Below are 114,963 nucleotides of genomic sequence, written 5' to 3'. Positions count from 1 at the left end.
CGGTGACGGCGAGGATGGAGGTGACCCCCAAAAGGCTCGCCCCCATCAGGTCGGACTGCATCCCGATCAGGTTACGGTCGCGGCAGGTGACGTGGGCGATCACCTCGATGCCGACCTCGCGGCGGATAGTCGCGGCGAGGGCTAGGTTCCCCATGCGCACGCGCGCGAGCGGGTTCTCGGCGAGGTTTATGGCGTGCGCCCCAGCCGCCTTGAGTGCCCGGCTCCCGGCCAGCACCCTCTCGCAGTCGAGCCCCTTCGGAGGGTCGAGTTCAACGGTGATCACTGGCTCCACGCCCCAGGCGTCGAGGAAACGGCCTGAGAGCTCCCCTCGCCCTTCGGGCCGGCGCCCACCGAAGGGCTCTGGTCCGCAGGCGGGAGAGGGGCCGGGGGTGAGGGCCTCGCTCCGGGCAACTTCTTCACTGCGTGTTACCACACTCACCAGCCCAGCGGGCACCCTCTCCCTGGGGGATAGGGTAGAACCCTGCAGCCGCTCCGCCATCACCCTGATGTGTTCCGGCGTGGTACCGCAGCACCCACCCACCAGGGAGGCACCGGCTTCGACCAGTTCCTCGGCGCGGTCGGCGAAGTACTCGGGCGTGGTGCGGTAGATGTAGCGCCCTTCCAGGTATTCGGGGAAACCGCTGTTGGGATAGGCGGCGATCGGGAGGGAGCAGGCGGCCGCAATCCGCTTCACCGTGGCGAGGAGCTCGAGCGGTCCGGCGCCGCAGTTGGCACCGACTAGGTCAGCCCCGGCTGCGGCAAGGCGCTGCGCGGCGTCCTCGGCGCGGGTCCCGCCGGGGAGACGCCCCCCTTCACCGAAGGCTAGGTTGGCGACCACCGGGAGCCCGGTCTCTTTTGCGGCGGCAAGCGCTGTGAGGAGCTCGTCGAGCTCAGAGAAGGTCTCAAGGATCAGCAGATCCACGCCACCGTCGGCGAGGGCCGACGACTGGACCCGGAAGTACTCCGCGATCTGCTCGGCGGAGAGTTCCGCCTTGCCGCGCCCGAGCGGACCGATGGAGCCGGCCACGAAGACGTCACGACCAGACGCGGCGCTTTTCGCGAGCTGCGCCCCCTTGCGGTTGACCTCGGCCACCTTGGCGCCCAGACCGATGGCGGAGAGCTTGGCGCAGTTGGCGCCGAAGGTGTTGGTCTCGATGACCTGGGCTCCGGCGTCGAGGTACTCGCGGTGCAGCTCCAGCACGAGCTCCGGACGCACCAGGTTCAGGTGCTCGAAGTTTGCCTCCGGCGCCACCCCCTTGGCGTAGAGCATGGTGCCGATGGCGCCGTCGCCGACAAGGACACCCGCCGCGATGCGCTCCAGGAAGCCTTCCCTCATCGGGCGCCCCCGAGCACCTTCATCAGGTGCGGAACCAGCTGTTTCTTACGCGACATGACACCCTTCATCTCGAAGACGTGCGGCTCGGGCTGCGGGTACCCCATGAAGCGGACGAAGGCCTGTCCCCCTTCCATGACGAACATGGTGCTTTCGCTCGAGATGTCGGTGACCATGAGGCCGGCAAGCTCCAGCCCCTCCTTTTCACGCCGTGCCGCGAGCGCCTTGCGCAATTCCACCTTCATCTCGTAGAACTCGTCGAAGCCGAACACCTCGACCTGCCCGACGCCGAAGGTCACCTCGCCCTGGCTGAAGAGCTTGAAGTCGGAGCCGACCACGCGCTCGGGGCTTCCGTAACCGGAAAGGGCCCCCGAGGCTGCGAAGATCTCGGCGCCGAAGGACTCCCAGTCGAGCCCGGCAATTCCCGCAAGCCGCTCCACGGCGTCACGGTCGCGCTGCGTCGTGGTCGGCGACTTGAGGATCACCGTGTCCGAGAGGATCCCGGCGAGTAGGAGTGCAGCGATCTCGGCGGGGGGGAGCATGCGGTGCTCGTCGTAGAGCGACGCGACGATGGTGCAGGTGCTCCCGACCGGCGCGGTGATGAAGGGGATCGGGTGGCTCGTCGGGGCGTTCCCAAGCTTGTGATGGTCCACCACTTCGAGGATCTCCACGTCCTCTGCGCCCGGTACCGCCTGGCCGAGTTCGTTGTGGTCCACGAGGATCAGGGCGTAGGGGAGCGGCGCGAAGAGCGAAGACTTGGTGGCGACGCCGGCGAGGGTCCCGTCCTCCTCGAGGGCTAAGACCGCGGTCTCGCCGGAATGCAGGAGCTTGTCGCGCAGGCGCCCAAGCGGCTCATCCACGGAGACGCTCTCGAAACTCGGAACGGCAAGCTCGAGAACCGGAGTCGCGAGCCTGGCGCGGGAGACGGTCGCCGCGGTGTCGAGCGGCGTCGTCAAGAGGGCAACGCCGCGGGAGGCAGCGGCACGCACGGTCTCATCGGAGACGGCAAGGCCGCCGGTCACGATGAGCAGGCGCACGCCGCGCTCGATCGAGGCGAGTTGGATGGAAGCCCGGTCGCCGGTAACCACGATAAGGGTGGCGGGGTCGCAGGCGGCGATCCTGTCGAGGAAGGATTCCTCCCCCATCGCGCCGACGAAGAGATGCAGGTGTTCCACTGCCGTGTCCGGAGCGCCGGCGAGGAAGCTACCCACGAGGCAGTCGGCAAGCGAGGCGAGCGAGGCGGAAACCAGGCGCAGGGAGTCCGGCCCGGTGACAAGGAAGCGCTCGGCGATCTTTCGGAGCGGGATCACCCCCTTCGGGACGCCGGCGTCGTCGACCACCGGAAGGATCCTGATGGAGTTGTGGTGGAATTCTTCCAGCGCGTTCAACAGCGGCGCCCCGGCCGGCACGGTGACCGGCGAGCGTTGGATCACGTCGCGCACCTTCGGGTGTACGTCGGCCAGGTAGAGCGGCGCTTCGATCCCCAGACGGGGGAGGAGCCAGGTGGTCTGCGGGTTCAGGCTGCCCGCCATCGCCGCGGTGACGCGCTCGTTGCCGAGCTCGCGTTTCAAATGGGCGTAGGCGATGGCCGAGGCGACCGAGTCGGTGTCCGGGTTCCTGTGGCCGATTACGAAGATCTGTTTGTCCATGTTTCCCTTCAACCGCCCGCCGCAGTTCCGGCAGGCGGAGTTAAATATTAAATTGGTCGTTTTTTTGCGGAGACCCGTATAGAATGACCGCCGCACAAAAAGTCAAAAGGAGAGTCAGGCATGCACGCAGCGGTACAGTGGCTGGTAGAAACGATAGGCGCGATGGGATACCCGGGGATCTTCCTCCTGATGGCGATGGAAAGCTCCGTCTTCCCGATCCCCAGCGAGCTCGTGATGCCGCCCGCCGGCTACCTGGCGCAGCAGGGGCAGATGAACATGTTCGCGGCCATCGCCTGCGGCACCGTGGGGAGCCTTATCGGCGCCTACGCCAACTACTACGCGGCCCACTACCTCGGCCGTCCTCTGGTTCTCAAGTACGGCAAGTACGTCTTCATCACCGAGGAGAAGTTCGCCAAGGTGGAGCGCTTCTTCAAGGATCACGGCGAAATCTCCACCTTCATCGGGAGGCTTCTGCCGGTGGTCAGGCACCTGATCTCGCTTCCCGCCGGACTTGCCGGGATGAACCACGTGAAGTTCTCGCTCTACACGCTTTTGGGCGCCGGGATCTGGGTCACCGTGCTCACCTTCATCGGCTACTTCATCGGGAGCAACCAGGAACTGATCATGAAGTACTCGCACCAGGCGCTCATCGGCGTCATCATCGTGAGTGCAGTGATCATCACCATCTACGTGAAGCTGCAGCGCAGAAACGGCGCCAGCTCGCCGGAATAACCCACATAAATGAAGGGCGGGTCCAAGACCCGCCCTCAGATAACGCCTTTGTTACCCGTCGCGGGGGGGAGCCCCCGCGTCACCCTTCGAAACTCCCGCCTTACTTGGGAACCTTCTCCCAGTCTTCCAGAAACTTCTTGATCCCCGCGTCAGTGAGCGGGTGCTTGGCAAGCTGCAGCATGACCGAGTACGGGATGGTGCAGACGTCGGCGCCGATCAGTGCGGAGTTCAGCACGTGCACCGGGTTCCTGATGCTCGCCACGATGATCTGGGCGTCCATGCCGTAGTTGTCGAATATGGTCCTGATCTCTTCGATGATCCCCATGCCGTCCTGGGAGATGTCGTCCAGGCGGCCGACGAACGGGGAGACGTAGGTGGCGCCCGCCTTGGCGGCGAGGAGAGCCTGCATCGGGGAGAAGATCAGCGTGACGTTGGTCTTGATCCCCTGCTTGTGCAGGGTCTTGGTCGCCTTGAGCCCTTCCGGGGTCATCGGGAGCTTGATGACGATGTTCGGGTGGATCTTAGCGAGCTCGGTCGCCTCGGCGATCATGCCGTCGTGTTCAAGGGAAATGACCTCGGCGGAGATCGGGCCGTCCACGATCTCAGTGATCTCCTTGATCACTTCCTCAAAACGCCGGCCACTCTTGGCGATCAGGGAGGGGTTGGTGGTGACGCCGTCCACCAGGCCCAGTTCGTTGGCCTCCCGAATTTCCTTAACATCCGCTGTGTCGATAAAAAACTTCATCTTTCCTCCGGTTGGTTGTTTATTGCCGCTGTTGCATCGCTTCGAATTTCCTCAGGCACTCCATGGAGCAGAAGTGATATCGCTTCCCCTCCAGCCTGCCGACCACCGCGTCGGCCTCGGCTATGTACACGCCGCAGACCGGATCCTGAAAGGTCTCGGCGGCGCTTTTTTCCTGCTTCTCTATCTTTTGGGGCGCTTTCCCCACGAACATGCGGTACACGAGGTACCCTAAAAGCGCCCAGATCAAAAATTTCACGTTTCCCCCTAGATCCTGACCACCTTCTCGGGAGAGGTCAGTTCCGTCAACAGTTCGATGATTCGCTTGCCCAGGGTCGGGTGTACCAGGTCGGGGGCGAGGTCGGCCAGCGGCTGGAGGGCGAAACGACGCTCGGCAAGGCGCGGATGCGGGATGGTGAGTTCGTCGCCGGTCATGACCAGCTCGCCGTAGAGGAGGATGTCGAGGTCCATGCTGCGTGCGCCCCAGCGCTGCGAAGGCGCCCGGTGAAAGACCTCCTTTTCCAGCCGCTTCAGCCGTGCCAGGAGGTCGAGCGGCGCAAGCTCCGTGTTGAGGCGCACCACGGCGTTGTAGAAGTTATCCTGGGGCACCCCTCCGACCGGTTCGGTCTCGTAGAAGGGGGACACCGCGGTGACACGCGTTTGCGGCAGCTTCCCGAGCTCGGCAATCGCCATCAGAAGCTTCAACTCGCGGTCGCCGATGTTGCTCCCCAGTCCTATGTACGCGCATTGTTCCACAGCGGCAGATTAGAACATAAATCCCTTTTTTTTTCAACCCTGCCCGAGGAACTCCGGCTTGCGAGGTAAATTAGATGCTATAGTGTAGAATCTTAATTTGCCGTCACCATGGCCACTCCTCATGGGCGGCCACGGACCAACAACAGGAGAATGCGTGAACGCTGCAGAGATTGCCGAAATGGAAACCGGCGAACTGGTGCACCTCGGGAAGGAGGCGCTGGAAACGCGCCGTTTCACGGTGGCACAACGCTACCTGCATGCCGCCCTGGAAAAGGAGCGCACGCCTGAGCACCTCTCCCTGTACGCCCTGGCTCTGGCCCAGGCGACAGGAAACGTGCAGACGGCAGTGGCCCTGTGCCAGGAGGCGGTCAAGAGGGAGCCCAAAAACTCGAATCATTTCCTGCGCCTTGGCACCGTGTACCTCGCCGCCGGAAGGAAGAAAGAGGCAATCAGGGCGCTGCACCTGGGGCTCAGGGTGGGGAAAAACCCGGCGATCACGAAACTTCTACAGACACTTGGGCAGCGGGAACGGCCGGTGCTCCCGTTCCTTTCCAGGGGGAATCCGGTCAACAAGTATCTTGGCAAGATAAGGAGCAGCCTCTTCAAAAAGTAAAAGGCTCATCCGGGAATGCCGTGGCGGGTGCCACGAAGCGCCGCAGGGTGGGGAACTCTCTCCGGGGGAGGAGAGATCCATCTATAAATAACGGACGGAGGGACGGATGATCCAATACATTACGCTGAAAAGCAGGGAGAGGACGGAGTTGATCGACATCACCGCGCGGGTGGAGGATCTGGTCGCGGCGGCAATGGTGGGAAGCGGCACCTGTGACGTCTTCGTGCTGCACACGACGGCCGGGGTCACCGTGAACGAAGGGGCTGACCCGGCGGTGAAGCGGGACATCGCGAACTGCCTCGACCAGCTGGTGCCGGACGCGCACTACTTCACCCACGCGGAAGGAAACTCCGCGGCGCACGTGAAATCGACCCTGGTGGGGACCTGCCAGAGGCTCTTGATCGATAGGGGCAAGCTTTTGCTGGGGACCTGGCAGGCGCTCTACTTCTGCGAGTTCGACGGGCCGCGGGAGCGGCGCGTGGCGGTGAGGATCAGCGGGGATTAGGCGAAATGGTCGAAGCCGCGCCTCGGCGCGCGATAGGACGTCCCGTCGGGAGCGGTGAGTTCGATTCCTGAGCCGGCGGTGACCGTCCCAATCACGGAAACCGGGACTCCGGCGCGGGCACAGACCTCCAAGGCTTCAGCATCCCTACCTTCAGGAATACAAAACAGCAACTCATAGTCCTCCCCACCCGAGAGCGCCAGGGCGAACGGGTCTTCGGCGCACTCGGAGCGGTACTCGTCGGACAGCGGCAGCTTTGCAAGCTCCAGACAGGCACCTACACCGGACATCTCGCAGATGTGCCCCAAATCCTGCAGCACCCCGTCGCTTACATCGATCATGGCGGTGACGCACCCCGCCTCGGCAAGAGCAATCCCCGCCTCCACCCTCGGGGTCGGGTCGAGCTGCCGCGAGACCAGGAATCCCTCCCGCTCCCCGCGCATGAGCAGGTTCAGCCCTGCCGCCGCGTCCCCGACCGTTCCGGTCACGCAGACCAGGTCCCCCGGCCGTGCGCCGCTTCGCTTCAAGACCAGCTCGGGACGCTGCTCGCCGAGGGCGGTGACCGAGATGGCAAGCCCCCCCTTAGAAGCGCAGGTGTCCCCGCCGACCAGGGTCGCGCTAAAGCGCTCCGCCTGCTCCAGCATGCCGGCCATGAAGCCGTCCATGAATTCCAGAGGTACGTCCTTCGGGAGGGCGACGCCGAGCAGGAAGTGGCGCGGGCGCGCCCCCATGGCTGCGACATCGGATAGGTTGACGGAAAGCGATTTTCTGCCGAGGGTGCGCGGATCGCAGAAGGAGAGGTCGAAGTGGACCCCTTCAAGGAGCATGTCGGAGGTGATGAGGGTAACGAAGCCTTGGGTGGGAACGAGCGCCGCCGCGTCGTCCCCGATGCCCAGAAGCACCGAGGGTGACGCGGCGACGTGTGCCTTTATCCTGTCGATGAGGCCGAATTCCCCGAGTTCAGCAAGTTTCAAGCCTTGCCCCTCACCGTGGAGGATACCGGGACCCGGGTCCTCACCTTGGTCTTCGGAGGTTCAGCCTTTTCCGGCTTGGGCGCCGGGGGGGGATACTTCTCGAGTGCGACGGCCAGGACATCGTCGATGGTTGAGGCGGTGACGATCTTAAGCTTCTTGAGGATGGTCTTCGGAACGTCCTCGAGGTCCTTCTTGTTCTGCACCGGGATGATCACCGTGGTGACGCCGAGGCGCGCCGCGGCGAGGATCTTCTCCTTCAGACCGCCGATCGGGAGCACCTTGCCGCGCAGGGTGATTTCGCCGGTCATGGCAACCTCTTTTCTGACCGGGATCTTGGTGAGAGCCGATACCAGGGCGGTCGCCATGGTGACACCAGCCGAAGGGCCGTCCTTTGGAATGGCGCCGGCCGGGACGTGCACGTGGATGTCGATCGAGGAATTGAAGTCCTCGTGGATGTTAAGCTCTCCGGTCCGGGAGCGGATGTAGGAGAGCGCGGCCTGGACCGATTCCTTCATCACATCGCCCAACTGGCCGGTGAGCGTCAGCGCCCCCTTCCCCTTCATCACGGTCGCCTCGACGAAGAGCACCTCGCCGCCGACCGGGGTCCAGGCAAGGCCGGTGACCACGCCGACCTCGTTCTTATCCATCTCCTCCTCGCGCAGAAACTTCGGAGGACCGAGGTACTTGGCGACGGTGCCCGCAGTGATGACGAACTTCTCACCCCTCCCTTCGGCGTACTTCCGCGCCACCTTGCGGCAGACGCTGCCGATCTCGCGCTCAAGGTTCCGAAGCCCCGCCTCGCGGGTGTACTTGGCGATGATCGCCCGGAGGGCCTCCTCGGAGAAGACGACGATCTCCTCGGTGATGCCGTTTTCCTTCACCTGGCGCGGCACGAGGTAGCGCTTGGCGATGCCGAGTTTTTCCTCCTCTGTGTAGCCCGCGAGGTTGATAACCTCCATCCTGTCCCGCAAGGGACCGGGGATGGTGTCCATCTGGTTCGCCGTCGCGATGAACATCACGTTGGAGAGGTTGAAGGGGAGGTTAATGTAGTGATCCGAGAAGCTGTTGTTCTGCTCCGGATCGAGCACCTCTAAAAGCGCTGAGGAGGGATCCCCCCTGAAGTCGCTCCCGAGCTTGTCGAGTTCGTCGAGCATGAAGACCGGGTTGTTCGAGCCGGCCTGCTTGAGCCCCTGGATAATACGGCCGGGAAGCGCGCCGACGTAGGTGCGCCGATGCCCGCGGATCTCGGCCTCGTCGCGCACGCCCCCCAGAGAGATGCGTACGAACTTTCTCCCCATGGCGCGGGCGATGGACTTGCCGAGGCTCGTCTTGCCGACACCCGGGGGGCCGACGAAGCAGAGGATCGGGCCCTTCATCTTCTTCTTCAGCTTTCGCACCGCCAGGAACTCGAGGATGCGCTCCTTCACCTTCTCAAGGAAGTAGTGGTCCTCGTTGAGGATCTCGGAGGCGCGGTTGATCTCGAGGGAGTCCTTGGTCGCCTTCCCCCACGGGATGTCCACCATCCAGTCGAGGAAGGTCCTCAGCATACCCGCTTCAGCGGCGTCCGGATGCATCTGCTCCAGGCGCCCCAGTTGCTTCAGGGCCTCCTTCTCGACGTTTTGAGGCATCTTGGCGCTCTCGATGGACTTTCTTAGCTCCGCCATCTCCTCGCTGCGCGCGTCGCTCTCGCCTAGCTCCTGCTGGATGGCGCGCAGCTGCTCGCGCAGGTAGTACTCGCGCTGGCTCTTGCCCATCTCCTCCTTGGCGGCGGACTGGATGCGCGCCTGCATGTTGAGAAGCTCGCTCTCCTTATTCAGGAGGTCGTTCACGCGCTTTAATCGCTCCAGCGGATCGACCACCTCTAAAAGCCCCTGCGCCTCCTCGACCTTGAGCCCTATGTTGCTGGCGACCAGATCGGCCAAGGCACCCGGCTCCTGCATGTTCTCAACGATGACCATGACCTCGGGGGAAACGGCCTTGCCGAGCGCCACGATCTTCGCGAGTTCCTCTTTGACGGTACGGATGAGCGCCTCGGCCTCGAGGGTGTTCTCCGGGGCGGCGGGCTCCAGGATGCGGTCGATGCGCACCGAATAGAAGGGCTTGTCGGCCAGATATTCGGTGATGCGCGCCTTGGTGAGCCCCTGCACCAGGATCTTCACCCTGCCGTCGGGGAGCTTCAGCATGCGCATGATCATGGCGACCGTGCCGACCTCGTAGATCGCCTCGGGTGCCGGATCCTCGTCACCCACGTCCCGCTGCGTCGCAAGGAAGATCATGCGGTCCTTGGAAAGTGCGTGATCGACGGCGGCGATCGATATCTCCCGCCCCACGAAAAGCGGCAGAATCATGTAGGGATAGACAACCACGTCCCGAACCGGGAGCAGCGGCAGAACATCCGGTATGTTCAGTTCTTCGGTCTCCTGCCTGTTTTCCATGTACTTCTCCTTACTCTATCGGGATCTCCCGGATGTGCGGTTTGTCGTTCTTGCGCCAGGGGAACGCCACGGTAAGTAGGCCGTTGCGGCAGCCGGCTTTCACCCCGTCCAGGTCGGCGCCTGGGGGAACTTCGACGGCCCGGCAGAAGCGCCCGGCGGGGCGCTCGAGGCAGATATAGGTGGCGCCGGGGTCGGTCTCCTCTCGGATGTTCCCCTCGATCACCAGGGTCGAGCAGCAAAGGCTCAGGGTGATGTCTTCGCGGTTGCAACCGGGCAGCTCGGCTTCGACGACAAACGAGTTGCCGGTCTCGTAGATGTCCAACAGCGGGGCATGCTCCTTTTCGGCGACTCCCTCCCGCCCCTCCAGCGTGGTGAGATAACGGAAGATCTCGTCCATCTGCTGGCGAAACAGGTTCAACCACTCCAACGGTTCCTTCGGAATCACCGCCATTTCGCCCCTCTCGCCCGACGCCCTCTTCCCGGCCGCCGGGGCCGTGACCGCTAAAGAAAAACCGGCCCCGTGGTGCCCACCCGGACCGGTGCAGATGATTTAACCATCTTTATCATGAAAGTCAAGGTAATCCGCCCTAACCTTGGAGCCCCCGCGCCAGGCAAGGCTTCCGGGGCGCAAAGGATCGGTATCGTTAATGATTGGCGTTTTGGAATTGAATTTAGCACCCCCGATGTGTATAATCCGCCATCCTCGCACGGTCCCCAAGACCGAGCCGCCGGCGCCACGGCGCCTTCCATATCCTCATTACAATTTCAAAAGGGCCTTACATGAAACGATACGTAGCACTCTCATCGCTTTTTGCGGTGACCCTGTTCGGCACCGGCTTCAGCTGGCCTTTCCCGGCGACGAACAGCTGCCTGCAGGCGAAGAAGATCATCATGGAGCTCCCGCCGCAGGCGAGCGAGCAGAAACGAAACGACGCCGAGAAGCGCGTGGCCGAGCTCTGCCCCACCGGCGCTCCGGGGCGCTACCTGAAGGCGCTTGCCTTCGAGCGCAGCGGCAACATCGATGCGGCCATCCAGGAGTACCGCGAGACACTCGCCCTCGACCCTGAGTTCTACCCGGCGAGCGGAAACCTTGGCCTTTTGCACCAGCAGAAAGGGGCAAGCGAAGAGGCCGCGGTCGAGCTCTCCCAGGGACTAAAGGCCGGCGACCCGCGCTACCACGGCGGCCTCGCCCGTATCCTCGCCCAAAAAGACCTGCACCAACTCGCCGTCTTCCACTACACCGAGGCGCTCGCCGCCTTCCCGGAAGACGCCTCCCTGCACGGGGACCTCGCCGTCTCCTACCAGGCCCTCGGACAGCAGCAAAAAGCAGAGGACGAGTACCGCAAGGCGCTCGCCATCCAGCCCGGCAACGCACGGGCACGCCTGGGCCTTGGTGCGCTCCTGCTCACCCGCGGCGAGACCGACAAGGGTGTCAACGAGCTGAAACAGGCGGCCATCGCCGACCCGAAGAACAAGGAGGTGCACCGCCTCCTCTCCGAGGGGTACGCGAAGAAGGGGGACCAGAAGAGCGCCGACTACGAGCGCATGCTCGCCGGAATAACCATGACCGAGAAGGACGCCCCCAAGGTCGACCACATGGCGCTTGCCGAGCAACACCGGACCGCCAAGGACCTCGACATGGCGATCAGCGAGTACCGCCTGAGGCTTGCCGAGGAGCCCACCGACGCGGTAGCGCAGCAGCGTCTTGGGGATGCCCTGGTCGCAGTGGGTCGCGAAGACGAGGCGATGAACTACTACCGCGACGCGATCAGGAACAAGGCGGAAAACCCGCAGTTGCACCTGAACCTCGCCGGGATCTACGAGAGAAAGGCGCTCCTCGACGAGGCGGTGGTCGAGTACCGCCAGGTGCTCGCGAGCACGCCGGACAACGTCCAGGCCAGGCAGCGCCTCGCCGACATCTACACCCTGAGGGGGAGCTTCCCGCAGGCGCTCGAGCAGTACCAGGAGCTTGTCAAGCTGACACCTACCGACGCGGTGGCCCAGCTGAAGCTCGCACGCGCCTACGTGAACGCGAAGAACCTCGACTCTGCGATCACCGCGTACCAGACCGCGATCAAGCTCGACAGCGAGTCGCTGGATGCCCACCGCGAACTCGCCGGGCTCCTGCGCAAACGTAACGAGATGGACCAGGCCGCCGGCGAGTACCAGGAGGTGCTGCGCCTGAAAAAGGACGACCAGGACGCCCGCACCGCGCTCACCGCAATCTACGTAAAGAACAAGAATTACGACGCGCTCGCGAAGCTCCTGAAGGAAGGGGTCGAGCTTGCTCCCACCGACGCCAACGCCCATTACAAGCTAGGCCTCGTCTACGAATTCCAGAAGAACTACACCGCCGCGACCGACGAGTACAAGGAAGCGGTGAAGCTCAAGGCAGACCACGCGAAGGCGCTGAACGCGATGGGAAGGGTCCAGATGAAGGACGGCCACATCGCCGAGGCGAAGGAGTCGCTGGAGGCGGCCCGCAAGGCCGACCCGGAACTCGAGGAGGCCCAGGTCCTTTTGAGCAACATCAAGGACGAGTTCAACCCGGAACCGAGAAGCTACCGCAAGCACAAGTCCTCGAAGTCTTCCAAGGCGACGAAGGGGGGCAAGGGAAAGAAAGGGAAGAAGGGGAAGAAATCCAAGGACAGCGACGACAAGCCGTCTAAGAAGTCCTCGAAAGGGAAAAAGAGCTCCAAGAAGAAGCACAAGGAAAATTAGAGCCGCAGCCGCGGTATTGATCTACGCGAAAAAGGCAGCCGGCAACGGCTGCCTTTTTCGTTTCCCGCACTTACGCCCCCTTGCGCGCAGCCTCCCTTACATTACTATTAGCGACAGGTGATGATCCTCTTAATCTTCCACGGTCCGGAATGATGCCTCGTTGAGGCGCCCGGCGAGGAGGCCACATGAAGCCCGGTCTGTTGCGGGTGACGCTTTCTGGCGCATGCATCGCGGTGGCGCTCGCCTTACTGCCAGCAGTAGCCCAGGAGACGCCCGCCCCCCTGGAACCCGCTCTCGCTGCCGCGGTAGTCTCTCCACCTCCCCCCAGCGGGGTAAGCTCAGCCCTGAGCGCCCCCGACACCATGGTGATCAGTTGGACTCCCGCCACCTCGCTCGGAATCAGCGCCTACCGCGTCTACTATGGCAACGCCGCTGGAACGTACAACGGCGCCGAGGCCCGCGAAGGGGCTTCACCCGTCCAAATCCCCCTAACCAGCAACAGCGCCAGCCTGAGTGGGCTTTCGACCATACCGCCTGCTGCGCCGGCCGCCCCAGGGCTCGTCTCCCTCGCCCCGGCCGCAGGCGCCTTCCAGGTGACCTGGAACACGGTACCTGGCGCGACCGGTTACCGCATCTACTACAGCAAAACTAACTTCGACGACAACACACGCCCCGACACCTTCATCGATGTAGGGGAATGGGGCACCCCTCCGACGGCGCTCATGACCACCCTGCCCGGCCTCGAGGAAAACGTTTTTTACTTCGTGGCGGTTTCAGCACTGGCACAGCGCACCGTCTACGCCGCGGTCACCGCGGTGGTGAACCAGGCGCTCGCACCGGCCCCAGGAAGCGGCAACGAAAGCGTCTATTCAGAGGAAACAAGCCAGGGCGTCGGAACACTCCAGTTGAGCCCGCTCTCCAACCGCCTGAGCGCAACAACCACCTCGGCCGCCCCAGTCATCGTTCTTAAGGAGGGATGCTTCATCGCCACCGCCGCCTACGGCACTCCGCTCGCCTCCGAGGTACAACTGCTGCGCAGCTTCAGGGACCGCTACCTCGTAACTAACGCTCCCGGCCACGCCTTCGTAGCCTGGTATTACCGCCATGGTCCCGCCTGGGCGCACGCTATCGAGAAACACCCCTGGCTCAAGGCTTCGGTGCGCGCAGCACTACTCCCGGCCATCCTCTTCGCCTGGCTCATGCTTCACCCGCCGGTCGCCGCGGCACTGATCCTCGCCAGTGCTGTGCTGCTCCCCCTTAAGCGGCGCCGCTCCTCGCGCGCCTGACTGCGCACCAAAGAAAAAAGGCCGGGGTTGCCCCCGGCCTTTTCCTCTGTTCGCCCAGATTGTATTTTGATGTTTCTAGGATTCACCTTCGGTGAGCGGGATGATGGCCACCTTGGCCTTCCCTTCTCCGAAGAAACCCAGCTTCCTTGCCGCAGCCCGTGAAAGATCGATGAACGGGAAACTCTTCTTGCGGCAACGGTCGTTGATAACAACCGTAACTTCCTTGTCGTTGGCGAGGTTCCTGACGAGAACCTTGGTCCCCAACGGCAGGCTCTGGTGGGCGGCGGTCAACTTCTCCGGATGGTAACGCTCTCCGGAGGTGGTTGCCCTGCCATGGAACTTCCTGGCATAGTAAGTCGCTATGCCGATCAGCTTTTTCACCACCGATTTTTGCTGCGGTTCTACTTTTTCAACAGAGGATTCTGCTACCGGTTTTACTACTTGTTCTGAAGCCAGCAGGGGAAGCGTGTGGATCGGGAGGAGCATCAGGGCCAGGGCGACTATGCGCACCAGCCTGAGACTCCGCTCGGGTGATGCCATGCGCACCTCCTTTGTTGGGCGAGGCATTCGTATAACATACCCCCGCGGCGAAGTCAAGTTCCAATGAGCCCGAAGGCGGCCAACCCTTTAATCCTGCGCAGGTTTGTCTATCTGACTGCGGACACCTGTACCGGTGCAGCTTCGTGCATCCCAACCTCCTCAGGACGCCGTCCGATGTTGGTCGTGTCGTTAATGATGACCACCTCGCGCGTGGTGCCGTCCACCTCGGCAGTCGGGAACGCGTGCCTTTTGAGGACGAACCACTTCCCAGTTTCCTTGTGCAAAAGCTCGATCCCCGGAGCGGCCAGATGCCCCTTGAGCCCGTGCTCCTCGAGGAAGGAGAGGCAGTCACGCCCGACGATGTCCCGGTGCGCCTTGCCGGTGAAGGTCTCGACAGCACGGTTGAAGCGGCGGATCTTGCCGTACTGGTCGGAGAGGATGAACATGTCGGAGATGCAGTCCATGATCTCCTCCCACTCGCGCCGGATCCCCTCCATCTGGTGGAAGACGTTCTTCAGCTCTTCGTGCTTCATGTAAAGGCGTGCGTCGCTCTCGAGCAGCTCGCGCTCCATCTGGCGCTGGTCGGTGACGTCGCGCGAGATGGCGATCAGGCAGGCCTCCCCCTGGTACTCGATCACGTCCGCGGACCATAAAAGCTCCCGGATCTCGCCGGACTTCACCCGGAAGCGGACGTCCAGGTTGCGCACATGGCCGTGCTCGTTCAGAAGCTTCAGCATCACCATCCTGGCGTCGTGATCCGCCCAGAGCTGCAGGTCGGTCGAGGTCCTGCCGATGACCTCCTCCCTGCGGTAGCCGGTGATCTCCTGGAACGCCTCGTTGACGTCGATGTAGGTGCCGTCCTCGGCGCGTGTGATGACGATGGAGTCGGGGCTTGCATGGAAGGCCTTGGAGAACTTCTCTTCGGAGTTTCTGAGCGCCTGCTCCGCCTCGATGCGCCAGGTGATGTCCTGGGCGGTGCCGAGCATGTGCAGCGGTTTCCCCTGCGCGTCGTAGGTCACCTCACCCCGCGCAGACAGGGTGCGGACCGCCCCGCTTGCCAGCATGACGCGGTAGTCCATCTGGTAACTCTTGCGGTTGTAGATGGCGTCGTTCACGGAGCGGATCACCATCTCCCGGTCATCCGGGTGGACCGCCAGCAGGACGAGTTCGTGGGAAGGGGTGAAGTTGGCGGGGTCCACGTCGTGGATGCGGAACATCTCGTCGGACCAGATGAGCGTGTCGGTGGTGAGATCCCAGTCCCAGTTGCCGAGACGTGCGATGCGCTGCGCGACGGCGAGGGTGGCGCGGCTTTCCCTGAGCGCCTCCTCGACTTCCTTGTGGGCACTGATGTCGACCAGGGAGAGCACCGCCTGTTCGGTCCCTTCGATGGGGGCCCAGTTGCCGACCATGGTGCGTACCGCGCCGTTTCTGTCCACAAGCTGTACTTCGAAGCTGCGCCTTGGGGTGGCCGGCTCATCGACGAGCGGTGCGTCCGCGATCCCGTCGGAATCGCAGCTGCCGAGGAACTCGGTCCAAAGCTTCTTCCCTTCGAGCTCCTCACGCGAAAGCCCGGTGGCGTCCTCGAAGCCGCGGTTCACCGTCTGGAGCGTGCCGTCCGGGAGCACGATGGCCATGGCGGTCCCGGTGTTCTCGAATATGGCGCGATAGCGGGCCTCGGACTCCTCCAGCTGTTCCTGGGAACTGCGGCGCGAGGTGATGTCGCGCGCCGCGTAAAGGACGGTCTGGATGCCTTGTTGCAAGTCACCGATGGGATGGATGGAAATCTCTTCGTAGTGGCTGCCGCCATCCTCGGTGTGGTAGCTTACCTCGCTGCTTACCGCAGTGGCGGTGCAGACGCACTGGGAGAGCTGGCTCATGACCTGCTCGGAGAGCCCGTAGCGGGTGATCAGCTCGGGAAAGCTTCGCCCGACGGCCTCTGCTTCAGCCAGAGCGTATTTGGCCAGGAAGACGCCGTTGCAGTTGGCAATGGTGTAGTCGTCGGTCCGCACCACGCAGATCGCGTCGCGGGAGGAGGCAAGGAACATGCTGGAGAGGTCGTCGGAATGACGCAGCGCCGTCTCAACCCTGCGGCTACGCTCGCAAAGCACCGAGAGGGAGGCGAAGAACACGCCGAGCAGGCTCGCGTAGAAGGTGCGCATCCCGAGCTCGTACGCGTTCGGCGCGGTGAGCTGGTCCAGAAACGGCGCTCTCCGCAGGATCACGGCGTCGATGAGGGCGTCCCCCACCCAGAAGAGCAGGATGAAGCAGAAAGCCACCGCTATGTGCCGCTTCCAGTTGAAGGGCTTGGTCATGCGCATTCCTCCACGATGCTACGTACGGCTCATCCCCGTTTCGGCAGCAAGGCAGATAACTTGAGAGGTATCCCGGTCAAGGGATCAGTAGCGGCTCCTGCCAGCGGGGTATGATCCCCGCTTCGGCCGCCCGGTTTAGTAAAAGTCGCACGGCATCCTCCCCCTCGGGGCCGAGCCCGCGGGAGAAGTCGTTCACATAAAGGGAGATGTGGGCATCGCACACCTCGTCGCTCATCTCCTGCGAGTGGGCGCGTATGTAGGGACGCGCCACACCGGGGTGGGCAAAGGCGTACTCCACGCTAAGCGCAAGCCCACGCTCCAGGGATAAAAGCGCCTCCCGCCCGAGCGAGCGTTTCGCCGCGATGCCGCCAAGCGGTATGGGGTGCCCCGTCTCCTGCTCCCACCACTCACCCAGGTCGAGCACCTTCTTCAGGCCATACCCCTGATAGGTGAAGCGTGACTCGTGGATGATCACCCCAGCCGCGACCGAACCGTCGGCTACCGCACCCATGATCTCGTGGAACGGGAGGTAGACGAAGTCGGCAAGCGACGGGTTGAAAAGCCTCAAAAGAAGCGCCGCGGTGGTGTACTGCCCGGGGAGGGCGATCCTCTTGCCGGCGAGCTTGCCCGGGTCGATACCGTCGCGCGCGACGACCAGCGGACCGCAGCCGCGCCCGAGCGCCCCCCCGCTTCTGAGCAGGAGGTAGTCCTTCAGGATGTGCCCTAAGAGGTGGTAGGAAACCTTCGAGACGTCCAGCGTCGCGGAAAGCGCCATCCGGTTCAGGGTCTCCACGTCCTCGAGCCGCTCGCGAAAGGAAAAACCGCAGTCGACCCGCCCGTGGATCAAGGCGTCGAAGATGAAGGTGTCGTTGGGACAGGGAGAAAAGCCCAGTGTGAGCGTCGGGCGCTGCCCGTTTTCTGACATTACGCAATCCATGCCTTGTACAAGCTCCGATAAATCAGTCAAAGAGGCTCGGTTCTCTCTCAGATCCGCCCCTTGCAAAGTTTTTAAGACTCACCAATATACTACTTGAGGGAAGGTTGTGCAAGAAAAGCTTAACGAGCGCGCGATATATATAAGAGCAGCGCTGCAAACGGAAGGAAGCATACGAAGGAAAAACGGTGCAGATCAGCTCCCAAAGAGTTCATCGGGGCACTTAAGAAGGCTGAAGAGGAAGCGCTGCACCTCGCTTACGGCACGCTTTAAGTCCCAGCGCGACATGTCCCGGTCCTCCACCATGTTGCTGATGCCGCGCACCTCGAGACAGGCAACGCCGTAGATGAGCGCGACGTGGGCGAGTGCCGCCCCTTCCATGTTCTCGCAGATGCCTGGGAAGCGGCGCAGCATCTCCTCCCCGCGGCGGGAGGTCCCGGAGCAGGTGGAAACGGTGAGAAAGGGTCCGAGGGCGGCGGCAAAGCCTTCGGCAGCAGCATGCGCGAGCGCGCGTCGGGCCGGCTCAAGCGGCAGCGGGACGCGGTTGAAGACGCGCTCTCCCCTCCCCTCGTAGAGCGGGATGCCGATGAGGTCGAGCCCGCGCCACCCGTCAGGGGTCAGCACCCCCTCGTCCGCGAAACACTCGGCGTCGGCCACCGCTATATCCCCGACGCCGACCCCGCAGCCGGGAAAGGCGCCGCCGCAGCCGGTATTGACGAGAAGATCAGGCGTCAGGCGCTCGCAAAGAAGGGTCGCCGCGCAGGCGGCGTTCGCCTTGCCCATGCCGGTCTGGGCGATGAAGAGTTCCTGCCCCGCGAGCTCGGAGCGCCAAAGGGGGAGGTGCCCCACGCCGGAGAAGGGGAGTGCCGAAGCGGCCGGTATCAGCTCCGAGAGTTCCATCCTGGTTGATGCGGTGATGACGACTCGTCTCATGTGCGGCTCCAAGGTGCGTGGTTGCGCGAGTCTAGCACAGCAGTCGGCGGCAGTTCAACAGCGCTGTCAAAAAGCCGTCGAAAGTCAAAAAGCCGCTCGTCTTCCTTGGGCATCCTTGGCACCGGTTGGCCGGGACGCACGACGAGCCCAATGGTCTTCATTGGAAAAAGTGTGGCAATGCGGGAAGGTTTTGTTACAATGAGGCCTGCGACTTCGCTCCAGAAGCGGCGGCACAGGTTTTGCTGTTACTGTGGCGTTTGGTTAAGGCACGGGCAGCGCAAGCTCTCATTATCCTTCTCCCCCACGAGCTGAAGCTGCAGCGGTCCGGCGCCGAAAACGCAAAGGCGAATCGACTACGATGCGGGGGGGGAAGAACGAGCGTGCCGGAGGGCCTCCGGAGGAGCACTCGTACCCCCTTTTTTGTTGCATAACTCAAGGCCATCTAATATATTCGCACCGTTTCGACTACTCGCAGAGAAGGGTATTTCATGCCGCGCTGGATTCTCCCCCTGAACATAACCCTGGGCATCGCCATCATCGCGGTGGCAGCGCTCATCGCAGCGGACCTGCTGAGCTTCAAGATCTCCGGACTTTACCCACGTAACGCGCAGAAACCAGCCTCGCAGAGCGCGACCGCACCTGCGGCGAGCCAGGATCTCCTCACCTTCGGCCCCATTCTCGAGCGCGGCCTGTTCGGCAAGGCGACCCAGGGGAGACTGACCGCGATCGTGCAGACCGCTTCGGCCGCCGGAGGGCAGGCGGCGGCGCCTCCCCCCCCTGCCGTGAACGACCTGATCCTTTTGGGGACCGCAGTCGGCTCGTTCCGCGAAACCTTCGCGCTGGTGCTGAAGAGCTCGACCCACGAGGAGCGGGTCTTCCGCCTAGGCGACACGGTGTTCTCGGCGGGGCCGCTCGTTTCCGTCAAGAAGGACGTGGCCGAGATCCTGGTTGGAGGGAAAAGGGTGAAGATCCTCACCCCGACCGCAGCAGCGGAAGCTGCGGCGACTGCAGCGGCGGCCCCTGCGGCACCCGCGTCGGGCGGTGGTCTCGCCGCCTCCGCCGGTGCCGGAAACTACATCGTGGACCAGCGCGCCTTGAACGCTGCCCTTGACAACATCGGGCAGGCCATGACCGACGCGCGCCTCCTGCCGAGCATGAAGGACGGCAAGGTGGAGGGGTTCCGGGCCACCGAGGTGAAGCCCCAGGGGATCTTCGGCACCGTCGGCATCAGAAACGGCGACGTCCTCTTAAGGATGAACGATTTCCCGATCGACTCCCCGGAGAAGGCGATCCAGTCCTTCGCCTCGCTCAAGGGGCAGAGCCGGATCAAGCTCGACCTGATCCGGGACGGCCAGCCCACCACATTCACTTACGACATACGGTAAAGAAGGTTGCACAGAGACCCAAAGATCATCTGTCACTAAAAGCCTATAAGCTGTCACCAGCCGGTTTGAGGATCGTCTCAACCTCGACCCGGTTTTAGGGGGGTGCATTGAAAAGTAGAGTTACCCGCATAGCCGCCATGCTCATGTTCCTGATCGCCGCACCGAACCTCGTTTTCGCGAAGGGGGTGGTGCTGAACTTCACCGACGTGGACATCGCCACCATGGTGAAATTCATCAGTGACCTCACCGGCAAGAACTTCGTCATGGACGACCGGGTCAAAGGAAAGATCTCCGTCTTCTCCCCGGCCAAGCTCTCCAACGAGGAGGCGTACAACGTCTTCACCTCGGTGCTCGAGCTGAAGGGCTTCACCGTGGTGCCGGCGGGCAAGGTGATGAAGGTGGTGCCGACCGCCGCGGCCAAACAGGCCGGGGTGAAGGTGCTTTACGACGGCGAGAAGGGGGCGGTGAACGACAGCTACCAGGCACGCGTGATCCAGTTGGAGCACGTAGCACCGCAGGACGCGGTGACCTTCCTGCAGCCCCTGGTCTCCAAGGACGGCCAGATCTCCGCCTTCGGCGCCGCAAACCTCATCCTCGTCATCGACTCCGCATACAACATCCAGAAGATCCTCGGGATCCTAAAACACATCGATACGGACCAGGTGCGCGAGGGGGCCGAACTGGTCTTCCTCAAAAACGCCGCCGCTGACAGCGTCGCCACCATGGTGAAGGACTGGCTCTCCGGCAAGCAAAGCGCGAAGCCGGGAGCACCTACCGCCGCTACCGGCGCGGCTCCCGTCGTCGCCGACACCAGGCTGAACGCCCTCATCATCTTCGGCTCGGACAAGGACAAGGCCGACGTGAAGAAGCTGATCGAACTGGTTGACGTGGTGCCGCCGACCACGAGCAGCAAGGTGAACGTCTACTACCTGGAAAACGCCGAAGCGACCGAGGTCGCCAAGGTGCTGGACGGCCTCGTGAAGGGAACTTCCACCACACCTGCCGCCACAACACCGGGGAGCACCGCGGCCGCACCGCAGCAGGCCGTCTTCGAGGGTGGAAAGATCACCATCACCCCGGACAAGGCCACCAACTCGCTGGTCGTCATGGCCTCCCCGACCGACTACCAGAACCTCCTGCAGGTGATCCAGAAGCTAGATAGAAGAAGCCGCCAGGTCTTCGTACAGGCGATGATCGCCGAGGTGTCGGTGAACAAGGCCAAGGACCTCGGAGTACAGGTCGGGGCGATCAGCGCCGCGTCCAACGGCACCGCCATCTCGGTCGGCACCTTCGATCCGTTCGGCACCGTCACCAGCCTCACCACAACCTTCGCCGCCATGAAGGCCGCCGGCATCGACACCTCGGGCCTCTCCGGGAAGGTCGCCTTTCCGGTGGTGCTGCAGGCGCTCCAGACCAACGGCGCGCTGAACGTACTTTCCACCCCGAACATCATGACCAGCGACAACAAGGAGGCGGAGATCTTCGTCGGCGAGAACGTCCCCTTCCTCTCCGGCACGAACCTCACCTCGACCGGCCTCTCGCAGCAGTCCATCGAGAGGAAGGACACCGGTATCATCCTGAAGATCAAGCCGCAGATCAGCGAGGGTGAGTACGTAAAGCTCGACATCTACCAGGAGATCTCCGCGGTGAAGGACTTCGGCACCGCGACCAGCCCGAACCTGGGGAGCACCAAGCGCTCCGCCAAGACCTCGGTCGTTGTGAAGAATACGGACACCGTGCTGATCGGCGGCCTGATCCAGGACACCGACCAGGTGGTCGAGAGCAAGGTCCCCCTCTTGGGCGACATCCCGGGGCTGGGCTGGCTCTTCAAGACGAGGACCACGAAGCGGGACAAGACGAACCTCCTCATCATGCTCACCCCGCGCATCATCAAGGACGCGCGCGACCTGGCCGAGGTTTCGACGACCCAGCGGAACAACTTCTCCGATGCGGTGAAGAACAACGCCCCCTTCAACCTGGAGCGTGCCCTGGAGGAAAAGCCGAAGTCGGTGACCGCGGACAAGCCCGAAATTCGCAACCAGTAACGGCGGACAGACTCCCATGGCAGAAACGCTCGATATAGAACGCATAGCGGAACGCCTCGGCCTTCCCTTCCAGGCCGAGATCGACGACACGAAGGTGGACGGCGCCCTGGTGAACCGGGTGCCCCTGAACTTCGCCAGGAACAACCTCCTGTTGCCGCTGCGCGAGGAGGAGGGCGCGGTGGTGGCGGCGAGTGCCGACCCGGCGAACCTCCTGGCTCTCGACGAAATGGCGGGGCTCTTCCAGCTCCCGGTGCGTACCGTCGTGGTCCCGCAGCCGGTCCTCATCGACGCGGTGAACCGGCTCTACTCGCGCCTCTCCGGCTCCGCCCAGGAGGTGGTCGAGGAGCTCGAGGGAGAGGAACTTTCCACCCTCGCCACCTCGTTCAACGAGCCGCGCGACCTGATGGAGCTGACCGACGAGGCGCCGGTGATCCGGCTTTTGAACTCGATCCTCTTCCAAGCGGTGAAGGAGCGCGCAAGCGACATCCACATCGAGCCGTTCGAGCGGGAGCTCGAGGTCCGCTTCCGGATCGACGGCCTCCTCTACAAGATGCTCTCCCCCCCGAAGGTGATTCAGGAGGCGCTCACCTCCCGCGTGAAGATCATGTCGGGGCTGAACATCGCGGAGAAGAGGCTGCCGCAGGACGGCCGCATCCGGGTGAAGGTCGCCGGGCGCGACGTCGACATCCGCGTCTCGCTCATCCCGACCTTCTTCGGCGAACGCGTGGTCTTGAGGCTTCTGGACAAGCAGCGCGGCGTGCTCTCCCTCAAAGAGATCGGCCTCTCGGACAAGAACGACCTCCTCATGGAGCGGCTTTTGTCCCGCACGAGCGGCATCATCCTGGTCACCGGCCCGACCGGCAGCGGCAAGACCACGACGCTCTACGCGGCGCTCTCCCAGATCAACTCGCCGGAAAAGAACATCATCACGGTCGAGGACCCGATCGAGTACCAGTTGAAGGGTGTGGGGCAGATCCAGGTAAACCCGAAGATCGACCTCACCTTCGCGAACGGTCTGCGCTCCATCCTAAGGCAGGACCCGGACATCGTCATGATCGGCGAGATCCGTGACGCCGAGACCGCCGAGATCGCCATGCAGGCCTCACTCACCGGCCACCTGGTCCTCTCCACCCTGCACACCAACGACGCAGCAACGGCGGTAACGCGCCTCATCGACATGGGGATCGAGCCCTTCATGGTCGCCTCGTCCCTCTCCGCGGTGCTCGCCCAGCGTCTCGTGCGCGTGATCTGCCCGCACTGCAAGGAGTCCTACGTCCCGGACCGCAGCTACCCGGGCGTCGAGCTCCCGCCGCTTCTGTACCGCGGCCGCGGCTGCGAGAAGTGCTTCAACCTGGGCACCATCGGCCGTGTCGGCATCTACGAGCTCCTCCCCATCGACGCGGAGCTCTGCTCGATGATCATCCGGCAGGCCTCCTCCGGCGCCATCAAGGAGTACGCCGTCTCGAAGGGGATGCGCACCCTGCGCGAGGACGGCCTTTTGAAGGCGGCCCAGGGGATCACCACCATCGAGGAGGTCCTGAGGGTGACCCAGGACGACTATGCCGACCTTTCGCTATAGCGCATTCAACCAGAAGGGGGCCGAGGTCACCGGCACCATGGACGCGGCGAGTGAAGCCGAGGCGCGTCTGCAGTTGAAGGGCAAAGGTCTCTTCGCCAAGGAGATCGCCCCGGCGACCGAGGCGGGCTCGCGCTGGTCGATCAGTTCCGGCGTCAGCGTCCCCGATCTCTCCCTCGCCACGAGGCGCCTTGCTACCCTGCTCGGCAGCGCCGTCCCCGTTTACGAGGCGGTCGCGACGCTCTGGGAACAGGAGGCGCCCGGCGAGCTAAAACGCGTGCTCGGTCGGGTGCGGGACCGGCTCGCCGAGGGTCAGGGGCTTGCCCAGGCGCTTGCCGCCGAGCCGCAGGTCTTCTCCGAGAGCTATATCGGCATGGTTTCCGCCGGCGAGGCGAGCGGCGCGCTCGACGTGGTGCTGGAGCGCCTGGCCGAGTTCCAGGAGGACCAGGCCGAGGTGAGAAGCCGCGTCATCACCGCCCTCATCTACCCCGCCATCATGGTGGTGGTCGGAGTCGGCGTCATGATGGTGCTTTTGGGCTTCGTCGTCCCGAAGATCTCGGCGGTCTTCGAGAGCAACAAGGCGACCCTGCCGCTCGTCACCGTGCTTCTCATCAAGGCGAGCACCCTTGTCAGGAAGGGGTGGTGGGCCATGGGCGTACTCGCCATTCTGGCGGTCGCCGCTTGGAAACGGGTGAAGGCGAACGAGGAGCTTCTCATCAGGCGCGACCGCTTCATCCTACGCCTTCCGATTGCCGGGCAGCTCTGGCGCCGCCTGGTGCTGTCTCGTTTCGCCAAGGTGCTGGGCCTTCTGCTGCAAAGCGGTGTCCCCATCATCAAGGCGATGGAGATCACCGGCGAGGCCGTGGTGAACCGGGAGTACAAGAGCTTTCTCGCCCAGGCGCGGGAGACCCTGATCCAGGGGGGGAGCCTCTCCGGGGCCCTGAAGACGAGCCCGCTCTTCCCGCCGCTACTGACCCACATGACCGCAGTAGGCGAAAAGAGCGGCGAGCTCGACACCATGCTCATCAAGGCGGGCGACGCCTTCCAGAAGGAGTTCAATGCCCAGGTGACCCGTTCCATGGCGCTTCTGGAGCCTATGCTGATCCTCGGCATGGGGCTTAGCATAGGCTTCATGGTCATCGCCGTGCTGCTCCCCATCATGCAACTGAACCAGCTGGTCAAATAGTCCGACTGACTCCATAAAAAACTTTGCGAGGTCTACCCATGCCGAAACAACTTAAAGACAGCCGCGGCTTCACCCTGATCGAACTGATGGTGGTCATCGTCATCCTGAGCCTTCTGGCCGTCCTGGTCGGGCCGAAGATCATCGGCCGCAGCGACGACGCGAAGGTCGCCGACGCCAAGGTGCAGATCCGCAACATCGAGACCGCACTGAAGCTCTACAAGCTCGACAGCGGCGTTTTCCCGACCACCGAGCAGGGGCTGCAGGCCCTGGTGACCAAGCCGACCACCGGCAAGGTTCCCAACAACTACCGGGCCGAAGGTTACCTGGAGAACAAGAACATCCCGAAGGACCCCTGGGGCAACGACTACGTCTACCTCTCCCCCGGCGAGCACGGCGACTACGACCTCTCCTCCTACGGCGCAGACGGCGCCCGCGGCGGCGAAGGGAAAAACGCCGACATCGAAAGCTGGAGCATGAAATAACGAGCGGGGCCGCAACCACCAGTCAGACCAGTCAGACCAGTCAGACAGGGATGGCCGGCATGGCCATCGAATAAGGCCGGAGAAACAACCCTTTGACCGCAAAAGCCTTTGGCAAAACGGTGAGCCGCCGCGAGGCGGGCTTCACCCTCCTGGAGCTCATGGTGGTGGTCTTCATCATCGCCCTTGCTGCGGGAATAGTACTCCCGCGCCTGCCGGATACGGAGGGGACCCGGCTGAAGAACTCGGCACGCAACCTTGCGAGCGGCATCAGGTTTCTGAACGACCAGGCCATCATCACCAAGAAGGTTTACCGCCTGCACCTTGAGCTCGGCGAGAACACCACTCGCATCACCGAACTCTCCCCCACCGGCGAAGAAATGCAGCCGCAGGACCAGTTCATGGGACGGCGCCTCGTCGAAGAGGGTATCGACATCGAGGACGCGAGCGTGGGAAGCAAGGGTGTCGTCAACGAGGGAGAGATGATCATCCCGTTCGGGCCGGGCGGGCTGGGAGACGGCGTCACCATCCACCTGAAGGCTGGAAAGGCTCAGTACACCGTGATCGCATACCCCTCCGGCGGAAAGGTGACGGTTCAGGAAGGATACCAGGAGGTTACTTCGTGAGAGGCTTCACCCTGCTCGAGGTGATGATCGCCCTCGCCATCACCGCCGGCGTCCTTTTGACCGTTATCTCATCGGTCAACTACCACCTCTCAAGGATCGCCGAGGACACGGAGGAGACCACCGCGGTCCTGCTGGGACGCGCGAAGCTCGAGGACCCGGAGTTCGCCAAGAAGACCGACACCAAGGGGACCTTCGCCCCCGATCATCCCGATCACAAATGGGAGCGCGAGATCTCGAAGACCGACATCCCGGGCCTCAACATGATCCGCTTCACCGTGATCTGGGGCAACAACAGCAAAAGGCTCTCCCTTGTGCAATACGTGCCGCAAAATGCCCAATAACGAATTGCTTAGTCCTTCCTCCCCCTCCCTTGACGGGAGGGGGCCGGGGGGGTGGGTGAAGCTGCGGGGACACGTAGATATGGCGACTTCCCCCACCCCCTATCCCCCTCCCGCGAGGGGAGGGGGGACGTGTTGTGGCGACAGCAGAGGGTTTACCCTGATCGAAGTCCTGATTGCACTGGCTCTTCTGGTCATCCTCGCCGGCGCACTGTACGGCACCTACTTTTCCGTGGTCGGGGCGCGCGAAAAGGGAGGCGTCCGGATGGAGGAGCGCCGCGAGCTCTCCACGACGCTCGGGAGACTGCACGACGAGCTGTCTTCGGCATTTTTCAAGGCAGCCACATCAAACGCAGGCGCAACAACAACGACAACGACGCAGCGATACCACTTCGTGGTGGAGGACCGGGACAGCTTCGGCAAACCCGCGTCGCTTTTGCAGTTCACCGCGGTCACCCCGCCCCGCATCGACCCCTCACCCGCGTCCGACGTCATGGTGGTGCGCTATTCGGTGCAGGAAAAGGAGGAAGACCAGGCCCTCACCCTGGTGCGCGAGGCGCGTGACCTCTACCTCGACACCAGCGTCACCTCGGTCCCCTACCCGGTCATGGACCGGCTGGAGGGGTTCCTGGTCGAGTGCTGGGACGGAGCCAAGTGGGTGAAGACCTGGGATACCGCACTCAACAACCAAATGCCGCAGAAGGTCAGGATCACCATCACCGTGAAGGGGGGAGAGACCTTCAGCACCGTCGCCACGCCGAGGAAAGGTATATGAGGGGGGAGAAGGGTTTCGCCCTCGTCATAGCGCTCATCGTGACCACGCTCCTCGTTGCGCTTCTGGCCGAATTCGTCAACGAGGTCTACGTCGACGCCTCGCACAGCCGCAACTTCGTGGCGTCGCAGCAGGCAGGGATGCTCGCGGAGTCGGGGGTTGCGGGGGGGATCAAGCTACTGCAGGTCTCCAACTCGCTCAGGCTTGGTGAGCAGTACAGCTCCCTTCTAGAGCCGTGGGCGCAACCCCAGTCACTCGATGCGGACAACGGCACTGTGACCGTCACCATCGAGGAGGAGAGCGGCAAGATCGACCTGAACTCGGCGACCTCACAGACCGGGACGCCTGACGACTTTTACAAGAACGCCCTGTTGAGGCTTTTCGACAACCTGAAGCTGTCGCGTGATCTGTACGACCCTCTGGCTGACTGGGTGGACACCGACGACACACCACGCCCGAGCGGCGCCGAGAAGAACTACTACGGAACCCTTAAGCCGCCGCTGCAGGTGCACAACGACAAGCTGGAGACGATTGAGGAGCTCGGCCTCGTCAAGGGTTACCCCCCCGAGGTGCTGGCCAAGCTGCGCGGCATGGTCACGGTGTACGGGATGGCAAACGGCATCGCCGCGGCGAAGATCAACATCAACACCGCCCCCAAGGAGGTCCTCATGTCGCTGGACGACAGCCTCATGACCGGGGACCAGGTGGCCCAGATCCTCGAGTACCGCAAGACCAAGGTGATCAAGACGCTCGCAGATGTGTTTGGCAGTTCGCCGCTCACCAACACCCTGTCCCTAAAGGTGGGATGCAAGGGGTTCATTTACCGCATCCGTTCCGAGGGGAAGGTGGGAGAAAGCGTCAGCGTCGCCGAGGCCGTGGTGACCAACGTTGAGAGCACATCGCCTACGATCCTTTACTGGAGAGAATATTGATGGACATGCTGATCGTACAACTGAAAAGGTCCGAGCTGGTGCTCGCCTCCTTCAAGGCGAAGAAGGGGGGTGCCACCTTCCTCTCCGCAGAGCGGCACCCGCTCATGGGCGAAGAGGGGGAACTCTCCCGCATCATCGCGGGAAGCTCCATCGCCGCCGGTGAGCACCGCGTGGTCCTAGCCCTCCCGCCGTCCTCGCTGTTCATGAGGGAGCTGGAACTCCCCATCACCGACCGGGCCAAGGTACGCGAACTCCTCCCGCTCGAACTGAAGGGGGAGACCGCGCTCGACACCGACCAGCTCGCTTTCGACGCCCTGCCGCTTGCAGGCGGCAAGGTGCTCGCGGTCTGGGGCAAGGTTCAGGACCTTTCCGAAAAGATAGCGCTCCTAAAGGAAGCGGGGCTCGAACCGGAAGTGGTCACCGCATCCCTGTTCCACTGGGAAAAGCTCGCCCCCACCACCGGGACCGTGGCGGTGAGCGACGGCGAGGCGCTGGCGGCGTACCGCGACGGGGCACCCATCTACTTCCGTGCCCTCCCCCCTGGCGCCACCGAGGCCGAGCTCACGCGCACCATCGCCGCGCTGGAACTCTCCCGCGAGTTGCGCGTGGATCGGATCGTCTCGCACGCCCCCGGGAAGGTGGAAGGCGACGCGGAGTCGCCATCGGGCAAGGATCTATTCGAAGCCTTCGGCGATGACCCGCGCGCCTCGCACGATCTCGCCGGCGCCTATGCGTTAGCTGCCGCAGTAGCAGACGGCTCCGCTGTCAACCTGCGCCGCGGTCCTCTCGCCTACACCGCCGCCACCGAAAAACTCTACCAGCGTCTCAAGGTGAGCCTCATACTCGCCGCGGCCCTCGTCCTTCTCATCTTCGCCGAGAGCGGCGTGCGCTACTACCTCGTGAAACGCGACCTCACCTCGCTCGACCGCACCATCACCGGCATCTACAAGGAGGTCTTCCCGACCCGCAAGAAGGCGGTGGACGAGGTGGCGGAACTGCGCTCCGAGATCAAGCGCCTGGAAGGGGCCAAGACCTCCAGCAACGTGCTCAAGTTCCTGAAGGACCTCTCCGAGGTGAAGGGGGAGGATGTGGGTGGGATCTACGAGACCGAGGTGACCGGCAACGACGTGCGCTTAAAGGGTGACGCGAAGAGCATCCAGGCCGCGAGCGATTTCAAAGGGCGCGCCGCCGCCCTCCTCGAGGGGGCCGAGGTGAGCGAGACGAAGTCCCGCGCCGACGGCAGCATCACCTTCACGCTTAGCGGAAAGATCAAGGGGGTGAGCCAATGAGCCGCCAGGAGATGATCAGCATGCTGCAGGGACTGGACAGCACGATCCGCCAGCGCATCGGCGTAGCACTCGCCGTCCTCCTCGCCATCGTGGTCGCGCTCTCGGCGATCAACAGCCGCATCACCGCGCTCGAGCACAAGCGCGCCGCGCGCGAGGCGGACATCGGCGAGATGATGCGCCTGAAGCTGCGCTACCAGGAGGCGAACGCCGGTGCCCAGCGCATGGCGAACCGGCTTATGGCCACTCGACCGGACGACTCGCCGGCCAAGATCATCGAGGAGACCGGCATCAAGGGGCGCGGCAGCCAGATCAAACCGGTCAAGGGTGACGACATCCCAGGCTACGTCGAGGACGCCGCCGAGGTGAGGATGGAGGGGCTTTCCGCCAACGAGGCGGTGAACCTCATCTACCGCCTTGAGAAAGGGACGCGCCCGGTGACGGTGAAGAAGGCCCTTATCAAGCAGAGATTCGACGATCCCTCGAAGCTCGACGTAGCACTCACCATCGCGCTGATCAAGCCTGCACCGGCGGGGAAATAGATGAACAGACGTGCCCTATACCTCGCCCTGGGCATCCCCTCGGCGATCCTGCTGTTTTTGCTGCTTACGCTTTTGTTCACCCCGAACTACGCCATAAAGGGTGTGCTGGTGCGGGCTGCGGAAAATGCCGGTTATACGCTTGAGTGCGCGGGCCTCGGTAAGGGGTTCCCGCTTGCGTTGCACGCCGACAAGGTGGAGCTGGGCACGGCCAAAGGGACCGTTTTGAAGCTCTCCGACGTGAAGGTGCGCCTCGAGATGCTCCCCCTTCTCACCGGCAAGGCCCGCCTCGCCTACCGCTGCGCCATCGGTACCGGCGAGGCGAATGGGGAGTTGGAGCTTGGCAAGGGCAAGGGTTGGAGCCTGCAGTGCCGCGGCGTTCGCCTGGAAGACATCCCCTTCTTCAGTACCGTCGCCGAGGCCAAGGTGAGGGGGGAGTTGAGGATGAACGGTAAAATGGAGGGGGGCAAGGGTGGCGACGTGGGCGACCTGCAGCTGGAGGTCCGCTCCGCCGAGGTTGCCGGTGTCAAGATCGGCGCCATGCCGCTTCCCGATGCCGCTTACCGGGAAATACGCGGCGTGCTGAAGGTCCAAAAAGGGCGCGCCGTTTTAAAAAGTTTCACCCTGAACGGCGACGGCGTCTACGTTCGCCTTTCCGGGGACACCGTCCTCGGTACTCCGCTCGGCGCATCCCCGCTCAACCTGACCATGGAGATGATGCCCAAGCCCTCCTTCCTCGAGCGGCAGAAGTTCGTGTTTTTACTGCTCTCCAAGTACCAGAGCTCCCCCGGGGCCTTCAGCGTGCCGATCCGCGGCACTCTCGCCCATCCAACCATGTAGCCGCAAACAAAACACAGTTTCAGATTTTGGGTTGCATTTACCTCCTCTCTTACTTAACATTACTGTAATGAGCGAGGTGCAGCGCTCGTCTTAACGAGAGGCCCTACCCATGATCGAATTCCGCGGCGTCCACAAGTGGTTCAAGAAGCTCCATGTGCTGAACGACATCAACCTGCACGTGAAGCCGGGCGAGGTTGTCGTCGTCTGCGGTCCCTCGGGCAGCGGCAAGTCGACTCTGATCAGGACGGTGAACCAGTTGGAGCCGATCGACCAGGGGACCCTGATCGTCGACGGCAAGGACTTGAGCGAGAAAAAGCTCGACATCAACGCCCTTCGCGCCGAGGTCGGTTTCGTCTTCCAGCAGTTCAACCTGTACCCCCACCTCTCCGTGCTCTCGAACATCACCCTCGCCCCGATAAAGATCAGAAAGACCCCGAAGGCGGAAGCGCAAGAGCAGGCCATGGCGCTTCTCGAGCGGGTGGGCCTTGCCGAGAAGCGCGATGCCTACCCAGCGCAGCTCTCCGGCGGACAGCAGCAGCGCGTCGCCATCGCCCGCGCGCTCGCCATGAAGCCGCGCATCATGCTCTTTGACGAACCCACCTCCGCGCTCGACCCGGAGATGATCGGCGAGGTGCTCGACGTCATGCAGAAGCTCGCGCTAAGCGGCATGACCATGGTGGTGGTCACCCACGAGATGGGGTTCGCCCGCGAGGTGTCAAAGAGCGTGGTATTCATGGACCAGGGAACCATACTGGAGCAGGCCGCCCCGGAAGAGTTCTTCATAAATCCTCAGCACGACAGGGCGAAACAGTTCCTGAAACAGCTGCTGTCACCAATGCATTGAACCGAACGGCCGGTCTACGTTCTATGTTCTACGTTCTAAGTTGACGGCAAAACCCGTATAAGACCCGCAGACGCAGGTGCACTCTTATAACACCTCCACTCAGACAGAATGGGAAGCAGGCACGTAAAGTTTTTTGGTGTGAAGAGATGCGGGTGGAAATCACTCTGGTATAATCCCGTACGCTTTGTGTCGTTTAAACGTAGAACAGAGAACATAGAACGTAGAACGATTGTTATCCCACAGTAGAACGATTCTTATCCCAAGGAGGAATGTTGATGAAGAAACTGATGACGCTTTTTGCTGCAATGGTCCTGACGGTACTCACGGCGCAGGTAGCTCTCGCGGCGGACACCCTGGCGGAAGTGAAGAAAAAGGGCGTGCTCGTGGCGGGGGTCAAGGACTCGCTCCCCCCCTTCGGCTACATCGATGAGAAGAGCCGCGAGATCGTGGGCTACGACATCGACTTCGTCAAGTACATTGCCAAGAAACTTGGCGTGAAGGTCGAACTGAAACCGGTTACCTCGGCGTCCCGCATGCCGCAGCTCATGGAGGGGAACATCGACATCATCGCCGCCACCATGACTAAAAACCCGGAGCGCGCGAAACAGATCGACTTCAGCTACACCTACTTCCTCACCGGCCAGAAGTTCATCACCAAGAAGGGACAGGTGAAGACCCTCAAGGACCTGCAGGGCAAGAAGATCGGCACCGCCAAGGGGTCGACGTCCGAGCAGAACGTCTCCAAGGCGATCCCTACTGCCACCGTCCTCTCCTTCGACGACTACCCGCAGGCGTTCCTCGCACTGCAGCAGGGCAAGGTTGCCGCCGTCACCACCGACGAGTCGATCCTCGCCGGCATCCTCGGCAAGGCGCCCAACCGCAGCAAGTTCGAGATCCCGAACCTGCAGATCTCCGAAGAGCCGTACGGCCTCGGCATGCGCAAGGACGACAAGAACTTCGTCGCCTTCGTGAACAAGACCCTGCTCGAGATGGAGAAAAACGGCGAAGCGAAGAAGATCTTCGAGAAGTGGTTCGGCCCGAAAACAGCTACCCCGCTCAAGCGCACCTTCAAGATCAACGCCGACAAATAACAGCTCTTGCCAACTCTCCCCCTCCCTTGACGGGAGGGGGATTTTTTTCACTACCGCCACATCCTGATCGGGAAAACTTCTGCCCCGATGCACCATTTCTCCGGCTGAATTCCCTTTTCCCCTCCCCTTCTTCTTGGTCATCTCTGCCTCAGACAGATCGTTTCCTGCTCAGCACAGGAGTAAGTTCAGCTTTCATCGCTTGAATGCTGGATCAGAGCCTCCCTTTTAGTGCCTAAACCCTTGACAATTCACCTCAAGACGTTATATAAATCCATGCTTAAAATTAACTCTGTTTTAATACCAAGGAGGGGGCAATGAGAGTAGCAAAGTTTTTCAACCTTGTAGCGGCCCTTGCGCTGTTCGCTTTTGTGGGAACCGCAACCGCTGCCGATCCCGCACAACCTGCGGCAGTACTGAGCAATACGGACTGTGTGAAGTGCCATGAGCAGCCGCCCAAGGATATCGCCGCTGCAGGTGGCAAGCACAAGACCGAGGTGACCTGCCAGGACTGTCACGTCGGCCACCCGCCCAAGGTTAAGAAACCGATCCCGCAGTGCAGCCAGTGCCACGACGGCAAGCCGCACTACAAGCTCCAGGGCTGCCTGGGCTGCCACTCCAACCCCCATACTCCGAAGAACATAAAGTTCGGCAACAACGTAACCGATCCGTGCCTCACCTGCCACAGCGGCCAGATCGAGCAGCTGCGCACGTTCAAGAGCAAGCACACCGCCCTCAACTGCTCGTTCTGCCACAACGTCCACGGCCGGATTCCGGAGTGCACCCAGTGCCACAAAGCGCACTCCAACGACATGACTGCCAAAGACTGCAAGGTCTGCCACCAGGCCCACAAGCCGGCTGACGTGACCTACAAGTCCGACACCCAGTCCAAGATGTGCGCGGCCTGCCACGGCAAGGCGTTCAGCCTGCTCACCGCAAGCACCGCGAAGCACAGCAAGCTCGCCTGCGTTTACTGCCACCAGAACAAGCACAAGATGGTCCCGCAGTGCACCCAGTGCCACGTGAAGCCGCACCCGGCCGCCATCATGGCGAAGTTCCCGAAATGCGGCGAGTGCCACAGCATCGCCCACGACCTGAACCGTTGGGGTGACGCGGCGGCCCCGGCCTCGGCTCCGGCCAAGCCTGCTGCCAAGCCGGCTGCCAAGTCGGCCAAACCGGCCAAGAAGTAACGACTCCTGCAGTACATCGGGGAGGCCACGCGGCCTCCCCGACCTTTTTACCCCTCCCACGTAATCCAAGCCTTTTAAAATTCAGTTCCCGTAACACCAGGAGGATCGCATGCTCTTTCTACAGATAACCTCGGCAGTGACGGCGGTAACACTCGTGATCCTGGCAATGTGCATGATACCGGTTCTCGTGGAACTAAAGAAGGCGGCTGTCTCAATGCAGAGTGCCGCCGACCTTTTGCAGAAGGAAATCACCCCGCTCGTGAAGGAGTTGCGCGACACGGTCTCCGACGTACAGACAGTGACGAGCGCCGCTGCTGCCAACGCCGATGGAGTGAACATGCTTTTGTGCGAGCTCGGCCACGCCGGACACAACATACGCATGATCAACAAGGTGCTGGGGATCGCCTCAGACATCGTGACGAACTCTTCGGTCTATGCGACCGGCCTCAAGGTTGCGGCAAGATATATTGTTGATAGAATAGTGAAATCCAAAATTAGGGGGTAACACCATGTCAAAAGATAAAGATATCGGGACCGGAACCATGCTGCTTTCCTTCCTTGCCGGAGCCGCGGTAGGCATCGGCGCCGCACTTTTGTTCGCGCCTAAGACCGGCGAGGAACTGCGCGGCAGGATCAAGGACATGGCCGACGACGCGGTGGACAAGATCAAGGAATACGCGAGCGAAGCACAGGAAAAGATCAGGACCAGCTACGAAGACGGCAAGGATCTGGTGCTGGAAAAGAAGAACATCATCGCCTCCGCTATCGAGGCGGGTAAAGAGGCGATGGACCGGGAAAAAGAAAAGCAGAAGTCCCAAGAGGTATAAGGGGAGTTCCCCCGCCGAAAAAGCCCACCCCGGTGGGCTTTTTTTCGTTCAAGCAGACGCCCTTGGGGCAGCAGGTGGTGCATCCAGTATGAATGACAACAACAAGAACAATCTCCCCGGTATGATCTGGCGCCACGATCCGGCACAGGTCGGCGGCTTTAAGGGGAAGGGGCTCAGGCTCTTGCAGTTTCTGGACTTCGTCTTCGCCAACTTCATGGCCAACAACGCGCTCTTGCGCGCGACGGCCCTCTCTTTCACCTCGCTCCTTTCGCTGGTCCCCCTTCTGGCCCTTGCCTTCTCGGTGCTGAAAGGGCTCGGTGCCCAGAACCGCCTGGTGCCGCTCATCCTGAAACAGGTGACGGCCGGCAACGAGGAGGTGGTGGACCGGGTCGTCTCCTACATAGGCAACACCAACATGGGTTCGGTGGGGGCCATAGGCCTTGCCGCCCTCCTCTTCACCGCGATCAGCATGCTCGGGAGCATCGAGGAGGCCTTCAACGCCATCTGGGGCGTTCCGGAGACCCGCTCCTTTTACCGCAAGTTCAGCGACTACTTGAGCGTCCTCATAAGCGCACCGCTTCTGCTGCTCGCCGCGACCAGTATCACCACAACGCTGCAGAGCAAGTGGCTCACCAGCTGGATCATCGAGAAAACCTACCTCGGGGACCTGTTCCTGTTCACCCTGGGGCTCACCCCCTACCTCGTGGTCTGGACCGCCATCTTCCTCTTGTACGTCTTCATCCCCAACACCCGGGTACGCTTCGACTCGGCCGCCGTCGGCGCTGTGCTCGCCGGGACGCTCTGGCAGTTCGCCCAGTGGGCCTACATCCACTTCCAGGTGGGCGCCGGCAACTACAACGCCATCTACGGCACCCTGGCCGCCCTCCCGATCCTCATGGTATGGCTCTACGTCAGCTGGATCATCGTCCTCTTCGGGATGGAGGTCGTCGCGGCGCACCAGAACAGGAGCACCTTCCGGCGCGACATCCGCGGGCGCGATATCAGCCACGCCCTGCAGGAGCTGGTCGCGCTGTCAGCGCTTCGGCATATCGCCGATTCCTTCTACCGCGGCGAGCCCGCCTGGGGCGAGCACCACCTTGCCGTCAAACTCGGCATCCCGCTGCGCATCGTGCGCGACACCCTGGAGCATCTGCGCGAACAGGGGTTCATCGTGCAGGCGGGCGAGGGACGCGGCAGTTTCTATCCCGCCCGCGATTTAGATCAGGTCTCCATCGCAGACGTGCTCCTCTCCCTCAGGCGGCGCGGCGCCTCCGCGAGCATCGCCGGCGAGGAGCAGGCGGAGGCAATTGTGGCAAGCTCCGAACGCGCCCTTCGCGCCGCACTGGAGGGGCTTTCACTAAAGGATCTCGCGCTGCCGGAAAAGCGCCCTGACGGCGTTGACAAAGGGGGAGCAGTTGACATATAGTGGCCCGATTAAACTGACGGCCAGAAGCGGGACATGCAAGATTTCAAAGATATAGACAAAGAGAAAAGCAAAAGAAGATTCCTCAGGGCGAAGGAACAGGACGGGCGCAACACCTTCAGGCAGATCAAGGAGACCAAGCCGCAGAAGAAACGGCTCAAGTACCTCCTCCCTGCCATCGCTCTCCTGCTTGCCGGCTACCCCATCATCTCCCTCTTCGGTTCCCCGCGCGCGAAGAGCGCGCCGACCGCTGCGAAGCCCGCCGCGGTATCCCTCTCCAAACTGGATCAGGGAAGTGCCTTCAAGCTTGCCGCCGGGGCCTATTCCAGTGCCCGCGTGCAAAATGGCAAGCTGTCGGCGCCCCTACCGCAGGGTGGAGAGGTGATCTACAGCATCGACGCCGAGGTGCAGCAAAAGGTCGCGAAGCTCTTCGCAGACTACAAGGTCCCCTACGGGCTCTTCGTCGCCATGGATCCGAAGACCGGACGCATCCTCGCCGCCGTATCCCACTCCGCCTCCCGCCCCGGCTGGGAGAAGGACGCCAACTACCACCTCTACCCGATGGCCTCTCTCTTCAAGATCGTGACCGCGACGGCCGCCCTCGAAGAGAAGAAAGTCGGGCCCCAGACCCCCTTTGCGTTCAACGGCAAGCTCACCTCTGAAAGCCCGAAGTACTGGAGGGTGAAACCGGGGCGTGGCAACCAGACCATGCCGCTCTCCCTCGCCATGGGAAAATCGGTGAATCCGGTGTACGGCCGTTTGGCCGGCGAGGTGGTGGGACGCGACCCGCTGCTTTTGTACGCGGGGAGGTACGGCTTCAACCAGCCCATGTTCTCCAACAGCCCGATAGCGGCCAGCACGGCCCCGGCGCCGGGCACCATCGACGAGCTGATGAGGATGGGGGCTGGGCTCAACCGCGAGGTGAAGATCTCTCCGTTCCACGCCGCAGCCATCATGGCATCGGTGGCCAACGGCGGCGTGATGATGGCCCCTTCGCTTGCCAGCGAGATCCGCGACGCGAAAGGGAGCGTCGTCTTCACCCAAAAACCACAGCCGCTGCGCACCGTGATGACCCCTCAGACGGCGAACTCGCTCGCGCAGATGCTCGCCACCACGGTGGAGAGCGGCACCTCGCGCCGCGCCTTCCACGACCGCAGGGGAAGAAGGATGCTCGCCTCGGTGAAGATCGCCGCCAAGACAGGCTCCATCGACGGCACTGATCCCGCGGGACACTACAGCTGGTTCGCCGCCTATGCTCCGATGGAAGATCCCCAGATCGCGCTCGCCGCGCTGGTGATCAACGAGAACAAGTGGCGCATCAAAGCGACCACGGTGGGCGAACAGGCACTCGAGGCGTTTTTCCGGTAGGGGTGATGATGGAATGTACGGGATGCGGGACCTGCTGTGTCGCTCCTGACATCAGCGCCCTGGGGAAGAAGGTCGGCGAGCGGTGCCTGCACCTGGCAGAGGGGGAGCGTTGCGGCATCTACGCCGAGCGCCCCGCGGTATGCCGCGGCTATCGCCCCGACGATATCTGCCAAAGCGTGGCGGCGCCGACCCTGGAGGAGCGGGTGGCGCGTTACCTCGAGCTTTTCGGCCTGGAGCGTTCCTAGCGGAAGCGCTCCAGCGTAACGTTGCCGTCCAGGAGCTGCGCGTACGAGTAATGGGTGATCCAGTCCCCGAGCGCCACGAACCGGCGCCCACCCTCGTCTTTGACCATGGGAAGGTGGAAATGCCCGGTGATGACGACGTCGCACCCGGCGGCGAAACGCCCGCGGGCGAAGTTTTCCAGGATGGCGCGGTAATCCCAGCGTACCTTGCGTGCGGCGTGCCTGCCACTGGAACGGCGCGACAGGGTTGCTGCGGTCCGGTCGGCGAGGCGGCGCGAGAACACGGGGACGAGGGCCCGAACCAAGGGGCTGTGCAGCACGAACCGGAAGAGACGGTAACGGTAGTCGGCGCGGTTGATCTCATCGCCGTGACACAGGCAGACCCTGAGTCCGTCGATCATGAGTTCGGCACTACCTGCATGCACCTCCGCCTGCAGCTGCTCTGAGAAAAAGTCTCCCAGATGGAAATCGTGGTTCCCTTCGAAGTAGACGATGCGCACGCCGCGCGCCCTCACCCTCTTCAGGCAGTCGATGATGTCCCGGTAATGGCCGTAGACCGGCTGCGGGTTCCCGATCCAGAACTCGAAGATGTCCCCCAGCAGGTAGAGGGCGTCCGTGTCGGCGGGGAGCGTGTCCAGGAAGCGGAGCATGGTCCGGTAGTTTTCGTCTTCCGGGGCTCTCAGGTGGGCGTCGGCGATGAAGATCTTGCGCATTGGCGCAATATATACAAAAATAGCGAGTTGGTAAAGGGAACAGGTTCTTAGGGGTATGTCCGCGACCCGGACCGTGACCTAAAAGCCGTCAAGAGGTATCGATGCACGCACTGCGCAACCTGGAGATCGTCTGGGAGGACCTGATGGAGGCCTTCGAGAACGTGGACTCCGACATGATATATTTCCTGGACCGCGAGACCGGCGAGGTCTTCTCGGTCCCCACCGAATATGACGACGAGGCGTTCTGGCTGGAGGTGGACACCCAGCAGGAGCGCTTCCTGGAAATCCCGCCGTTCGACTACGGCCAGGAACGCCAGCTGGTGCACGCCTTCATCCAGGGGATCGAAAACGAGGGGCTTAAGGGGATGCTGGTGCGCGCCTTCACCGGGAAGCAGTCGCACGGCAGGCTTAACGAAATCCTCTCCTTCTACCCGGAGGAGCAGGAGCGCTTCCATGCCATCAGGGAAAGCTTTCTGACGGACCGGGCGGCGAACTGGCTCGAAGAGCACGACATCTACCCGCCGGAGCGACTGTAAGCGTTACCGTTGACCAATACCCCTCTTTTGCGTAACATCTCTCAGGTACTCAACGCCCCACGGATGCAATAGGCCATGATGAGAATGCGCTCGATCCATCCCCTATCAGAAATCGCCCTCGTGGTTTTGCTCGCCGCCCTCATCGGCGTTGCCTGGAACAAAACCCTGCTCACCGATGCCTGGCGCGGCGAGACACGCCACGCCGCCGTCGTCGCACCACAGCCGGCCCAGGCCGCCGAGGCCGTCCCCATGCCGGTTGGGCTTGCCCAGGCAAAGGATCTGCACGACTCCGGGCAGGCCGTGCTCGTCGACGCGCGCAACGCCGACAGTTTCGTCAAGGAACACATCAGCGGGGCCCTCTCCCTTCCCCTTGCCGTCGCCGACAGGAAAAAGCCTCCCCTGCCGAAGAACGTCACCCCCGACACGATCATCATCGCCTACTGCAACGGTTTTTCCTGCCACGACAGCATGGAGCTCGGGAAAATCCTGATCAAGGCCGGCTACCGCCAGGTCTTCGTCTTCGAGGGGGGGCTTCCCGAGTGGCGCGATGCCGGCTACCCGACCGCGGGAGGGGCATCATGAAACGCATCGACTTCGTGATGGTGCTCCGCATCGCCCTGGGCGGCGTCTTCATCTACGCAGCAGTCCCGAAGATCGTCGATCCGGTCGCCTTCGCCGGGAGCGTGGCGGCCTACCGCATCCTCCCCTATTTCTGGAATTACGTGGCCGCGGCGGTGCTCCCCTTCCTCGAACTGATCTGCGGAGTGCTCCTGGTGCTGGGCATCCGGGTCAGGACCGGCGCCCTGATCATCGGCGCGCTGAACCTCGTCTTCATGGTCGCCCTCGCCTCCGCCATCGTGCGTGGCCTTGACATCGACTGCGGCTGTTTCCGCCAGGGAGGCGAAAAGACCACGCCATGGCTTGCCCTCGCCCGGGACGCCGTCTTCCTCGCCATGACCGCCGCTGTGCTGCGCTACGAGCGGCTCCGCGCCGGATAGTTTTTCTTTCCCAGCGCGAAAGCTCTTCCCCCGCCGCTTGCAGTTTTCCCTGAAATCCTGTAGGATGCCGCGTTGTTTCATTAAGCTTCAGGAGAACGTTTTGAACGAGATAATGCTCCTCATCGGCGCGTACCTGCTCGGATCGGTACCGACCGGTCTGCTCCTGGCCCGGAGCATGGGCATCAACATAAGAGAATGCGGCAGCGGCAACATCGGGGCAACCAACGTCTACCGCACCGCAGGCAAGAAACTCGGCATCATGACCCTCCTCGGCGACTGCCTGAAGGGGCTCATCCCGGTATTGGCCGCCAAGGCGCTCGGGCTTCCCCCCGTCTGGATCGCCGGCATTGGCCTCGCCGCCTTTCTCGGCCACGTCTACACCGTCTTTCTCGGCTTCAAGGGTGGCAAAGGCGTGGCGACGGCACTCGGCGTCCTGCTCGGCACCGCCCCTCTCGCCGTCCTCTTCGGCATCCTCGTTTTCGCCGCAGTCCTTTACAAGTGGCGCTACGTGTCGCTTGCCTCCATCAGCGCCGCGGCGGTCATCCCCGTCCTCGCCTGGGCGACCTGCACGCCCCGGGAAGTGATCGGCATGGCGTTCGTCATCGCGGTCATCGTGATCCTCAAGCACCACGAGAACATCGCAAGGCTGCGTGCCGGCACCGAGAACAAGTTCAAGGCCTGACCTTCCGTTCTCCCTGCGCATTCCCGCACTCTTCGCGGGAAAACCCACCGACCACATTGCACACCAAATGGGTCATTTCGCCTAAAAAGCGTCTTTCGCCGCACCGGCGCACACCTCCCCTGCAGCTGCACCGCGCTAACCTGCGGTAATCACGCCTACTTCTAACACACCACCGCCCACGGTACGCGTCTTGCTCTCCACGACAGGTCAAGAAAGATCTGCGTGGAGGAGTGATGTTTTTCAGCAACAGGACGATGCGCGCCGCGATCATCGCGTCCTTTTTTTCGCTCGCCCTTACCGCGTGCGACGTCTCCCGCGAAGAGCACGGAGAGGCGGCCTCGCTGCTTGCGCCTGAAGGTGCGCCGAACGAGCCGGTTCAGAAGGTGAACGGTTCGGTGATCACCCGGGGCTCGGTGCAGCGCCGCCTGCAGTTGCTCCTGGAACGAAGGGGTCCCGTGCAGCCGACCGGCCCCGAAGAGATTCGCCTGTTAAGACGCGAGGCGCTGGAGCAACTGATAGCGGCGGAACTCCTCTACCAGGAGGCCAGGAAGAGCCCGGCGAAAAACCTGGACGAGCTCGTGGCGCAGCGCATAGAGCAGTACCGTAACAGGCTCCCGAGCGACGACGCCTTTGCCAGAAGCCTCGACGAGGCAGGGCTTAGCCTCCCGCTCTTGCAGCAGGAGGTAAGAAAAGAGCTGGTGGTGAGCGATTTCGTGGACACGAGGTTCGGACAGAAAGTCAGCGTAAGCGAGGACGAGGCCCTGAGTTTCTACGAGGAAAACAGGGAGAAGTTCAAGACGGGAAGCTCAGTCAGGGCGAGCCAGATCCTCGTTGCGGTGAAGGAGCCGTGCGGCGAGCGCGACAAAAAAGAGGCCATGGAGAAGGCGGAACAACTGCTGCAGCGGGTGCGCCAAGGTGAAAATTTCGGGATCATCGCACAGCTGCAGTCCGACTGCGCCAGTAAGGTTAGAGGTGGGGATCTAGGTTTTTTCAGCCGGGGCGACACAAACCCGCGCATCGAGCAGGTGGCCTTCACCCTGAAACCCGGGGAGGTCAGCAACATCGTCCAGACGCCATACGGCTACCACATACTGAAGCTGACCGAAAAACGTCCACCAAGGCTCGAGACCTACGACGAGGCGCGGGGAGAGATCTTCCAGCTGTTGAAACGGGAGAAGACCATGAAACTGGCGGCGGAGCACGTTGCGCAGCTGCGCGCCAGGGCGAGAGTGGAGCGGGTGACCCGGCAATAAAAAAGGCGTCCCGGAAGGGACGCCTTTCGACGAAACGGCATGTGAAGCGGCTCAGGCCGCCTGCGCTTCCACGACCAGCGGGGTCAGGAAACGCTTCATCTTCTTGAGCGCACCCTCCTCGATCTGGCGCACGCGCTCCCTGGAGATGGAGAAGTGGTCCGCGATCTCCTGGAGGGTCAGCGGGTTCTCAGCGGCGACCCGCTGCTCAATCACGAAACGCTCCTTCTCGTTCAGGTGCTCGAGGGCGCTTGCCACCGTCTGCTCGAGCATGGTGGCCTCCTGCCGCTCGGCCAGCATCTCCTCCTGGTTCTGGCGCTGGTCCGGCAGGCTTTCCAGGAAAGTACCCCCCTCCCCTTCGAACATCTCGACGTCGAGCGAGAGCTCGCCTCTCAGACGCTGCTCCATCTCCTGAGCCTCGGAATCCTTCACGTCGAGAGACAGGGCGGCCGCGTGCAGGTCACCTTCGCCGGTCATCTGGGCGATCGCCTGCTTGGCCTGGTTCAGCTTGAAAAAGAGCTTTCTCTGCGCCTGGGTGGTCCCGATCTTCAACAGGCTCCAGGCGGAAATGATGTGGTTCTGGATATAGGCCCTGATCCACCAGACGGCGTAGGAGATGAGGCGAACCCCCTTGGATGGATCGAACTTACGCACGGCCATCATGAGGCCGATGTTCCCTTCCTGGATCAGGTCCAGCATCTTCATCCCGTAGGAGCGGTACTCCCCGGCTATCTTCACGACGAAGCGCAGGTTGGCGGTGATCAGCCTGTGGGCCGCCTCCAGATCGCCTTCGTTGCGGAACCGGCAGGCCAGATCCATCTCCTCGTCCGCCGACAGAAGCGGGAATCGGTTGATCTCCGAGAGGTACAGGGTAAGGCTGTCTACAGGTACCGGCATGGTGTGTGTCATGGTTCATCTCTCCCTTGTGAGCTGCTTTTTTCGTGCGTCGTGTTAGCACTCTCCACTCGTGAGCGCTAACAATATAACAAGGGGCAGGTAAAAAATCAAGGGGATGCCCGGCGATTTGCGGGGGTTAAATTGCTTGCGTGGTCCGCCGCTAATGTGGTAAACGAAAAGATCGAATAAGCGACGCCTGGCGCCGAAAAACCGGAGGTTTTGCCACATGGAGATCAGGATAGTACCGATTAGCGAGGGGGAGAAGAAGGCCAAGTATACCGACGAGTCGCAGCTCGGCTTCGGCAGGATCTTTACCGATTACATGCTGCTGGTCGAGTGGAAAGCGGGTCAGGGATGGGTCGACGCGCGCATCAAGAAGTACGAGCCGTTCCAGATTGACCCGGCTGCGCTCGTTTTACACTACGCGCAGGAGATCTTCGAGGGGCTCAAGGCCTACAAGTGGGAAGACGGCACCATCGCCCTGTTCCGCCCGGAGATGAACGCCCGCCGCTTCAACCACTCCGCCGAAAGGCTCTGCATGCCTGAGATCCCGGAAGAACTCTTCGTGAAAGGGATCGAGCAGTTGGTAGCCCTCGAGAGCGCCTGGGTTCCCGGCTCGGAAGGTACCTCGCTCTACATCCGTCCCGCCATGATCGCCGTCGAGCCTCACGTCGGCATCAAGCCCTCGGACCACTACTACTTCTACGTCATCCTATCCCCGGTGGGCGCCTACTACGCAGCCGGCTTCAACCCGGTCAAGATCATGGTCGAGGACAAATACGTCCGCGCGGCCCCCGGTGGCACCGGCGAGGCGAAGACCGGCGGCAACTACGCGAGTTCGCTCAAGGCGGGCCTCGAGGCGAAGAAAAAGGGGTACGACCAGGTGCTCTGGCTGGACGGCGTACATAAGCGCTACATCGAAGAAGTAGGCTCGATGAACATGTTCTTCGCCTACGGCGACACCATCGTCACCGCGCCGCTCGAAGGGAGCATCCTGCGCGGCATCACCCGCGACTCCGTGATCACCATCGCAAAATCCCTCGGACTCAAGGTCGAGGAGCGCAAGATCGACGTGAACGAACTCATGCAGGACCTGAAGAGCGGCAAGGTCACCGAGGCCTTCGGCAGCGGCACCGCCGCCGTGGTCACCCCGGTAGGGACGCTGTGCTACGCAGACGAGACGGTTCAGGTCGGCAACGGCGGCGTCGGCAAGCACACCCAGAAGCTGTACGACACCTTGACCGGCATCCAGACCGGCAAGATAGAAGACAAGTTCGGCTGGATCACCAAGGTCAAATAGAGCCGAGCTCAAACAGACAAAAAGGGGACAGGCACCTTTACGGAGCCTGTCCCCTTTTTTAATTTAGTCCTCGTCCCCTCTCCCGCCTCGTCACCTGCTCCGCATCAAAAGAGGTCCATCTGCCCGTGCAGCAGCTCGCCGGGAGGCGGCGCAGTTTTGCCGGCGCCCTCGAGCCCCTTCCATGACTGGCCGGTCCGGATCATCTCCTGGAGCCATTTTTTCGGAACGGAACGGTAACGGCACCGCTTGAGCGAGTCGACGGTTATGGTGGCGGAAACCACGCCACGACGAAGACGCGGCACGATCTCCTTTATTCTGGCGATGAAGAGGAAGCAGCGCGTCGCGTCTTTATGCTCCAGGAGCACCTCGTCACCGATTACCGCGAGACAAAGGCCGTGGTGACGCTTGTTGTCCGCGAAGAAGCTGACCGCGCATCCGGGAGTGGCTACGACCGGTTTGGCTAATTCTTCCGCGTCCCACACCAACTCCTCGGCGTCGTCCGGTTCCTCGTCGAAAGATGCGTTGGGATCCTCGCCGTAGAAAAGATTTTCATCGGCAGCCCAGTCCAGGTCGTCATCCAGATCGTCCTCGGCGTGTGCATGCAACTCCGCCTCGGTCTCCGGATCGCCCTCGACCTCCCTGCCCGTATTTTTGCCCGTGAACTTTGCCAACGTTTCTCCCCAGCAGGCACCACAGCGTCATTAGCCGTGCAAACCATTGCGCGCCAGCGGTGCGCCGCTGAAAGCTGCCACCGCCCGCCGGATAATGCCATATCTTGTCGCGCACTACAAGCCTTGCCACGGGCAGAGCCACATCGCTCGCCCGCCGCGACGACACTTAAAAGCTGCGCCCTGCCTTGACACACAACACTCCCCTCCCTATCTTCTTCTAAGACTTAGGAGGCAACCCCATGATTAGACCCGAGAAAATGACCGTAAAGACCCAGGAAGCGATCGCGACTGCGCACGAAAACGCCCTCGCCATGTCGGCTCCCGGGATAGAAGCCGAACACCTTCTGCTGGCCCTGATCGACCAGGAAGGGGGCTTCGTCCCCGATCTCATCAAGAAGATCGGCGCTCCTCTACCGCGCCTGCGTGAAAGCGTGGACGAAGTGCTCAAGCGTCTACCCAAGGTGACCGGCGGCGCTCAGGTCGGGCTCTCGGCCGCTTTGAACCGCGTCCTCGATCAGGCCCAGAAGGAAGCGGACGGGATGCACGACGCCTTCGTCTCGACCGAACACCTTTTGCTGGCGCTGGTCGCGTCCAAGGACACCCCAAGCGGAAGGCTCTTAAGCCAGAACGGGGTGACCCGCGACGGCATACTCGCCGCGCTCAAGGAACTGCGCGGCGGCGAGGCGGTCAACGAGCAGGACCCGGAGCAGAAATACCAGGCACTCGCAAAATACTGCCGCGACCTCACCGACCTGGCCCGCCAGGGGAAGCTCGACCCGGTGATCGGCCGCGATGACGAAATCCGCCGTGTGCTCCAGGTGCTGTCGCGCCGGACCAAGAACAACCCGGTACTGATCGGCGAGCCTGGCGTCGGCAAGACCGCCATCGCCGAGGGGCTCGCCCAGCGCATCGTCTCCGGCGACGTCCCGGAGACGCTGAAGGACAAGGTCATCATGGCGCTCGACATGGGGGCTCTCATCGCGGGCGCCAAGTACCGCGGCGAGTTCGAGGAGCGGCTGAAGGCGGTCATCAAGGAGGTGGCGCGCTCCGAGGGGAGGATCATCCTCTTCATAGACGAGATGCATACCCTGGTCGGTGCTGGAGCAGCCGAAGGCGCCCTGGACGCCTCCAACATGCTGAAGCCCGCCCTTGCCCGCGGCGAGCTGCACTGCATCGGCGCCACGACGCTGAACGAGTACCGGAAACACATCGAAAAGGACGCGGCACTCGAGCGCCGCTTCCAGCAGGTGTTCGCCGGGGAGCCGAGCGTCGAGGAGACCATCTCCATCCTGCGCGGCCTCAAGGAGAAATACGAGAACTACCACAAGATCCGCATCAAGGACTCGGCGCTCATCGCAGCGGCGACCCTCTCGGACCGCTACATCACTGACCGCTTCCTCCCGGACAAGGCGATCGACCTCATCGACGAGGCCGCGTCCCGGCTCAGGATCGAGATCGACTCCAAACCGACCGAAATCGACGAGATCGACCGCCGCGTCATCCAGTTGGAGATCGAGCGCCAGGCCATGCTCCGCGAGAAGGACGCGAAGGCGCTGGACCGCCTGAAAAAACTGGAAGAGGAGCTCAGTACCCTCAAAGAGCAGTCCGCCGAACTGCATGACCACTGGCAGCGGGAAACCAGCATCCTGAAGGAGCTGGGCAACCTCAAGGAGCGCAGGGAGGAGAAGGTCGAGGAGGCGAAACGTGCCGAACGCGACGGGCTTCTCGCGCGCACCGCGGAGATCCGCTACGGCGAGATCCCGGCTATCGAGAAGGAGATGGAGGACAAGCGGCTCACCCTCGAGGCGATCCAGAAGGAAGGGAAGATGCTCCCCGAGGAGGTCGACGCCGAGATGGTGGCCGAGGTGGTCGCAAAGTGGACCGGCATCCCGGTGAACCGCATGCTAGAAACCGAAAGCGAGAAGCTCGTACGCATGGAAGAACGCCTGAAAAGCAGGGTCGTCGGGCAGGACGAGGCGCTCACCCTCGTGGCAAACGCGGTGCGCCGAGCGAGAAGCGGCCTCTCCGACCCGAACCGCCCCATCGGATCCTTCATCTTCCTGGGACCAACCGGCGTCGGCAAGACCGAGACGGCACGTGCGCTCGCATCGTTTCTCTTCGACGACGACCAGGCCATCGTGCGCATCGACATGAGCGAATACCAGGAGAAGCACACCGTTGCCCGTCTCATTGGCGCTCCGCCGGGATACGTGGGCTATGAGGAGGGGGGACAGCTGACCGAGGCGGTACGGCGCCGCCCCTATTGCATAGTGCTCTTCGATGAGATCGAGAAGGCCCATCCGGAGGTGTTCAACGTCTTCCTGCAGATCCTCGACGACGGACGGCTTACCGACGGGCAGGGAAGGACGGTCGATTTCAAGAACTCGGTGATCATCATGACCAGCAACTTGGGCTCGCAGTGGATCCAGCAGTACGGCGCCACCGACTACGCGAGGATGCAAAGCGAGGTGATGGAGACGCTCAGGGAGGCCTTCAAGCCGGAATTCCTGAACCGGGTGGACGAGATCGTCATCTACCACGCCCTGCCACTCGAACGGATCAAGGAAATCGTCTCGATCCAGTTGAACGCCCTCGTCCGGCGACTCGAGGAGCGCAGCATTGGTCTCGAGGTCACCGACCAGGCCAAAGAGTTCCTGGCGCGCGAAGGGTACGATCCTGCCTACGGCGCCCGCCCGCTGAAGCGTGCCCTGCAGCGTAAGATCCAGGACCCGCTGGCCCTCATGCTGCTCGAAGGGAAATTCGGTCCTGGCGACGTGGTTCGGGTCGATCTGGCGCCTGATGGCGACAGTCTAACCATCACCAGAGAGCGGTGAATACATTAAGCAAAAACTAACAAATTGCTATTTTGCGGTGAAGCTGCTATGGTACGCGGCGCAAAGCTGCAGTTTTGCGCCGCTTGCGCGGCATCTCGATCGGGGAGTCTTTCAATGAAGCGTTATTCAACTATTATGTCGGTCCTCGTAACCCTGGCACTGCCCGTCGCTGGAACCTGTGCTGACGCACCCAAAGCGCCTGAAAAGGCGGATACCAAAGTAGAAGCAGCCACCGCCCCCGCCGCGGCTGATGCAATGGCGAAGAAAGCCGAGGCTATCAGCAAGTCCATGCAGAAGAGCGGGCACAGCATGATGATGGCGGGAACCCCTGCTCCGGGCACCCCGGAAGCAAACCCCAACACTGCCGGCAAGGTCGTCGAAACCATGAACGCCGGGGGGTATACCTACGCCAACCTCGAGTCCAACGGCACCAAGACCTGGGTTGCCTATCCGGTCCTCGAGACCCGCGTGGGCGAGAACCTCTCCTTCCACAACTGCATGCCGATGACCAACTTCCAGAGCAAGACGCTGAACCGCAAGTTCGACACCATCCTGTTCTGCAACGCACCGGATGTTACCGCCACCGCCGCGGCCAAGCCTGCCCAGAAGGAGGCGAAGAAGGCGGCCCCTGGCGACAAGATCAAAGTTGAAAAGGCAAACGGCGCCAACGCCTACACCGTCGAGGAGATCTTCTCCAAGCGTGCCGCCCTGGACGGCAAGCAGGTGGTGGTCCGCGGCCAGGTCGTCAAGGTCGCAGCTTCCATCATGAACAGGAACTGGGTGCACCTGCAGGACGGCACCGGCAGTGACAACAAAAAAACCAACGATCTCGTGGTGACCACCAACGACAACGCCGAAGAAGGGGATATCATCACCGTTACCGGCACCCTCGCCAAGGACAAGGACTTTGGCGGCGGCTACAAGTACACCGCGATCATCGAGAAGGGTATCGTGATGAAGTGACGCCGCGCGCTACACGCACCGGCAAAGGCCCTCCGTTTCGCGGAGGGCCTTTTTTGATCGTGGACAAAAATCTTTCCGGGACTCGGGACAGGGATACAGACCAATGTCGACCACCTCGCTATTGATAGCACTCTACTTCTGTCGTTTCGCCGCGGTATGCCTGCTGCGCTTTATGAACCTGGGCCACCTGAAGCGTTACGGCACCACGGTCCCGGAGGGGTTCGAGGACGCGATCGACGCGGACGCCCTGGCAAAATCGTCTAGCTACACCTTCGCGCAGAGCAGGCTCGCGCTCATCGAATCCATCTTCGACAGCGCTTTTTTGCTGCTCTTCATGTTCACCCCGCTACTGCCGCTTTACGACGCCTGGATCGGGTCGTTGACCGGCTCCTTCTTTTTGCGTGGGGTTCTCTTCATGCTGGTGCTCACCATCGTGCAGGAGTTCCTCGAGATCCCCTTCTCGCTTTACCGCACCTTCCAGTTGGAGAGAAGCTTCGGTTTCAACACCACCACCGCTGGCATCTGGCTCTCCGACTTCTTCAAATCCACCCTTATCTCTGCGGTCATTACCAGTATCGTCATCTCGGCGGCCCTTCTGCTCGTCGAACACTCCCCCGATATGTGGTGGCTTTGGGTCTGGGCCTTCTTCGCTCTCTTTTCCATCACGATGATCTACATCTCGCCGTACCTCATCGAGCCGCTCTTCTCAAAGTTTGAGCCGCTCAAGGACGAGGAGCTTGCCGAGGAGATCAGGCGGATGCTCGAAAGAACCGGCCTGCGCGTGAAGGACGTCCAGCAGATGGACGCCTCGCGCCGCAGCCTTCACTCCAACGCCTACTTCACCGGCATCGGCAGGGTGAAAAGGATCGTGCTGTACGACACGCTCCTCAAGCAGATGGACCGCCCCGAGGTGCTCGCTATCCTTGCGCACGAGGCCGGACACTGGAAAAAGGGGCACATCTGGAAGCGCCTGGTGCTCATGGAGGCAGGGGCGCTTGCACTATTTTTCCTGGTGCACCAGATGCTCGGCTGGGGTGGTCTTCCCGCGCTCTTTAGGCTTAACGAGGCATCCTTCATGGCGCAGATCCTCATGGTGAGTTTCCTGTTCTCGCTCGTCTCTTTCCCGCTCACTCCGTTCGGAGCATGGCTTTCGCGCCGCAACGAGTGGGAGGCGGATCGTTTCGCCACCGCACTTTCCGGCACTCCAGGTGCGCTCGCCTCAGCCCTTGTCAAACTCTCCAAGGAAAACCTCTCCAACCTGCATCCGCATCCGTTCTACGCGTGGTTCTACTACAGCCACCCGCCGGCGGCGGCGCGGGTGGCAGCACTGCGCGCGGCGGAACGGGAAACGGCGTCGGAATAATTAACACAACTTCATTGCACCCTACACCCCGTTCTGGTATTTTTGGAAGGCTTGTGCCGTCAAGATACCTGCAACAGGAGCCGATTACATGCGCCTGAACATCCTGATCACCGCATCCGAAGCCGTACCCTTTGCAAAAGAAGGGGGCCTTGCCGACGTGGTCGGCGCCCTACCCCGTTACCTGGCCGCGCGCGGACACGACGTGCGCGTGGTCATGCCACGCTACTACAAGGTGGACCGGGAGCGTTACGGGCTTCGCCTGCTTCCGGGGACCCTCACGGTCCCCATGGGGATCATCGGCAACATGTACTGCGGCGTGTACGAGGGGAGGATGCCCGGGTCCGACGTGCCCATCTACTTCCTGGAGCACGAAAGCTTCTACGGGCGCGATGCGCTGTACGAAACGGACAACCAGGGGTACCTGGACAACGACAACCGCTTCATCTTCCTCTCCAAGGCGGGGCTTGAGATCTGCAAGATGATCCAGTTCACCCCGGACCTCGTGCACGCCCATGACTGGCACACCGCAGCCGTCCCGGTGCTCATGAACACCTGGTACCGCCACGACCATCACCTGGGCCAGGCGGCGTCCCTTCTCACCATCCACAACATGCAGCACCAGGGGAGCTTCTACGAGGGGGCCATGGACGTCCTCGGCATAGGCTGGGAGCACTTCAACTTCCTCGAACTGGAGAAGGAAAACCAGGTGAACCTCCTCAAGGGAGGGATTTACCACGCGACGCTCCTTAACACGGTGAGCGAAGGATACGCCAGGGAGATCCAGACCGAGGCGTACGGCTGGGGGCTGGAGGAAGTGGTGCGTGAGCGTTCCAACGTGCTCTCCGGCATCCTGAACGGTGTCGATTACGGCGAGTGGAACCCGGAAGCCGACCGACTGCTTCCGGCCAACTACAGCGCCTCGGATATGAGCGGCAAAAAGGTGTGCAAGCGGGAGCTGCAGCGCTCACTAGGGCTTCCGGAGCGCGAAGACGTCCCGCTCATCGGCATGGTATCGCGCCTGGTGAAGCAGAAGGGGATCGATGTTCTGGCCGAGGCCTTGCCGCGCTTTCTTGACCTCGACATCCAGCTGGTTCTTTTAGGCGCCGGGGAGCCGTGGGCGCACTTTTATTTCGGCGAAATGGCGGCAAAACGTGCCGATCGCTTCGCCTGTCGCATCGGCTACGACAACGCTCTTGCCCACAGGATCGAGGCGGGGTGCGACTTCTTCCTGATGCCCTCGGCGTTCGAGCCGTGCGGGCTGAACCAGATGTACAGCATGCGCTACGGCACCCTTCCCATCGTGCGCGCGACTGGCGGCTTGGATGACTCGGTCGACAACTTCGACGCCGCCCAGCGTACCGGCGACGGCTTCAAGTTCTGGAACCTTGACGCGGGAGCGCTGTTCGACACGGTCGGCTGGGCAGTGCACACCTGGTACCACGACCCGGAGGGGATCAGGGCGTTGCGGCAAAACGCGATTGCGAAGCGGTTCACCTGGGAGGAGGCAGCGCAGAAATACGAGCACTTGTACCTGGAAGGGATGCAGAGAAAGCTTGGCGAGGAAGGCTTCCAGCAGGTGTTGCAGGATCGGAGTCGTCAGAAGAGGAGAGTCCCAGAGGAGAGTACGGAACGGTTCCAGCCGCAGGCGTGACACCCCAGCAGAACACGTAGCCGTTACAGCGCGGCTACATGCCCACCCAACATGTCCCTCCCGCAAAATATCTCACATGCAAAGGCGGACAACGCTATTCCGGATGAAATAGCACTATTTTGCGGGAAATAAGCTTATTTATTGGAAAATAGCACTATTCCCTGCGAAACAAGCTTATTCCTGGAGAAATAAGACTATTTTCTAGAAAACAAGCTTATTCCCGGGAGAATAGCACTATTTTGCATGAAACAAGCTTATTTCACCAGAAATAGCGCTATTTCTCTCCAAACAACACTATTTCGCCGTAAATAGCGCTGTTCCAACGAAAATAGTGTTATTTCGGCAAAAACAACACTACTCACCACACACGACGCAGCCAACCAGGCGTTTCCCCTCCCACGCCGCTGCGGCGAGGGAAAATCGCGGCACAATGAAAAAAAGGCGCCCCGGAAATCCGGGACGCCTTTTTCACTTCAGCAAAAGCCGGTGCTACATCTTGTTCAGAAGCGGAACGATGAGCAGCGAGACGATGTTGATGATCTTGATCATCGGGTTGACCGCCGGGCCAGCGGTGTCCTTGTACGGGTCGCCGACGGTATCGCCGGTAACAGCAGCCTTGTGGGCTTCGCTACCCTTGCCACCGTGGTAGCCGTCCTCGATGTACTTCTTCGCGTTGTCCCATGCGCCGCCGCCGGTGGTCATGGAGATAGCCACGAAGATACCGGTGACGATGGAACCGACGATCACGCCGCCCAGAGCCTTGGGACCAAGGGTGAAGCCGACGACGATCGGGGCGAGGATCGGGATGAGGCCCGGGATGACCATCTCTTTGAGAGCGGTCTTGGTCACGATGTCTACGCAGGCAGCGTAGTCCGGCTTGCCGGTGCCTTCCATGATCCCCTTGATGGTGCGGAACTGGCGACGGACTTCGTCGACGACCGCGCCGCCCGCCTTACCGACCGCTTCCATGCACATAGCGGCGAAGTAGTACGGGAGCATGCCGCCGATGAAGAGACCGACGATGATCTTCGGATCGGAGAGGGAGAAGCTCTTGTCCGCGATGGTCAGCTCCTGAACGTAGGAGGTGAACAGGATGATCGCAGCCAGACCTGCGGAGCCGATGGCATAGCCCTTGGTGACCGCTTTGGTGGTGTTGCCGACCGCGTCGAGCGGGTCGGTGACGGCGCGGACGGAGTCGTCCAGTTCAGCCATCTCGGCGATGCCGCCTGCGTTGTCGGTGATCGGGCCGTAAGCGTCCATGGCGACGACGATGCCGGTAAGGGAGAGCATAGAAACCGCTGCGATGGCGATGCCGTACACGCCCGCGCAGTTGGCCGCGACGATGATGCCCGCGGAGATGACGATGACCGGCAGTGCGGTCGCCTTCATGGAGATGCCGAGACCGGCGATGATGTTGGTGGCGTGGCCGGTCTTGGAGGCCTCGGCGATGTGCTTGACCGGGGCGTACTCGGTCGAGGTGTAGTACTCGGTGATCCAGAAGATGGCACCGGTGACGACCAGACCGACGATTGCGGAGATGAAGATGTTGGTTGCGGAGATGACCGTACCGTTTGCCTCGGCGAGACCCTGCGGGAACATCTGCACGGTGACGAAGTAGAAGGCGATGCAGGCGATCACGCCGGAAGCGATGAGCCCCTTGTAGAGAGCGCCCATGATCTTGCCGGAAGCGCCGAGCTTCACGAAGTAGGTGCCGATGATGGAGGCGATGATGGAGATGCCGCCCAGGATCAGCGGGTAGCTTACCGCGCCGGGGTTGGCGAAGGTGATGGCGCCAAGGAGCATGGCGGCGATCAGGGTGACGGCGTAGGTCTCGAAGAGGTCTGCGGCCATGCCGGCGCAGTCGCCGACGTTGTCGCCCACGTTGTCCGCGATGACGGCCGGGTTGCGGGGGTCGTCCTCGGGGATGCCGGCTTCGACCTTGCCCACGAGGTCGGCGCCGACGTCAGCGCCTTTGGTGAAGATACCGCCGCCCAGACGGGCGAAGATGGAGATCAGCGAGCCGCCGAAGCCGAGGCCGACCAGTTGGCTGACGACGTCCTTGACCGGTGCGCCCGGCATAACCTGCTGAAGGAACATGTAGTAGCCGGCAACGCCCAGAAGGCCCAGACCAACAACGAGCATGCCGGTGATGGCGCCGCCTTTGAAGGCAACGTTGAGAGCCTTGTGGATGCCGGACTTGGCAGCCTCGGTGGTCCTAACGTTGGCGCGCACCGAGACGAACATCCCGATGAAGCCGGTGAGGCCGGAAAACACTGCGCCGACCAGGAAGCCGACTGCGGTCATCCAGCCGAGGGAGGCGAAGAGAGCCACGAACATGGCGACGCCCACCACCGCGATGATGGTGTACTGACGTTTCATGTAGGCGCCGGCGCCTTCCTGGATCGCGGAAGCGATCTGCTTCATCCGCTCGTTGCCCTGGGGAAGCCCCAGGATCCACTGGGCCGAGATCAGGCCGTAGGCGACTGCCGCCGCGGCACAGACCAGGGCGAAGACTACTGCATACTGTTCCATTGAAAAAATTCCTCCTATTTAGATATGCCTCAAGAAAAGGCGTGCCTTCTAAATACGGTGACAAAAACGGGTGATTGTTATCGAAAATGCACTATTTTGTCAATCTAATTCATACCGCCGCTGGCGATTTCTTGGAATATACTCATCTTCATGACGTATACTTTGTGTCTGCCGCACCGCAGCTCGCTCCGGCTGAACCTCTAATCGATACAAGGCTGGCGTCGTCACTCAAGTGGCAAGAGGTCATTCACACACACCCCTCTCCTTGCCGACAGACAAAAGGTATCTGCCACACACGAGCTTGATAGCATGTTGGTACTGTCGGGGCGACGATCATGCTCCCCCCCTCTACCAGCCGACCGGCATGACGGCATCTATGCCAGTCACTTCAATTTCTTATCCAAGAATCGGATCCCGTAAACAGTTGCTTAACGGAGGTTGAATATGTATCATAACCCGATGCTTGATCTTAAATGCGGCGATCACAGCTATCCTTTGCATCTTGCGCCGGAACACGTCCTTTCCGTGCTGCGCCCCCGCCCCTGCACCCCAGAGGGAACGCCGGCCGAACTGGTCGAGCGCGCGCTTGACGGCTGCGCCGGGATCCTGGCGGACTTCGCCCCCGGCGAGCGAGTGGTGATCGTCACCTCAGACGTCACACGCCCCACCGGAAGCGATATCTACCTCCCCTTGCTTGTCTCCAGACTGAACGCCGCCGGAATCAGGGACCGCGACATCGAGATCGTCGTCGCACTCGGGATTCACCGCAAGCAGACCGCGGCGGAACACAGGAGGATCGTCGGCGAACTCTACGGCCGGATCCAGGTCACCGACCACGATTGCGACGACCCCGGCGAGATCGTGTACCTGGGCGACACCTCGCGCGGCGTTCCCGTCGAGATCAACCGGCGCGTCGCCGAAGCGGACCGGCTGATCCTGACCGGCGCCGTTACTTTTCACTACTTCGCCGGGTTTGGCGGCGGCCGCAAGAGCATGCTTCCCGGCGTATCCAGCCGTAAAAGCTGCATGGCGAGCCACTTCTCGGTCCTGAACCCGGAAGAGGGAAGCGGCCGGCATCCCAAAGCCGTGACCGGAAACCTGGAGGGGAATCCGGTGCACGAGGCGATGCTCGAGGCTTGCGCGATGCGGCCTCCGAGCTTCATCCTCAACACCGTGCTGGGAGGCGACAAGGAGATCATCGCCGCCTTCGCCGGAGACTGGCGCGAGGCCCATGGCGCCGGATGCCGTTTCTACGCCGAGACCTTCTCGGCCCCCATCGCTCAACAAGCGGACCTCGTGGTGGTTTCCTGCGGCGGCTTTCCCAAGGACATCAACCTGATCCAGGCCCACAAGTCGATGGCATACGCAAGCCGAGCGCTGAAGCCCGGTGGGGTCATGATCCTTTTGGCCGAATGCCGCGACGGTTACGGCAACGCCACTTTTTTCAATTGGTTCGGCTACGAAACTTGCACCGAACTGGAGTCCACCCTCAGGAAGCGCTACGAGATCAACGGACAGACGGCCTGGTCGGTGAAGGAGAAGGCGGAACGCTTCCGCATCGTGCTTGTCTCCGTTTTGCCCGATGAAGAGGTGCGCACCATGGGGATGGTCCCGGCGGCGACGCTGGATGCGGCGCTGGACGTCGCACGCCCCCTGCTCCCGGAACAATTCAAAGCGTACGTGATCCCGGCAGGGGGAACGGTACTGCCGGTGATGAACATTTAGAATACGAAATCCCCCTCTCGGCTTCCACGCTACAGCGGGGAGGAGCTATGAACGAAAGGAAATCTTGAATGCTAGACGCAAGCGTATTGAAGCAATTGACCGATATCGTCGGTGCAGAGAACATCGCCACCGGAACCCAGGACCTCATCTGCTACGGCTACGATGCGACCCAGATGGAATTTCTTCCCGACGCCGTGGTGCACCCGGACAGCGCCGAGCAGGTATCCAGGGTCCTTAAGCTCGCCAACGAGGTGAAGCTCCCGGTCTTCCCGCGCGGCGCCGGCAGCGGCTTCACCGGCGGCGCCCTCCCCAAGGGAGGCGGGATCGTCCTCGTCACGACGAGGATGAACCGTATCCTCAGGATCGACACCGACAACCTGGTGGCCGAGGTGGAGCCTGGTGTCGTCACCGAGACATTCCAGATGGCGGTCGAGAAGCTAGGTCTTTTCTACCCACCCGATCCCGCATCGCTCAAGTTCTCCACCCTCGGCGGAAACGTCGCAGAGTGCGCCGGCGGCCCGCGTGCGGTCAAGTACGGCGTCACCAAGGATTTCGTGATGGGCCTCGAGGTGGTACTCCCGACCGGCGCGATCATCCGGACCGGGGGCGAGACGGTGAAGGGTGTCGTCGGTTACGACCTGACCAAGCTTCTGTGCGGCTCAGAGGGGACACTCGGGGTGATCACCAAGATCATCTTCAAGCTCCTCCCCTACCCCGACGCCAAGAAGACCATGCTCACCGTTTTCGACTCCATCGACGGTGCGGCGCGCGCCGTTTCAACGATCATCAAGAACAAGATCATCCCGACCACGCTTGAATTCATGGACCACCCGACACTCACCTGTGTCGAGCGCCGTTTCAACCTCGGCATGCCCGACAGCGCACGTGCCGTACTCCTGATCGAAGTGGACGGTGACCGCGACCTGATCGAAAAGCAGGCCGGAGAGATCCACAAGCTGATCGAGCCCCTGGGGCTCGTGCAGTTCAGGGTGGCGAAGGATGCCGCCGAGAGCGAGGAGCTTTGGAAGGTGCGCCGCCTGGTCTCCCCGTCGCTGCGCGACGTGAACCCGGACAAGTTCAACGAGGACATCGTGGTGCCGAGGAGCAAGGTGCCCGACGTGATCCGGCGCATCGAGGTGATCCAAAAGCGCTACGACATCCCCATCGTCAACTTCGGGCACGCCGGCGACGGCAACATACATGTGAACATCATGATCGACAAGAGCGTGCCGGGTCAGCTTGAGAAGGCGCACGAGGCGATCAAGGAAGTGTTCCAGGCGGCGCTCGATTTGGGCGGCACCATGTCCGGCGAGCACGGCGTAGGGCTCGCGAAGCAGCCCTACATACCGATGGAATTGAACGCCGAGCAGATAACGGCGATGAAGGCGATAAAGAGCGCCCTGGACCCGAACAACATCCTGAACCCGGGCAAGATGCTGCCGTAAGGCGACAGACGAATTAACAATTGAGAATGGACAATTGACGATGGGGAGCCCCCATAATTCCCAGGCCTCCCATAAGTCACATAGTTCACATTGACTACTACAAGCGAGACCCCAGCATGACCAAGAAGCAAACCGACCCGCTCGAGCGGGTAGCTCAAGACATGAAGAAATGCGTGAAGTGTGGCGCCTGCCGCGCCAACTGCCCCGCCTTCAGCACCTTCCAGCGCGAACCTGCAACGGCGCGCGGCAAGGTGGCGCTAGCACAGCACCTGGCGAAGGGCGACATCACGCTCGACGACGGCACCTACGCGGCCATGTCCAAATGCCTTCTGTGCGGCAGTTGCGTCGACAAGTGCCCGAACCAGGTTCCGACCGACGAGATCGTCATCGCAGCAAGAGAGGCGCTCGCGCAACGCCGTGGCCTCACCACCTTCCATAAGGCGGTGGGACAGGTGATCAGAAACCGCAAGCTGATGAACTTTGGCGCGCTCGCCGCCGCGGTGCTTGGCCCGGTCTTCTTCAGGAAGGTCCCCTCTACCTCGGGCCTCAGGCTCCGCTTCCCGATGCCGTTTCTCGGCGGCAGCCGCCACGTCCCGCAGATCGCCAAAAAGCCGTTTATGAAACGCCACCCTGAGGTGATCAAGGGGGAGCCGGGTAAACCGACTATCGTCTTCTTCGTAGGGTGCATGACCAACTTCGTCTACACCGAGATCGGTGAGGCGACCCTCGCCCTGTTCCGGCATCTGGGGTGCACGGTCATCATCCCGCAGGGACAGCAGTGCTGCGGCCTCCCCGGCATGTCCGGCGGCGACCTCAACACGGTGCGCGAACTGGCCGAACAAAACCTGGCGGCGCTGGAGAAGTACCCGGCGGATTACGTGATGACCGCCTGCGCCACCTGCGGCGGGGCGCTGCACAAGCTCTATCCGCTGGTGATCGGTAAGAGAAACCCGGAACTGAAGGAACGCCTGCAGGCACTCGCGGACCGTACCGTCGACGCCGCCGTCTTGCTGCAGAAACTCGGGTTGCACCCCGAGGAGACCGGCGCCGCGGAGGGGATGCGCATCACCTATCATGATCCCTGCCATCACAGGACCGCAGGGATCGCCAAACAGCCGCGCACCCTTTTGAAAGAAACACCGGGACTGGAACTGGTCGAGATGGAGGGTGCGGACCGCTGCTGCGGCCTGGGCGGGACCTTCAACGTCTACCACTACGAGAGCTCGCTCGACATAAACGCCGGCAAGAGTGCGGCCATCATCGATACCGGCGCCGACGCCGTGGTAACCGGCTGCCCCGGATGCATCATGCAACTCTCCGACGGCCTGAAACAGGCCGGAGATAAAACGAGGGTATTACATACCGTCGAGCTTTTAGCGCGCAAAATCAGGAGCTGACAGGCACCCCCTGTCAGCTTTTCCTCCCCTCCTCACCCTCCTATTTTTTACTCTCCCTATAACCACCGTATTTCCAGCACTTTGGCCGTATACACGCTTTTTCTTATTGACTTTTTTACAGCAAAACCTTATGAAGGGTACGCGCCTAAAAGTAAAACAATAGTTCGTTTTACTACGCATCATTAGCTGTTCCGGCGCACCCAGGCCAGGTTCCATCAGCCCGAATGCTCTTTTAGTTAAAATGAAATTTCGAATGCTGCATGATACGTGAAAAGGACGTTACACCGGCCCGACCGACAGTACCTTTCTCCGCCGCACCACCCCTTCCGATTCACCAAAAGCCACTAATAACGCAGCATTAGCCTCCGGATCGTGCCCCAGGCCCCGCCCCCGCACGAAGGACGGCGACCGCCGGATTCCAGCCGGCGGTTTCAGGCAGCCTAAAACGGGCGGCCACGATAAGAGCCTCCCTTACCGCCCGGAGGTTGACGTTTTCGATAACTGACGAACCAAAGTGCAACACTTTTTTAATATCAAACCAGGAGGAAGTAGATGAGCTGCGCTGCACCCCCGAAACAGATGCAAAATCACAACGCCAGGAAGGATGCCACCAATGTCGAATAAAATAACCAAGCCCTCACTGAAAAACCCGTTTGACGTAGCGGAGAAGGTTGAATTCAATATCCCTGGCGAGATTTCCCGTGCCACGGGCGGCTATGAGGAGGCGATGCAGGCAGGTTACGACCTGATCCAGCGCCCCATCAAGTCGGTGAGCATCGACCAGATCGAGAAACAGCACTTTAAAAAACGTATGACGGTTTGGGAGAGGATCCGCGTCCTCACCGAGGAGGAGCCGAACATCCTGTTCCAGAACTGGGGCAAGAACTTGGACGGCGCTTCCCTCGTGACCGGCATCCTCAACATCCACGGCCGCGACGTCGCCGTGTACGGCCACGACTTCACGGTCCGCGCAGGCTCCATGGACGCGACCAACGGCAACAAGCTGGCCCGTCTTTTCTACATGGCAGGCGAGAAGGGTATCCCGGTCATCGGCATGAACGACTCCGCGGGCGCCTTCGTTCCCGCCGGCGTCGGCGGCCTCGACGGCTACGCCGAGGCCTTCACCGCGCTCAGGAAGATCTCCGGCGTGGTCCCCTCCATCATGTGCATGTTCGGCTTCAACGCCGGCGGCGGCTCCTACCTGCCGCGCCAGGGTAGCTTCGTGATCCAGCCGAAGGACACCTTCTTCGGCCTCACCGGCCCGGGCGTCGTCAAGAGCGTCCTCGGCGAGGACGTAACGCCGGAGGACCTCGGCGGACCCAAGGTGCACGGCCAGTCCGGCGTCGCCGACTTGACCGTTGAGGACGAGGTGGGAGCGCTCAGGACCGCGATCATGCTCCTTAACTACCTCCCGGACAACAACTCGGTGATGGCCCCCTACCAGGAGACCAGCGATCCGCTGGACAGAAAAACCTGGGAGATCAACACCCTGCTGAAGAAGGCCTTCAACTCCCCGACCGGCTTCAACACGCCGTTCGACGTCTCCATCATCATCCAGCAGATCTGCGACCACGGCGACTACTTCGAGATGCAGCGCGACCGCGCGCGAAACGTCGTCACCGCCTTCGGCCGCCTGGGCGGCAACGTGGTTGGCTTCGTCGCCAACAACTCGGCCGTCGACTCCGGCCAGATCGACTGCGACGCGGCCTACAAGATCGCCCGCTTTAACCGCTTCTGCAACATCTACAACATCCCGATGATCTTCATGGAGGACACCACCGGCTTCCTCCCCGGCCGCGAGCAGGAAGCGCGCGGCATCGTGCAGGCCGGGCGCGCCATGCTCGACTCCATCGTCGACATCCGCACCCCGCGCATCCTCTTGATCCTCAGAAACGCCTACGGCGGCGCCTACGCCTCCTACAACAACTACCCGACCGGCGCCGACCTGGTCCTCGCCCTCCCCACCACCCGCCTCGCCGTCATGGGCCCGGCCGGCAAGGAGTTCGTCTACAAGGACGAGCTGAGGAAGGTCAGAAACGCCGTGATCGAGCGCGTCAAGCGCGGCACCCAGGAGAGGATCGACGCTGGTGTCAAACCGGAAGCCGCCAAGGCGGACGCCGAGAAGGAAGCCGCTGAATGGCTGAAGACCGAGGAGGCCCTTCTCAACTCCCGTTACGAGAAGGAACTGATGAACCCGAAAGAGGCCCTTTCCCTGGGCTCCATCTCCTCGCTGGTCATGCCGACCGACCTGAGGAAGGTGCTCGGTGAGAACATCAACTTCTTCTTGCGTCACTACAAAGCCGGCCCGATGCAGGGCGTACAGAGGGAGTTCCACTAATGGCCACTACTGACTTGGGAATTGGAATTGCTCAGGGTGGGAGCACGGCTCCCGGTATGCCCGCAGGTTTCGCCGCTCAGGGAACGGCCGCCATGCAGGGAGTGCGCCCCTCGACGGCGACATATAACGTAACGGAGATGAAATCGATGGCACACACGTCCGAAAAATACACCACGAACCCGATGATCCACCGGGACCGCCGACTCGGCCTCTCGCAGTCCGCGTGGGTCCGCTCCTTCTCCTGTGAGGACCTAAAGCCGCTCATCGTCTGCCGCGGACCGATCCGGAAAGAGGCGATGGACGTTTACCAGGAGATGGGCATCACCCACTACGGCATCCTCCTCTCCGAGAAGGACTCGATCGTCTACCCGAACGCCCTGGCCCCCGAGCTGCGTACCCTGACCGACTCCAAGCGCGTACACCGCGTGCCCGACTACACCGGCGCCAGCAAGGAGGAGCGCGTCGAGCGTATCCACCAGATCATCAACATCGCCATCGACAACGGCTATGACTCCATCTTCGCAGGCTACGGCTTCATGGCCGAGGACGACGAGTTCGTCGGCGCCATCGAGAAGGCAGGTCTCAACTTCATCGGCCCCTGCGCCGCCACCCAGACCGGCGCCGGCAAGAAGGACGAGGCGAAAAGGACCGCGCTCTCGGTCAACGTCTCGGTCACCCCGGGTATCGACAACGTCACCGCCCGTACCCTCGTGAAGAAGCACGGCACCCGCGAAAAACTCCTCGCGCTCGCGAACTCCGACGGGCTCCAGTGCGACCAGAAGGTCCTCGCCGACGAGAAGCTCTCCCTGGAGGACCTGGCGGACCACATCCTGTACGCCTCCTACGCCAGGGGCGTCGACCTCTTCTCCATCGAGGAGCTCTGCGCACAGGTCGAGGCGGAATGCGCCGCGATGCTGAAGAAGCACCCGCAGTCCCGCGTCCGTCTGAAGGCGATCGGCGGCGGCGGTGGTAAAGGGCAACGCCTCCTCGGCGCGGCGCTCCTCACCAAGAAAAACGCCTCCGACGCGGACATCGCCAAGGCGGCAGCCGACGCCCCGGGTCTCGTGCGCGAGATCCTGAACGAGGTCAAGGCCAACGGCATAGGCGACAACAAGAACGTCCTCGTCGAGCTCAACATCGAGCAGACGAGGCACAACGAGATCCAGCTGCTGGGCAACGGCGACTGGTGCATCGCCCTTGGCGGCCGCGACTGCTCCCTGCAGATGCACGAGCAGAAACTCCTCGAGGTTTCGGTGACCCAGGAAGGGCTCATGGCCGCCATCGAAGAAGCGAAGGCCGCAGGCCGCAAGGCAGAGGTGAAGGCGCTCGAAAGCGACCTCAAGGTCCTGAAGCGGATGGAAGAGGAATCCGAGCGCTTCGGTAAGGCGGTAGGGCTTGACTCCGCCTCCACCTTCGAGTGCATCGTCGACCGCGACCGCCATTACTTCATGGAGGTCAACACGAGGATCCAGGTGGAGCACCGCGTTACCGAACTCTGCTACGCGCTCAAGTTCGTGAACCCGGACGATGCCAACGACTTCTTCGTGGTCGAAAGCCTCGTCGAGGCGATGGCGCTCCTCGCACGCCACAAGAAGCGGGTGCCTAAACCGCAGCGTTTCGTCCGCATGAACGCCGCCGTCGAGGCACGCCTTAACGCCACCGACGCCTCCCTCTCCCCGCACGCAGGGGGGATGATCCGTTACTGGTCTAAGCCGATCGAGGGTGAGATCCGCGACGACCAGGGTATCAGCATGCTGAACCCGGATACCGGCATCTTCATGAAGTACAAGGTAGCCGGCGCCTACGACTCCAACATCGCCCTCTTGCTCACCACCGGCGATGACAGGAAGGCAAGCTACGACAAGATGTCCGAGGTGCTGCGCGCCACCACGCTGCGCGGCTCCGACCTCGCAACGAACCTCGAGTTCCACTACGGCCTGGTGAACTGGTTCCTCGGTAGGAACGTGATGGCGAAGCCGACCACCCGCTTCGTGGTCCCGTACCTCACCCTGGTCGGCACCCTGAAGGAGGAGGCGAACAAGCTCGATCCGGTCTACGCCTTCCTGCAGATGAAGAAGCACTACGCGAAGATGGTGGCCGACGCCTATGCCGACCAGCCCGAGGTTGCGGCAAAAGAATCGAAGAACATGTCGGCGCTTCTGGACCGCAAGGGGACCCTGATCATCCGCCCCATCGAGCGACTGCTCGGCGACCCGCACCTCCTTTCTGGCTGGCTGTCGATCAACACCAAGAACTTCAGGATCGACAAAGGCAAGGTTGTTTGGCTTAGGAATCCGGTAGGTGTTCTGAACGAGACCTACGAGTACCTGCACATGAACCACCGTCCGCACAAGCCTGCGGCGGAGATCATCTGGAGCCACGACAACGAACTGCTGCAGCAGGCGCTGCGCTTCTCGAGAACGCTGCGCGAAAACTTCGGTCTCGCTCGTGACGAGTACTTCACCCTGAACGAGATCGTCAACAAGGAGGAACCGCAGGGGGGCTTCGACGCGGATACCTGGCAGCAGATCCGTTCCGCCCACTTCGGCTACGAGGCGGGCCTGGAGCTTCTGGGCATGCTCTTCCTCGTCGGCCAGAACACCAAGTTCTGGGACCTGCGCGTCGAGGAGGACCTCGAGATCACCATCCCCGAGTACCTGAACGATACCGACCTGCAGGCCCGCATGAAGAAGGTGCTGGTTCCGCCGCCGGCCACCAAGGCCGACGAGATCGTCGCAGCCTGCGGCGGCATGTACTACGCGCAGGAGGCCCCGGGGATGCCGGCATTCGTCACCGAGGGTATGCACTTCGAGAAGGGGCAAGCGCTCTACATCATCGAAGTCATGAAGATGTTCAACAAGGTGTACGCACCCTTCTCGGGAACCATCGACAAGATCCTCGTCACCTCCGGCGACGGCACCATCGTCTCCAAAGGGCAGCCGCTCTTCAAGGTCACCCCTGACGAGAAGTTCGTCGAGGTCGATGTGAACGCGCTCGAGAAAGAGAAGCGCACCCTCACCTCCGAGTACCTGAAGGCGGTACTCTAGGGGGTCGTCTGCACGACGCAAAAGGGCTCCGGATGTAACCATCCGGAGCCCTTTTCCTCATCGACTGACCCCGCGCAAACGGCCGGGTCAGTTGTTTTTTTGTCAGCGTATCAAGCGGCGGCGAAGCAGATGTTGTCGCCGGAGAGTGCCTCGAGGAAGGTGTCTGCAAGGGGGTCCTTCACGATGGCCATCATGCCGTGGTTGACGGACCAGGTGGTACCGCAGGTCGGGCACTCGACGAGGTCTTCGTTAAAGGCTCCGGCACGAAGGTCCATGCCGTTGTGTTCATCGTTCTTGCATACGGGACATTGCATCTAGGTTCTCCTCCAGCCCCCGATGGGGCGCTCTTTGTTTTTTTGTCGAAGTGAACTATAGAAACCCCGGGCTTGTTTTACAAGAGAAATAATCCCGAAAGTCGTTGTAAAACAGAATGTTATCACGGCGTTTGCGTTTTGTATGACAGATCGACATTTTACGGAATCGTTCAGAAATAAAACAAGCAGAAAGAAGGCCGCCGAAGCACGACAAGATAAGCTGTTGTTTTTACATAAATTTTGATATTTAGATCATCATTCTAAAAATAAAACAGTTTGAGATCCAGTCCCGGCTCAAATCGGCCGTGACAGTTAATAAAAAATAATTCCCTTTCCCGTAAATTTAGCGTAAACAAAAAACGTCTTCGAACCTTTCCTCTCATCACAAACACTTTGGTACCGCCAGGAGAGCAACATGAGCATTTCTGAAAAGAAGCAGGCATGGCAGGCAGCAGTTGAGAAAAGCATGGCCAAGGCGCCCGAGCGCAGGGGCTCGTTCAAGAACAGCTCCGACATGGAACTCGAGCGCTGCTACGCGCCGCAGTTCGACTACCCGGGCTACGGGGAGAACTTGGGCTTTCCCGGGCAGTACCCGTTCACGCGCGGCGTGCAGCCGACCATGTACCGCGGCAGGTTCTGGACCATGCGCCAGTATGCAGGCTTTGGCAACGCCGCCGAGTCCAACGAGCGCTACAAGTACCTGCTCTCCGCCGGCCAGACCGGCCTCTCCATCGCCTTCGACCTCCCGACCCAGATGGGATACGACTCCGACGCCTCGATGAGCCGTGGCGAAGTGGGCAAGGTCGGGGTCGCCATCGACTCGCTGGCGGACATGGAGGTTCTCTTCGACGGGATCCCGCTGGACAAGGTCTCCACCTCGATGACGATCAACTCCACTGCGGCCATCCTGTTGGCCATGTACATCGCGGTAGCCGAGAAGCAGGGGGTCTCCGCCGACAAGATCTCCGGCACCATCCAAAACGACATCCTCAAGGAGTACATGGCCCGCGGTACCTACATCTATCCGCCGAAGGAGTCGATGCGCATCATCACCGACATCTTCGCCTACTGCAGGGATAACGTTCCCAAGTGGAACACGATCTCCATCTCCGGCTACCACATCCGCGAGGCAGGCTCCTCCGCCGTGCAGGAAGTGGCATTCACCCTGGCCGACGGCATCGCGTACGTCGAGGCCGCCGTAAAGGCGGGGCTCGACGTGGACGAGTTCGCGCCGCGCCTCGCCTTCTTCTTTAACTCTCATAACAACCTCCTCGAGGAAGTGGCCAAGTTCCGCGCCGCCCGCCGCATGTGGAGCCGCATCATGCGCGAGCGCTTCAAGGCAAAGGACCCGCGTTCCCAGATGCTGCGCTTCCACACCCAGACGGCCGGGTGCACCCTCACCGCGCAGCAGCCGGACAACAACATCATGCGCGTGACGCTGCAGGCGCTCGCCGCCGTCCTTGGCGGCACCCAGTCGCTGCACACGAACTCCCGTGACGAGGCGCTTGCGCTTCCCACCGAGGAGTCGGTGCGCATCGCACTCAGGACCCAACAGGTAATCGCGTACGAGTCCGGCGTCGCCGACTCCATCGACCCGCTGGCCGGTTCCTTCCTCGTCGAGTCCATGACGGACCAGATCGAGCAGCAGGCAATGGCATACATCGAGAAGATCGACTCGCTTGGCGGCGCGGTCGAGGCGATCTCGAAGGGATTCCAGCAAAAGGAGATCCAGGATTCCGCTTATGCGTACCAGCGCTCCATCGAGAAGGACGAGACCATCATCGTCGGCGTGAACAAGTTCACCGTCGAGGAAGGCGCGCCGCAGGGTCTTCTGAAGGTCACTGACGAGGTGGAGGTTAAGCAGAAGGAAGCGCTTGCCAGAATGAAAGGCGCCCGTGACACTGCAAAAGTCGAAACGACGCTCAAGGCACTGGAGCAGGCTGCCAAGGGAAGCGAGAACCTTATGCCCTTTATCCTCGACGCAGTTAAGAGCTACGCGACTCTCGGCGAAATCGCCAACGTCATGCGCGGCGTCTTCGGTATACACAGAGAAACCGTGGTCCTTTAACCACAAACAAGCAAACAGTTCCTGCCGGAGCAGCATCACGTTGTTCCGGCAGGAACCACACTCTTCCAGACAGTTGCAACCACACAACCACGGTTCTTGCCGCCTTTTTTCCCAACTACACAGTCAATGCCTGCACCTAAATACTTCTCAGGCTGCTCCCACTGAGCAAATTTTTCAAAACTGTAACTTGCACCCATTTCATTTTGCTGTAATATTTTCCGCGGTCAGATTTATTCTGGCACGCAACAGGGGAGACGCATGCTCAACAAGATAAATCACCTTGGCGTAGCAGTCACATCAATCGAAGAAGCACTTCCTTTTTACCGCGACATCCTCGGAATGAACTTCGCAGGCATCGAAGAGGTCCCCAGCCAGTTAGTAAAAGTAGCTTTTCTATCCATCGGTGAATCCAAGATCGAACTGCTGGAGCCGACCTCGCCGGAGAGCCCGGTAGCCAAGTTCCTCGAGAAGAACGGCCCCGGCGTACACCACGTGGCCTACGGCGTGAAAGATATCGAAGCTACCATCGCCAGACTGGTGGCCGGCGGCACGCGCATGATCGACGCGACCCCAAGAAACGGCGCCCATGGTGCACGTATCGCCTTTCTACACCCCAAGAGTAGTAACGGTGTGCTGACGGAACTGTGTGAGGCGCACGACGACTGCCATTGACACATGCAACATTCGATATCTCATGAGCCGAATTTTTTTTTGTTGACATTTGTTTGAATAATAATATAGTGGCGCCAGATTTATATAACAGTGGTTTGCTCATTGGGATAGGCTGTACAGGCTGCTCTGCGTGACGTTCTGCTTTTATGTCGAGGAGATAATCGTTGCTGACTCAAAACAGCCGCAGGACACTAACACAAGAGCTCTCACATCTCCCGGTTCATTAACTGTGGCTGACTCGAGGGCTCTTTTTGCGTAATGAGTTTCGCCCTTTAGGCGAAAGTCGGCATAGAAGCAAATATATTGTGTTTAACAACCAACCAGGAGGTAGACAATGAGCTTTCAAAAGAAACTGCTTGCATTTGCAGCCGTAAGCGCGCTTAGCGCAGCAACCGCCGTTCCGGCAATGGCGCTGGAGAACGAGTTCCACGGGATGTTCAAGTTCATGGGCTTCCAGACCAACGCGCTCCAGGGCGGCGACGCTAAAGTCCTCGCATCCGACGACGCGCATTCCGGCTTCTTCGCCGAGCAGCGTGCACGCATCATGTACACCGCCAAGGCAAACGACAACCTGAAGCTGGTCACCCACTTCGAACTCGATACCCGCTTTGGCGGCATCAAGGTCACCGACGGCAAAGGCTACAAGGGGACCTACAACGGCAACGACTCCGGTAACCTCGATGCCGACGCGCTGACCCTCGAAACCAAGAACGTCTACCTCGACTTCAACTGCCCGATCACCGGTGCCAACTTCAAGGTCGGTAGCCAGCCCTGGGCCGATGCTTACCAGAGCCTCTTCCTCCTCGCTGACATGACCGGCGTCATCGCCACCAAGAAGGTCGACAACTTCACCGGGTCGCTCGGCTGGTTCCGCTTCGACGACAACACCGCTGCTATTGCATCTACCGACACCACCAACACCGGTGCCGGCCAGTACACCGCAGACCTGATCGTCGTTGACGGCAAATACGCCATCAACAAAGACATCACCGTCGGGGCTACCTACTACAACATCCAGAACGACACCGCGCTTACCGCCGCCACCACTACCGCTCCCACGGTACCTGTCCCGAACTACGAGCTGCTGCACATGATCGGCCTCAACGCCGACATGAAATTCGGCGACGCCGTCGTCAAGCCGTTCGCTGCATACCAGTTCGGCGAGAAGAACAGCACCACCGATATCTCTGCTTACATGTTCGGCGCCACCGGCAAGGTGAAGGTCGGCCCGGGCTCGGTCAACTTCGCTGGCTACTACCTCTCCGGCGACAACAACAACACCGGCGACGTGAAGAGCTTCCAGACCGTTGCTGCATCTACCACCTACTTCAACGCGTCCAACATGTGGCTGCTCCAGCGTCCGGGCCAGGCGATCAACACCTCCACCTCGCTGCTTGGCAACGACAACACCGCTAAAGGCCTCGGCACCGCCGGCGTATTCGCAGGCTACGAAGGGACCATGGACAAGGTCTTCTACAACGCCAACGTTGGCTACATGACCACCAGCAAGAAGAACGCAGCCGGCGACAAGTCGATCGGCACCGAGATCAACGCCCAGGTCGGCTACAAGGTCTACGACAACCTGAGCGCCAGCGTGGCAGGTGCCTACGCGTTCCTCGGCAACTACTTCGACGCAACCGCGCCGGACGCCGACAACCCGTACCTGGTCAACGTTCAGCTGAGCTACGCATTCTAAGAGCCAGCGAGACAAAGATCCAAACGAAGGGCCGGAGGGGCAACTCTCCGGCCCTTTCTTTTTATGCACAACGTTGTCTCCCCTCTGCCTGCCACTGTGCCCCCCCTCATCCTTGCTGCTTTGACTCCTTTTCCATCATGAGCCACTGCTTTATGAGTAAAGCCCCCTGCCGCAGAGCCCCCCCAAACTCTTCAGCCAATATTTCTCACCGGAGTTGACAACGTGTGGCAATATGGTTCAATCCTTGCTGGTTTTTAATTCATCAGACAAGGAGCTACCGTATGAGAAAGATGGCACTTTTGTTGGCTGCCGGGCTGTCAATGCTGTCTTCGGTACCGGCTTTCGCACAGGCCTCGGCCGATCAGAAGGACGAGTGCCTGCTCGCCTCCAGGAACTGCATGAACCAAGTCGACGACATCAAGGAAAGGATCTACAAGCTGAACAGCGAGATCAAAAAGGGGACCAGGGTCTACACGCCTCAGGAACTAAAGAAACTCAAGGACAAGCTGAAGGAAACGAGCGACGTGTTGCGTGCTCTGGAAAATCCGGACAGTTAGGGGTAAACTTAAACAGTTGGCTATCAACATCTGTCACAGAAAGGAGTGCACTATGAAAAGGGTTATGCTGGTATTGGTAGGATCCTTGTTCCTGACAAGTAGCACAGGGGCGTTCGCCCAGCAGACTCAGGCTGAGAAGAACGAGTGCCTGCTTGCCTCCAAGAACTGCAAGGATCAGGTAGACGACATCTACAAACGGATGCAGCGCCTGGACAAGGAAATCAAAAAAGGGACCAAGGTCTATACCCCTCAGGAGCTGAAGCGCCTGCAGGAGAAACTCACCGAGACACAAGAGACCTTGAGGGATCTGGAAAAACCTGGTCACTGATGCCGACTTGAGACAATCTGATGCGTTGAAAAGGGCGGGCCTTAGGCCCGCTTTTTTCGTATCTCCCCCCAGCTCTACCACCTTGCAAAACTGCGCCCAGCAAGGTGCGAAACAGTTTGACTATCGCATATCGCTCTGCGATAATTCGGCGTCTTAAATTCACCCGAAAGCGGAGCAATCATGAAAAGATCCCTCGTCGCAACACTGGTTCTCCTGAGCGCACTGCTCGCCGCCACCGTAGCCTCCGCCGGCACCACCCGCGCCTATATTGCCGACTTCGCCGTATCCCCGGCCGACACTGCCAATCTGAAACCGACCCTGCAGCGCCTCCTGGCCACCCGTCTCGCCGGCGAAGGCCTCGTAACCGTCGACAGCGCCGCCGAGGCTGACGTGATCGTCTCGGGGAGCTACGTCACCCTGGGCAAGATGTTCAGCCTCGACGTGATCGCCAAGAACGCTTCCGGCAAACAGGTCGCGTCCGCCTTCGAGCAGGGGGAGAGCGTGGACGCGCTGATCCCGGCTATCGGCAAGCTCTCCGCGAAAATCAAGGGCGACATCCTAAGCCAGGTTAAAGTTCAAGCGGCAGCCCCAGCCACGGCCGCGCAGGTCGCACCGAGCGCCGAGATCGTCAGGAAACCGGCGTCCGCCGAAATCGTCATGGCCCCAGCCGCAGAAATCGTGCACAACGATGCGATGCCCGGCTGGTACAGCCAGCGCATCACCGGCGTCATGAGCGGGATCGCAACCTGGGGGACCAAGGACGTCGTTGTCGCCGACAACACCGGGATCCACGTCTACCGTCCCGGCGCCAAATTGGACCTGGTAACCGAGGCGGCCCTCCCCGACCGGATGAAGATCCTCGGCATCGACGCAATGGGGCCCGAGGCAAGCGGGCGCGTCCTCATCTTCGTGACCATCATAGACCGCGAGACCGTCGCCTCCAGGATCTACGCCCTGCAAAACGACACACTAAAGATCGTGGCGGAGGAGATCCCGTACATGTTCCGGTCTCTGTCACCCTACGGCGGCCCCAAGAAGGTGTACGCCCAGCAGATGGGACGTTCCGAAGACTTCTACGGCGACGTGTACGAAGCGAACATCGTCGATGGCGGCGTGAAGCTCACAAACCCCATAAAAATGCCGCGTTATGCGAACGTCTTCAACTTCAACATGTTCCGTGACAAAAGCGGCAAATCCTACCTGACCGCCTTCAGCGAAAGCGGCTATCTCCTTGTTTACTCGGACACCGGCGAGGAGATCTGGAGAAGCAGCGACAAGCTGGGCGGCTCGGAGACCTACTTCCAGAAGAAGGATGCCGACGAAAGAACCACCGGCACCCCCTTCCGCACCCGCTTCATAGACCAGCGCATCGTAGTGACCGACAAGGGTGACGTGCTGGTGCCGCAAAACAGCGGCTTCTTCGTGCTCGGCAACCTCCGCTCTTACTCCAAGTACTCGATCGTTTCCTTCGCCTGGAACGGCTCCTCCCTCGAAGAGAGCTGGCGCACCAAGCAAAGCCAGAACTACCTGGCCGACTGGACCTACAACCCGGCAGCGAAGGAACTCACCCTCCTCGAGGTCGCCCAGAAGGGGACCTTCGGCGGCAAGGGCGGCAGCGTGGTGCGGGTTCTTGGCGTAGAGTAGCTCAAACGGCGGGGGGAATGGTCTTGACTTCCCCCCGCCATACTGTTACGATTCCTCGCTTTCTTGCCACATTTAGCCGGACTGCCGGTACCCCCGGACGTTAGGACGACCCGTGACCAACCCCTCATGTATTGAAGCGCCCCTCCCCAAAGGGGTAAGCGATTTTCTCCCGGAAACCGCAGACAAGATCACCTTCATCGCGGACAGCATCCACCGAGTCTTCGAGCTCTGGGGCTTCAGGCGCATGATCACCCCGCTGCTCGAGTTCGAGGACGTGCTCGCGCGCATGGGGGACGAACTGCGCAGTAAGACCTTCCGCTTCGACGACCGCCAGACCGGCCGACTCCTGGCCATTCCGCCCGACATCACCCCGCAGGTGGCGCGCGTCGTTGCCACGCGGATGCACGCCCTTCCCCTGCCGCACCGCATCTACTATTCCGGCCGCGTGCTCAGGCAAGCGCAGATGCAGTCCGGCAGAAGCCGCGAGATCTTCCAGTCCGGTGTCGAGCTGATCGGCCTGAATTCGCCCGAGGCGGACGCCGAGATGGTCGCCATGGCGGTCGAGGTTCTGAAAGACCTCGGCTTCACCGGTTTCAAGGTCGACCTGGGACAGGTCGAGTTCTACCGCGGCATCATGGACAGCTCCGGGCTCGGCGCCGAGGTCAAGGCGCAACTGCAGGAGGCGATCAGCAAGAAGGAGGTCACCGCGGTGCGCTCCATCCTGGAAGCCGCCGGCGCCCCCGAGCGGGTGAAGGAAGAGATTTCGCTTTTGCCGAGGCTTTACGGCGGACGCGAGGTGCTGAAGGAAGCGGCCCGCATCGCCGGCAATGAGCGCTCGAAAAAGGCGCTCGACAACCTGGCCCAGGTGATCGAAATCCTCGACATCTACGGCGTCGCCGAGCACCTCACCATCGACCTAGGTGAGATCCGCGGGCTCGACTACCATACCGGCATCACCTTCGAGGGATTCGTTCCTGGTATTGGCGAGGCGGTTTGCAGCGGCGGCCGTTACGACGACCTCACGGCGAAGTACGGCTACCCGGCTCCGGCGACCGGCTTCACCTTCAACATCCTCGCCCTGCTCGCCAGCATGGCGAAGCGGCCCGAGGTAGAGGCGTCAAGCAGCCGCGACTTTCTCATCTTCAACAAAAAGGACGAGCGCCGTGAGGCACTCGAGGTGGCGCAGAAACTGAGGAGCCTCGGCTTTACATGCGCCAGAGACATCATCAAGCGTGACTTTGAAAGCTCGTTGGACTACGCCAAAAAGACGGACATCCGGATGCTTTTGGTGATCGGTGCCGAGCAGTGCGCGGCGGACCAGCTCTACCTGGTACGCGTCGCGGACCGGCGCGCCGTCGCTGTCAGCAAAGAGGAGTTGTTCGACAAGGGTCTCGATTTGAAATTCGATCAAGAAGGGGAGAATCATGGCTAACGTCGTTGTAATTGGTGCCCAGTGGGGCGATGAGGGTAAAGGCAAGGTAGTCGACATCTATACGGAATATGCCGACAACGTGGTGCGTTACCAGGGGGGCAACAACGCCGGGCACACGCTGGTGGTGGGTGACGAGAAGGTCATCCTGCACCTGATCCCGTCCGGGATTTTGCACGACGGCAAGCGCTGCGTCATCGGCAACGGCGTCGTACTCGACCCCGAGGTCTTCATCATGGAGATCACCCGTCTGAAGAGCAACGGGTACCTCAAGGATGACAGCATGCTGCTTCTTTCCGAGGCGCTGCACATCATCATGCCTTACCACAAGCGGATCGACATCGCCCGCGAGAGAAATTCCGGCGCCAAGAAGATCGGCACCACCGGGCGCGGCATCGGCCCCGCATACGAGGACAAGATCGGCCGCCGCGGCATCCGCCTCATGGACCTCCTGGACGAGAAGGCCTTCACCCGCAAGGTTAAGGAGGTGCTGGACGAAAAGAACCTGATCCTCACCCAGCTCTTGGGCGACGAGCCCTTCACCTTCGAGGAGATCTACAACGAATACATGGAGTACGCCAAGGTACTGCGCAAGTACGCCGCGGACACCTCGCTTCTTTTGCACCGCGAGATCAAGGCGGGCAAGAGCCTCCTCTTCGAAGGGGCCCAGGGCACGCTCCTCGACGTCGACCACGGCACCTACCCGTACGTCACCTCCTCCTCCACCTGCTCCGGCGGCGCCTGCACCGGCAGCGGCGTTTCCCCGAGGGAGATCCACGAGGTGGTCGGCATCTCCAAGGCCTACGCGACCCGCGTGGGGAGCGGCCCCTTCCCGACCGAGCTGCTCGACGACACAGGGGAGGCGCTGCGTCAGGCAGGACGCGAATTCGGCTCCACCACCGGGCGTCCGCGCCGCTGCGGCTGGTTCGACGCGCTGGTCGCGCGCTACGCCGTGCGGGTGAACGGCCTCTCCGGGATCGCCATCACGAAACTCGACGTGCTCACCGGGCTTGAGACCATCAAGGTCTGCACCGCCTATAAGTACAAGGAGCAGATCCTCGACGAAATCCCGGCAAGCCTCGAGGTGATGGAGCTGTGCACCCCGATATACGAAGAGCTCCCCGGTTGGAGCGAGGACATCACCGGTGCGAAGAGCCTTGCCGAACTCCCGAAGAACGCACAGGCCTACGTGACGCGCGTACAGGAGCTCTCCGGAGCCCCGGTGGTGCTTGTTTCCGTCGGTCCGCGCCGCGACGAAACCATCGTGCTCAGGAACCCTTTCGAGCGCGGCTAATTTTTTAATAAAAAGTATTGACTGGCAGAAATCGATTTGCTATAAGGTTGTTCTTGCTTCGCTGCACTGTTTGAGCCGCTAGCTCAGTTGGTAGAGCACCTGACTTTTAATCAGGTGGTCGTTGGTTCGATCCCAACGCGGCTCACCACCCGTCCCCATCGTCTAGCCCGGCCCAGGACACCGCCCTTTCACGGCGGCGACGCCGGTTCAAATCCGGCTGGGGACGCCACTCAAACAACAGCACAAAGGGGATTATCCCCCTCGAGGGAGCCGCTAGCTCAGTTGGTAGAGCACCTGACTTTTAATCAGGTGGTCGTTGGTTCGATCCCAACGCGGCTCACCACCCCTCAAAGGCAGGTTAAGTTTGACCCTCAAACTTAACCTGTTTTTTTCGGTCCCATCGTCTAGTGGTTAGGACACCGGCCTTTCACGTCGGTAACAGGGGTTCAAGTCCCCTTGGGATCACCACCAAAAGAAAGGCCGCCTCCCTCAGGGAAGGCGGCCTTTTCTTTTTGCCGCTTCCGGCCCAGCCTTACGCCTCCTTTTTCCCCGGCCACACCCGCATGCAGTACGGACATTCCTTCACCTCGTACGGCACCGTATCGCGCAACTGCTCCTGGTCGCGGCTTTCAGCGCACCCTTTGGCAACCGGATAGGTGTGGATGATGTTCTGCTTGATGAAGTACAGCATGACCTGCCTCCTTTGCTCGAAAAGGATTCCTGGCGAAATCACCGCCAATTGAAGAGTATGGTAAAGAACGATGTTGTCAACAGCGGGAAACTGGTCTAAAACTCATCCTGCTGCAGGACAGTGTCATGCATCCATCGCCAATGTCAGTAAATGCCGGTACGGCCCATCCCCTATGACTTCTCTCGACACCCAAAAGCACAACCCGCAGTCCGTGCTCGGCCACGAGCCGTTCCGGCTCTTCTGGCTGGCTCGCGTCTGCTCCTCGGTTGCGCTACAGATGCTGGCGGTAGCGGTCGGGTGGCAGATCTACGCCCTGACCGGCTCAGTCTTTTATCTCGGGCTCGTGGGACTCGCACAGTTTCTCCCCATGTTCATGCTCACCCTCGCCGTGGGGCACGTCGCCGACCGCTACGACCGGCGCCGCATCGCCGGGGCCTGCCAGGTGCTGGAGGGAGCGGCCCTGGTCGTACTGGCTCTTGGGACGTGGATGGGATGGCTGCAAAAGGAGGGGATTCTCGCCGTCGTCTTCGTCGCGGGCGCGCTGCGCGCCTTCGAGGGGCCGACCATGCTCACCCTGGTCCCGTGGCTCGTGCCGCAGCATCTGATCCCGCGCGCACAGGCGTGGTCCGCATCGGCGAACCAGACCGCGAGCATCGCCGGCCCGGCCCTGGGCGGCCTACTCTACGCCCTCGGCCCCACCACGGTCTACGGTTCCGCCGCCGCCCTCTTCTTCTGCGCGAGCGTCCTTCTTTCCCGCATCAAGGTGGAGCGCCCCCCCGCAAGCCGCGAGCCGGCCACCCTTACCTCCCTCTTTGCGGGGATCGCATTCATCAGAAGCCGGCAGGAGATCCTGGGTGCCATCTCGCTCGACCTCTTCGCGGTACTCCTGGGGGGTGCGACGGCGCTTTTGCCGGTGTTCGCCCGGGACATACTGCACACCGGTCCGGTCGGTCTGGGTCTCTTGCGCGCCGCCCCGGCCCTGGGCGCCCTCGCCGTTTCGCTCTTTCTCGCCCGGAACCCGCTCGGTGGCCGGGTCGGGCGCACCATGTTCGTCAGCGTGTTCCTCTTCGGCGCGGCCACCGTCGTCTTCGGCCTCTCCAACTCCTTCACCCTCTCCATGCTCTCCCTTGCCGTACTCGGAGCGGCCGACATAGTAAGCGTCGTCATCCGCTCCTCGCTCGTACAGATCGAGACGCCGGACGAGATGCGCGGCAGGGTAAGCGCGGTCAACTCCATGTTCGTCGGGACCTCGAACCAGTTGGGCGAGTTCGAGTCCGGGGTTACCGCCGCCCTTTTCGGCACGGTGCCCGCCGTCCTGATCGGCGGCGTCGGAACCATGGTCGTCGTGCTCTTGTGGATGCGTCTCTTCCCGAGACTTCTGGCGGTGGATCGACTGGGAGGCGAGTGATCAGGTGAGGGCGCGCACCGGGCAGGCGGCGAGACAGGCGCCGCAGCCGTTGCAAAGCTGCGGGCTGACCAGCAAGGCGTACTTTCGGAACCCGGATACCTCGAGGGTGATGCAGCGCTCGTGGCAGGCGGCAACGCAGCGCCCGCAGCCGGTGCAGCGATCGGGATCTATCTCTGGAAAGTCATGAGGCAACGACATTGTATCTGGTCCTTGGTGTGACTGGTTGAGACCGACAGCTTCTATTAAACGGGGCTAAAACCCCTTGCACAGCAACGGGGCAGCGCTTAGAATATCGCAGTCGACCTACACTACACAAGACAGGAGGTTCTTGCATGAAAAAGATAGGTGTAATTCTCTCAGGCTGCGGTGTGCGTGATGGAAGCGAAATTCACGAGGCGGTGCTCACATTGCTCGCCATTGACAACAGCGGCGCCAAGGCGGTCTGCTTCGCCCCGGACGTGGAACTCGACGAGGTGAACCACGTGACCATGCAGGAAACCGGCGCGAAGCGCAAGGTGCTGGTGGAGGCGGCCCGCATCGCGCGCGGCGAGATCTCCGACGTGAAGAACGCAAAGGCCGCCGAGCTCGACGCCATCGTCTTCCCGGGGGGCTTCGGCGCAGCAAAGAACCTCTGCAGCTTCGCGTCAGCGGGGCCTCAGGGGAGCGTGCAGCCGGACGTGCTCAAGCTGATCCGCGAGATGGCGGCGGCCAAAAAGCCGATCTGCGCCATCTGCATAGCACCCGCCGTCATCGCCCTCGCCCTCGGCAAGGACCTGGCGCCTAAACTCACCATCGGTAACGACCCGGGCACCGCCCAGGCGATCGGCGCCACCGGTGCGACTCACGTCGAGTGCCCGGCGGTCGACTGCATCGTGGACCGCGACAACCTCATCGTTTCTACCCCCGCCTACATGCTGGCCGGCGGCATCGCCGAGGCGGGCAAGGGGATCGAGAAGGCGATCAAGGCGACCCTCGAACTGATCAAGTAGGGGCTACCGGCTCAGGACGACCGCGTCTCTCGCCGTAAAAACTTCATTAGGCTTGAAGGCTGCCGCATTTTGCCCTAAGATGCGGCAGCTTCAATGAACGTTTCTATGGAGGGAAGACTACAGATGCGCAAAATGTTACTGCTCTTGGTGGGCGCGCTGCTCCTTGCAGCCCCCCTCGCGGGAGAGGCATCGGCGGAGGAGTTGAGGGGGAGGATCGCGGTGAGCGGCAAGATCGGCATCACGAACCCTGCTGACTCCGAGATGAACAGCCAGTACGGCAAGATGGTGGTTTCCAGCGACGCGGGACTGACCGGTGGCGTAGGCCTCATGTTCGGGGTGGATGACAACGTCGCGGTGGAGATGGAAGTGAGCCGCTCGACCTTCGACACCTCCGACTTCGGCGACGCCGACGTGACCGACGTCTCCATCGGCGCCCAGTACCGCTTTCAGGGCCAGAGGAACGTGGTTCCGTACGTGGGTGCCGGGCTCGACGTCCTCATCAACGACCTCGATCGAAAGTACACCAACACCACCGTCGGCGCCCACGTAAGCGGCGGTCTGGATTGTTTCGTGAACCGGCAGGTGGCCCTCAACCTCGAGCTCAAGGGGATCGAGTCGTTCAAGGCGGACGTGGACGGCCCGAACGGCAGCGGGAAATTCGACCCCTCCGCCCTCTCCTTCACCGTGGGTGCGAGGTTCTTCTTCAACTAAGAAAGCCACTTCACCAAAAGAACGACCGGCTCCCCCGCCCCGTTAACGAAGGGCGGGGGAGCCAACACCTCTCAACCCGCGTCCTCCCCGCCAAACGCCTTCAGGTATTCACGCTTCAGACGGCCGGTATCCCCCCCATCGATGAAATCCCAAGGGAGCATCTCGTCGAGCGGCACCTCGCGATGCACATAGCCGTCACAATCGAGGTCCGTCTCCCGCAGCGCCTCCTTCCAGTTGCGTAGCCGGTCCGCCTCGACGAGGAGTGCGGCGAGCCTGCGGTCCCCGCGCGACAAAAGCGCCTGCTGGTACGCCTCGCGCGGGCTCTCCATCTGCAGCTTCACGTTGGAAAGCCGCCCGAGCGCCTTCTGCAGGAACTTCCATTTCTTCTCCAGCGACTTCACCGGCTCCATCGCGCACCACTGGAACGGGGTGAAGGGCTTGGGGATGAACGGGTTCACGGAGAGCTGGATCTCGCCCAGGCGCCGGTTCGCCTTCGCCGCGGCCAGCACCCGCTCCCTGATCTTCACGGTGAGCGCCACCAGCTCCTCCAGGTCCTCCTGGGTTTCGGTGGGAAGCCCGATGATGAAGTAGAGCTTCAGGTTCAATATGTCGTGGCTCACCAGCATGTCGCAGGCGGCAAGGATCTGCTCCTCGTCGATCCCTTTCTTCACGAGATCCCTCAAGCGCTGCGAGCCCCCCTCGGGGGCGAGTGCCACCGACTTCTGCCCGCTCGCCTTGAGCGCCTCGATCATCCGGCCGTCCAGGTGGTCGATCCGGAACGAGGAGACCGAGAACTTCCCCCCCGCGGCGACGATGTCGCAGCAGAGGTCCCCGATGCCGGCGTAGTCCGAGACCGCAGCGGCCACAAGCCCCACCTTCCTCCCTTCCCCCACCCCTTCCATCACCTCCCGGCGCACGAGCTCCGGAGAGCGCGTCCGGTACGGGAGGTAGATGAACCCGGCGGCGCAGAAACGGCATGCACGCGGGCAGCCGCGTGAGAGCTCGACCAGGTGCATTCCTGAGAATTCAGTCGCCGCGGTGTGGAGCACGGTAGCGGTGGGGCGGCTCTCCTGGTCGGGGTCCCAGAGGCGGCACACCTTTTCAGGCGCACCCGGCGCGACCTTGAGCGCCACCTGACGTGCCCCCTCGTACTTAGGCTCGTAGAGCGACGGCACGTACACGCCGGGGAGAGCCGAGGCATCCGCGAGGAGAGCCAGGCGCGACCCGGCACCGCGCTGCAAAAGTTCGAAGAGCCCGGGGAGGATGGGCTCAGCCTCCCCCACGCAGACTAGGTCGAGGAACGGGGCAACCGGTTCCGGGTTCAGGAAGAGGGCCGCTCCTCCCGCCATGATAAGCGGCTGCAGCGGCGAGCGTTCCGCCGCGAAAGGATGGATCCCGCTAAGACGGAAGATGACAGGGAGGTTCAGGTAATCGCTCTCAAAGGAGATGGAAAAGGCGATGAGGTCGAACGAGGAGAGCGGACGTTCCGTCTCCAGGGAGAGCAGGGTCTCCCGCGTCCGCTCGAGCTCCTCCAGCTCTTCCCGCTCCGGCAGGAAGGCACGGTCGCAGGTGACGCCTGGTAGGGCGTTCAGCATGGCGTACACCGCCTGAAAGCCCAGGTTGCTCATGGCGGAGTGATAGCGGTTGGGGTAGACCAGGCAGCAGGAGAGGCCTCCGCCACCTTTGCCGGTGACCGGGCCGCTTTCTCCTGCCAGAAGGGCGCGTTTTCTTTCAATGATCTTCCAAGACATTGCGCCAAATTACCATCTTTGGGCGACCGGGTGAAAGAAAAAAGAAGGGAGCGTAGGTTGTCAAACCGCTCCGTGCCCCCTACAGCCCCCTTGCACGCCACCCGTATACGGGCAATTTCAACTAATGAGAGTTCAATTACTTGTTTTTACACGACTAATCTGCTATGGTTCGACCATTTTAAACAAATGTTCCGAAGGAGCGGTAATGGTACTCAAGGACATGGAGGACATCCGAAACAAAGCGGATTGTCTCAAGTCGGAGCAGGAAGTCGAGGAGGCGCTGTCACGCATGGCGCAGGAGATCGCGGAGCGCCTGGCGGGAACGGACCCGGTGGCGTTCTGCATCATGAACGGCGGGTTGTTCGTGACCGGCAAACTGGTGGACAAACTCCCCTTTGCCCTCGAGCTGGATTATCTCCACGCCACCCGTTACGGCGCGGAGCTTTTCGGCGGCAACCTGCTCTGGAAGGTGAAGCCGGAACGCTCCCTGAAGGGACGCACTGTGCTCTTGATCGACGACATCCTGGACGAAGGGGTGACGCTCGCCGAGATCACCAAGTTCTGCCGGGAGGAAGGTGCGGCCGAGGTGTACACCGCCGTCCTCGTGGACAAGTTACACGACCGCAAGGCGCCCGGCGCCAAGGCCGACTTCGTCGGTCTCGAGGTTGAAGACCGCTTCCTGTTCGGCTGCGGCATGGACATCGCAGGATACTGGCGCAATCTGCCCGCACTCTACGCTATGAAGGAGCAAAACCAGTAATGACCTCACGTATAGCCTCTTACTTCCAGTTCCAGCGTTTCGGCACCACCATGAAGCGTGAGATCATCGCCGGTCTCACCACCTTCCTCACCATGGCGTACATCATCATCGTCAACCCGGCCATCCTCGAGAATGCCGGCATTCCGCGCGGCCCCTCCACCACCGCGACCATCATCGCCGCCGTCTTCGGCACCGTGCTCATGGCCTTCTTCGCCAACCGCCCCTTCGCCATCGCGCCCTACATGAGCGAAAATGCCTTCATCGCCTTCGTCGTCGTTAAGGTGATGGGTTATTCCTGGCAGACCGCCCTCGCCGCCGTCTTTTTCGCCGGCGTCATCTTCACCCTGCTCACCCTTTTCAAGGTGAGGAGCTGGCTTGCCGAATCGATCCCGCTTTCGCTCAAATGCGCCTTTGCAACCGGCATCGGCCTATTCCTGACCTTCATCGGCCTCAACGAAACCGGCATCGTGGTGCTCGGCGTTCCGGGCGCGCCTGTGAAACTGGGTGACCTGTCCCACCCTTCGGTGCTCCTCGCCGTCTGCGGCCTGCTGTTCACCGTGGTGCTCATCTCACGCAAGGTGCTCGGGGCGATGATGATCGGTATCGTGGTCACCACCATCGCCTCCATCATCCTCAAGGTTACCCCGCTTCCGAACTCCTTCGTGAGCATGCCGCCGGACATCACCCCGATCCTCTTCAAGCTCGACTTCGCCGGTGCCCTCACCCCCGGCTTCTTCCCGATCATCCTGACCATCTTCATCATGGCGTTTCTCGACACGGTCGGGACACTCCTCGGCCTCTCCATGCGCGCCGACCTCCTCGATGAAAACGGCAACCTCCCGGAGATCGAGAAGCCGATGCTGGCCGACGCACTGGCCACAGTCGCCGCGCCGCTCCTCGGCACCACCACCACCGGCGCCTACATCGAGTCGGCCGCCGGTATCGAGGAAGGTGGCCGCACCGGCTTCACCGCGCTCGTCACCGCGCTATTCTTCCTGCTCGCACTCTTCTTCGCACCGCTTTTCACCATCGTACCGGCACACGCCTACGGCATCGCCCTCATCGTGATCGGCTCCTACATGATCAGCCCGCTCGCGAAGATCGATTTCGACGACTTCACCGAGCTGATCCCGGCCTTCCTGACCGTGGTGCTGATGATCTTCACCTACAACATCGGGGTCGGCATGACCGCCGGCTTCATCGCCTATCCCCTCATGAAAGGGGCGACGGGCCGCATCAAGGAGATGAAGGGGGGCATGTGGGTACTGGCGCTCCTGTCGCTCTCCTACTTCCTCTTCGGCGCCAAGTAAACCGACGCCGCCACAACCGGCAACCCGAGGCCGCTGCATCGAAAGGTGCGGCGGCCTTTTTTTGTCCACTCCACCGCCTCTCGCCCCCTCTCCTCCCCCCACATTTTTGGCTAAAGTTTCCGGCACCCGCCACCGATATGAAAACGAAATTCAAAACCTCCTCACTGCGACGATAAGAAGCACGATGCACCGCGGCCGAAGGCAGGGGAGGCCGGAACATCCCCGCAAGAAAGGAATATCCGTCATGTTGAAGAACCTGAAGATACGCACGAAGCTGTCGTTGATGATCGCCGTTCCCGTCCTGGGAATGGTGCTCTTTTCCCTCTGGAACGCAAAGAAGGACTACGCGCTGCTCCAGGGATTGGTCCAGACCCAGAAATTGACGGCTCTCGCGGTGCAGGTGGGAGAGCTCTCGCACCAGATCCAGAAAGAGCGCGGCTACACCTCCGGCTTTCTCAATGCAAAAGGTACGAAATTCAAGGAGGAGCTCGCAGGGCAGCGTGCCAAGGTGGACAAAGCGATCGAGGATGTGACCGCTTTCCAGAAAAAAAACGAGGACTCGGTGAAGCTGGTGAAGCCGAGCCTCGACACGGCCGCAGCCGCCATTGACAAGCTGAAGACGACCCGCTCCGGGATCGACACCCTGCAGGTCACCGGCGCCCAGGCCTACACTTTCTACACCGGCCTCATCAACTCCTATATGGACGTAGTGGCCGCCGTCGCCACCACAAGCGGCAAGCGCGAGGTGATGCGCCAGGCAACCGCCTACTACAGCTTCGTGAAGGCCAAGGAGGAGACCGGCAAAAGAACGCGCAACGCTGAATGCGGTCCTCGCCGCGGATGCGCTCGACCAAGATAGACTGCAGCGCACCATGACCATACTCGCAGCACAGCAGGACTACCTTGACCTGTTCCGCAAGTTCGCCTCGCCTGAGGCAATCAGCGCCTTTGACGAGAAGGCGAAAACCCCGGTATTCGCGAAAGTCGAGGAGATAAGGGGTGCGGTGCTCTCCAAGGGTATCTCCGGGCACTTCGGCATCCCGGCCGAGACCTGGTTCCCGGCCATCACCGAGAAGATCGACACCATGAAGGAGGTCGAGGATGTGCTCACCAAGGAGATCCTCGCCACTGCCGGCGGGCTCGCGCACAGCGCCAAAGTCACCCTCATCCTGAGCCTCGTGCTCGCCGCCCTGGCGAGCCTCGGCACCTGCCTGCTCGGCTTCATCATCACGGCCGGCATCACGAGACCGCTCTCCCGGATGCTCGGCATGCTAAAGGACATCGCAGAGGGGGAAGGCGATCTCACCAAACGGCTTGAGGTGGGACGCAGGGACGAACTTGGCGAGGTGAGCACCTGGTTCAACCGCTTCATCGAGAACGTGCACGGCATCGTCGCGCAGCTTTCCAGCAACACCATGCAGCTCTCCACGTCATGCCAGCAACTGAGCGCAACCGCGGTGCAGATAGCGACCGCCGCCGAGGAAGTTGCCTCGCAGTCCGGCGCGGTCGCCACGGCGAGCGAGGAGATGAGTGCCACCTCGAACGACATCTCCGCCAACTGCTCCCAGGCGGCGGAGTCGTCAAACCGCGCCAGCGACACGGCGCGCGGCGGCGCCGAGGTGGTGCAGCAGACCCTGATCGGCATGCAAAAGATCGCAGAAAGGGTCCAGGAGTCGGCGCGGACGGTACAAAACCTCGGCACCCGCTCCGACGAGATCGGCGCCATCGTCGGTACCATCGAGGACATCGCGGACCAGACGAACCTGCTTGCGCTGAACGCAGCCATCGAGGCGGCCCGGGCCGGCGAGCAGGGACGCGGCTTCGCCGTGGTGGCCGACGAGGTGCGAGCGCTCGCGGAGAGAACCACCAGGGCCACCAAGGAAATCGGCACCATGATCAGGGCGATCCAGGGTGACACGAACGGGGCGGTGACAAGCATGAAGCTCGGCGTACAGGAGGTGGAGGGCGGCATGGAGAGCTCGCGACGCTCCGGCGAGGCACTCGACCAGATCCTGAACGCCATCGGGGAGCTCACCACACAGATCCATCAGATCGCCACCGCGGCGGAAGAGCAGACCGCAGTGACCGGCGAGATAACCGCCAACATCGGCACCATCACCGGGGTGGTCTCCGAGACGGCAAACGGGGCGCACGAGACGGCAAGGGAGGCGACGCAGATGTCCACCCTCGCCTCGGAACTGCAACAGATCGTGGGACGGTTCAAGCTCGCGTAAAACCGAAGACACAAACGAACAACAGGTGCATCTTCACGGCATCTGCGCAGAAGACGACAGAGCCTCGCCAGTCGTCGATGCTTTCCGCAGAATGGCTTATCCAATCGCCCCCCCTTATCACAGGGGGGGCGATTCATTGCACCCGCTCAGCGCGCTCTCACATCCATGCCGAGTGCCGTAAGTATTGATCCAGCCCCCCCCCGACGCAAAGCGATGACTCACGCGGCAAGCTTCGATCTTTTTGCATCGGAAGGTTGACAGCAAGAAAGGTCCCCTTATACTTGGTGAAAATTTCCTAAAAAAGGAGACCCAAAAATGAAAAAGGTACTGATCGCTTTCGTAATCACCCTGTTGAGCAGTGCTTCCGCTTTCGCCGCCGGCCAGGCCCATACCAACGTAGGATGCGGCCTCGGCACCATGATCTTCCAGAACAAGGCCGACAACTCGATCATCCTCCAGGCCTTCCAGGCCACCACCAACGGCACCTCGGGTTCCCAGACCTTCGGCATCTCCTCCGGTACCTCCGAGTGCCAGCAGCCGAGCAAGATCGTCCAGAACGAGAAGCTGAACCAGTTCGTGCGCGCGAACATGGACAACCTCGCAAAAGAGATCGCCATGGGCAAGGGTGAAACCCTCGATACCTTCGTCGAGATGCTCGGTGTGAAAGGGGCCGAAGGGGACGCCTTCAAGGCGAAGCTGCAGGCTAACTTCAGCAGCATCTTCACTTCCGACAAGATCGTGATGGCCGAGGTGATCGACAACGCGGTGGCGGTAAACAACAACTAGGACAGGGCAGCCTTTTCTCAGCCGGGTGCACAGCAAAAGCTGTGCACCCGTTTTTTGTCTGCTGTAACGTCTCAAACCATGCTATGAGCACTGTAATGACACGATCCCTGCTGCGTCACACCTTCCTCGCCTTCGCGTTCGTCCTCTGCACCGCCGCCGCGTCCGTTGCCGAGGACGCCGCCACCTACCCTGACCAGTTGCTCTGCAAAGCCAGGGAAGCTCACCTCGCGGAGCAGCGGGGCTGGCACATCCTGCTGCACTACAAGAAAAAGCTCACTGTCGGCACGATAAGCCGCATCTCCGATCCGGCCTTTTTCCTGTCCCGCACCGGCAGAACCGACCCCGAGGCGGAGCTCGAAGCGACCATCCACGCGTTTTTCACGCCGTCCGCTCCCGACGGAGAGCACCCCATCTGCCGCTTCCCGGCACGCCTTGCCTGGCTCAGCGAACAGTTGCACGTCGACCCGGCGCGGCTTCCTGCCACCGCCTGCTCGGAACAAAAGGAGCAGTTGCGCACCATCGATGCGCGTTCCGCGGTCCTCGTCTTCCCGGTCGGACACATCAACAGTCCCGCCTCGATGTTCGGGCACACCCTGATCCGCATCGACGGCAGCAGCAAAAGCAGCCTCATCTCATACGCGGTGAACTACGCGGCTGACGCCAACGACACCAACGGTTTTCTCTACGCCTTCAAGGGGCTCTCCGGCTTCTACAAGGGGTACTATTCCCTCCTTCCCTACTACGAGAAGGTGAAGGAGTACGCCGACCTCGAGCACCGAGACATGTGGGAGTACCGGCTTAGGCTCTCCAGGGAGGAGGTGGAGCGCCTGCTCCTGCACGCCCTGGAGCTGCAGCGCATCTCCTCGGACTACTACTTCCTCGACGAGAACTGCTCTTACAACCTACTGTTTCTGCTCGAGGCGGCACGCCCGACGCTGCACCTGTCGGACCAAACCGGCGTCTTCGTGCTGCCAACCAACACCATCGACATCGCAAGGCAAAGCGGCATCCTCGAGGACGCGGTCTACCGCCCGTCGCAGGGAAGGCGCATCGCGCAGATCGCCTCGCTGCTTGACGAACAAGGGCAGCAGGCGGCCCTCGAGCTCGCCCAAGGGAAACGGGAGGCGAAAAGCCTGCACGCGGGCGATGCCGGCGACGAACAAAGGCGGGAGATCCTTGACCTGGGGGCCGAACTCATCCAGCTGCGCCTGTCCCGAAAGGAGCTCGAGCCTCAGGACTACAACCGGCTCTACCTGAAGATCCTCGCGGAGCGGAGCGCGCTCGGCAAGGGAGAGGCCGCCTACGACATCGCCCCCCCTCCCCCTCCCGACGCCGGGCATCGCACGAGCACGGTCGGCATCGGCGGCGGGGCGCGCCGCGGCGACGGTTATATCGCAGTTCACCTGCAACCGGCCTTCCACGGTCTCCTCGACCCGGACCAGGGGTACCTAGCCGGGGCGCAGATCAAGTTCTTCGACACGCTCGTCGACTACGTTCCGGAGCAGGAACGCCTGAGGCTGCGCACCATGCACCTGCTCGACATCCTCTCCGCCGCCCCGAGGGACCGCTTCTTCAGACCCTTCTCCTGGAAGATCGCAGCGGGATGGGACACCGAGGTGATGAAAGACGGCCGGGATTCCCTGATCTTCCGGCTGAACAGCGGCGGCGGGCTTGCGCGCAGGTCCCCCTTCGGCGGCATCCTGTATGGCTTCGCCGAGGCGGACATAAACGCGGGGAAAAGGCTACGCGGGTCGGTTGCGGCGGCCCCTGGCGTGTCGCTTGGCGCGCTCGAGCAGGTGCGCGACTGGTGGAAAGTTCAGGTTCTGGGTGAGGCCTTCTTCTACGTTGTAGGTGACGACCGCATATCGCTCAAAGCAAGCCTCGCGCAGAACTTCAGGCTGGCACAGCACCAAAGTCTGGCACTCGTCTTAAGTTACGGCGATGTCTCCGGACACGCAGTCCCAGAAGCAAGAGTTCTCCTTAACTGCTACTTCTGAGGTAACTTCTCTTTTAGTGATTCAACTCACAGGGATTCACCGTAAGTACATAGCCATTTTATTGACATCGGAGAGGGCAATGTGCATAATTTTCAAGACACATACATAACTGCAAGATAGACGATAATACTCAACCATCCGCGAGGATGGGGCGGAAAGCCTATTGGGTCTCCCTGAGACAGCCGGGTTGCCGAAATATCACTGGATATTCTGCCCCGGCTTTTTTGCGTTCCGAGGCAGAGCTCACTGGAGTGCAGGCCCAGGGGAGATTATCGTCATGCGTTGCACCCTCTTCAGCCCCGTCGTGGTTTTCCGCTCGCTCACCATCACGCGCCAGATAAGCGGCGTACCACTGAAAAACTGCGGCTGCTATATAAACCTAAGCCTCGCCCTGCAGCAGGGGGTGCACCTGCGCCACCGCGCCGGCTGCGCCTTTTTCCTGCAACACCCTCCGGCGAACATGGAGGGGAAAGCATGCTAGCAGAAACCCACCTGTCCACCCAGTTCCTATACGAGGCGCTTAGCCGCGGGAAACGGGAATGGGAACTCACCTTCGACGCGGTCCCCGACCTCATCTTCATAACCGACACCCGGCACACCATCACCCGGGTCAACCGCGCCATGGCGGAGCGGGTCGGGATGCATCCATCCGAGCTCCCCGGCCGCAAATGCTACGAGATCTTCCACGGGCTAAAGGCATCCCCGGACACCTGCCCTTTCCTGCGGCTCATGGAAGATGGCGAGGCCCCGAACGTTGAGATCGAGGAAAAGCATCTGGGCGGCTTCTTTGAGATATCCGTCTCTCCCCTCTACAACGAGGTCGGCGAGCTTGCCGCCTGCGTGCACGTAGCCCGGGACATCACCGAACGCAAGAAGGCCGAGGAATATCGACTCGCACTGGAACAACAGCTGCAACAAACGCAAAAGCTCGAAAGCCTCGGCGTCCTTACCGGCGGCATCGCGCACGATTTCAACAACATCCTGACCATCATCCTCGGGCACTGCGTGCTGGCCCGCAACATCGCGCTCCCGGACAAAACGGTGAAACACCTGGAGCAGATCGAGATCGCAGGAAACCGGGCCGCCGACCTCTGCCGCCAGATGCTGACCTATGCCGGGAAAAGCCCGCTCGTGCAGTCCGAGATCGATCTCCGTGCCCAGGTGAGCGAGATTATCAGCATGCTCCAGCCCGCCTTCAAGAAGAACGTCTCCTTCAGCTGCGAGCTCCCCCATGGGCTGCCGCCGGTGACCGGAGACCGCAGCCAGGTCCAGCAGATCATAATGAACATCATCGTGAACGCGGTGGAGGCGATCGGTGACAGCAAAGGGACGGTACGCGTCGCTCTGGAAAGCTGCACGGTGGGGGAAGGCGAGGCCGACTTCTTCGGCAGCGAGATCCTACATGGTCCCTACGTCCGCCTCCAGGTGAGCGATACCGGCTGCGGCATGACCGAGGAGACCCAGAGACGGATCTTCGAGCCGTTCTTCAGCACCAAGTTCACCGGCCGCGGCCTCGGGATGTCCGCCATCATGGGGATCATCAAATCGCACAAGGGGGCGTTGCAGCTTTTCAGCACACCGGGCAGCGGCACCACCTTCAAGGTCTACTTCCCCGTAAGCACCGTATTAGACGAAAAGACTCCGCGCCGTGACGATGCCTCCCAGGCACCCGGGCCGCGCGAGCCGCTTAACGGCACCGTGCTCCTCGTTGACGACGAACCTGAGCTGCGCAGCGTCGGCACGGTTCTCCTGACCGCCCTGGGATGCAGGGTCGTCACCGCCTGCAACGGCCTTGAGGCGCTAGAAGTCTACCGCGACCGCGAGGGGGACATCGACCTGGTCGTCATGGACCTCACCATGCCGGAGATGGACGGTCTCGAGGCATACCACGAACTGCGCAAAAAGAACCTGTCGCTCCCCGTCCTTTTTTGCAGCGGCTATGGCAAGAAGGAGGTCTCTCCGTTCATCGACCGCGATCGGCATGCCGCCTTTATGGCGAAGCCGTACCGGATGGACCTGCTGCACGAGATGCTCGCTAAGCTGTGGCAGGTCGACCGCATCCCACCTCTGTAACAATGATCCCTGCACCGTCCACTCCTGTGCCGAAATCTCCCCCAGCTCGCAGGTGCATCAGGGAAGCTTTCGCCGTTAGGGCGCGCTTCTGCTCGTCCCGTCCCCTCCCGCCTAAGTGCAATTGTTCTGTCATAGTGAGTGATGCCGCTGTATGAGCACCACCTGGAATGAGATGAAGCCGCCCGCCAATCTCTCCTTCAGTTTTACCGGTAAATGCCGAGAAGAGTATGAATGCAGCGTTACCGCAGACATACTCTCACAGCCACGATCCCACCAGAGTGAACCGGAAGGTTACCCAATGAAAGACCACTACTGGCGTGCCATAAGCATCGACAGCATAGATCCCGAATACTTTCCGTCCATCCCGCTGTTCATGAAGAGTGCGGGTAACTACGTGCTGTACAAGGACGCTCAGAGAAAATTCTCCAGTTCCGACCGCAGCAGGATGGAAAGAAACGGCATCGAGTTCATGTACGTCAGATCGGGCGACATGGAGGAGCTGTCGGCGTACCTGGAGAAGGGGCTGGATGAGCTGCTGAACAACGATGATCTGGACAGTGCAAGAAAAGGGAAAATCCTGTACCAGACCTCGATCAACTACCTGGTCGACGCCTTCGAGGCCCCCGAACAGGCAGCGAACCTGGAGCGATGCCGGCAACTGGTACGTCACCTGATGCATTACGTGGCAGGCGACGAACACGCCCTGCACTCGTTTCAGGGCGTTGTGGCCCATAACCTTTACATCTACGCCCACAGCGTACAGGTGACCGCGCTGAACCTCCTGGCACACGAAAAGCTCTTCCAGGTGGACCCGGACGAACTGGTGGATGTGGGGGTGGGGTCCATGCTGCACGACTACGGCATGATCTTCGTCACCAACGAAATACTGAACAAGCCGGACGCCCTCTCGGACGTCGAGTACTACAAGATCAAGCAGCACACCCAGAAGGGTTACGAGTTCCTGATGGACAGCCACCACTTCAGCGACGTATCCCTCACCATCGTGCGTCACCACCATGAGCGCTACGACGGCAACGGCTATCCCACGGGCCTCAAGGGCGACAACATCCCCCGCAGCGCCCAGCTCTCGGCCCTTTGCGACATGTACAGCGCCCTAACCCTCGACCGGGTGTACCGCAAGGCGGTCCCCCACCAGGAAGCGGTCCGCATGATGCGCGAGGAATCGGGGAAGGCGTTCAACCAGCAGCTCCTCGAACATTTCATCGAGCTGGTCAGCGACCGCAAAGAGTAACGCCCCCGCTCCCATAAGCCGTGCGACAGGCCTCTTTTTTAAGCATCAGTCCCACATCCCCCCACACCCGAGACGGCAACGCAACCCACCGCTGCGCCTTTTAGCCCCGCATTTATCGCCACTTACCCACTTACCCCGCCTGTCATAAAATTGACCTTTGCTAATAATATATGCTAACCTGGTGTCAGCAGCATCGGATTGTATACATCTGCAACCTGGCGCCGCGACGCTCGCAAGCGGCGATGCCGCTTCGGACGCAGGCGGGGCCTCCCCACGAAACGGGGTATGGAGGTCAGAAGATGAGAACAGTAAGAAGGTTGCTATTCACAACGGTGGCAATGCTCGGCCTGATGGGAATGACCACTGGCTCAGGTTATGCCGCGGACGCCGGCATGCACTCGGGCAAGACCCACAAGGCGTCGCCCCATAAAACGACGCACAAAACAGGCGCCCACAAAACGATGCATAAGGGGACAACACACAGGACAGGCGCCGCTTCCGGCACAGGCGCAGGCGGTAGCGTTCAGAGCTTCGAGTCCGGGACAGCGCTGCCAAGCGGCGTCGGGGCAAGGACTACGGTGCGGCAGGACTTCACCGTTGAACGGCTAGGTCCGGACACCGGCGGCGCCATGGGCACCGGCGCAGGCGGAACGGTAGGTGGAACCACGGGTACCTACGATCAGAGGGGCACTGGCGGTACGCTGAACCAGACCCCGGGCAGCTACTACAACCAGGGGACCGGGACCGGGACCGGTAGTGGCACCGGTGGCACGCTGAACCGGACCCCGGGCAGCTATTACGACCAGGGGACCGGCGGCAGCTACGACAACCGGGGAACCGGGACCGGCACCGGCGGTACGCTGAACCAGACCACCCCGGGCACCTATGACAACCAGGGTGCAAGCGGCACGTACTACAACCAGGGTACCGGCATCGGCACAGGCACAGGCGGAACCATGGGCACCGGCACCGGCACCGGCACGATGGGTACCGGCACCGGCACGATGGGCACCGGTACCGGGGGCACCACGGGAACCGGCACTGGCACCATGGGAACGGGGGGGTAGCACCGGTACCGGAACCGGTGGCACGGGCTCGATGGGCACCGGCGGTGGTGTCGGTAGATAAACGGGATGGATTATGAGATGACAGAAGAGGAAGGAAGGGTTACGGGGATTGCCCGTAGCCCTTTTTTTATGCTCCGCCGGCGCCGCCGGCGGAAAGGAGCACGGCGCCCTGGGTCTCGCCATGCCTTGTGTCCCGGTCGTAGTCGATCTGGATCTCCTTGAGGTGCCGGAACTTCTCCTCGGTCCGCTTCGTTATCTCGGCGGCAAGTTCCTCTTCGCTGCCGAAACTGGGGAGGGTGGCGAACATCTCGTTCACCTGGGAAGCGGCCTGTACCGCCAGGTCCTTGTGACCGTACTCATGACGCTGCAGATGTGCCAGATACTCCTTCCACCGGCCGGCGAGCTCCGGCGGGCAGGAGTCGGCATCCAGCCGGGGTAGGTAGTAGCAGATCTCCACGGTCGTGTCCGCGGACCGCACCGAATAGCGGCCGTTGTTGCTGGCGACACGGTACTTGTAATGGATATCCCAATTGGTAAGGGCGGAGTAGACCTTGCCGTCGCTCCACCTGGTCCCTTTCTGATTGATCTGCTCCCTCAGTTGATCGAGGCTATTGCCGCTTATCTCATAAAAGCGGTACCCCTCCCGGACCTTCAGCTCGCACGACGGTGCTTCCGCAGCAAATAGATTGGACGAGCAGGCTAAAACAAATAGGGCGATCGCCGCGCGGGCGGTTAAACGGTGCACCATAGGGAAGGAGACTCCGATATTGGGATGAAAAGGTAAAGCCACGATATCCCAATGAGGAGAAGGCACGGGTGACACGTATCACAATGGAGCGAGATTCCGCCTTTTACCAGTCGCGCGCGCAGTCGCTGCCGACGAGGGAGCTGCCCCACGGCGTCGCAGTGGTTCCCTCCCGGCGCCTTCCCAGTCGCAAAACGACAAGACACGCCGCACAGGTGGACGAGGTGAGGATGAGGGCAAACTGGGCCCCGGTGCATGCGGCGATGGCGCCGACAAGGAGGCTGCCTATGGGTGCCGCCCCCAAAAGAGCCAGGGTATAGGCCCCCATGACGCGGCCCCGCAGCCGGTCAGGGCAGTTTTGCTGCAGAGAGCAGTTCACCCGGGCCAGGAAGATGACGACGGCGGCCCCAGCGGTGAAGAGCGCGACGAGGGATAGGAGATAGTTCGTTGAAAGCGCGAAGAGCAGCAGCGCAAGCGGTAACAGCATCCCTGCCGGCAGGTGGTCGTCGCGCCGTTGCGGCAGACGTGCCGTGGCGGCGAGCCAGAGGGCGGCAAGCAGGGAGCCTCCGCCAAGGGAGGCGGACATGGTGCCAAGGCCCCGGGGGCCCGCAGCGAACGAATCGGCGAACACCGGGAGCAGGGGGACGAACGGGATTGCGAGAAGGCCCACAAGCAGCACCGAGGTGAGGAGCAGGGTGATCTCCCGGTGCATCATTACAAAGCGCATCCCCCCGCGCAGTTCCGCGACAGATAGGGGCCGGCACCTCACGGGACGCTCAACCCTGCGGTATGGAACGCGTACGAAAAATAACGTCACCCCTCCGGCAAGAAAGCTCGCGGCGTTTATGAAAAAGCAGGAAGCAGCCCCGCAGGAGGCGATGAGGCACCCCGCTGCGGCGGCGCCAAGGAGGCGGGTTGCGTTGAAGGCTACCGCGTTGCAGGCGACGGCCTGACCGATCTGCTCGCGCGGAACGAGCTCAGCGAGGAGCGCCTGGCGCGCAGGGACGTCGAAGGCGTTCAGCGCCCCCTGAAAGAAGGCGAGCGCCATGATGACCGGGGTGGTCGCCGCACCTCGGAAGGCGAGCGCACCGAGCATAAGGCTCGGGACGATGGAGCTAAGCTGGGTGACAATGAGGAGGGTGCGACGGTCGAAGCGGTCAGCGCTTATCCCACCCAACACGCCGAAGAGTAGCACCGGCAGGGAAAGCATCACCGCCGTGAGCGCAAGATGCGCCGGCGAACCGGTCAGGGACCAGACCAGCCACCCCTGGGCCACCGACTGCATGACGCTGCCGAGCCAGGAGAGCCCCTGTCCGGTCCAGAAGAGGCGGTAGTTGCCGTCGGTAATCAGGGGAATGCCTTTGGCCATCTCCATACGTACCTCATTGAAAGCATCCTGGCCAAGAGACGAGGCCCGCCGGATTCGGGAGGCGCCACGCGGCGCCTCCCTGCTTATGGTTCCTTAGTTACTTGCCCATCGCCATCTTCGCGGCGTTCTCGCCCGCGATCCTGCCGAAGGTGATGGTCTGGGAGATTGAGTTGCCCCCCAGGCGGTTCTTGCCGTGCACCCCGCCGGTCCCCTCTCCCGCAGCGTAGAGGCCCGGGATCACCTTGCCGTCCTTGCCGAGCACCTCGCTGCCGGTGGTGATCTTCAGGCCGCCCATGGTGTAGTGCACGCCCGGTTTCACCTCGATGGCGTAATACCCGGCGGTGCGCAGGGCGCGCGGCAGGTCGGGGCGCTTGAACTCCGCATCGCTTTTGTCGTCGACCGCCTTGTTATAGGAGGCGATGGAGGCTTCCAGCGCGTCGGCAGGCACCTTGATCGCGGCGGCGAGATCGCGCACCGAGCCCCCCTGGCTGACCAGGTTCAGGTGGAAGTAGCCGTCGATCTGCTTCAGGCTTTTCCGTACCCCCTCGTCGAACACCAGGAAGGCGGACTGCCCCTTCTGGGCGAGGATGGCGGCGGAACATTTGTCGCGGGTGGTGAGCTCGTTCACGAAACGCTTCCCTTCGTGGTTCACCAGGATGGCGCCGTTGCCGCGCACCGCCTCGGTGATCAGGGTGCGGCTCCCGGCGGCCACGGTGGGATGGATCTGTATCTCCTTCATGTCTTTCAGCTCGCCGCCGGCCTGGTTCCCGAGCTCGATGCCGTCACCGGTCGCGCCGGGCTGGTTCGAGGTGGTCATCCCTTTGTACTCGGGGCGGTAGAAGGCAACGCGCTCGGGGTTGGCCGAGAAGCCGCCCGCCGCGATGATGACCGCCTTGGCCTTGATGGTGTACTCGCCGCTGTGTTTGCCGGCCACCCGTACGCCGATCACGCGCCCTTTCTTGTCCTCGAGGATCTTCACGACCTTGCTGTTGATACGGATGTCGATGTTGCGCTGGGCCGCGTTCTTGCGCAGCACCTCGGTGATGTGAGCACCGACCGCTGCGCCACCTTTCGGGCGATGGGTGCGGTTCACGCTCGCGCCCCCCATGCGGCCGACATCGCTCAGGTCAGCGCCGAGGCGGGTCAGCCAGTCGACCGACGAGGCGGAATTTTTGGCCAGCACCATGGCGAGCGCCGGGTCGTTCAGGTTGCCACCGCCGGTCATGGTGTCCTTGTACATGAGGTCGACCGAATCGGGAATCCCCTTCTCTTTCTGATAGACCGTTTCGGCCGCGTTCATCCCGCCTGCCGCGAGCATGCTGTTGCCTCCGGTGATCGGCTGCTTCTCGATGATGATCACCTTGGCACCGGCATCGTGGGCGGTTATCGCGGCGGTGAAGCCGGCGGCGCCGGCGCCAATCACGACGATGTCCGCCTTGTCGGCGCGCTTGGCCTGCCTTGACGTCGCGGCAGCCTTGGTCGCGACCGCCCCTCCCCCCGGGATCTTCATATCGAAGGCATGGCAGCTAAGACAGTAGGCCCAGGAAGCGGTGTGACCGTGGTGACAGGTGGTGCAATTGATTTCGCCCAGGTGCGAGCGGTGCGGGTTCACCTCCTCGCGTGACTTGCCGCCAAGCTCGGCCAGGGTGCCGTGGCAACCGACGCAACGGCTGTTCACCCCCTTTTCGCTGTCATCAACGACAATCCTCTTCCCCTTGCCGTGGCAATCCGCGCACGCCGCCTTCCCATCGTGCAGTTTTGCCAGGGGCTCTGCACCGCCGGCCCAAAGCACCGTAGCCGATACCAGCACCAACAGTGCCGCCAACAAAATGCCCAACTTTGAATTCATCATCTTTCTCCTTTCGCGTCTGTTTGCGTATTACCGCCCGCCTCCGGTTGGTATGACCCTTACCGGAAAAACGCCCTCCCGAAGGGGCGCCCTTGCGCCTTCTGACAGAGCACGAGCGATGCCAACACCACCATCGACCGTAAAGGTGCTGATTTAATGATAACTTTAGCCACCACCTTGAAGAGCGCAAGAAGGGCCAACGATAACCAAAGGTTATGGGACGAACACCGCTCATTAGCAAAGTATCCAATGCTTTCAAATGTTTACCAACAGGTATAACCCAGGGTTATGGTTATGCCCTTCGGCAATACCTTTTCGTGGTCCCATTTCTCCCATACCAGGGGCAAATCAGTTGCCAGCACACATGCAAACATGATATGCATACGCAGTTTTTTGCATGTAATGCGGGCCGCGTACTGCACGGCGGCGCAATGTGATGCTGGCCCTTCAAACGGAGGTGTTCCAATGGGGAAAGAGAGAGCAGCAAGGCAGGAGACGCGGCAAAATCAAAGTCCCGCGGCGGGGGTAAGGCGCTCGCCATTTGAGATCCTGGGCGGCAGCACGTGGCTGCAGCTCGCCTTGATCGCCATAGTGGGACTTCTGGCGTACTCCAACACCTTCCATGCCCCCTTCGTCATCGACGACGAAGGCTCCATCACCGAAAATCCGGTGATCAAGAACCTCGCCTCGTTCCTCTTCGACGGGACCGGCTACCGTTACAACCCACGCCGCTTCATCGGGTACCTCACCTTCGCCCTGAACTACAGCATGGGTGGGCTGGAGGTCACCGGGTACCACATCTTTAACACCGCCGTACACCTCTTAAACGGCGCCTTCGTCTTCCTCCTCGTACGCCTGACGCAGCAGACACCGTTCTTCAGGACGACGGAGGAAGCGGAAGACGCGGGCCGCGGCATCGCTCCCGGAACGCTCGCGCCGCTCATAGCCGCCCTCCTTTTCGTCGCCCACCCGATCCAGACCCAGGCGATCACCTACGTGGTGCAGCGCTTCGCCTCACTCGCGACCCTCTTCTACCTCGCCTCGCTCACCTGCTACATCCAGGCGCGTCTGCGGCAGGAGGCCCGCGCCGGGGTGTCGCGGGGGGCCACCATCACGTGGTATATGGCGGCACTTCTGTGCGCCCTGCTGGCGATGAAAACCAAGGAGATCGCCTTCACGCTCCCCTTGACCGTCGCGCTCTACGAGTTCTCCTTCTTCGGGAGCCCGTCGCGGAAGCGGTTACTCTTGCTGCTTCCGCTCGCGGCGACCCTGCTCGTCGTCCCGCTAGGTCTCATGCAGTCCGGTAAACCGCTCGGAGAGATGCTTGGCGAGATGGACCGGATCGCACGAGAGACGACTAGCATCTCCCGGGGTGACTACCTGCTCACCCAGTTCAGCGTCATCGTCACCTACCTGAGGCTCATGCTCATACCTATCGGGCAGAACCTCGACTACGACTACCCCGTCTTCCATACCCTCTTCGCCCCACGGGTCTTCCTCTCCTTGCTGCTGCTCGTCGCCCTGGCCGGGACGGGAGTCTACCTGTACCGCCGCTCGTCGCGCGAGCCATGGCAGCGGCTGGCCGGGTTCGGCATCTTCTGGTTCTTTATCACCCTGAGCGTCGAGTCGAGCGTCATCCCGATCCGGGATGTCATCTTCGAGCACAGGGTCTACCTCCCCTCGGTCGGGATCTTCTGTGCCGCCGCTGCGCTTCTTGCCCCACTGCTCGCGCGGCTCGCCCCCCGTGCGGCGGCCGCCGCAGTCGGAGTCGTCGTCCTCGTGCTTTCCGTCTCCACCTGGCAACGGAACCTGGTATGGGGAAGCGCGGTCACTCTGTGGCAGGACTGTGCCGAGAAGGCACCCGGCAAGGCGCGCCCCCACAACAACCTGGCCATAGCGCTCCTCGCTGCGGGGCGCAACGACGAGGCAGCCACCGAACTGAAAACCGCCTTGAAGATCGACCCGGGGAACGTGGAGGCGCTTAGGAACCTTGGAGCGGCCTACGAGAAAACGGGAGGGGTGGAGCAGGCGATTAGCCAGTACCGGGCCGCCCTGCAGGGGAACCCGGACAACAAGTACGCGCACTACAACCTGGCGGTTGCGTACAGCAAACAGGGAAAAACCGACGAGGCGCGCGCCGAATTGCAGCTTGCGCTCAAGGTCGACCCGGAGTACCCGGACGCGCACAACAACCTGGGCGTACTATATGCGAACCAGCGGATGATGAATGAGGCAATCGAGGAGTTTAGCCTTGCCGTGAAGTTCGATCCTCGCTCGGCGGAAGGACGCAAGAACCTTGGGGTCGCGCTGGGGATGAGTGGAAAACAGGAGGAGGGGATCGCCCAGTTGCGGACGGCGGCCGACCTGCAGCCGGGGAATGCTGAGATTTACAACAGCATGGGGATCATATACGCGAACCAGGGGCGCTTCAGGGACGCGGCCTCCGCATTCGAAAAAGCGGTGCAGCTGAGTCCGCAGGAACAGAAGTACCTAAACAACCTGTATCACGCCAAAGCGCAAGGGGGGTGAGGCAAAGAGTTGGCCTAAAGCTTTTACCTTAATGAGCCGATGAGATAGCATCGGTAACTGCATGCAGCAGAGTGAGGGAAAAGCGTATGGGGACCTGCACGGGAGTAGGATTCAGCAGCAACAGGAATCCGTCGGCGGCCGGCAAAGAGGCCGCCCGGAAAGCCCTGGAACAGGCGAAGGTGACGACGCCCGACTTCGTCCTAGTGTTCGCCACCGTGGGCTACGACCAGCACCAGCTTATCGCATCGATCAGGGAGGCGACCGGCGGTGCCCTTTTGTGCGGTTGCTCCGGCGAGGGGATCATCACGCACGGGACCTGCATCGAGTCCAACTTCGGCGTCAGCGTCATGACCATCGCCTCCGACGAGATCCGCTTTCATAGCGCCCACATCAAGGAGATCGAGGGGAGGGCCGAGGCGGCGGGCGAGGAGCTTGCCGTGACGCTCAAGCCCCTCACCGCACCCGACACCCGGGCCTGCCTGCTCTTTGCCGACGGCCTCGTCTTCAACTTCGACCCCTTTCTCTCTTCTTTCGAAAGGACCATGGGGCGGCAGGAACCGCTCCCGTTCTTCGGCGGGCTCGCCGCCGACAACTGGGCCCTCCACGCAACCTACCAGTACCACAACGACGAGGTCTTCACCGGGGGGATGGTCGCCGTCCTCATGTCAGGTTCCGCCAGCATCGCCTGGGGGGTGAACCACGGCTGCGTTCCGGTCGGGAGCAAGCGCACCATCACGCGCTGCGCCGGGAACGTGATCCAGGAGATCGACGGCAGGCCTGCCCTGGAGGCGCTCCAGGAATACCTCGACCCGGATTGGATGACGCAGTGGAACAAGTCGTCCCTCAACCTCTGCCTCGGCTTCAAGACGCCGGAGCACATGAGGCAGGGGTACGAGGAGTACGTGATCCGCTACATGCCCGGGAAGAACGACGGCGCAGGTGAGGTGATTATCCAGTCGGAGGTCACCCCCGGAACCGAGCTCTGGATCATGCGCCGCGACAAGGAACTCATCACCGCCGGTCTCGGCGCGATCTCCAGGGAGCTGAGAACCCTGCCCGAAAGCGTGCCGAAGTTTGTGCTCCACTTCGAGTGCGTGGGCCGCGGCAAGATGGTGTTCCGCGAAAGCGAGAAAAGCGCCCTGCTTTCGTCGCTGCAGCGTGAGTTCCCGGACGAGGTCCCATGGATCGGTTTTTACACCTACGGCGAGATCGGTCCTATCGCCCACCACAACTGCTTCCACAACTTCACCGCCGTGGTAGCGGCCGTCTACTGATGGAAAGGCAGGAGATGCCAGCCGGTGCCGCGCCACCAGACGATGAAACGGCCCTCCTGCGCCGGGAGAACGAAACGCTCGCCCAACAGGTGAAGGAACTGGTGAAGGCGGAGGGGAAACTCTACCGCTACCAGGAGCAGCTCGACGTGCAGTTGCGCGAGTACCAGGAACTGTACCAGTTCAACCGTAACCTGAACGGCCTGCGGGATCTTTCAGAAATCTTCAGTACGGCGGCGGACTTCATCATCAACAACCTGGGGTACGAGAGGGTCGTCTTCTGCAGACTCGACGCCGACGAGGCAAGCTATCGCGCCAACGCGTGGGACGGCTACTACCACGCCGAAGAGAGCGACGCCGCGAGCCGGCTCGCCGTCCCCAGAAACGATCCACTGCTCGCCCCACTGTACGGAGGTGCCCCCTTCCTGATCTGCCTCGAAGAGAGCGATGATCCGCTGCTGCGGCGCTTTGCTGCGCTGATGCAGGCAACGGAATACCTCATCTACCCCCTGGGGTCCCACGACCTCCCCGTAGCCCTGCTTGCCGTGGGCAACTCCGCGGAGCAGTTCCCTTTCTGCCGCAGGATCAGCGACAGCGAGCTGGCGCTGCTTGGCATCGGCAACCTGGCGGGGCTACTCTCCTCCAGCATCGAAAACCACATCCTTCTGGCCAACACCGCACGGGCGCTGGAACAGGAACGCCTGGCAGAGGCCAAGTACCGCGGCATCTTCGAGAACGCAACGGAGGGTATCTTCCAGGCCACCGTGGAAGGGAGGTTCCTGAACTGCAACCCCGCCCTGGCCGAGATCCTCGGCTACCACGCCCCCCAAGAGGTGATCGGGTCGATCACCGACATCGCCCGCCAGCTTTACGTCGACCCGCTGCAGCGCACACGGATACTTTGCGAGCTGGCACGAGGGCGCACCGTCAAGGGGTGCGAGGTTGAGTTCTACCGCAAGGACGGCTCGAAGTGCTGGGTGAGGCTCAGCGTGCGCGCGAGCTTCTCTCCCGGCGGCGGGATAAGCCACATCGACGGCGTCGTGGAAGACGTATCGGAACGCAAGCGGGTTGAGGAGGCAATCCGGACGCTGAACGCCGAACTAGAGCAGCGGGTGGCGGATCGGACCAGCGCGCTGGAGCAAGCCAGCGCCGAATTGCAACAGACCCACGCCCACATGCTGCAGCAGGAGAAGATGGCATCGATAGGGCAGTTGGCCGCAGGCGTTGCCCACGAGATCAACAACCCGATGGGCTTCATCATCAGCAACCTGAACACACTCGGCAAGTACGCCGACAGGCTCACCGGCTTCATAAAGGTGCAGGACGACGCGATCGGAAAGTTGCATCGCGAAGGGGGCGGTGCTGAAGTCGTCGAGGAGGTCGCGCAGCAGCGCCGGGGCTTGAAGGTGGACCATGTCATAGAGGACGTGGGACACCTGATCGGGGAGTGCCAGGAGGGAGCAGGACGGGTGAAGAGGATCGTGCAGGAGCTCAAGGGTTTCGCCCGGTTGGACGAATCTGAAATGAAGGTGGCGAACCTGAACGAGGGGCTGGAGAGCACCATCAACATAGTCTGGAACGAGCTGAAATTCAAGGCGGAACTGAGGAAGGAGCTGGGTGAGATCCCGGGCACCCTGTGCAACCCGGGTCAATTGAACCAGGTATTCATGAACCTTTTGGTGAACGCCGCCCAGGCGATCGAGAAGTTCGGCGTGATCACGGTGCGCACCACCCTGCAGGAAGGCATGATCAGGGTCGAGATCTCCGACAACGGCTGCGGCATCCCCGCCGACCGCATCAAGCGCATCTTCGATCCCTTCTATACGACGAAGGCGGTCGGCACCGGCACCGGCCTCGGGCTCAGCATAGTCTACGACATCGTGAAAAAGCACGATGGCGCGATCGAGGTGGAGAGCGAGCCCGGCGTCGGGACCACCTTCATCGTGCGCATCCCAGTGGTATCACAATAGCCGCAGAATCAGCCACAGACCGCGAAGGCGTCGTGGTAAGCGACCACGCCGGTCGCGTTCTCGGCGCGGAAGGGGAGCGCCAGGAAGTACTCGGGAGGAACGCCCGGCAGGGTGAGTCCGTCACGTACCTTGAAGCCGAAGCGCCCGTAGTACGCCGGCTCGCCCAAGAGGACACAGCCGTCGCAGCCAAGGCGCTCAAGCTCTGCGAGTCCCGCCCGGATCAGCATGGAGCCGATTCCCTCCCCCTGGTGATCCGGCTGCACCGAGACCGGCGCCAGGCCGAACCAGCGGCACGTCTTGCCGTCGATGGTGATGGGAGAAAAGGCGATGTGCCCGACCACCGCGCCGTCCAGGACGGCCACCAAAGAGACGCTGAGCGCCCCCGCCGAGCGCAGCCGCTCCACGAGGATGTGCTCGGTCTGGTTGCTATAAGGGTGGCTGTGGAAGGCCGCTTCGACCACCCGTGTGATGGCGGCCACATCCTCCGGCCGCTCCTTGCGTATCGTCAATTTCCCCGTTTCCAATCTTCCTCCCCGGTGCGGCAGCGCCCCTACCACCCAAGCGCGAGCTTGAGCCCCAGCACCCCGCCGAGCAACACGAAAAGCCCCCGCACCCAGTCATGCCCCTTGTGCCGCCCAAGTCTTGACCCGAGATAGGCACCGAACACCGAGCCGATCGTCGAGGGGAGCATGAGCCTGGCATCGGCGAAGCCGGCGGCGCTGTAGACGGCGACGGCGAAGCAGTTCCAGAAAAATGCGATGGTGTAATAACAGCCAAGCGAGGCGACCAGGGTCTGGCCGCGCCCCTTGGCAAGCAGCATGGAGGTGAAGAGCCCGTTCCCCGAACCGAAGAAGGACTCGTAAACGCCGAGCGGGAAGGCGAGCAGGCCGGTCACCCCGCGCGACAGAAGCGGCTCCCCCTCGCTGCGCCCAAGCGCCGGGTTGCATGCCACCACAGCGACGAGCAGGAGGATGATGCTGCCGATGACCCGCTGCAAAAGCGCGGCGTCGATCCCCCGCACGATGATGGTCCCCACCCACGCGCCGGCAAGGCCGCAGACGACCATGACCCGGAGCAGCGCCCAATCCACCGGGCGCCCCTTCAGGTAGTTTCGCGCCGCAAGCGGCGTCCAGGCCGCCCCGTTTAGCTGGTTCGAGGCGATGGCGACCGGCAGGGGAAATCCGAGCGCGAGCCAGACCGGCGTGGTCAGCATGGCCGAACCCGCCCCGCTCATCGAGCTCAGCAGCGAGGCAAGAAAGGCAACCGAAAGGATGGTAAAAAAGCGCATGAGCCCCTCCCTGAGGCAGCTCCTTTCTACCCCATCCGCCGGCAACATTCAATGCCAAAGGGCGCTGGAAGTATCTCTGGCATCCGTCTCTCACGGGGGCCCAGTTCTTACTCATTCTTTTTACTTTCCACTCAGTCGTGCGCTTTGACTCAAAACGTGCTAACTTTTGTTATAGTCAGTTCCCATCTTCACGCGTTGCAGCGAGGTTCTTGTGTCACGCAAAAAATATATTCTCATAACTTCTACCGTCCTTGTCTTCCTGCTGCTGTTCATCGTGGCCATCCTCCCCACCATTGTCAGGATCAAAGCAGTGGAGGCTCTGGAAGAGAGCACCGGACGCAAGGCGCGCATCGAATCTGTGAGCTTCAACCCCTTCACGTTGACTGCTACGGTTGAGGGTTTTGCCATTGAGGAGAAAGAGGGACACCCCTTCATCGCTTTCCGGCGCCTTCAGGCTTCCCTGTCGCCGGCATCCATTTTCAGAAGGGCCCTCATCCTCTCCGAGGTCACCCTCGACACCCCGACGGTGAACCTGGTGCGCAACGCGCCGAACCGCTTCAATTTCACCGACATCCTGGAAAAGCAGCCGAAGAAGAAAGAGGAAAAGGGAAGCACGCTGCGCTTCTCGCTCAACAACATCAGCATCAGGAACGGATCGGTCGACTTCGACGACCGCATCGTCGGCGGCGGGAGAAAACATACGATCCGGGCGCTGAACGTCGATATCCCCTTCATCAGCAACAGCCCCTACCTCGCCGATAAATACATCGACCCGCGCATCTCGGCGCAGGTGAACGGCGCCCCCTTCTCCTTCGCGGGGAAACTGAAGCCGCTCAGCAAGTCGCTGGAGACCTCGGTTCACGTGGGGCTCAAGCGGCTCGACCTGCCGCAGTACCTGGCCTACGCACCGGTGAAGCCCCCGGCCGAGCTCACCTCCGGCAAGCTTACCGTCGACCTCGACATCGCCTACCGCATCTCGGCCGACAAGAAACCGGAACTGCTGCTCAAAGGAACGACCAGGCTCGACGCCGTCAGCATCGACCTCCCGGGTAAGAAGCCGCTCGCGCGCGTCCCTGCACTGGAGGTGAAAGCCGCCTCCCTCGAGGTGCTGGCCAAGAAGTTCCATTTCGACGCAATAACGGCGGAGGGGCTCGAGCTCTTCGTCGAGCGGGACCGCCAAGGGGCATGGATGTTCTCCCGGCTCGCTCCGTCCGCGCCGGAAGGAGACAAACCGAAAGCGGCCGAACCTGCCGAAAAAACCGAGGTAGTGCTTCCTTCCCTTGCGATGACCAACGCGACGGTTCATTTCCGGGACGAACTCCCCAAGGGGGGCTTCAACGCCAACATCTCCGAGATAAACCTCGCCGCCAAAAACTTCAGCACCGCTCCGGGGGCCCAGGCCGCGTACCAACTCTTCCTCAAAGCGGACGGAGAAGCCGCGCTGAAAACCGAGGGGACCTTCTCCGCTTCCCCCGTCGCAGTCACGTCGTCCGTCACCCTCACTGGACTCAAAATCCAGCGCATCTGGCCTTACCTCAGCCCCTACCTCACCGCGCCGCTTCAGGGGACGCTCGGCCTGACCACGGAACTCGGCTACCGGGCCGAGGAGGGGTTATCGCTCAAAAAGGGGGATCTCTCCGTCGCCGGTCTTGCCGCCCGCTACGGAAAGGAAGGGTTCGACCTGGCCCTTTTGCAGGTATCCGGAACAAGCTTCCGCCAGAAGGAGAACCGTCTAGAGATTGGCGACATCCGCCTGGCGCAGGGAAACATCTCCCTGTCAAAGCAAGCGGACGGGAAGCTCTCCATAATGTCGCTCTTCCCGGCGCCATCCGCCGCAGCCACGGCACCTGCGTCCAAGGCGAAAAAGGCCAAGGCCGAACCGAAGGGAAGGCCGTTTTCCTATGTGGTTAAACAGACAAGGCTTGAGAAATTCAACGTCACCTTCACCGACAAGACCTTCGAGGAGCCGCCCCGCTTCACGCTGCGCAACGCGAACCTGACCCTCGCGAACCTGCAGGGGCCGAAGTTCCAGCCGTCTCCCTTGCGCTTTTCCACCACCTACGGCAAGGGCGCCACGCTTAGGACGAACGGCACCCTCATGCCGGTTCCCTTCCGCTACCGCGGGAGCATCGGCATCAGCAGGCTCCCGATCAGCGACTTCGAGCCTTACTTCCCCGAGAGCTTCAACTTCTCGGTCATCGGCGGGAACCTCGATACGTCGGTCGACCTCGATCTCGCCCTCAAGGACGGCAAGGCGGTGGGGAGCTTCCGCGGCAACGCCGGGGTGCGCGACTTCCACAGCATCGACATCACCGAGCAGGACCTCCTCAAGTGGGAGAGCCTGCAGTTTGACGCCTTCCAGGGAACCTTCGCCCCATTCACCCTGAGCATCCGCGAGGTCGCGCTGAACGACGTCTATTCCCGCATCATCATCAGAAAGGACGGCACCCTCAACCTGCAGGACCTGGTCAGGAAGGAGCCGGAAGCGCAGCCGGCAGCTCAGGCAGCACCCGCGGCGCAGGCGGTTCCGTCTGCACTACCGGTGGCCGCACCCGGCGCCGTTGCAGCGCCCCCCGCGAGTCAGCGCCAGATCTCGGTCGGGAGCGTGACGATTCAAAACGGCACGCTCGCCTTCACGGACAACCACCTCCCCCAGACCTTCAACAGCACCTTCTACAACCTGGGGGGGAGGGTGAGCGGGCTCACCTCGGAGGCATCCAAGTTCGCCGACGTCGACCTGCGCGGCAACCTGGAAAACCATTCGCCCATGCAGATCTCCGGGAGGCTCAACCCGCTGCGGGACGACCTCTTCGTCGACCTGAAGATCTCCTTCCGCGACATCGAGCTGGCCCCGGTCACCCCCTACTCCGGCACCTACCTGGGCTACGCCATCGACAAGGGAAAGCTTTTTCTCGATCTCAAGTACCTCATCGAGAAAAAGCAGCTCACCTCCGAGAACAAGGTCTTCATCGACCAGTTCACCTTCGGGAAGAAGGTGGACAGCAACCAGGCGACCAGCCTGCCGGTAAGGCTTGCCATCGCGCTTTTAAAGGACCGTAACGGCGAGATCCACCTGGACCTCCCGGTCACCGGGCGGACCGACGATCCCCAGTTCAGCGTCTGGCGTCTCATCGGCCAGGTGCTGAAGAACCTGCTAGTGAAGGCGGCCACCTCCCCATTCGCCCTGCTCTCTTCGATTGGCGGCGGCGGGCAGGATTTCAGCATGGTGAGCTTCGAGGCGGGCTCAAGCGTACTCTCAGCGAACGAGGCGAAGAAACTGACGCAGCTGGCCAAGGTGGTCGCCGACCGCCCCGGACTCAAGCTGGAGATAAAAGGGTTCGTCGACAAGGGGAGGGACCCGGAGGGATACCGGCAGGAACTCCTGGCGCGCAAGGTGCGCAACGAGAAGTTCCTCTTCCTGGTGAAGGAACAGCAGGTTAAAGAAGGGGAAAACAGCGAGACGGTGCAGGTGACGCCGGAGGAGTACAGCAAATTCCTGAAGGGAGTCTACAAGAAGGAGAAGTTCCCGAAACCGCGTAACGCCCTCGGCATGGTGAAGGACCTGCCGGACAACGAGATGAAGAAGCTGATCATCGCCAACACAGTGGTCGGCGAGAACGAGCTGCAGGCGCTCGCGCGGGAGCGCGCGGCAACCGTCATCAATTATCTGGCGACCCAGGGAGGGTTACCGGCGGAAAAACTCTTCCAGGGAAGCGGCGACATCTACAAGGCGCCCGAAAAGGAAACCGCCGGTCGCAGCCGCGTCGAGTTCAGCGCCATCGCACGGTGAACCCGCCGGAACGGGGCCAGCAGGTTGTCAAATACGTACAGTTCTAGTAACCTGTTGTCGTCCGAATCGGAGGCATCCGTGAGCCCCACCGTATTCAGGCAAGACGGGTTCCGCTTCTTTTTCTTTTCTCGCGAAGAAACACGGATGCACATCCATGTGCATGGCCACGCGGGGGAGGCAAAATTCTGGATTGAACCCCAAATCGAGATGGCCCAGAACTGTGGCCTGTCCAGAAGCGAGTTACGTCTTGTCAGGAGATTGATCGAGGAACGTGAAGATGACATACAACAGGCATGGCGAAAACACTTCGGAGGTTGAAGTCACCAACGTTTCCACCCATGGCTTTTGGATTATGGTGCGTGGCGAGGAACTTTTTCTTCCCTTTGAAACCTTTCCATGGTTCGAGGACGCCCCGATAAAGAAACTGGTCCGCGTGGAACTCGCATCACCGACGCACCTGTACTGGCCGGAGCTCGATGTAGATCTTACCCTGGACAGTATTCTGCACCCGGAACGCTTCCCGCTCATAAGCGCCATCCAACAGGAAGGCGGAGTGGATAACTCCAAAGAAGGTTGATAGCTACTTCCTCTTCTTTTTTTTCTTCGTGAATCTTCTTCCTTGATGGGTGGGATGGTCTTGTTGCTGGGCGTGGTTCTCTTCCTCGCGGCCCTTCATCATCATCAACGGGATCAGTACCAGAGCAAAGACAGCCAGGATAGCCGCTACTGCGATGAGCGGTGTGGACATAGCTCCCTCCAATTCAAACTCTTCCAAGACATATTCAAGGTTCCCGCACCGGTCCGGGGATGATACCACTCCCCACTCCAATGAGTTTTAGGCAACGCAGCATAACATGCGCCCCCAACCTTTATCAATTCAAATGTAGTTCATGAGCCGTCCCCCGCGCTCCCGCGCTACGCATGGACAACCAAGGTCGCGCCGATATAATGTGCCAGTTTTCATGCCCGATTACGACAGCGGGACCATCAACAGGGTCGGGGTTCGTTGATCGTTGAGCGGCGGCCAAATTTCCTATTGATCAAAGGTTATATCAGGTTATAATAATGGAAGTTGTCTGGCAACCAAAGGCTGTGAAACAGCTCAAAAAAATCGGCGACCGCTCCGTACAGCAGAGGATAGTATTGGCTGCCCGGAGTCTCGTAGATCTTTCTTCCTGTCCAAACGTCAAGCAACTTGTCGGTCACAGGTACACTCACAGGATGCGGGTGGGAGACTGGCGCGTGCTACTTAACGTGCAGGAGGAAATCGACATCGTCAGTGTAGAGGAGATCAAAAAACGCGATGAGCGAACCGACTGAATATCAAATCATCGAGCATGGAGGTCAACCAGCTTTTGTGCTGGTGCCATGGGAAGAGTTCCAGCGCATTCGCCCTATGCTGGAGGCTGAGAAAGCCCAGGCCTCAGGAATCCCCCAGTCCGTTGTCGAAGCTCACGTGCTGCACGACATGTCTCTGATAAGGGCCTGGCGGGAAGAACTTGGCTTGAAGCAGGAGGACCTCGCAAAGCGGCTGAATGTATCGCAAGCCGCCGTTGCGAAGTTCGAGCATCCCACCGCACGCCCACGGCTGGCAACTCTTAGAAAGATAGCCGCTGCGCTGGGGATCTCATTGGAACAACTGCATATTTGAACCATCGTTCTTGGAGTTACAAATGTCCTTGCGCAGCCTTCGCATCCTCGCAGCAGTCGCCGGCAAAGGGAGTTTTGCCGCCGCCGCAGAACAGATGGGGTTAACCCAATCCGCCGTGAGCCTCCAGATCAGGAACCTGGAAGAGGAATTCGGCGTGCAGCTCTTCGAGCGGACCGGACGCAGCCCCAAACTCAACATGAACGGCAAACTGGTCGTGGAGCGAGTCCGCGAGATCCTCGACATCTACGACGGGATCAAGGCGGACCTCTCGCCCTCGGGCGCCATCAAAGGGGTGCTGACGCTGGGGGTGGTCCCCACCGTGCTCACCGGTCCTCTCCCCCCAGTACTCGGGCGGCTGCGCAAAACGCACGAGGAGATGCAGGTGCGCCTGGTCTCGAGCCTGTCGGCAGAGCTCGTGCGCCAGGTCGAAGAGGGGGATCTCGACGCGGCGCTCACCACCGAGCCCCCCTTCGCCATCCCGCCGCACTGCCGGTGGCAGGCGTACGACGAGGAGCCCTTCTTCGTGGTCGCCCCGCAGGGTGCTGCAGCCACGACGGTGCAGGAACTTTTCGAGACCTACCCCTTCGTTCGCTTCGACAAGACCGCGTGGGCCGGGGCCCTCGTGGACGCCCATTTGCTGGCACAGGGGATAAAGCCGCGCGAGGTGATGGAGTTCGACTCCCTGGAGGCGGCGATCAGCCTCGTGGAACAGGGGCTCGGCATCGCCGTCGTGCCGTTGAACCGGCAGCGCCTCGATAAGGCGCAGGGGCATTTCAGCCTCGCCCCGTTCGGAACCCCGCAGTTGACCAGGCGGGTCGGGATGTACCAGAAACTGCGTCACCCGCGCTTGGCGCTCACACAACTGGTGCTGGACGAACTCCAAGCGGAGTGCCGACCCTCAAGAAATACTCAAGCCTAACGCAAGAATTATCAACTTTTGCCAAACTGTCCCCCATGTTACTCTCACCTCACCGAAGTAAAGGAGAGTAGCATGGCAACCATCATCACCGCCCTCACACCGGTTCTCTCGCTGATCCTGGTCGGCTTCCTGATAAGGCGCAGCGAGTTTCTCCCCTCCTCGTTCTGGCCCTCCGCTGAAAGGCTCACCTACTTCCTGCTCATGCCGGCCGCGCTCATCCACAGCCTCGCGGGTAAGAAGATCGGGACGCTCCCCTGGCTCAACATCCTGCTCACCGTCGAGGGGGTCATCGTCGCCAGTGCCCTGCTGGTCGTTATCTGGGGAGTCGCCAACCGGCGCATGGGAGGGGGCGTCTTCACATCGCTTTTCCAGGGAGGGGTGCGTTTCAACACCTTCGTCGCCCTGGCACTCGCCGAGAGCCTGTTCGGCAAGGAGGGTCTATTCCTCGCGGCCCTCGGCGCCGGCTTCATGATCGTGCTCATCAACGTGCTCTGCGTCTCGGCCTTCTCGCTCACCGTCGGCAACAGTGCCGGCATCGATTTCAAGCGGCTCGTACGGGATCTGACACGCAATCCCCTCATCATCGCATGCGTGGCAGGTATTGCGCTCAACGCTTCCGGACTCAAGCTTCCCGCCGCGCTGGACGGGACCCTTCTTTTGGCAGGAAAGGCGGCCTTCCCGCTCGGGCTCATGGCCGTAGGCGCCGCCTACCGCGCCGGGAACCTCGCGTTGCACTGGCAGCCGCTCGTCGCAAGCTGCACCATCCAGTTCCTCTGCAAGCCGTTGGTCGCCTGGCAGCTCGCCTCGGCGACCGGCCTGTCCGGCACCGCCGCAGGGGTCGTGCTGCTTCTTTTCAGCGTCCCCACCTCACCGGCCTCCTACATACTCTCGCGGCAGATGGGAGGCGACCATGACAGCATGGCGGCCATCATCACCGCCCAGACCTGCCTCTCCTTCCTAACGCTCCCGCTCACCATCTGGATACTGGTCTAGCCAGACACCTCTCTTGAAGAACAAACAAATGTGTTGCCATACGAGACGCTTTCAGGTTATGCAGCCATGATTGAGAAGCAAGAGGTGATCAAGATGGACATGTACAATGAGCACTGCCTGCCACACCTCACCAACTGCGTCTGCGGCATGAAGCCGCTGGCACGTCAGCGGGCGCTGATCGTCCCTCAGGCGCAAGGCAACGTCCTGGAAGTGGGGATGGGAACGGCGCTGAACCTGCCGTTTTACGACAAGGATAAGGTCACCCGCGTCTGGGGTCTGGAGCCGTCCCCGGGTATGCGCAGGGTGGCGGCGGAAAACGTTAAGCGCAGCGGAATTCAGGTGGAATGGCTGGATCTGCCGGCGGCGCGGATCCCGCTTGGCGACGCGACAGTAGACACGGTACTGCTCACGTTCACCCTGTGCAGTATCGCAGACTGGCGGGGAGCACTGGCCGAAATGCGGCGCGTGCTCAAGGTGCAGGGTAGGCTATTGTTCTGCGAACACGGCGCGGCACCGGACGCATCGATCCTTAAGTGGCAGAAGCGGATCACACCATGGTGGAAACACGCGGCCGGGGGATGCCACCTGGACCGCCCCATCCCGACGCTTCTCGTGACCGGCGGCTTCCGCATCCTGGAGATGGACGAGGATTATATGGGCGGCGTGCCAAGGATTGCAGGGTACACCTATCGCGGCAGCGCCGCGAAGCGCTGAACAAAGCAAAGGGAACCGCCTGTCTCAGTTCTCGGCTCTTAGCTTTTGTGAACCAGCTGGAGCTTTCGGCTCAGATCGGTGAGGCGGTACGGCTTCTGGATGAATCCAGTCAGCCCCCACCCGGTGAACCTCTGGGTGATTTCCTGTTCGCTGAAGCCGCTGGACAAGAGGACCTGCACCCCCGTATCAAGGGAGCGCAGCACGCGCAGCGCCTGCTCCCCGTCCATATGCGGCATGGTGAGGTCAAGGATGACGCACGTGATGTCGTCCTTTTGCCGCTGGAAGATTTCTATGGCGGCAGCCCCGTCCTCCGCAGTCAACACGTGATACCCCAGGGTTTCCAGCATCTCCGTCCCGAGACTGCGGATGGTCTCCTCGTCATCTACTAGAAGAACGGTCCCGGTGCCGGTCGGCGCAGGGAGTGCTTCCTGCGCTTGCGGCTGCGGCCGCGCATCTCCCGAGACGGCCGGGATAAAGACGGTGAAGCTTGACCCTTCGCCCGGCTCGCTGCGGACCTCTATGGTACCGTTATGCCCACGCACTATGCCGAGGACCGCCGCCATTCCGAGGCCGCGCCCGGTGAACTTGGTGGTGAAAAAGGGATCGAATATCTTAGCAACGGTTTCGGGGGCCATGCCGCACCCGTTGTCGGAAACCTCGAGGTAGACGTACAGCCCCTCCTGGAGTCTGTCGTTTAGCCACAGCTGCGAGAGCGTTACGGCGTCGCACCGCCGCGCGCCGGTCCTGATCGAGATGACGCCGTTTTTGTCGCCGATCGCTTCGGAGGCGTTGATGACAAGGTTCATGACCACTTGGCGGATCTGCGTCGCATCGACTTCCACCAGGGGGAGATCCTCGGCAAGCTCAAGGTGCATCTCCACCTTCTTAGAAATGGAGACATCCAACATGTGCCTCATTTCCTCGACGAGAGCGTTGACGTTGACCTCCTCGATGAGAAAACTCCCCTTGCCGGAATAAGCGAGCATCTGCTGGGCCAGGTCGGCCGCCCGTTGTGACGATTTTTCTATGTTCTGCAGGTTCCCACGTACGGGAGATTCCTGTGGGAGCCTTAGCAGAGCCAGTTCCGCGTTCCCCATGATCGCCATCAGGATGTTGTTGAAGTCGTGGGCGATCCCTCCCGCCAGAACTCCCAGGCTCTCCAGCTTCTGAACATGCAGCATCTGGGCTTCCATCCTTTTCTTGTCCTCAGTCAGCCGCCTTTCATCGGTCACATCACGTCCGACCACAAGGAGATGCTTCTTCTCCTTGATCATGAGCCGGGAAAGCACGTACGACATGGCGATGTCCTTGCCGAAGCTCGTATGCAGCTCCACCTCGTGAACACGCGCGATGCCGTCGCCGAGAACCGTTTCAGCCGCCTCCAACAGACCGCTTTCCCGCCAGGACTGCAATAAGCGGAAGTTCTGCTGCTGCATCTGCTCCACATCCCCACCCGCGATGTCCGCAGTCGCCTGGTTCAGCAGGATACATTTGCCTGATTCACCGTCAAAGATGCGGATCCCCATGGGCGAGTACTGCAGGAGCGACTCGAAAAGCAGTAACGTCTCCTGACGCTGCTCCTCGCTCTTCATCTGCTCGGTGATGTCCCTGGTGATGCCGAGCAGCGACACGATCTCTCCGCGGTCGTTGCGGAAGGGGACCGCATGGGTGTCGAGCCAGACGCGCCTTCCCTTAAGCCCCGAGGTCTGAAATACCAGGTTGCCGGGGATGCCGCGGAACACGTTACGGGTCAGTTCCTTGAAAGCCTCTTTGAATTCCGGGGCGATCCTGTTAAAGACACACTTTCCCTCTACCTGCGCGAAGGAGTCCGCGTCGATCATGTTGAGACCCGCGCGGTTCATCATCTGCAGGCACCCCTCCGAGTCGAGCATCTTGACGCACTCGGGCTCCGTCTCGATGATGGTGTTCATGAAGGCCTCGCTGCGCGCGAGCGCGTCCTCCCTGGCACGCAGCTGTTCCGCCATGGCGTCGAAGGTGCGGGCGAGCCCGCCAAGTTCCCCCCCATGCACCAAGTCGGATACCTTCATACCCGTCTCCCCATCGGCCAACCGCCTGGAGGCTTCCTCGAGGATCTTGATGCGGTCGCCCAAACAGCGCTTGCCGATGAAGATGGCTGCGAGGCACGCAAGGAGCAGAAACGACGACAGCAAAGTCATGCTGTAGGCAAGCGAGCGGTCTGCGTTGCGCGTGGCGGCCTCGATCGGTATTCCGGCGGTGACGTACATGTAAGGGGTGTTTTCGCCGGGAAGCCAAAGCTTGAGGTAGGAGATGATGCGCTTGTCCCCCTGGAGCCCGCCTCTGATGTGGGTCCCACGGTCGGGTCCCTCCTGGAGTTTCTTGAAGGCATTTGCGGGGTAGGGTTTGCCGAGGTAGTGTTCCGGGTCTATCCCCCTGGCGAGAATGACCCCCTTGTGGTCCAGTATCACGAAGCTGGTCCCTACCGGCAGGTGCATCTGCTGCAGCAGGGACTGGTAGTTCTCGATATTGAGGGTGACGCTGATGACGCCGACCACCGCCCCTTTCTCGTCCTTGAGCGGGTAGCCGAGGTTGAAGATGGGCCTCGTCGTGATCCTGCTTACCACGTACTCGCCCGAGGAAAGTCTGCCACTGGCCAAGGCGGCTTTGAAAAAGCGGCGGTCTGAGGTGATCAGTTGCTGGCGCATCGGCATGGCGGTTGCCCAGACCCGTCCCTGCCGATCCGCAACGATGATGTTGCCGTACATCGGGTTCAACTTGCGCAGCTCTTTTAGGATCGGCTCGACCCGAGCCGCGTCACGCGCCTTTACCTCGGGGAGTTGCGCCAGCGAGGTCATGAGTTGCTCAGCCGCCACCACGAGGTTGCGCTGCTCGGCACCGATCCTTTCGGTAACACGCAGTGTCTCCTTCCCGGCGTCGTCTATCATGGCGTTGCGGAACTGTATCCCGGAGTAAATGATGACGCCCGCAGCCGGCAGGGCAACGACGAAGGTGATAAGCAGCAGCAGAAAACGGGTGGAAAGTGTGGAAGAACGAGTCATGTGACATCTCTCGGCGCACAGTTGTTACTGTAAACATCGGCAAAATACTGTGTTAGCTTAGCAGAAATCAACTCGTCTCTGAACGTGACAATCCGAATACAGGATTACCAGTTGTCACATCAGCATATGGTGGGAATCTAACGGTTGGCCCACAGTAGCTATTGAGATAAGCGCGCATCCAAAAGCTGAGAAGAGGCGGAGCGTGACGTAGAAGGATTGTACCTGTCAGAGGGGCGCAACCGCCGATACTCCTCACTGGCTTTTTTTACCTGCCTCATCACGCTCGCCGAACGCAGGGTGAAGACGGTGTCCACGGGTACGCCCCCGCTTTCCAGTACCTTGGCCGTCCAGGTGTTGCAGGTATGGGTGATGAGGTAATACCCTTCCGCCTTGAAAAACCTGTCTTCGCCGTGAGGTCCCGCCTTCAGGGGGTAGGGGCGACCTGCCGCGTTGAATTGGAAACTGGTCCGCAACTTATCCTTCAGGTGTTTCAAGCCGGCTGCCGAAAGCTTGAGCTCGACCACTTCGCCTCCTCGGTACTGCTCCGGCGGGACGGCCGGCATGGAGAAGACGTGCATGACGCTCGGATTTCTCCAGAAGACCGCCTTCAAGAAGATGGCCGGCGTCACCTTGTCAGCTTGGTAGAAGTCCGCCTCTCCCCAGCCGAACTCATAGTAGCGCCCCGGCCGAAGGTATTCCCTCAAGAATCCCAGCTCGTTCCCCAGATCCTCGCTCGATAGAGCGATCCCGGCGTGCCATCCGTGTGCTATCACGTATATCGAGCGTTCCTCGCCCCGCGTCGCAGGCAGGTAGTTCCATTTCTTGCCGGAGGCGCACCCGGCGAGCACCGCCACAAGCGGAGGAAGCAGCACGATCAGCCATTTTCGTCCCCACGCCGCCCGAAGCCTGGCAAGCACCGTTTGCATGGCCCCTCGCTTTTCCATGAGGACCTCCCGGAGTTTCCTGCTGCCCCGGAGATCTTACCAAGCCACCCCCATCCGTCAAAGCAGACACGCCACCATCACCGCAACCCGGCTTTCTTGAAGGCTTCATGTCGCAGCTGCGTAATCGATCTAAAGAAGTTCCTGTTCTGCCCTACCCTCCGATTGGTTCCCGCTACAGGTATCAGGTAAACCGTTCTCAGCTCGCGCAACATCCACTCGCTCCTTAGGCAGAGCAGGAGCCCGGCAAAGGGCGCAGACAACAGGGCGGTCCCGAAGATGAGACCGACGACGCCGACGGCGTAATATGAAAGGGCTGCGTGACTGGAAGCGAGTTTCACCCACTGGAGGAACTGAACGACTTCGTAGATTACCACGACCGTGATACCAGACCAAGCCCCTTCGACCAGCCGACGCAAGCCGCCCTTCCTGAGCTTCCAGAACTGGTAGGCAGCCCAGAGCAGATGGATTCCTGCGACGGTGACGGTCCATGGGATGAACCCCAGATCAAAGAACACGGACAGCTTCGACACGGGGACCAGGTACGGCTCCGACAGTACCGCCTGCCAATCGGTACCGTAGTACTTCATGAGCCCGGTGATTCCGTAGAGAAGAGCTGCCGCACCGACCGCCATCACGAGCCAAGCGGTTATCTCGACTATCTCCGGTGGAGGTGCTCCTTCTTCCAAGGTCAGAGACGGCAGTTCCGGTGTTGCCGGGATAGCTGAGGACTCCATGGGTGGATTGCCATAAACCTTTGGGGCGGCAGGGGCCTCCCGCTCTTCAACCAGTTCGCCGCGGTGCCTTTTTTCGTCGAGGATCCGCGACCCCTCCATGGCAAGAAACTGCGGATTGAGCCCCTGCAACAGTAGAAACTGCCCCGGGTCCAGCTTTACGGCGACTCCTTCCGTCACCTCCTGCATCTCGAACTCGAAAGTCCCCTTGGTCCAGGCAAAGAGGGAATAGACCACCTTCTCGATCTGGTCGCGCACCACGTTCTCGATCGCGTCGGCGCTGACCCCGAAGCGCTCGACCATGATGGTTCCAAGAAGCCGCCGGTACCCTTCATCCGCCT

101 protein-coding genes, 4 tRNA genes and 1 riboswitch (2 of these 106 only partly in view) are annotated in these 114,963 nt (G+C 61.5%); of the genes, 76 read left to right on the top strand and 29 right to left on the bottom strand.

The features are described from left to right. Positions 1 to 1,336 carry the 5' portion of a bifunctional homocysteine S-methyltransferase/methylenetetrahydrofolate reductase gene (locus E8K79_RS17300; protein ID WP_136515815.1) on the bottom strand. The gene continues 593 nt to the left of window position 1, outside the view, so only the first 1,336 of its 1,929 coding nucleotides appear in the window; it begins with the start codon at positions 1,334 to 1,336; its stop codon lies off the left edge, out of view. Then, positions 1,333 to 2,982, bottom strand: coding sequence for a putative manganese-dependent inorganic diphosphatase (locus tag E8K79_RS17295; RefSeq protein WP_136515814.1), 1,650 nt, complete (start codon positions 2,980 to 2,982; stop codon positions 1,333 to 1,335). The genes E8K79_RS17300 and E8K79_RS17295 overlap by 4 nt, the downstream gene beginning before the upstream one ends. Positions 2,983 to 3,102: 120 nt before the next feature. On the opposite strand from E8K79_RS17295, the gene E8K79_RS17290 reads away from it, so the two are divergent. Next, positions 3,103 to 3,714, top strand: coding sequence for a DedA family protein (locus E8K79_RS17290; protein WP_136515813.1), 612 nt, complete (start codon positions 3,103 to 3,105; stop codon positions 3,712 to 3,714). A 100-nt stretch (positions 3,715 to 3,814) separates the two neighbouring features. Here the strand turns inward: E8K79_RS17290 and fsa are convergent, their stop codons facing one another. Genes fsa through folK form a run of 3 tightly spaced genes read right to left on the bottom strand, consistent with a single transcriptional unit; the run spans position 3,815 to position 5,212 of the window. Next, on the bottom strand, positions 3,815 to 4,459 hold the full coding sequence (fsa, locus tag E8K79_RS17285; protein WP_135868390.1) for a fructose-6-phosphate aldolase: 645 nt from the start codon (positions 4,457 to 4,459) through the stop codon (positions 3,815 to 3,817). 19 nt (positions 4,460 to 4,478) lie between these two features. Further along, a complete protein-coding gene (locus E8K79_RS17280; protein WP_198419364.1) occupies positions 4,479 to 4,715 on the bottom strand; it encodes a YHS domain-containing protein in 237 nt (78 codons plus the stop codon). Between the two features lie 8 nt (positions 4,716 to 4,723). After that, complete coding sequence (folK, locus tag E8K79_RS17275) at positions 4,724 to 5,212, bottom strand: 2-amino-4-hydroxy-6-hydroxymethyldihydropteridine diphosphokinase (RefSeq protein ID WP_136515812.1); 489 nt, start codon at positions 5,210 to 5,212, stop codon at positions 4,724 to 4,726. 154 nt (positions 5,213 to 5,366) lie between these two features. On the opposite strand from folK, the gene E8K79_RS17270 reads away from it, so the two are divergent. Next, positions 5,367 to 5,825, top strand: coding sequence for a tetratricopeptide repeat protein (locus E8K79_RS17270; protein WP_246043863.1), 459 nt, complete (start codon positions 5,367 to 5,369; stop codon positions 5,823 to 5,825). A 106-nt stretch (positions 5,826 to 5,931) separates the two neighbouring features. Next, complete coding sequence (locus E8K79_RS17265) at positions 5,932 to 6,330, top strand: secondary thiamine-phosphate synthase enzyme YjbQ (RefSeq protein ID WP_135868393.1); 399 nt, start codon at positions 5,932 to 5,934, stop codon at positions 6,328 to 6,330. On the opposite strand, the gene thiL is transcribed toward E8K79_RS17265, so the two are convergent. From thiL to E8K79_RS17250, 3 genes are read right to left on the bottom strand one after another with little or no spacing between them, the layout of a single operon-like run. Beyond that, positions 6,327 to 7,301 carry a thiamine-phosphate kinase gene (thiL, locus tag E8K79_RS17260; RefSeq protein ID WP_136515810.1) on the bottom strand — a complete coding sequence of 325 codons (975 nt, stop codon included), beginning with the start codon at positions 7,299 to 7,301 and terminating at the stop codon, positions 6,327 to 6,329. The genes E8K79_RS17265 and thiL overlap by 4 nt on opposite strands. After that, a complete protein-coding gene (gene lon / locus E8K79_RS17255) occupies positions 7,298 to 9,736 on the bottom strand; it encodes an endopeptidase La (RefSeq protein ID WP_136515809.1) in 2,439 nt (812 codons plus the stop codon). The genes thiL and lon overlap by 4 nt, the downstream gene beginning before the upstream one ends. Before the next feature lie 10 nt (positions 9,737 to 9,746). Then, on the bottom strand, positions 9,747 to 10,187 hold the full coding sequence (locus E8K79_RS17250; RefSeq protein ID WP_135868396.1) for an Hsp20/alpha crystallin family protein: 441 nt from the start codon (positions 10,185 to 10,187) through the stop codon (positions 9,747 to 9,749). Positions 10,188 to 10,516: 329 nt separating this feature from the next. On the opposite strand from E8K79_RS17250, the gene E8K79_RS21755 reads away from it, so the two are divergent. Both E8K79_RS21755 and E8K79_RS17240 read left to right on the top strand, forming a co-directional pair. Continuing rightward, positions 10,517 to 12,457 carry a tetratricopeptide repeat protein gene (locus E8K79_RS21755; RefSeq protein ID WP_136515808.1) on the top strand — a complete coding sequence of 647 codons (1,941 nt, stop codon included), beginning with the start codon at positions 10,517 to 10,519 and terminating at the stop codon, positions 12,455 to 12,457. Positions 12,458 to 12,642: 185 nt separating this feature from the next. Then, positions 12,643 to 13,743: a CFI-box-CTERM domain-containing protein gene (locus tag E8K79_RS17240; protein WP_136515807.1), complete on the top strand. Its 1,101-nt coding sequence runs from the start codon at positions 12,643 to 12,645 to the stop codon at positions 13,741 to 13,743. Between the two features lie 75 nt (positions 13,744 to 13,818). Here E8K79_RS17240 and E8K79_RS17235 read toward each other — a convergent pair whose 3' ends face one another. From E8K79_RS17235 to mqnB, 4 genes are all read right to left on the bottom strand, one after another. Continuing rightward, positions 13,819 to 14,283: a septal ring lytic transglycosylase RlpA family protein gene (locus E8K79_RS17235; protein ID WP_129127254.1), complete on the bottom strand. Its 465-nt coding sequence runs from the start codon at positions 14,281 to 14,283 to the stop codon at positions 13,819 to 13,821. Between the two features lie 107 nt (positions 14,284 to 14,390). Further along, the gene (locus tag E8K79_RS17230) at positions 14,391 to 16,595 is read right to left on the bottom strand and encodes a PAS domain S-box protein (protein ID WP_136515806.1); all 2,205 of its coding nucleotides are present in this window, start codon (positions 16,593 to 16,595) and stop codon (positions 14,391 to 14,393) included. Between the two features lie 76 nt (positions 16,596 to 16,671). Then, a complete protein-coding gene (locus E8K79_RS17225; RefSeq protein WP_198419843.1) occupies positions 16,672 to 17,520 on the bottom strand; it encodes a 1,4-dihydroxy-6-naphthoate synthase in 849 nt (282 codons plus the stop codon). Between the two features lie 204 nt (positions 17,521 to 17,724). Next, positions 17,725 to 18,462 (bottom strand): futalosine hydrolase, encoded by a 738-nt coding sequence (mqnB, locus tag E8K79_RS17220; RefSeq protein WP_136515804.1) that lies wholly within the window; start codon positions 18,460 to 18,462, stop codon positions 17,725 to 17,727. A gap of 488 nt (positions 18,463 to 18,950) precedes the next feature. Between mqnB and gspC the strand changes: the two genes are divergently transcribed. The 20 genes from gspC to E8K79_RS17120 all read left to right on the top strand — a co-directional run bounded on the left by gspC (position 18,951) and on the right by E8K79_RS17120 (position 37,451). Beyond that, positions 18,951 to 19,847: a type II secretion system protein GspC gene (gene gspC / locus E8K79_RS17215; RefSeq protein WP_136515803.1), complete on the top strand. Its 897-nt coding sequence runs from the start codon at positions 18,951 to 18,953 to the stop codon at positions 19,845 to 19,847. Between the two features lie 137 nt (positions 19,848 to 19,984). Further along, positions 19,985 to 21,892: a type II secretion system secretin GspD gene (gene gspD / locus E8K79_RS17210; protein ID WP_162604717.1), complete on the top strand. Its 1,908-nt coding sequence runs from the start codon at positions 19,985 to 19,987 to the stop codon at positions 21,890 to 21,892. A 16-nt stretch (positions 21,893 to 21,908) separates the two neighbouring features. Next, a complete protein-coding gene (gene gspE / locus E8K79_RS17205) occupies positions 21,909 to 23,471 on the top strand; it encodes a type II secretion system ATPase GspE (protein ID WP_136515801.1) in 1,563 nt (520 codons plus the stop codon). Next, entirely contained in the window at positions 23,452 to 24,654 is a 1,203-nt protein-coding gene (gspF, locus tag E8K79_RS17200; RefSeq protein WP_136515800.1) for a type II secretion system inner membrane protein GspF, read from the top strand. The genes gspE and gspF overlap by 20 nt, the downstream gene beginning before the upstream one ends. 38 nt (positions 24,655 to 24,692) lie before the next feature. Then, positions 24,693 to 25,136, top strand: coding sequence for a type II secretion system major pseudopilin GspG (gspG, locus tag E8K79_RS17195; RefSeq protein ID WP_136515799.1), 444 nt, complete (start codon positions 24,693 to 24,695; stop codon positions 25,134 to 25,136). Between the two features lie 92 nt (positions 25,137 to 25,228). Next, positions 25,229 to 25,759 (top strand): pilus assembly FimT family protein, encoded by a 531-nt coding sequence (locus E8K79_RS17190; RefSeq protein WP_246043862.1) that lies wholly within the window; start codon positions 25,229 to 25,231, stop codon positions 25,757 to 25,759. Beyond that, complete coding sequence (locus tag E8K79_RS17185; protein WP_135868408.1) at positions 25,756 to 26,100, top strand: type IV pilus modification PilV family protein; 345 nt, start codon at positions 25,756 to 25,758, stop codon at positions 26,098 to 26,100. Before E8K79_RS17190 ends, E8K79_RS17185 begins: the two co-directional genes overlap by 4 nt. A gap of 79 nt (positions 26,101 to 26,179) precedes the next feature. Next, positions 26,180 to 26,872: a type II secretion system protein GspJ gene (locus tag E8K79_RS17180; RefSeq protein ID WP_136515798.1), complete on the top strand. Its 693-nt coding sequence runs from the start codon at positions 26,180 to 26,182 to the stop codon at positions 26,870 to 26,872. Beyond that, complete coding sequence (gspK, locus tag E8K79_RS17175; RefSeq protein ID WP_136515797.1) at positions 26,869 to 27,801, top strand: type II secretion system minor pseudopilin GspK; 933 nt, start codon at positions 26,869 to 26,871, stop codon at positions 27,799 to 27,801. Before E8K79_RS17180 ends, gspK begins: the two co-directional genes overlap by 4 nt. Continuing rightward, the gene (gene gspL, locus E8K79_RS17170) at positions 27,801 to 29,090 is read left to right on the top strand and encodes a type II secretion system protein GspL (protein WP_136515796.1); all 1,290 of its coding nucleotides are present in this window, start codon (positions 27,801 to 27,803) and stop codon (positions 29,088 to 29,090) included. The genes gspK and gspL overlap by 1 nt, the downstream gene beginning before the upstream one ends. Then, positions 29,087 to 29,629, top strand: coding sequence for a general secretion pathway protein GspM (locus E8K79_RS17165; RefSeq protein ID WP_136515795.1), 543 nt, complete (start codon positions 29,087 to 29,089; stop codon positions 29,627 to 29,629). Before gspL ends, E8K79_RS17165 begins: the two co-directional genes overlap by 4 nt. Then, a complete protein-coding gene (gene gspN / locus E8K79_RS17160) occupies positions 29,630 to 30,466 on the top strand; it encodes a type II secretion system protein GspN (RefSeq protein WP_136515794.1) in 837 nt (278 codons plus the stop codon). 109 nt (positions 30,467 to 30,575) lie between these two features. After that, entirely contained in the window at positions 30,576 to 31,310 is a 735-nt protein-coding gene (locus E8K79_RS17155) for an amino acid ABC transporter ATP-binding protein (protein WP_135868414.1), read from the top strand. 275 nt (positions 31,311 to 31,585) lie between these two features. After that, on the top strand, positions 31,586 to 32,401 hold the full coding sequence (locus tag E8K79_RS17150; RefSeq protein ID WP_136515793.1) for an ABC transporter substrate-binding protein: 816 nt from the start codon (positions 31,586 to 31,588) through the stop codon (positions 32,399 to 32,401). Positions 32,402 to 32,715: 314 nt separating this feature from the next. Further along, positions 32,716 to 33,588 carry a cytochrome C gene (locus tag E8K79_RS17145; RefSeq protein WP_136515792.1) on the top strand — a complete coding sequence of 291 codons (873 nt, stop codon included), beginning with the start codon at positions 32,716 to 32,718 and terminating at the stop codon, positions 33,586 to 33,588. A gap of 109 nt (positions 33,589 to 33,697) precedes the next feature. Continuing rightward, positions 33,698 to 34,093, top strand: coding sequence for a DUF948 domain-containing protein (locus tag E8K79_RS17140; protein ID WP_136515791.1), 396 nt, complete (start codon positions 33,698 to 33,700; stop codon positions 34,091 to 34,093). 4 nt (positions 34,094 to 34,097) lie between these two features. After that, positions 34,098 to 34,415, top strand: coding sequence for a YtxH domain-containing protein (locus E8K79_RS17135; protein WP_136515790.1), 318 nt, complete (start codon positions 34,098 to 34,100; stop codon positions 34,413 to 34,415). An 88-nt stretch (positions 34,416 to 34,503) separates the two neighbouring features. After that, the gene (locus tag E8K79_RS17130) at positions 34,504 to 35,841 is read left to right on the top strand and encodes a YhjD/YihY/BrkB family envelope integrity protein (protein WP_136515789.1); all 1,338 of its coding nucleotides are present in this window, start codon (positions 34,504 to 34,506) and stop codon (positions 35,839 to 35,841) included. A 33-nt stretch (positions 35,842 to 35,874) separates the two neighbouring features. Next, positions 35,875 to 37,206 carry a penicillin-binding transpeptidase domain-containing protein gene (locus E8K79_RS17125; protein ID WP_135868420.1) on the top strand — a complete coding sequence of 444 codons (1,332 nt, stop codon included), beginning with the start codon at positions 35,875 to 35,877 and terminating at the stop codon, positions 37,204 to 37,206. Between the two features lie 8 nt (positions 37,207 to 37,214). Beyond that, on the top strand, positions 37,215 to 37,451 hold the full coding sequence (locus tag E8K79_RS17120) for a CxxCxxCC domain-containing protein (RefSeq protein WP_135869550.1): 237 nt from the start codon (positions 37,215 to 37,217) through the stop codon (positions 37,449 to 37,451). On the opposite strand, the gene E8K79_RS17115 is transcribed toward E8K79_RS17120, so the two are convergent. Then, positions 37,448 to 38,161, bottom strand: coding sequence for a UDP-2,3-diacylglucosamine diphosphatase (locus E8K79_RS17115; RefSeq protein ID WP_136515788.1), 714 nt, complete (start codon positions 38,159 to 38,161; stop codon positions 37,448 to 37,450). The two genes, E8K79_RS17120 and E8K79_RS17115, sit on opposite strands and share 4 nt — an antisense overlap. A 101-nt stretch (positions 38,162 to 38,262) precedes the next feature. Here E8K79_RS17115 and E8K79_RS17110 point away from each other — a divergent pair, with 101 nt between their 5' ends. From E8K79_RS17110 to E8K79_RS17090, 5 genes are all read left to right on the top strand, one after another. Continuing rightward, complete coding sequence (locus tag E8K79_RS17110) at positions 38,263 to 38,697, top strand: UPF0158 family protein (protein WP_136515787.1); 435 nt, start codon at positions 38,263 to 38,265, stop codon at positions 38,695 to 38,697. 75 nt (positions 38,698 to 38,772) lie between these two features. Beyond that, entirely contained in the window at positions 38,773 to 39,279 is a 507-nt protein-coding gene (locus E8K79_RS17105; RefSeq protein ID WP_246043861.1) for a rhodanese-like domain-containing protein, read from the top strand. Further along, positions 39,276 to 39,695 (top strand): MauE/DoxX family redox-associated membrane protein, encoded by a 420-nt coding sequence (locus tag E8K79_RS17100; protein WP_135868423.1) that lies wholly within the window; start codon positions 39,276 to 39,278, stop codon positions 39,693 to 39,695. Before E8K79_RS17105 ends, E8K79_RS17100 begins: the two co-directional genes overlap by 4 nt. Before the next feature lie 64 nt (positions 39,696 to 39,759). Beyond that, the gene (gene plsY / locus E8K79_RS17095; RefSeq protein WP_198419842.1) at positions 39,760 to 40,377 is read left to right on the top strand and encodes a glycerol-3-phosphate 1-O-acyltransferase PlsY; all 618 of its coding nucleotides are present in this window, start codon (positions 39,760 to 39,762) and stop codon (positions 40,375 to 40,377) included. A gap of 233 nt (positions 40,378 to 40,610) precedes the next feature. Continuing rightward, entirely contained in the window at positions 40,611 to 41,630 is a 1,020-nt protein-coding gene (locus E8K79_RS17090) for a peptidylprolyl isomerase (protein ID WP_136515785.1), read from the top strand. Between the two features lie 51 nt (positions 41,631 to 41,681). Here the strand turns inward: E8K79_RS17090 and rpoH are convergent, their stop codons facing one another. Continuing rightward, complete coding sequence (rpoH, locus tag E8K79_RS17085; protein ID WP_136515784.1) at positions 41,682 to 42,536, bottom strand: RNA polymerase sigma factor RpoH; 855 nt, start codon at positions 42,534 to 42,536, stop codon at positions 41,682 to 41,684. A 214-nt stretch (positions 42,537 to 42,750) separates the two neighbouring features. Here rpoH and E8K79_RS17080 point away from each other — a divergent pair, with 214 nt between their 5' ends. Continuing rightward, positions 42,751 to 43,824: a branched-chain amino acid aminotransferase gene (locus tag E8K79_RS17080; RefSeq protein ID WP_136515783.1), complete on the top strand. Its 1,074-nt coding sequence runs from the start codon at positions 42,751 to 42,753 to the stop codon at positions 43,822 to 43,824. 104 nt (positions 43,825 to 43,928) lie between these two features. On the opposite strand, the gene E8K79_RS17075 is transcribed toward E8K79_RS17080, so the two are convergent. Further along, positions 43,929 to 44,495: a hypothetical protein gene (locus E8K79_RS17075; protein ID WP_136515782.1), complete on the bottom strand. Its 567-nt coding sequence runs from the start codon at positions 44,493 to 44,495 to the stop codon at positions 43,929 to 43,931. A 239-nt stretch (positions 44,496 to 44,734) separates the two neighbouring features. On the opposite strand from E8K79_RS17075, the gene clpB reads away from it, so the two are divergent. The 4 genes from clpB (at position 44,735) to glgA (ending at position 51,306) form a co-directional block, all read left to right on the top strand. Continuing rightward, on the top strand, positions 44,735 to 47,329 hold the full coding sequence (gene clpB, locus E8K79_RS17070; protein ID WP_136515781.1) for an ATP-dependent chaperone ClpB: 2,595 nt from the start codon (positions 44,735 to 44,737) through the stop codon (positions 47,327 to 47,329). Between the two features lie 114 nt (positions 47,330 to 47,443). Beyond that, positions 47,444 to 48,292 carry a DNA-binding protein gene (locus E8K79_RS17065; RefSeq protein ID WP_136515780.1) on the top strand — a complete coding sequence of 283 codons (849 nt, stop codon included), beginning with the start codon at positions 47,444 to 47,446 and terminating at the stop codon, positions 48,290 to 48,292. 103 nt (positions 48,293 to 48,395) lie between these two features. Then, complete coding sequence (locus E8K79_RS17060) at positions 48,396 to 49,655, top strand: M48 family metallopeptidase (protein WP_136515779.1); 1,260 nt, start codon at positions 48,396 to 48,398, stop codon at positions 49,653 to 49,655. An 88-nt stretch (positions 49,656 to 49,743) separates the two neighbouring features. Beyond that, entirely contained in the window at positions 49,744 to 51,306 is a 1,563-nt protein-coding gene (gene glgA, locus E8K79_RS17055; RefSeq protein ID WP_136515778.1) for a glycogen synthase GlgA, read from the top strand. A 489-nt stretch (positions 51,307 to 51,795) separates the two neighbouring features. On the opposite strand, the gene E8K79_RS17050 is transcribed toward glgA, so the two are convergent. Next, positions 51,796 to 53,838 (bottom strand): sodium-translocating pyrophosphatase, encoded by a 2,043-nt coding sequence (locus E8K79_RS17050; RefSeq protein ID WP_136515777.1) that lies wholly within the window; start codon positions 53,836 to 53,838, stop codon positions 51,796 to 51,798. Between the two features lie 444 nt (positions 53,839 to 54,282). Here E8K79_RS17050 and E8K79_RS17045 point away from each other — a divergent pair, with 444 nt between their 5' ends. The 5 genes from E8K79_RS17045 to E8K79_RS17025 all read left to right on the top strand — a co-directional run bounded on the left by E8K79_RS17045 (position 54,283) and on the right by E8K79_RS17025 (position 63,790). Beyond that, positions 54,283 to 55,563 carry a lactate racemase domain-containing protein gene (locus tag E8K79_RS17045; RefSeq protein WP_136515776.1) on the top strand — a complete coding sequence of 427 codons (1,281 nt, stop codon included), beginning with the start codon at positions 54,283 to 54,285 and terminating at the stop codon, positions 55,561 to 55,563. Positions 55,564 to 55,631: 68 nt separating this feature from the next. After that, positions 55,632 to 57,008 carry an FAD-binding oxidoreductase gene (locus tag E8K79_RS17040; RefSeq protein WP_136515775.1) on the top strand — a complete coding sequence of 459 codons (1,377 nt, stop codon included), beginning with the start codon at positions 55,632 to 55,634 and terminating at the stop codon, positions 57,006 to 57,008. A 116-nt stretch (positions 57,009 to 57,124) separates the two neighbouring features. Continuing rightward, complete coding sequence (locus E8K79_RS17035) at positions 57,125 to 58,405, top strand: (Fe-S)-binding protein (protein WP_136515774.1); 1,281 nt, start codon at positions 57,125 to 57,127, stop codon at positions 58,403 to 58,405. Positions 58,406 to 59,018: 613 nt separating this feature from the next. Continuing rightward, positions 59,019 to 60,743, top strand: a complete 1,725-nt coding sequence (locus E8K79_RS17030; RefSeq protein WP_135868437.1) for an acyl-CoA carboxylase subunit beta — start codon at positions 59,019 to 59,021, stop codon at positions 60,741 to 60,743. 146 nt (positions 60,744 to 60,889) lie between these two features. Continuing rightward, positions 60,890 to 63,790, top strand: a complete 2,901-nt coding sequence (locus E8K79_RS17025; protein WP_136515773.1) for an ATP-binding protein — start codon at positions 60,890 to 60,892, stop codon at positions 63,788 to 63,790. Positions 63,791 to 63,900: 110 nt separating this feature from the next. Here the strand turns inward: E8K79_RS17025 and E8K79_RS17020 are convergent, their stop codons facing one another. Continuing rightward, positions 63,901 to 64,104: a hypothetical protein gene (locus tag E8K79_RS17020; RefSeq protein WP_129127294.1), complete on the bottom strand. Its 204-nt coding sequence runs from the start codon at positions 64,102 to 64,104 to the stop codon at positions 63,901 to 63,903. Between the two features lie 415 nt (positions 64,105 to 64,519). Here E8K79_RS17020 and E8K79_RS17015 point away from each other — a divergent pair, with 415 nt between their 5' ends. The 12 genes from E8K79_RS17015 to E8K79_RS16960 all read left to right on the top strand — a co-directional run bounded on the left by E8K79_RS17015 (position 64,520) and on the right by E8K79_RS16960 (position 74,260). Further along, positions 64,520 to 66,172 (top strand): acyl-CoA mutase large subunit family protein, encoded by a 1,653-nt coding sequence (locus tag E8K79_RS17015; RefSeq protein ID WP_135868439.1) that lies wholly within the window; start codon positions 64,520 to 64,522, stop codon positions 66,170 to 66,172. A gap of 258 nt (positions 66,173 to 66,430) precedes the next feature. Further along, complete coding sequence (gene mce / locus E8K79_RS17010) at positions 66,431 to 66,844, top strand: methylmalonyl-CoA epimerase (RefSeq protein WP_136515772.1); 414 nt, start codon at positions 66,431 to 66,433, stop codon at positions 66,842 to 66,844. Positions 66,845 to 67,178: 334 nt separating this feature from the next. Further along, complete coding sequence (locus E8K79_RS17005) at positions 67,179 to 68,540, top strand: porin (protein WP_136515771.1); 1,362 nt, start codon at positions 67,179 to 67,181, stop codon at positions 68,538 to 68,540. Positions 68,541 to 68,821: 281 nt separating this feature from the next. Beyond that, positions 68,822 to 69,097 carry a hypothetical protein gene (locus tag E8K79_RS17000; RefSeq protein ID WP_135868442.1) on the top strand — a complete coding sequence of 92 codons (276 nt, stop codon included), beginning with the start codon at positions 68,822 to 68,824 and terminating at the stop codon, positions 69,095 to 69,097. Positions 69,098 to 69,149: 52 nt separating this feature from the next. Continuing rightward, positions 69,150 to 69,425, top strand: a complete 276-nt coding sequence (locus E8K79_RS16995) for a hypothetical protein (protein WP_136515770.1) — start codon at positions 69,150 to 69,152, stop codon at positions 69,423 to 69,425. Between the two features lie 180 nt (positions 69,426 to 69,605). Further along, on the top strand, positions 69,606 to 71,069 hold the full coding sequence (locus E8K79_RS16990) for a hypothetical protein (RefSeq protein ID WP_136515769.1): 1,464 nt from the start codon (positions 69,606 to 69,608) through the stop codon (positions 71,067 to 71,069). A 112-nt stretch (positions 71,070 to 71,181) separates the two neighbouring features. Beyond that, on the top strand, positions 71,182 to 72,501 hold the full coding sequence (locus E8K79_RS16985) for an ATP phosphoribosyltransferase regulatory subunit (RefSeq protein WP_136515768.1): 1,320 nt from the start codon (positions 71,182 to 71,184) through the stop codon (positions 72,499 to 72,501). Continuing rightward, the gene (locus E8K79_RS16980) at positions 72,494 to 73,792 is read left to right on the top strand and encodes an adenylosuccinate synthase (protein WP_135868446.1); all 1,299 of its coding nucleotides are present in this window, start codon (positions 72,494 to 72,496) and stop codon (positions 73,790 to 73,792) included. Before E8K79_RS16985 ends, E8K79_RS16980 begins: the two co-directional genes overlap by 8 nt. 72 nt (positions 73,793 to 73,864) lie before the next feature. Further along, a tRNA-Lys gene (locus tag E8K79_RS16975) sits at positions 73,865 to 73,940 on the top strand. 3 nt (positions 73,941 to 73,943) lie between these two features. Continuing rightward, positions 73,944 to 74,021, top strand: a tRNA-Glu gene (locus E8K79_RS16970). Between the two features lie 38 nt (positions 74,022 to 74,059). Next, a tRNA-Lys gene (locus E8K79_RS16965) sits at positions 74,060 to 74,135 on the top strand. Positions 74,136 to 74,185: 50 nt separating this feature from the next. Continuing rightward, a tRNA-Glu gene (locus E8K79_RS16960) sits at positions 74,186 to 74,260 on the top strand. A gap of 64 nt (positions 74,261 to 74,324) precedes the next feature. Here E8K79_RS16960 and E8K79_RS21350 read toward each other — a convergent pair. Further along, on the bottom strand, positions 74,325 to 74,483 hold the full coding sequence (locus E8K79_RS21350) for a hypothetical protein (RefSeq protein ID WP_198419366.1): 159 nt from the start codon (positions 74,481 to 74,483) through the stop codon (positions 74,325 to 74,327). Between the two features lie 172 nt (positions 74,484 to 74,655). On the opposite strand from E8K79_RS21350, the gene E8K79_RS16955 reads away from it, so the two are divergent. Then, positions 74,656 to 75,891 carry an MFS transporter gene (locus E8K79_RS16955; protein ID WP_136515767.1) on the top strand — a complete coding sequence of 412 codons (1,236 nt, stop codon included), beginning with the start codon at positions 74,656 to 74,658 and terminating at the stop codon, positions 75,889 to 75,891. Here the strand turns inward: E8K79_RS16955 and E8K79_RS16950 are convergent, their stop codons facing one another. Further along, positions 75,892 to 76,089, bottom strand: a complete 198-nt coding sequence (locus E8K79_RS16950) for an ATP-binding protein (protein WP_136515766.1) — start codon at positions 76,087 to 76,089, stop codon at positions 75,892 to 75,894. A 134-nt stretch (positions 76,090 to 76,223) separates the two neighbouring features. Between E8K79_RS16950 and elbB the strand changes: the two genes are divergently transcribed. Both elbB and E8K79_RS16940 read left to right on the top strand, forming a co-directional pair. After that, on the top strand, positions 76,224 to 76,880 hold the full coding sequence (gene elbB / locus E8K79_RS16945) for an isoprenoid biosynthesis glyoxalase ElbB (RefSeq protein WP_136515765.1): 657 nt from the start codon (positions 76,224 to 76,226) through the stop codon (positions 76,878 to 76,880). A 123-nt stretch (positions 76,881 to 77,003) separates the two neighbouring features. Then, a complete protein-coding gene (locus tag E8K79_RS16940; RefSeq protein WP_136515764.1) occupies positions 77,004 to 77,591 on the top strand; it encodes an outer membrane beta-barrel protein in 588 nt (195 codons plus the stop codon). Between the two features lie 71 nt (positions 77,592 to 77,662). Here E8K79_RS16940 and E8K79_RS16935 read toward each other — a convergent pair whose 3' ends face one another. Beyond that, positions 77,663 to 79,342, bottom strand: a complete 1,680-nt coding sequence (locus E8K79_RS16935) for a radical SAM protein (protein ID WP_136515763.1) — start codon at positions 79,340 to 79,342, stop codon at positions 77,663 to 77,665. Positions 79,343 to 79,547: 205 nt separating this feature from the next. Here E8K79_RS16935 and E8K79_RS16930 point away from each other — a divergent pair, with 205 nt between their 5' ends. From E8K79_RS16930 to E8K79_RS21150, 10 genes are all read left to right on the top strand, one after another. After that, the gene (locus E8K79_RS16930; RefSeq protein WP_136515762.1) at positions 79,548 to 80,102 is read left to right on the top strand and encodes a hypoxanthine-guanine phosphoribosyltransferase; all 555 of its coding nucleotides are present in this window, start codon (positions 79,548 to 79,550) and stop codon (positions 80,100 to 80,102) included. After that, positions 80,102 to 81,412 (top strand): NCS2 family permease, encoded by a 1,311-nt coding sequence (locus E8K79_RS16925; protein ID WP_162604702.1) that lies wholly within the window; start codon positions 80,102 to 80,104, stop codon positions 81,410 to 81,412. Before E8K79_RS16930 ends, E8K79_RS16925 begins: the two co-directional genes overlap by 1 nt. Before the next feature lie 244 nt (positions 81,413 to 81,656). Then, positions 81,657 to 82,271 (top strand): nitrate- and nitrite sensing domain-containing protein, encoded by a 615-nt coding sequence (locus E8K79_RS21155; protein ID WP_162604701.1) that lies wholly within the window; start codon positions 81,657 to 81,659, stop codon positions 82,269 to 82,271. Beyond that, the gene (locus E8K79_RS16920) at positions 82,231 to 83,646 is read left to right on the top strand and encodes a methyl-accepting chemotaxis protein (protein ID WP_342782564.1); all 1,416 of its coding nucleotides are present in this window, start codon (positions 82,231 to 82,233) and stop codon (positions 83,644 to 83,646) included. The genes E8K79_RS21155 and E8K79_RS16920 overlap by 41 nt, the downstream gene beginning before the upstream one ends. Before the next feature lie 315 nt (positions 83,647 to 83,961). Then, positions 83,962 to 84,432, top strand: coding sequence for a DUF3015 family protein (locus E8K79_RS16915; protein ID WP_136515761.1), 471 nt, complete (start codon positions 83,962 to 83,964; stop codon positions 84,430 to 84,432). A gap of 95 nt (positions 84,433 to 84,527) precedes the next feature. Further along, positions 84,528 to 86,429 (top strand): Lnb N-terminal periplasmic domain-containing protein, encoded by a 1,902-nt coding sequence (locus E8K79_RS16910; protein WP_136515760.1) that lies wholly within the window; start codon positions 84,528 to 84,530, stop codon positions 86,427 to 86,429. Positions 86,430 to 86,547: 118 nt separating this feature from the next. After that, a riboswitch (cyclic di-GMP riboswitch) is annotated at positions 86,548 to 86,624 on the top strand. 82 nt (positions 86,625 to 86,706) lie between these two features. Then, positions 86,707 to 86,910: a hypothetical protein gene (locus tag E8K79_RS16905; protein WP_136515759.1), complete on the top strand. Its 204-nt coding sequence runs from the start codon at positions 86,707 to 86,709 to the stop codon at positions 86,908 to 86,910. Further along, on the top strand, positions 86,904 to 88,502 hold the full coding sequence (locus E8K79_RS16900) for a hybrid sensor histidine kinase/response regulator (RefSeq protein ID WP_136515758.1): 1,599 nt from the start codon (positions 86,904 to 86,906) through the stop codon (positions 88,500 to 88,502). Before E8K79_RS16905 ends, E8K79_RS16900 begins: the two co-directional genes overlap by 7 nt. A 298-nt stretch (positions 88,503 to 88,800) precedes the next feature. After that, positions 88,801 to 89,754 carry an HD-GYP domain-containing protein gene (locus E8K79_RS16895; RefSeq protein WP_136515757.1) on the top strand — a complete coding sequence of 318 codons (954 nt, stop codon included), beginning with the start codon at positions 88,801 to 88,803 and terminating at the stop codon, positions 89,752 to 89,754. A gap of 299 nt (positions 89,755 to 90,053) precedes the next feature. Next, entirely contained in the window at positions 90,054 to 90,821 is a 768-nt protein-coding gene (locus E8K79_RS21150; protein ID WP_162604699.1) for a hypothetical protein, read from the top strand. A 127-nt stretch (positions 90,822 to 90,948) separates the two neighbouring features. Here E8K79_RS21150 and E8K79_RS16885 read toward each other — a convergent pair whose 3' ends face one another. The 3 genes from E8K79_RS16885 to E8K79_RS16875 all read right to left on the bottom strand — a co-directional run bounded on the left by E8K79_RS16885 (position 90,949) and on the right by E8K79_RS16875 (position 94,784). Beyond that, complete coding sequence (locus E8K79_RS16885) at positions 90,949 to 91,569, bottom strand: DUF922 domain-containing protein (protein ID WP_136515756.1); 621 nt, start codon at positions 91,567 to 91,569, stop codon at positions 90,949 to 90,951. A 103-nt stretch (positions 91,570 to 91,672) separates the two neighbouring features. Beyond that, positions 91,673 to 92,941, bottom strand: coding sequence for an MFS transporter (locus E8K79_RS16880; protein WP_136515755.1), 1,269 nt, complete (start codon positions 92,939 to 92,941; stop codon positions 91,673 to 91,675). A gap of 91 nt (positions 92,942 to 93,032) precedes the next feature. Further along, positions 93,033 to 94,784 (bottom strand): flavocytochrome c, encoded by a 1,752-nt coding sequence (locus E8K79_RS16875; RefSeq protein ID WP_136515754.1) that lies wholly within the window; start codon positions 94,782 to 94,784, stop codon positions 93,033 to 93,035. 465 nt (positions 94,785 to 95,249) lie between these two features. Here E8K79_RS16875 and E8K79_RS16870 point away from each other — a divergent pair, with 465 nt between their 5' ends. From E8K79_RS16870 to E8K79_RS16860, 3 genes are all read left to right on the top strand, one after another. Beyond that, a complete protein-coding gene (locus E8K79_RS16870) occupies positions 95,250 to 97,313 on the top strand; it encodes a tetratricopeptide repeat protein (protein ID WP_162604698.1) in 2,064 nt (687 codons plus the stop codon). Between the two features lie 86 nt (positions 97,314 to 97,399). Beyond that, positions 97,400 to 98,587: an FIST signal transduction protein gene (locus E8K79_RS16865; protein WP_136515752.1), complete on the top strand. Its 1,188-nt coding sequence runs from the start codon at positions 97,400 to 97,402 to the stop codon at positions 98,585 to 98,587. Between the two features lie 14 nt (positions 98,588 to 98,601). Further along, positions 98,602 to 100,554, top strand: coding sequence for an ATP-binding protein (locus E8K79_RS16860; protein WP_162604697.1), 1,953 nt, complete (start codon positions 98,602 to 98,604; stop codon positions 100,552 to 100,554). A gap of 8 nt (positions 100,555 to 100,562) precedes the next feature. Here E8K79_RS16860 and E8K79_RS16855 read toward each other — a convergent pair whose 3' ends face one another. Together E8K79_RS16855 and E8K79_RS16850 are read right to left on the bottom strand one after the other, a co-directional pair. Then, a complete protein-coding gene (locus E8K79_RS16855) occupies positions 100,563 to 101,078 on the bottom strand; it encodes a GNAT family N-acetyltransferase (protein WP_246043860.1) in 516 nt (171 codons plus the stop codon). 26 nt (positions 101,079 to 101,104) lie between these two features. Beyond that, positions 101,105 to 101,842 carry a sulfite exporter TauE/SafE family protein gene (locus E8K79_RS16850; RefSeq protein ID WP_162604696.1) on the bottom strand — a complete coding sequence of 246 codons (738 nt, stop codon included), beginning with the start codon at positions 101,840 to 101,842 and terminating at the stop codon, positions 101,105 to 101,107. 211 nt (positions 101,843 to 102,053) lie between these two features. Between E8K79_RS16850 and E8K79_RS16845 the strand changes: the two genes are divergently transcribed. The 3 genes from E8K79_RS16845 (at position 102,054) to E8K79_RS16835 (ending at position 106,209) form a co-directional block, all read left to right on the top strand. Beyond that, on the top strand, positions 102,054 to 105,632 hold the full coding sequence (locus tag E8K79_RS16845) for a DUF748 domain-containing protein (protein ID WP_246043859.1): 3,579 nt from the start codon (positions 102,054 to 102,056) through the stop codon (positions 105,630 to 105,632). 144 nt (positions 105,633 to 105,776) lie between these two features. Further along, positions 105,777 to 105,950, top strand: coding sequence for a DUF4160 domain-containing protein (locus tag E8K79_RS21700; RefSeq protein ID WP_342782563.1), 174 nt, complete (start codon positions 105,777 to 105,779; stop codon positions 105,948 to 105,950). Next, entirely contained in the window at positions 105,910 to 106,209 is a 300-nt protein-coding gene (locus E8K79_RS16835; protein WP_136515746.1) for a DUF2442 domain-containing protein, read from the top strand. The genes E8K79_RS21700 and E8K79_RS16835 overlap by 41 nt, the downstream gene beginning before the upstream one ends. 3 nt (positions 106,210 to 106,212) lie before the next feature. Here E8K79_RS16835 and E8K79_RS21345 read toward each other — a convergent pair whose 3' ends face one another. Then, positions 106,213 to 106,380 (bottom strand): hypothetical protein, encoded by a 168-nt coding sequence (locus E8K79_RS21345; protein ID WP_198419840.1) that lies wholly within the window; start codon positions 106,378 to 106,380, stop codon positions 106,213 to 106,215. Positions 106,381 to 106,697: 317 nt separating this feature from the next. On the opposite strand from E8K79_RS21345, the gene E8K79_RS16830 reads away from it, so the two are divergent. The 5 genes from E8K79_RS16830 to E8K79_RS16810 all read left to right on the top strand — a co-directional run bounded on the left by E8K79_RS16830 (position 106,698) and on the right by E8K79_RS16810 (position 109,909). Continuing rightward, positions 106,698 to 106,952, top strand: a complete 255-nt coding sequence (locus E8K79_RS16830) for a type II toxin-antitoxin system RelE family toxin (protein WP_198419839.1) — start codon at positions 106,698 to 106,700, stop codon at positions 106,950 to 106,952. Further along, positions 106,936 to 107,283: a helix-turn-helix domain-containing protein gene (locus tag E8K79_RS16825; RefSeq protein WP_136515744.1), complete on the top strand. Its 348-nt coding sequence runs from the start codon at positions 106,936 to 106,938 to the stop codon at positions 107,281 to 107,283. The genes E8K79_RS16830 and E8K79_RS16825 overlap by 17 nt, the downstream gene beginning before the upstream one ends. 22 nt (positions 107,284 to 107,305) lie before the next feature. After that, a complete protein-coding gene (locus E8K79_RS16820; protein ID WP_136515743.1) occupies positions 107,306 to 108,202 on the top strand; it encodes a LysR family transcriptional regulator in 897 nt (298 codons plus the stop codon). Between the two features lie 72 nt (positions 108,203 to 108,274). Beyond that, positions 108,275 to 109,195: an AEC family transporter gene (locus E8K79_RS16815; RefSeq protein WP_136515742.1), complete on the top strand. Its 921-nt coding sequence runs from the start codon at positions 108,275 to 108,277 to the stop codon at positions 109,193 to 109,195. 66 nt (positions 109,196 to 109,261) lie between these two features. After that, positions 109,262 to 109,909, top strand: coding sequence for a class I SAM-dependent methyltransferase (locus E8K79_RS16810; protein ID WP_246043858.1), 648 nt, complete (start codon positions 109,262 to 109,264; stop codon positions 109,907 to 109,909). 38 nt (positions 109,910 to 109,947) lie between these two features. Here the strand turns inward: E8K79_RS16810 and E8K79_RS16805 are convergent, their stop codons facing one another. From E8K79_RS16805 to E8K79_RS16795, 3 genes are all read right to left on the bottom strand, one after another. Then, the gene (locus E8K79_RS16805; protein ID WP_136515741.1) at positions 109,948 to 112,947 is read right to left on the bottom strand and encodes an ATP-binding protein; all 3,000 of its coding nucleotides are present in this window, start codon (positions 112,945 to 112,947) and stop codon (positions 109,948 to 109,950) included. 158 nt (positions 112,948 to 113,105) lie between these two features. After that, positions 113,106 to 113,891 carry a DUF2459 domain-containing protein gene (locus tag E8K79_RS16800; RefSeq protein WP_198419838.1) on the bottom strand — a complete coding sequence of 262 codons (786 nt, stop codon included), beginning with the start codon at positions 113,889 to 113,891 and terminating at the stop codon, positions 113,106 to 113,108. Between the two features lie 77 nt (positions 113,892 to 113,968). Then, positions 113,969 to 114,963 carry the 3' portion of a DUF4388 domain-containing protein gene (locus E8K79_RS16795; protein ID WP_136515740.1) on the bottom strand. Its footprint extends 238 nt past the window's final position, so only the last 995 of its 1,233 coding nucleotides appear in the window; its start codon lies off the right edge, out of view; the stop codon is at positions 113,969 to 113,971.

Origin of the sequence: Geomonas edaphica, from assembly GCF_004917075.1 — a bacterium.
Lineage (GTDB): Bacteria > Desulfobacterota > Desulfuromonadia > Geobacterales > Geobacteraceae > Geomonas > Geomonas edaphica.
The sequence above is the reverse complement of the archived record's forward strand: the minus strand, read 5'-3'. Positions and strand labels throughout refer to the sequence as shown.

Bases quoted from the DNA above. Each gene is read 5' to 3' on its own strand.
- E8K79_RS16870 (WP_162604698.1), top strand. From the start codon at position 95,250: ATGGGGAAAGAGAGAGCAGCAAGGCAGGAGACGCGGCAAAATCAAAGT.
- E8K79_RS16800 (WP_198419838.1), bottom strand. From the start codon at position 113,891: ATGGAAAAGCGAGGGGCCATGCAAACGGTGCTTGCCAGGCTTCGGGCG.
- E8K79_RS17100 (WP_135868423.1), top strand. From the start codon at position 39,276: ATGAAACGCATCGACTTCGTGATGGTGCTCCGCATCGCCCTGGGCGGC.
- E8K79_RS17225 (WP_198419843.1), bottom strand. From the start codon at position 17,520: ATGTCAGAAAACGGGCAGCGCCCGACGCTCACACTGGGCTTTTCTCCC.
- E8K79_RS17120 (WP_135869550.1), top strand. From the start codon at position 37,215: ATGGAATGTACGGGATGCGGGACCTGCTGTGTCGCTCCTGACATCAGC.
- E8K79_RS17130 (WP_136515789.1), top strand. From the start codon at position 34,504: ATGAATGACAACAACAAGAACAATCTCCCCGGTATGATCTGGCGCCAC.
- E8K79_RS16875 (WP_136515754.1), bottom strand. From the start codon at position 94,784: ATGAATTCAAAGTTGGGCATTTTGTTGGCGGCACTGTTGGTGCTGGTA.
- gspC (WP_136515803.1), top strand. From the start codon at position 18,951: ATGCCGCGCTGGATTCTCCCCCTGAACATAACCCTGGGCATCGCCATC.
- gspG (WP_136515799.1), top strand. From the start codon at position 24,693: ATGCCGAAACAACTTAAAGACAGCCGCGGCTTCACCCTGATCGAACTG.
- E8K79_RS21700 (WP_342782563.1), top strand. From the start codon at position 105,777: ATGCACATCCATGTGCATGGCCACGCGGGGGAGGCAAAATTCTGGATT.
- E8K79_RS16815 (WP_136515742.1), top strand. From the start codon at position 108,275: ATGGCAACCATCATCACCGCCCTCACACCGGTTCTCTCGCTGATCCTG.
- E8K79_RS16955 (WP_136515767.1), top strand. From the start codon at position 74,656: ATGACTTCTCTCGACACCCAAAAGCACAACCCGCAGTCCGTGCTCGGC.
- E8K79_RS17015 (WP_135868439.1), top strand. From the start codon at position 64,520: ATGAGCATTTCTGAAAAGAAGCAGGCATGGCAGGCAGCAGTTGAGAAA.
- E8K79_RS17020 (WP_129127294.1), bottom strand. From the start codon at position 64,104: ATGCAATGTCCCGTATGCAAGAACGATGAACACAACGGCATGGACCTT.
- E8K79_RS16940 (WP_136515764.1), top strand. From the start codon at position 77,004: ATGCGCAAAATGTTACTGCTCTTGGTGGGCGCGCTGCTCCTTGCAGCC.
- E8K79_RS17140 (WP_136515791.1), top strand. From the start codon at position 33,698: ATGCTCTTTCTACAGATAACCTCGGCAGTGACGGCGGTAACACTCGTG.
- E8K79_RS17135 (WP_136515790.1), top strand. From the start codon at position 34,098: ATGTCAAAAGATAAAGATATCGGGACCGGAACCATGCTGCTTTCCTTC.
- gspK (WP_136515797.1), top strand. From the start codon at position 26,869: ATGAGGGGGGAGAAGGGTTTCGCCCTCGTCATAGCGCTCATCGTGACC.
- mce (WP_136515772.1), top strand. From the start codon at position 66,431: ATGCTCAACAAGATAAATCACCTTGGCGTAGCAGTCACATCAATCGAA.
- lon (WP_136515809.1), bottom strand. From the start codon at position 9,736: ATGGAAAACAGGCAGGAGACCGAAGAACTGAACATACCGGATGTTCTG.
- E8K79_RS16925 (WP_162604702.1), top strand. From the start codon at position 80,102: ATGACCTCACGTATAGCCTCTTACTTCCAGTTCCAGCGTTTCGGCACC.
- E8K79_RS16900 (WP_136515758.1), top strand. From the start codon at position 86,904: ATGCTAGCAGAAACCCACCTGTCCACCCAGTTCCTATACGAGGCGCTT.
- E8K79_RS17250 (WP_135868396.1), bottom strand. From the start codon at position 10,187: ATGGCGGTGATTCCGAAGGAACCGTTGGAGTGGTTGAACCTGTTTCGC.
- E8K79_RS16820 (WP_136515743.1), top strand. From the start codon at position 107,306: ATGTCCTTGCGCAGCCTTCGCATCCTCGCAGCAGTCGCCGGCAAAGGG.
- E8K79_RS17025 (WP_136515773.1), top strand. From the start codon at position 60,890: ATGGCACACACGTCCGAAAAATACACCACGAACCCGATGATCCACCGG.
- E8K79_RS17090 (WP_136515785.1), top strand. From the start codon at position 40,611: ATGTTTTTCAGCAACAGGACGATGCGCGCCGCGATCATCGCGTCCTTT.
- E8K79_RS17235 (WP_129127254.1), bottom strand. From the start codon at position 14,283: ATGGCATCACCCGAGCGGAGTCTCAGGCTGGTGCGCATAGTCGCCCTG.
- gspN (WP_136515794.1), top strand. From the start codon at position 29,630: ATGAACAGACGTGCCCTATACCTCGCCCTGGGCATCCCCTCGGCGATC.
- gspF (WP_136515800.1), top strand. From the start codon at position 23,452: ATGCCGACCTTTCGCTATAGCGCATTCAACCAGAAGGGGGCCGAGGTC.
- E8K79_RS17230 (WP_136515806.1), bottom strand. From the start codon at position 16,595: ATGACCAAGCCCTTCAACTGGAAGCGGCACATAGCGGTGGCTTTCTGC.
- E8K79_RS17165 (WP_136515795.1), top strand. From the start codon at position 29,087: ATGAGCCGCCAGGAGATGATCAGCATGCTGCAGGGACTGGACAGCACG.
- fsa (WP_135868390.1), bottom strand. From the start codon at position 4,459: ATGAAGTTTTTTATCGACACAGCGGATGTTAAGGAAATTCGGGAGGCC.
- E8K79_RS17005 (WP_136515771.1), top strand. From the start codon at position 67,179: ATGAGCTTTCAAAAGAAACTGCTTGCATTTGCAGCCGTAAGCGCGCTT.
- E8K79_RS17115 (WP_136515788.1), bottom strand. From the start codon at position 38,161: ATGCGCAAGATCTTCATCGCCGACGCCCACCTGAGAGCCCCGGAAGAC.
- E8K79_RS17290 (WP_136515813.1), top strand. From the start codon at position 3,103: ATGCACGCAGCGGTACAGTGGCTGGTAGAAACGATAGGCGCGATGGGA.
- E8K79_RS17035 (WP_136515774.1), top strand. From the start codon at position 57,125: ATGACCAAGAAGCAAACCGACCCGCTCGAGCGGGTAGCTCAAGACATG.
- E8K79_RS21155 (WP_162604701.1), top strand. From the start codon at position 81,657: ATGTTGAAGAACCTGAAGATACGCACGAAGCTGTCGTTGATGATCGCC.
- E8K79_RS17150 (WP_136515793.1), top strand. From the start codon at position 31,586: ATGAAGAAACTGATGACGCTTTTTGCTGCAATGGTCCTGACGGTACTC.
- E8K79_RS16835 (WP_136515746.1), top strand. From the start codon at position 105,910: ATGACATACAACAGGCATGGCGAAAACACTTCGGAGGTTGAAGTCACC.
- E8K79_RS16825 (WP_136515744.1), top strand. From the start codon at position 106,936: ATGAGCGAACCGACTGAATATCAAATCATCGAGCATGGAGGTCAACCA.
- E8K79_RS16805 (WP_136515741.1), bottom strand. From the start codon at position 112,947: ATGACTCGTTCTTCCACACTTTCCACCCGTTTTCTGCTGCTGCTTATC.
- E8K79_RS17110 (WP_136515787.1), top strand. From the start codon at position 38,263: ATGCACGCACTGCGCAACCTGGAGATCGTCTGGGAGGACCTGATGGAG.
- E8K79_RS17145 (WP_136515792.1), top strand. From the start codon at position 32,716: ATGAGAGTAGCAAAGTTTTTCAACCTTGTAGCGGCCCTTGCGCTGTTC.
- gspD (WP_162604717.1), top strand. From the start codon at position 19,985: ATGCTCATGTTCCTGATCGCCGCACCGAACCTCGTTTTCGCGAAGGGG.
- E8K79_RS16905 (WP_136515759.1), top strand. From the start codon at position 86,707: ATGCGTTGCACCCTCTTCAGCCCCGTCGTGGTTTTCCGCTCGCTCACC.
- elbB (WP_136515765.1), top strand. From the start codon at position 76,224: ATGAAAAAGATAGGTGTAATTCTCTCAGGCTGCGGTGTGCGTGATGGA.
- E8K79_RS17265 (WP_135868393.1), top strand. From the start codon at position 5,932: ATGATCCAATACATTACGCTGAAAAGCAGGGAGAGGACGGAGTTGATC.
- E8K79_RS16860 (WP_162604697.1), top strand. From the start codon at position 98,602: ATGCCAGCCGGTGCCGCGCCACCAGACGATGAAACGGCCCTCCTGCGC.
- E8K79_RS16895 (WP_136515757.1), top strand. From the start codon at position 88,801: ATGAAAGACCACTACTGGCGTGCCATAAGCATCGACAGCATAGATCCC.
- E8K79_RS16850 (WP_162604696.1), bottom strand. From the start codon at position 101,842: ATGCGCTTTTTTACCATCCTTTCGGTTGCCTTTCTTGCCTCGCTGCTG.
- E8K79_RS17050 (WP_136515777.1), bottom strand. From the start codon at position 53,838: ATGGAACAGTATGCAGTAGTCTTCGCCCTGGTCTGTGCCGCGGCGGCA.
- E8K79_RS17240 (WP_136515807.1), top strand. From the start codon at position 12,643: ATGAAGCCCGGTCTGTTGCGGGTGACGCTTTCTGGCGCATGCATCGCG.
- E8K79_RS21755 (WP_136515808.1), top strand. From the start codon at position 10,517: ATGAAACGATACGTAGCACTCTCATCGCTTTTTGCGGTGACCCTGTTC.
- mqnB (WP_136515804.1), bottom strand. From the start codon at position 18,462: ATGAGACGAGTCGTCATCACCGCATCAACCAGGATGGAACTCTCGGAG.
- E8K79_RS17060 (WP_136515779.1), top strand. From the start codon at position 48,396: ATGTCGACCACCTCGCTATTGATAGCACTCTACTTCTGTCGTTTCGCC.
- E8K79_RS16930 (WP_136515762.1), top strand. From the start codon at position 79,548: ATGGTACTCAAGGACATGGAGGACATCCGAAACAAAGCGGATTGTCTC.
- E8K79_RS16810 (WP_246043858.1), top strand. From the start codon at position 109,262: ATGATTGAGAAGCAAGAGGTGATCAAGATGGACATGTACAATGAGCAC.
- E8K79_RS17125 (WP_135868420.1), top strand. From the start codon at position 35,875: ATGCAAGATTTCAAAGATATAGACAAAGAGAAAAGCAAAAGAAGATTC.
- E8K79_RS17155 (WP_135868414.1), top strand. From the start codon at position 30,576: ATGATCGAATTCCGCGGCGTCCACAAGTGGTTCAAGAAGCTCCATGTG.
- E8K79_RS16915 (WP_136515761.1), top strand. From the start codon at position 83,962: ATGAAAAAGGTACTGATCGCTTTCGTAATCACCCTGTTGAGCAGTGCT.
- E8K79_RS17295 (WP_136515814.1), bottom strand. From the start codon at position 2,982: ATGGACAAACAGATCTTCGTAATCGGCCACAGGAACCCGGACACCGAC.
- E8K79_RS17180 (WP_136515798.1), top strand. From the start codon at position 26,180: ATGGCGACTTCCCCCACCCCCTATCCCCCTCCCGCGAGGGGAGGGGGG.
- glgA (WP_136515778.1), top strand. From the start codon at position 49,744: ATGCGCCTGAACATCCTGATCACCGCATCCGAAGCCGTACCCTTTGCA.
- E8K79_RS17000 (WP_135868442.1), top strand. From the start codon at position 68,822: ATGAGAAAGATGGCACTTTTGTTGGCTGCCGGGCTGTCAATGCTGTCT.
- E8K79_RS16865 (WP_136515752.1), top strand. From the start codon at position 97,400: ATGGGGACCTGCACGGGAGTAGGATTCAGCAGCAACAGGAATCCGTCG.
- E8K79_RS21150 (WP_162604699.1), top strand. From the start codon at position 90,054: ATGAGAACAGTAAGAAGGTTGCTATTCACAACGGTGGCAATGCTCGGC.
- plsY (WP_198419842.1), top strand. From the start codon at position 39,760: ATGCCGCGTTGTTTCATTAAGCTTCAGGAGAACGTTTTGAACGAGATA.
- E8K79_RS21345 (WP_198419840.1), bottom strand. From the start codon at position 106,380: ATGTCCACACCGCTCATCGCAGTAGCGGCTATCCTGGCTGTCTTTGCT.
- gspE (WP_136515801.1), top strand. From the start codon at position 21,909: ATGGCAGAAACGCTCGATATAGAACGCATAGCGGAACGCCTCGGCCTT.
- gspL (WP_136515796.1), top strand. From the start codon at position 27,801: ATGGACATGCTGATCGTACAACTGAAAAGGTCCGAGCTGGTGCTCGCC.
- E8K79_RS17045 (WP_136515776.1), top strand. From the start codon at position 54,283: ATGTATCATAACCCGATGCTTGATCTTAAATGCGGCGATCACAGCTAT.
- E8K79_RS16880 (WP_136515755.1), bottom strand. From the start codon at position 92,941: ATGGAGATGGCCAAAGGCATTCCCCTGATTACCGACGGCAACTACCGC.
- E8K79_RS21350 (WP_198419366.1), bottom strand. From the start codon at position 74,483: ATGCTGTACTTCATCAAGCAGAACATCATCCACACCTATCCGGTTGCC.
- E8K79_RS17065 (WP_136515780.1), top strand. From the start codon at position 47,444: ATGAAGCGTTATTCAACTATTATGTCGGTCCTCGTAACCCTGGCACTG.
- E8K79_RS16885 (WP_136515756.1), bottom strand. From the start codon at position 91,569: ATGGTGCACCGTTTAACCGCCCGCGCGGCGATCGCCCTATTTGTTTTA.
- E8K79_RS17080 (WP_136515783.1), top strand. From the start codon at position 42,751: ATGGAGATCAGGATAGTACCGATTAGCGAGGGGGAGAAGAAGGCCAAG.
- E8K79_RS16910 (WP_136515760.1), top strand. From the start codon at position 84,528: ATGACACGATCCCTGCTGCGTCACACCTTCCTCGCCTTCGCGTTCGTC.
- E8K79_RS16995 (WP_136515770.1), top strand. From the start codon at position 69,150: ATGAAAAGGGTTATGCTGGTATTGGTAGGATCCTTGTTCCTGACAAGT.
- E8K79_RS16830 (WP_198419839.1), top strand. From the start codon at position 106,698: ATGGAAGTTGTCTGGCAACCAAAGGCTGTGAAACAGCTCAAAAAAATC.
- rpoH (WP_136515784.1), bottom strand. From the start codon at position 42,536: ATGACACACACCATGCCGGTACCTGTAGACAGCCTTACCCTGTACCTC.
- E8K79_RS16990 (WP_136515769.1), top strand. From the start codon at position 69,606: ATGAAAAGATCCCTCGTCGCAACACTGGTTCTCCTGAGCGCACTGCTC.
- E8K79_RS17040 (WP_136515775.1), top strand. From the start codon at position 55,632: ATGCTAGACGCAAGCGTATTGAAGCAATTGACCGATATCGTCGGTGCA.
- E8K79_RS17105 (WP_246043861.1), top strand. From the start codon at position 38,773: ATGATGAGAATGCGCTCGATCCATCCCCTATCAGAAATCGCCCTCGTG.
- E8K79_RS16935 (WP_136515763.1), bottom strand. From the start codon at position 79,342: ATGTCTTGGAAGATCATTGAAAGAAAACGCGCCCTTCTGGCAGGAGAA.
- clpB (WP_136515781.1), top strand. From the start codon at position 44,735: ATGATTAGACCCGAGAAAATGACCGTAAAGACCCAGGAAGCGATCGCG.
- E8K79_RS16950 (WP_136515766.1), bottom strand. From the start codon at position 76,089: ATGTCGTTGCCTCATGACTTTCCAGAGATAGATCCCGATCGCTGCACC.
- E8K79_RS16980 (WP_135868446.1), top strand. From the start codon at position 72,494: ATGGCTAACGTCGTTGTAATTGGTGCCCAGTGGGGCGATGAGGGTAAA.
- E8K79_RS17030 (WP_135868437.1), top strand. From the start codon at position 59,019: ATGTCGAATAAAATAACCAAGCCCTCACTGAAAAACCCGTTTGACGTA.